Below are 110987 nucleotides of genomic sequence, written 5' to 3'. Positions count from 1 at the left end.
GGTGGCTGGAGGTGGTGTCCATGAAACTCCCTGAGGTCGAAGGAACACGCCGGTCGGCGACCGGTTCCGCCGCCACGGCGATCACCGGTCGTGGGACGGCCTTCACCGAACCGGCATACTTGTGAACGAGTTCACTAACGAGTCTAGGACGAAACGCCTGACACGTTCGATGGTTCCGCGTCGTCCCACGAGATCACGGTGCGTGTTCCCACCGGAAGGAGCTCCCGCCGAGGAGGGCGGGGCGGTTCAGTGCGGCTTGACCGCCCGGTGCAGCGCCACGATGCCGCCGGTGAGGTCGCGCCAGGCCACCCGGGACCACCCGGACTCGGCGATCACCCCGGCCAGACGGCGCTGCTCCGGCCAGGCGAGGATCGACTCGGCCAGATAGACGTAGGCCTCCGGGCTGCTGGCCACCGTCCGCGCCACCGGCGGCACCGCGCGCAACGCGAGACCGCGGTAGAGGGCGCGCAGCGGCTGTCGGGGCGGGGTGGAGAACTCGCAGATCACCAGCCGACCGCCGGGACGGACCACCCGGGCCATCTCCCGCAGACCCGCCCGCGTGTCGGCCAGGTTGCGCAGCCCGAACAACATGGCCACCCCGTCGAACGTCCCGTCGGGGAAGGGCAGCCGCAGGGCGTCGGCGGCAACCATCGGAAGCCTCCTGCTCCGGCCCGCCGACAGCATCCCGAGCGAGAAGTCCGCCGCCACGCACATGGCCCCCGAGCGGGCGAACTCGGCCGTGGAAACCCCCGTGCCCGCGGCCAGGTCCAGGATCCGCTCCCCCTCGACGGGGGCCAGGGCCCGTCTGGTCGCCTCCCGCCAGTGGCGGTCCAGCCCCAGCGAGAGCACCGTGTTGGTCAGGTCGTAGCGACGGGCCACGTCGTCGAACATCGCGGCGACCGCGCGGGGATCCCTGTCCAGATCGGCACGAGACACACCCGCAGCCTACGTGGCCCCCACCCGGCCCCGCCCGCGCACCCGGGTGGAGGAGGGCGCAGCCGGGATCGTGACCGGAAAATATCCGGCCGTCCACCCGAACGTAGTCCGCTCGTCACTCAGTGAGTCGAGTATGGATCGGGATGGACATCACGTTCTCCCGAGAGTCCGGACACGCGGAACCGGCACTGGTCTCGCACGCGCTGGAGACGGCGGGGCGGCTGGCCAACGAGGCGGCCGATGTCATCACGGCCACCGCGGGCAAGGGCGCCCCCGACCGGAAGACCGCCGACCCGCCGTTCGACTGGGTGACCGACACCGGACGGACCCTGGAGCGGCACACACGCCGCGTGCTGGCCGACCGCTTCCCGGGCGTGCCGGTGTTCGGCGAGGAGTTCGACCTGTCCGGCACGGCCCGCGCCGGAACCGGGCTGCGCTGGGTCGTCGACCCGGTGGACGGGACGGCCAACTACACGGCGGGCGTTCCCTGGTGCGCCTACAGCCTGGCCATGCTGGACGACCACGGACCCGTGGTCGGGGTGGTGGCCGATCCGTACCGGGAGCGCATCTACGCGGCGGCCAGGGGCCGGGGGATGCGCGTCAACGGCACACCGGTGCGGCTGGAGGGCGAGGGTCCACCGGAGTCCGCCCTCGTCTGCACCGAGTTCACCAGGCACGGCCCCTGGGAGGGGATGGACCGTTTCATCACCAACGCGGCGGCCGACCGGTTCGGGGTGCGCGTGCTGGGCTCGCCGGCGCTGGCCATCACCCAGGTGGCGCTCGGCCAGGCCGCCGCCGCCGTGCTGCCCACCTACGGGGAGTGGGACGTGGCGGGAGCCCTGGCGTTGGCGGTGGAGGCCGGGGCCACGGTCCTCGACCGACACGGCCTGCCGGCCGCGCTGCCGCACGACGGTCTGCTGGTGGCCGCCCCCGGGATGGAGGCCACCGCGTTCGCCTGGTGGGGCAGGGCCGCCGCCGTGCGGTGACGGACACGGCACCGAACGCCCCGGGCGGCGCGCCGCGCCCGGCGCCGTCCTCAGGGGCCTCCCGGCAGCGGTTGTCCCTCGTCGGTGGGCTCCACGGAGGAAGCCTCGCGCCCGTCCAGAATCGCCGACATCGCGGGCAGCAGGGGGAAGCACGCGCGCAGCGCCTCGATCCGCTCCCGTGCCCGGGCCGGGTCCGGTTCGGCCGCGATCTCGGAGACCGTCGCGGTCAACCGGTCGGCGAATCCGGTGAACTCCTCGGCGGCGGCGTGCACCTGGCGGCGCACCCGCAGCAGCGTGGCGTCGTGACGGCGCTGTCCGTCCAGCTCGCGTCCCAGCTCGACCAGGGTCCGCACCGTGGGCAGTTCGGCCTCCATCCGGTGGACCACGTGCCGCAGCCCCTGACGCAGCGGACAGGAGGAGACCGTGTCCACCGCACGGGCGGAACGGGAGACGGCCTGCTCGCACCGGGCGAGTTCACACCGCCAGGTGTCCCGCTCACCGGCACGGTCCCGGGAACCCGACCCGGGGTCCACGTGCTGCCGCGCGACCGTGCGCGGCGGCTCACCACCCGGCACGGCCACGGGTGCCGGGGTGGGACGCAGCAGCATCCCGAGCAGGGCCCCGAGCGTTCCGGCCAGCAGCGCCACGATCAGATGCGTCACGAATCCGCTCATTCTCCGCGGTGCCCTTCACTCGACTCCCCCCGGCCGTGTGCGCGGCGCGCATTACGCCATCTCACGACTATGCCCACTGAGCGGGCCTTCCGCTTGGGGGAAAGTACTCAGAACCCTGCGTTTTCTCCGCCTCGGCGAGCGCGTCCCGGCCCGCCGGACCGGGTCGTGCGGGCGAGCCCGTCAGCGGAGTTCCAGGGCTGCCGCTTCCTCGGCACCCTGGCGCAACTCGGCCAGCAGGAACTCCAGGGCGGCCGTGTGCGCGCCGGAACGTCCCAACGGTTCGCCGGAGTGGAAGACGCCCGCGTCGGGCGGATCCAGCCGGGCCACGGACAGCACCTCGTCGACGAGCGCGGACACCTCGCCGCGCAGTCCGGCGGGATCGACGGCGTAGCCCGCCTCGGCCAGCCGCCGTTCCACCGGGTGGACCGCGAACAGTTCCCCCGTCATGGGCCACACGCGTGCCAGCCCGGCACGCATCCTGTCCCTGCTGACGGAGGTGCTGTCGCCCAGCCGAATGACCCACTGCACGGCGTGGTCGCGGTGTCCCCTGGCCTCGGGCCAGGCGATCGCGGCCAGCGCGGAGAGCACGGGGTCGCGGCTGTCGGTCAGTCTCCGCAGCAGGGCCGTGCGCCACGTCGCGCACAGCATCAGCCGCGCCACGGAGGCCGCGAAGTCGCCACCGGCGCCGGGGCCGCAGTCGAGTTCGACGAGCCGCACGTTGCGGAACTGCTCCACACCCCGGGTACGGGCCAGGGTGTTCTCGTCGCGGCCCTCCCCCTCCACCGCTCCCGCCCGTCCGAGCAGCTGGCGGGCGCTGCCCAGCAGCTCCAGCAGGATGCCCACCAGGGTGTGGTCCTCCTCCAGGTCGGGTCCGTGGCAGGACCACTGGGCCAGCCTGCGGGAGAGCACCAGGGCGTCGTCGCCGAGCATCAGACAGTACGTCGAGAGGTCGGCGGGGGAGACGTCCCCGGGGACGCGGTGATCCACCCCGGCCAGGGGATCGGCGCCCGCCGGACGCACCGACCACCCCACCTCGGGGCGTGCGGTGCCACCGGTGTGTCCGGCGCGCACTTCGCCGCTTCCGCCGGCGAAACCCGCAGAAGAGTTCATGACCGCCTCGATTCCGCGCCCGGTGGGCGCTCGTCGACGGAAAGAGACCGGACGAGGGCGGTGTGGCCGGAAGCCGCCCGAACGGGCGGAAACCACACCGGAGTCACGCCGTCCCCGCGTCCGCGGGGTGTCGGGGTTCCTCCCGGATGAGGGGAGAGGACTTTTCCCCAGTGTCGCACCGCGCCCGCTCAGCGCCCAGTCCCGTCGAACCCGGCCACCCCATCGACGTCTCCGGGGTGGGCCGGAGACGTGGCTCACTCCGCCGGGGAGGGGCGCTCCTGCTCGGATTTCGTGTTCACCGGCCGCGGGGCGTTCCTGCGCAGCACCCAGTACAGGGGCAGCAGCACCGCCCAGACGATGGCCGTGGCGCTGCCGACGGGCAGCAGCGCCACCCGCATGTCCCGGTCGGCGACGCGCACCAGTTCGGGGTTGTCCCGGTCGAACTCGACCCGGACCAGCTGTCCTTCCTTGAGGTCCTCGGGGTAGAGCACCCCGCCGGAGGGGACGTAGACCCGTCCGTTGTCGGTGTTGAACCGCACCACGGTGCGGAAGAACGTCTTCTCCGTCACCTCGGCGACGGCGGTGCCCCGGGACTGTTCGATGGTGCGGTCGTCGATGTGGCAGGCCAGCAGGATCCCCAACGCGATCGCGGTGAGCAGTCCTCCCAGGGCGAGCACCAGCCGGGGCGCGAGCTGTCTGAGTCGCCGCATCCCCGGGATCGCCCTCCGCTCCGGAGGGTGGTCGGTCCCGGCTGCGGTGTTCTCCCGCGTGCGCGTTTCGGCAGCCACGGCCGGTGATTATAGGCCAGCCCGGCCGTGGACACGGACGAGCGGCCGGAAGCGGGCGGGTGTGCTCCGCCACCCGGCACGGAGACCTACCCTCGCTGTGTGGAGCATTTCCAGCGCACTATTACTGTCCGCACACGACGGATTCCTTCGGAAGAGGGAAGCCCGGGTCTGCTGGCGTCGGTGCCCGAGGGGTTCGATCCGGAGGCGGACCCGGTCTGTTGGCTCCGGAACGGGTCCGGTCTCGTCGGCTGGGGGGAGGCCGCCCGCATCGAGACCGGCGGCGCGGACCGGTTCCTGGAGGCGGACGAGCGGTGGCGGCGGTTGGTCGCGAACATGGAGGTCGACGACGAGGTGGGACTTCCGGGGACCGGACCGGTGGCCTTCACCAGCATCGCCTTCTCCGACCATCCGGGTAGCTCCACTCTGATGGTTCCCAAGGTGATCGTGGGCCAACGCGGCGGCGTGCGCTGGATCACCACCGTCGGGGACTGCCGGCCCGACCTGCGTCCGGCGCCCTCCCCCAGCGCCCCCGGAGAGGTGCGCTACGAGGACGGGGACTTCCCCGCCACGCGCTACCGGCGGGCCGTGGCCGAGGCGGTGCGGCGCATGAGGGACGGCGCGGAGGTGGACAAGGTGGTGCTGGCGCACGACCTGCTAGCCACCACGCCGGAACCGCTGCGCACCAGGTATCTGCTGGACAACCTGTCCCTGCGCTACCCGGACTGCTGGACCTTCGCCGTGGACGGTCTGGTCGGGGCCACCCCGGAACTGCTGCTGCGCCGCGCCGGTGACGAGGTGAACTCGCGGGTGCTCGCCGGGACCGCCTGGCCGAGGCCGGGAAGCACCCAGCGGCAGCTGGTCACCGAACTGGTGGACTCGGCCAAGAACCGGGGCGAGCACACCCACGCGGTGCGGTCCCTGGCCCGCGAGCTGGAACCGTTCTGCAAGGAACTGGAGGTACCCACCACGCCCGAGGTGCTGCGGCTGCGCAACGTGCTGCACCTGGCCTCGGACGTGGCGGGCAGGCTCGATCCGACGCTGGCGGAGAACGGGCAGGCCGGGCTGCTGCGGCTGAGCAGGGCGGTGCACCCCACGGCGGCGGTCGGCGGTTCCCCCACGGCGCGGGCCATCGAGCTGATCGACGAACTGGAGGAGATGGACCGGGGGCGCTACAGCGGCCCCGTGGGCTGGCAGGACGCCGACGGCAACGGGGAGTTCGGCATAGCCCTGCGCTGCGCGCGGCTCGGCGAGGACGACGGCGGTGGGTCACGGGCCCGACTGTTCGCGGGCTGCGGGGTGGTGGCCGACTCGGACCCGGACACCGAGGTGGCCGAGGCCGCGGCGAAACTGCTTCCGGTGCGCGAGGCCTTGGAAGGGATGCGGTGAGCACACCGGCCGGGCACGGCCCCGGTGGAACCGGTGAGGCCTCAGTCGGACGTGCCCAGCCCCGCCCGGAAACGCCGCGTCTGTTCCGGGCCGAGTGCGACAGCCTTGTGCTGCTCCCACAACGCACGGTACTTCGCGATCTGCTCGGGGTTCTCCACGTAATCGCCGCCGTCGTGCTGTTCCAGATGCACGATATCCACAGCCGGGTTCGTGTCATAACCGAAGATCGTGTAGTCATGGGACTGCCCCATGTAGTACCCGACATCGAAGGGGATGACCCGCAGCTCGACGTTCGGTCGTTCGACGGCTTCGAGTAACCTGGCGAGTTGACCTCGCATGATCTCCGAGTTTCCGGCTATACGGCGTAGCGCTGCTTCGTCGAGCTGTGGTGATGAGGTCGAGCTGCAACTCGGGAAACAGTTCGGTAGTTTCGAGATGGTGGCCACCGAGTCAGGACTGGAGAACCTGGCCCACACCGTCGAATCCGCGCTCCGTGATCTCAGAGCTCGCTCCGAGAACGGCCCCGCCGAAACCTGAACCCCACCGAGACCGTTCCCGAGCGTCCTGGGCCTGGCAAGATCAGCTCTCCGCGCCGAATCTGGCCGAACGCAGCCGTTCGGCCACCGCGGCCACGTCCCGCCGCGCGGCCTCCGAATCGACCCGGTAGGCGGCTACCACCTTGCTCACCACACGCTCGGGAGTCTCCCCTCCGGCCAGGTCCCGCAGCACCCACGCTCCGGCCGTGGTCAGACGGGCGGGGGAATCGTCACGCAGCAGCAGTCCCATGTGACAACTCCGGCACCTCGCGCGAGCATGATTCGACACCGCCGAGCCTAGGCACGAACTTCCCGCCACACAGCCACACGCACCGAAGTTCACGCGAAGGTGCGATCTCTTATATACGCCCGTCGAGCACCTCGGGCAGATCAGCCACCGTGGACAGCAGGTGCGTGTGCGGGGCTCTGCCCAGTTCGGCCACGCCGTGCGCGCCGGAGAGCACCCCCACCACCATGCCCGCCCCGGCGTTGGTGCCCGCCAACAGGTCGTTGACCGTGTCCCCCGCCACCGCGACCCGGCGCATCGCCGAGACCGACAGCCTCAGCGCCGCCGTCAGCACCAGATCCGGGTGCGGACGCCCGCGGTCGACGTCCGAGGAGCAGAGCACGAGATCGGCCACGTCCGTCCAACCCAACGACTCGACGAGCAGATCACGCGTGGCGGCCCCGAAACCGGTCACGAGCGCCACTCGGACGCCGAGCCCCCGCAGAATCCGGATGGTCTCGGTCGCCTGCGGCAGCGCGGTCACCGTTCCCGCGGACACGTACTCGGCCAGCGCCTCCTCGAACGCCGCGTGCGCCCGGGCCGCCGTCCCACGGTCTCCGTCGAGAAGCTCGGCGAACATGTCCGTTTTGGACCCGCCGCGCAGCTGCCGGAACCGTTGTTCGAGGTCGGCCGGAACCGGCACCCCGACCCGCTCCAGCGCCGCCCGGAACGACTTCTCGACCACACCGTTCTCGGCGACCGTGGTCCCCGCCATGTCCAGTACCGCAAGATCCACGAGGTCACTCTATCCGTACCAGCGCCCCGCACGAACGAACTCACCCCACGGGGACGCCCGGTCGGAAATCCCCGACCGGGCGTCCACACGTGTCGGTGACCACCGTCACCGACACGAGCGACTCAGCCGTGGCCGTGCTGACGGGCCAGCAGCTCGTGGGTGTGGTCGAGCTGCCTGACGGCCTCCGGCTCGGCGGCGGCAGCGGTCGCCGTGCGTGGCACCCCGGTCCGCTCGCCCACCGGCGGCTTGCCCGCGCTGAACAGCCACTCGTCGAAGAAGCCGTCCAACTGCTGACCGGAGATCCGTTCGGTCAGGGCGACGAACTCCTCCACCGTGGCGTTGCCGTCGCGGTTCTGCTCGTACCAGGCACGCACCGTGCGCAGCATGTCCCGGTCGCCGATGCGGTTGCGCAGCGCGTGCAGCGTCATCGCACCCCGGTCGTAGACGGCACCGTGGAACAGGTTCTCCCTGCCGGGATCACCCGGTTTCACCTGCCAGAACTCGCTGTCGGCCGGATAGAGCGAGTAGTAGTGGTCGAACAGCTGCTGGGCGGTGCCGTTGCCCTGGTGCTCGGCCCACAACCACTCGGCGTAGCTGGCGAAGCCCTCGTTGAGCCAGATCTGCGGCCAGTCCCGCACCGCCACCGAGTCACCGAACCACTGGTGCGCCAGCTCGTGGGTGACCACCGAGGTGTTGGAACCGATCCGGAAGAAACCGGGGCTGTAGACCGGCCGGGTCTGGGTCTCCAGAGCGAACCCGAGTCCCTCGGCGGGCACCACACCACCCTGGGACCGGAAGGGATACTCGCCGAACAGCCCGGACAGGAAGTCCAGCACCTCGGGCGTGCGCTCCACACTGGCCCTGGCCGGGTCGGCCAGCTCACCCAGCCCGTCCGCGTAGGCGGTGATCATCGGCTGGTCGAAGGCACCGGTCTTGCCGGAGATCCCGTACTGCCCGATGGCCAGGAAGGCCAGGTAGGTGGCGCTGGGCGTGGGCATCCGCCAGTTCCACCGCGTCCAACCGCCCGTGCGGGAACGGCCGGTCATCTCCCCGTTGGACAACACCTCGGTGCCGTTGGGCACCGCCACGGAGATGTCGAAGGTGGCCTTGTCGCTGGGGTGGTCGTTGCTGGGGAACCACCACTCGGCGATCTGCGGCTGCCCCACGGCCACGGCCCCGGTGGAGGTGCGTTTCCAGGGAGTGCTCCCGTCCACCCTCACCTCGGAGGGCCTGTCCGCGTAGGAGACCACGAACGTGGCCAGGCTGCCCTCCCGCAGGGTCCTCTTCGGCTCGACCGTCAACTCGGTATCACCCGAGCGGCTGACCTTCGCGGGGAGACCGTTGACCCGCACCGAGTCGACCTCCAACGCGAAGTCCAGGTTGAACGCGCTGAGATCCTTGGTCGGCTCGGCGACGATGGTGGTGGTGCCCCGCAGCAGGTCGTTCTTCGGCTGGTAACGCAGTTTGACGTCGTAGTGCGAGACGTCGTAACCGCCGTTACCCGCCTCCGGGAAGTACGGATCACCGACCCCCGGTTCCCCGGGGCTGCCACTTCCCGCCAGCGCCGGGGTCGCCAACACCGCCATGACGCCACAGGTGGCGACGGCGGTGCGCAGACCTCGTCTCCGCAACACGTGGATACCTCCTCGAACACGGCTCGGTCCGGACGCGTTCGGTGGCACCGCGCACACCGAGCGCGATCAACTCCGAACCAGCAGCACCCTACGGGGACACACCCCCGTCGGACCACCACGACACCGTTGAGGAATTTGCCGCACCGAGAAGGAAAACAGGGAAAACGGCCCGAAAAGAACCCGACTGTCCGAAAAGCACGGAAAAAATCATCCGGACGGGTTCACCCGGCCAGAGCGCCCGCCACCGCCCGGGACAGCCGCTGGTGCGCCCCGCGCAGCCCCACACGTGGCGCGCGCACCTCCACCACCCGCAACCCGGAGGCTGGGGCCACGGCCGCGGACAGCTCCTCCCGGGTACTCACCCGCTCGTGCGGAACACCGTGCGCGGCGCACAACGCCGCCAGATCCGTGCCGTGCGGGGTGCCGAAAACCCGCTCGAACGTGTCCCCGTACTCGGGGCTGCCCTGCTCCAACAGCGAGAAGATCCCACCGCCGTCGTCGTTGTACACCACCAGCGTCAAATCCGGGCGCCGCTCGTGCGGTCCCAGCAGCAGCCCGTTGGAGTCGTGCAGGAAGGTGAGATCGCCCAACAGCGCGTAGCCCGGACCGCCGTGTTCCAGCGTCACCCCGAGGGCGGTGGAGACCAGTCCGTCGATACCGGCCACCCCCCGGTTGCGGTGCACCCGGAGGTCGGGACGGTCCACCCCGGACAGCGCCACGTCCCGGGCCGGGTTGGACGAGCCCAGCACCAGCGAGGCCCCCGACGGAAGGTCCTCCAACAACCGTCCGGCCACCACCGGCCCGCTGGCGACCTCCTCCCGCTCCAGGGCGGCGGACAGCTCCGTGCGCGCCTTGTGGTCGGCGGCTCGCCAGGACTCCAGCCATTCCGGCTCGACGACGACCCCGGTGGTGTCCAACCACTCGGCCACCACCGAGACGTGGTGGGCGGGGGAGGGCCAGTGGTCCGGATCGGGATGCACCAGCAGCACCTCCACCCCCTGCTCGGACAACAGGCGCTGCACCTGCCGGAACACCGTCGGACGTCCCACACACACCACCTGCTCCGGGCGGTGCCCGCCCGGGAACCACGGCACGTCCAACAGCCACATCCCGGTGGGCAGCGCGTTCTCCACTCCGACGCCCCCGGTCTCGGACAGCAGCGGCCAACCGAGCTCGGCGGCCCACTCGGCGGCGAGGCCGGCCATGTCGTGGTCGGCCAGCAGCACCAGCCCGCGCGGGGACCACGCTTCGGCGACGCCGCCCGTGGAGTGCGCCCGGCCGAAGGAGGTCCACGGGCCACCCCCGGCGCGCCCCTCCAGGGACTCGCACCAGTCGGTGTCCCCCCGTGGAACCAGCGGCTCCCGGAACGGCACGTTGAGCTGCACCGGCGCGGCACAACGACCCCACCCGGCGGCGGTGTGCACCGCCCGGCACACCTGGCCGCGCCAGTAGGCGTTGTTGCCCGGCCTGTCGTCGGCGACGGCCAGCTCGTCGAACCAGCGCACCGCCGAGCCGTAGAGCCGGTGCTGGTCGATCGACTGGTTGGCCCCGGCCGCGCGCAGCTCCGGGGGACGGTCGGCGGTCAGCACCACCAGGGCGACCCCCGCGTGGCGGGCCTCGACCACCGCCGGATGCAGGTTCGTCGCGGCCGTGCCCGAGGTGCACACCACCGCCACCGGAGCGCCCCCAGCCGAGGACAGGCCCAGGGCGAGGAAACCGGCGCTGCGCTCGTCGATCCGCACGTGCAGCTCGACCCGCCCGGCCTCGGCCGCGCGCCACACCGCGAAGGCCAGCGCCGCGTTCCGGGAACCGGGGGACAGCACCACGTGACGCACACCGTTGCGCACCAGCTCGTCGACCAACACCTCGGCCTGCGCCGTCGAGGGATTCACACGACCACTCCAGCTTCGCGGCGAAAGAGCACCTCACCGGGCACCCTAGCCCAGCCGCGCCGCACCGGACCGCCCACCGCCACGCCGAGTGACCCGGGGAACTGTCGCCGCCCCGCGTCGGGCACCCGGACGGCGACGGAGCCCACATCCCGTCCGGGCACGGACCGACCGGGCGGGTCGCGGGCGGACAATGGCGGCCATGACCAGTGCACGACGGCTCCGCCCCCTGCCGGTCCCCTCGGGCGCCCGCGCCCCGGAGATCCTGCCGGACCTGCGGCGCGCCCTGGACGGCACCGGACCTCCCCTGCTGCCGCTTCCGGAGGGGGAAACGACCTCCTCCGAGACGGCACGGGCACTGGGCGCTGAGGAACCGCTGGGAACCGACGAGGACTCCCCCGAGGACCCCACGGCCCTGGTGATGCCCACCTCGGGATCCACCGGCTCCCCCAAAGGGGTGCTGCTGTCCTCCTCGGCGCTGCGGGCCTCGGCGAGGTCCACCCACCACCACCTCGGCGGGCCCGGCAACTGGCTGCTGGCCATGCCCGCCCACCACATAGCCGGTATCCAGGTGCTGGTGCGTTCCCTGCTCGCCGAGCTGCCCGTCCGGGCGGTGGACACCTCCGAGGGGTTCCACGCCACCGCGTTCGCCGCCGTGGCCGAGGAGGTGCTGGCCGCCCCGGGCAGGCACTACACGGCGCTGGTGCCCACCCAGCTCGGCAGGCTGCTGGCCCCCGAGGCCGACCCGCGCGGGGCGCGGGCGCTGCGGGCCTTCGACGCGGTGCTGGTGGGCGGGGCGGCCACCGACCCGGCTCTGCTCGAACGCGCCCGCGCCCAGGGCGTGGGCGTGGTCACCACCTACGGGATGAGCGAAACCGCCGGCGGCTGCGTCTACGACGGGACTCCCCTGTCCGGGGTGCGGGTGCACGTCGCGGCACCCGAGCCGGGAGGCATCAGCCTCTCCGGGCCCACCCTCGCCCGGGGCTATCGGGCGGAGCCCGGAACAAAGGCCTTCCGCGACGGCTGGTTCCACACCGGCGACCTGGGGCAGTGGCGAAACGGCCGGCTCGACGTGCTGGGCCGCAACGACGACGTGATCGTCACCGGCGGGGTGAACGTGGCCCCGGTGGCGGTCGAGCGCGCGTTGACCGCCCACCCCGGTGTGCGGGAGGCCTGCGTGCTGGGCGTGCCGGACGCGGAGTGGGGACAGGCGGTGACGGCGGCCCTGGTCACCGACACGCCACCCCCCACCGAGTCCCAGCTGCGCGAGCTGGTGCGCACGCGACTCGGCGGCGCCTGCGTGCCCAAGCGCTTCGGGGTGGTGGACGAGCTGCCGCTGCGCGGTCCGGGCAAACCCGACCGCAGGAGGCTGCTGGAGCTGTTCACCGGCTCCACCGCCGAGCTGCGGGGGCTGCCCACCGGCCCGGAGACCCCCATGAGCGAGGATGAGCCCCATGGCCTCAGTCGCTGAATGGGTGGAAGGTGCCCGTCTCCGCACCTGGCCGAACGCGATCGCCCCCGTCGTCGCGGGCACCGGCGCCGCGCTCGGCACCTCCGGCTTCGACCTCCCGCTGGCGGTGCTGTCCCTGCTGGTCGCACTGCTGCTGATCACGGGAGTCAACTTCGCCAACGACTACTCCGACGGCATCCGGGGCACCGACGAGGAACGAACCGGCCCCCAACGGCTCGTCGGATCCGGTGCGGCCCGGCCGCGCAGTGTGCTGGCCGCCGCCCTGGGGTGCTTCGCCCTCGCCGCCGTGGCCGGGCTGGCGGTGCTGTACCTGAGCGGGCACTGGTGGCTGCTGCTGCTCGGCGCGGCCAGCATCGCGGGTGCCTGGTTCTACACCGGAGGCAAGCACCCCTACGGCTACGCGGGCTTCGGGGAACTGGCCGTCTTCTGCTTCTTCGGCCCCGCCGCCGTGCTGGGCACGATGTACGTGCAGGCCGACACCGTCAACGGCTCGGGTGTGGGGGCCGCCGTGGCCATGGGGTCGTTCTCCAGCGCGGTGCTGGTGGCCAACAACCTGCGCGACATCCCCACCGACACTGCCAGCGGCAAGCGGACCCTGGCCGTGCTGCTGGGCGACCGCGACACCAGGACGCTGTACGTGCTGCTGGTGCTCGTGCCGTTGCTGATCAGCACGCTCACCGCGCTGCGGATCACCCCCGCGCTGCTGGGTTTCCTGGCGCTGCCGCTGCTGATCGCGCCACTGCGGACGGTCCTCGGCGGCGGCACCGGACTGCGGCTGCTGCCCGTGCTGCGGGACACCGGACTGGCCATGCTGGTGTGGGCCGTGGCCACCGCGGTGGGTTTCACCCTGGCCTGATCCGGGGCGCGGCGGTTCGTGTGTCCGCCGCGCCCCGACGGGGGTCAACGCCGGTGCAGCCCCACCGCCCCCGACCTGAAGGCCGTGACGACGATCGCGGTCGCCAGCGGCAACGCGGCCACCACCGCGAAACCGAGCATCCCCAGCCGCGAACGCGTCAGCTGGTACATCCACAACGAGGTTCCACTGCGGATGACCACCTGGTCATTGCAGGTCACGGTTGCCTTCCCCGTGAACCAGGGCTCGTAGTAGCGCGGCGGGTCGTCCCGCTTGCGGGGGCCGGAGATCTGTTCCTCCTCTCCCCCGTCCGGGGTGGCGAAGCACAGCACTCCCCTCCCCTTGCGCAGCCCGACGTTCTCGATCGCGATCCGCTCGTCACCGTCCCACCGGTACTGTTCGGTCACCCGCTCCGGGGAGACCTCCTCCATGTACAGCTTGGTGTAGCCGAACGCACCGATCAGGTAGAACGTGGAGTAGACCGCGAGCACGAGCACGATCCAGCCGAGCCCGAGGCCGATCACCAGTTTCCGTAACACGTCCGTCCTCTCTCACCGGCCCCGCGTGGTGAATCCGGGCGACTCATTCCGTCGGGGGGCGGTTCGGGTCGTGGGCGATGATCTCGTCGATCTCGTGGCCCTCGTCGATCATTTCCTTGGCCTGGCGCATGGTGGGCACCCCGGCGGCGAAGGCGGCCCGCACCGTCTCGTCGTGCGAGGCGCGCCCCTCCAGCACGTCCTGCCAGCTCAGCTCCCCCTCGTCGATCCGCCGTTGCAGCTCGACGACCGCCTCCGGGGCCTGTCCCTCGCGGACCCGCTGCTCGATCCGCTCGATCTGCTCCTGCGAGAGCTGGGCCTCGGGAAGCTCCCGGTTCATCTCGTCCGCGCGGGCGAGCACCTGTTCGACGTTGGCCAGTGCCCGCTCCAGGGCCGCCTCCGCCTCCTGGATCTGCTGGCTCTTCCAGTCCTGGCTCATGCTTTCCTCCCGGATGACACTGCCGCACACTGATCCGGATCCCGCTCTCCCGGGAAGGTGCGTGTCACAGGTTGCCCGACATCGCGGTGCGGTATCCGGATGTTCCGTTCTCCGGGGCGGAACCGGACTCCCCCGTGGCCTCCGCCGGCGGACCGTCGCCGGTGCCGCGTATCTCGGAGTAGGTCCGGGCCGCCTCGGAACGCACCTGTGCGGCGTCCTGGCGCGCCTGGCTGCCTCCCTCGCGGACCTGGGTTGCCCCCTCCCGCACCTGGGTCACCCCGTCGGTCACCCCGGACACGGAGCTGCGCAGCTCGCTCGTCTCGTCCAGCAGCGCATTGACGGCGTCGCCGGTGCCGCGCGGGCCGCCGCCGCTGACGATCTCCTTGATACTCGCCAGCGAGGTTCCGGTGGACTTGACTCCCTCGACGACCTGGACCACCCCCTCGTACATCTGCTTGAACGCCTCGATCATGTCCAGGATCATGAACACGAGGTCGATGCACTGGATGACCAGACGCACCGCGTTCGCCCAGCCCCCGACCGGGATCCAGGCGGTGCAGGCCGCCTGGATGAGCCTGTTGACCAGCTTGGTCAGCAGTTCGAGGATCTTGGAGCAGAGCCGCTGCGAGGCGTCGGCGGCCTTGCCGAAGGCCATGGACACCACGTCGGCCAGCGCCGCGTCGGCCTCCAACGCCACGGTCCAGGTGCCGACCATCATGGCCTCGAAGGCCGCGGCGGCCTCCCCCTGCCAGCTCTGCTGGAGATCGGTGGAGCCGTGGTTGATGTTCCTTCGGATCGAACGCAGGGACTCGCCGACCGCGTTCCAAGCCTCGGCGTTCTGGCTGATCTTGGCGAAGTCGCCGGTGATCGGCGATATCAGCGACTCCACCAGGTTCTGCCCGGTGACCTGCTCATAGATCCAGTTGACTCCCTGGACCTGCCAGCTCGCCCCCTCGACGGCCGCTTTGAGCCCGCCCGGATCGTCCTTGATCTCGACGTCGAGCTTGCCCAGCGGATCGTCAGCGTCCTCGAAAGCCATCTCGTTGTCCCCCTCCTCGCGCGATCCGTCACGCCCGCATGGTGTCGAGTTCGGACTCGATTTTGGTGAGCAGTCGTTCGATCTGCCGTTCCCGTTCGGTGTACTCCTCGGCGGTGGTGTCCAGTTCCTCGCGCACCTGTTTGAGTCGGGAGCGGGCCAGCTTCAGGGTTTCGGCGTACAGCGCGGTCACTCCTTCCACGGCGGGTCTCAGAGCCGCCATGACACCGGTGAAACCGCTGGTGTCCGAGGCCGTCTGGTGGGAGAAGTTCTCGATCCTGTCGAAGTACTCGGCGTTGCGGTCCAGCAGTTGCCCGTATCCCTGTAGGTCTGCGGGTGTGACGCGCACGGACCCGGACATCGTTCCCCCGTTCGTAGCAGTCCATGGTGTTCGCGGGACTTCCCTAGCAAGCCGCCGCAAGCACGGAGGGCGGATCAGGGTGAAACGTTTCCGTTTCGTGATCTCCGGCCGGTGTGGTAACCCCGACGGGGCCTGGACGAGGCCCGCCCGAGCCCGGGGCGATTTTGCCGAAAATGGGCGCCCCTCAGGAGACGGTTGGCCAGGATGCGCGTGCTTCCCACGGGAGAGCACAGGTGAATAACGCGACTGCGACGCCGCGGGGAACTACGTGCACACCCCGTACGCGCGGCGACGGCCCGGGGGGCCGGTTTTAGGCGAAATCGGCCCACGTCCGCACATGCGGGGATGGACCCGAACCCGACAGGCCACGGTGGAGGATCCGGCGCGGAAGTTCTCCGTCGAGTTCGGTCATCCCCCCGTGGCCGACCGCTCGGGCTCCTGGCTGTCCGAGGGTTTACCGGGCTGGTAGACCAAGGGACGCAGCACCTCGCGGGAGATCTCCACCGCCGTGTCGCACTGCTCGGCCCCCGCCTCGGGATCGACCACGGTGACCTGCAGGGTCGCCCCGGTCACCGCCGAGTACACGGCGCAGTCGTCGGCGTGCCTGCTGGAGGAGGACTCCACCGGCAGCTCGGTCACCTCGCCGCGGCCGACGTCGTGCAGCCCCTCCGGCTGGGAGGCGACCAGCAGGGAACGCTCCCCCTCCTCGTCCGAGAAGCGACATCCCCGCACCTGGGTGTCCGAACTCAGCCGCTCGGGGTTTCCCTCACGCACCGGGAAGTCGAGTCCCTCCGGCTCGACGCGCTCGACCAGCTCGCACAGCTCGCCCGCGGACAACCTCCCCAGCCGCTCGCGCTCCTCCTTCGGAACCTCCCGCATGCTGGACGGACTCGGTTCCACCGAGGAGGACACGCTCGACGTCCCGGTTTCCTCCGTGGGGGTGTCTCCACCACCGCCGCACCCCGCCAGCAGCAGGGTTCCGACGCACAGCGACACACACCCGACCCTCGTGCGAACCCGCCGGACCCGAGAACTCGACTCACCAGACACGGCCCTCAGCATGCCTGAGCCCGCGCCCGCCGCCGCGCGCCCCCGCCGACGAGGCCGAGAGCCCCAGGGGCACGGGGTCACGCCGCCTCACCGGCCGTGGTCCTGCTCCCGCTGGTCCAGCTCCTCCGGATCGAGGTCCCCGTCCTCGGGATCCTCCGGGGACGGGTCGGCCGTGCCGCGCAGCTGGGCCCGCAGTCGCTGCTTGCGCTGCTGGCGTATCCGCGCGCGCTCGGCCAGCCCCTCGGCGACCCGGCGGCGCAGCCCGGAGAAAACCACCAGGGACAGCGGCATGGCCACCACCACGGCCACGGCCAGCGCCACGAGCAGCGGGACGCGGAAGAACACGAGCACCCCCGCCAGCACGGCGAGCAGGCCGAAGCGGGCCACGGTGTAGGCGGCGATGTCCCAGGCCAGGCCGGGCGTGGGCCGTTCCGCCCCGGAGCTCGGCCCACCCGACTCGGGGCCGGGGCCGTCCTGTTGCTGTTGCTGCACTTCAGCCAGGGTAGAGGACACGGGTGAACGCGGGAACGCCCGCTCGGCACAGCCCGCACCTCCGCCACGCGCGGGAGTGACATCCCGCACCCGGGTGGAGGACGTACCGTCGCTGACGGGGCCCTCGCCGGTCCTTCCGAGACGGCGCGTTCCCCCCGCGACCTCCGCAACGTCCGAACCGCACCTTTCGTCCCTTACTTTCCCTTTACCTGGAGCCAACGGTTCGAGTACCCGGGGCGATCAGTGCCAGGATGCGACCGGAATGCCCGGATACCGAGAGTTCGACCGTGGAGGTCCTCAGTGACAGCGTCGACCCAGCACATGCCGCAGAACGGTCAGGAGCAGCTGCTCACCCCTGGAGAGGTCGCCGCCATGTTCCGGGTCGACCCGAAAACCGTGACCAGGTGGGCCACCGCCGGTCGGATCGGGTCGATTCGCACCCCCGGTGGTCACCGGAGGTTCCGCGAGTCCGAGGTCCGCAGCATGCTCGCCGAGCTCACCAGCGAGGTGAACGTCTCCGACGACCTCACCCGCGGACGGTGACCCGCGGCCGGGAATCCGGCTCGATGTGACCGCACCGGCGCGGCGGCCACCGCGACCGCCACGCTCGAAACGGGCCCACCGTGGCGGGTATCGTGAGTTCCGGCACAAAACGGACCAAACCGCCTTTACGGACGGGGGCCACGGACGCCCCGCGTTCCGTGGAACCGCCCGCGAAGGCGGGGTCGGGCCGCGAACGCCACACCGTCGAGCACGCACTCGACGCCCGGTGTGACACGGTCAGACGTATACCTGTTTCGGGCGGAATCGGCTAGCCTGAAAGCGGGAGAGAACGGAGGTGGCCATGACGCTCTACTTCCTGGCCGCGATCGGCGCGGTGACGCTGCTCGTGCTTCTGTGGAAGGGCTTCGGCCCGGACACCCTCGGCGGGAACTCCGAACGCACCGAGCGTCCGGCTCCCGACGACGACCCCGAGTTCCTCCGCAGGATCTCCGAACAACAGCGCAAACCCGGCGAGGACAACCGCTGAACAGCGGTGCCGCGCCGCGCGGAAACCGACACGTGAGCCCGAGAGGCCGGACAGGTCGGCACCCCGTTTCAGCCCTGGTGCTGCCTGCCCGCCGCGTAGGGGAAGTCATCGGCCACGGTGGCCGCCAGCTCCAGCAGGGCGAGCCTGGTCGGCGCGGCGAGCTGGTCCAGATCCACCTCCGCGCCCTCTTCGAGGTGGGAGTCGAACGGAATCCGCGACACCGAGCGGCACCGGGCACCGAAGTGAGCCGTCAGTTTGTCCACGTCCACCTTGCCCGAACCGGGCCGCACCGAGTTGATCACGGCGACCGAGCGGGCCACCAGCTCGCCGTAGCCGTGCGCGTCCAGCCAGTCCAGTGTGGCCGAAGCACTGCGCGCGCCGTCGACGGAACTCGGTGAGACGATCACCAGCGAGTCGGCCACGTCGAGTACGCCCTTCATCGCCGAGTGCATCAGGCCGGTGCCGCAGTCGGTGAGCACCACGTTGTAGAAGTGCTCCAGCAGATCCACAGTGGTCCGATAGTCGGACTCGCTGAACGCCTCCGAAACCGCCGGGTCCTGCTCGCTGGCCAGCACCTCCAACCTGCTCGGCCCCTGCGAGGTGTAGGAACGCACGTCGCTGTACTTGCGGATGCGCTGGACGTCCCGTAGCAGGTGGCGCACGGTGGCCGTGGTCTCCACCGGGATCTTCTGCCCCAACGTCCCCCGGTCCGGGTTCGCGTCCACCGCGATGATCCGGTCCCCGCGCAGCGAGGCGAACGTGGATCCGAGCGTGGCCGTGGTGGTGGTCTTGCCCACGCCGCCCTTCAGGCTCAGCATCGCGATCTTGTAGCAGCCCTGCAGGGGCTGGTTGATCCGCCCGATCAGCTCACGCCGGTGCACGTCGGCCGGGCTCTCCCCCGGGTTGATGGTCTTGCCGCTGGCCAGGTACAGCACGCGCCGCCAGCCGGACTGCGGGGGCCGTTTGGACTGGCGCAGCAACTGGGCGGAGGAGAGGTCCTGTCCGGTGGGGTCCTGCTGCGGCGGAACGGGCTGTTGGCCCGGGTGGGGCTGCGGCGGAGGCGGATACCCCGGGGCCGGGTAGGGCGGCTGGCCGGCGGGGGCCGGGTACGGGCCCGACGGGTTTCCCCCCACCCCGTAGGGGCCGGAGGTTCCGGGCGGAACCTGCTGCGGACCCGAGACCACAGGGTTGCCCTGCGGCGGGGAGGCCACCGGGTACGGACCCGAGTGCGGGTTCGCCTGCGGGGGGTACGTCCCGGCTCCGGGGTGACCTCCCCACGGAGCCGCCTCCCCCGTCGGGGTGGGCGCGGACTGCTCCGGTGAGACCGGCCGCGCCGATCCGGGCCATCCCTGGGCCTGTGCGGTGCCGTAGTCCGGTGCCGCGTGCTCGGCGGCCTCGGTCGACTCGGCGCTCGGTTCCGGTGTCGCGCCGGTGGGGTCCCGCTGCGGATCGTGCCGGACTCCCGGCTCGTCCTGTCCTCCGGTCACCGTTGGCCTCCTCCAAGAACGAATCGAGAGCCACCCCGGCCCGTCCACGCGAGGTGGGGCGCATCCGCCGCCCGGGTGGCGTTCCCGCCGACGGTCCGGTCACACGGCTACGGGCGGAAACGATTCGAGGCGGCGGACCGGGTACGGCAACCGCGATCTTACGGACTGTGCCGCCGTCGACGCGAACACCCCGAGCGCGCGGCGGCAGCGCCTCACAGCCCCGCGTAGGAGTGCAGTCCGGAAATGACGATGTTGATGAAGAACAGGTTGAAGATCATCACCGCCAGCCCGAAGACGTTGATCCAGGCCGCGCGCGTGCCGCGCCAACCCGAGGTGGCCCGCGCGTGCAGGTAGGCCGCGTAGACGATCCAGGCGATGAAGGAGCAGGTCTCCTTCGGGTCCCAGCCCCAGAAACGCCCCCAGGCCGCCTCTGCCCAGATGGCTCCGGCCATGATCGCGAAGGTCCACACCGGCATGATCAGCACGGTCGCCCGGTAGGCGATCCGGTCCAGCGCCTGGCTCGTGGGCAGCCTGCTGCCGATGCCCTCCGCCCTCAACGGGTTGTTCTCGTGCCGCAGGCGGACCAGGAACATGATGCTGGCCACCCCGGCCAGCATGAACACGCCGGTGGAGACGATGGCCGCCGAGACGTGGATCCAGATCCAGTAGGACTGCAACGCGGGCTGCAAGGGGGAGGCCTGCGCGTACAGCGCGGTTCCGGACAGGAACAGCAGCAGAGTGGTCGGCAGCAGCACGAACCCGCCCAGCCCGCGCAGCTTGCTCGCGGGGGTCGTGCTGCGCTGCGGCCGGGACTGGCGGTAGAGCACCACCAGCCACGCCACCACCGCGGCCAGGCAGATGGCCGAGCCGAACTCGTACATGTTGCCCCACGGGACCCGCCCCACGGCGAAGCCCCGCGTCACCAGGGAGAAGGCGTGCACCAGGGCGGCCAGGACCGTCACGGCCACGGCCATGCCGCCGAAGCGTTCGGACCAGGGTTTGCGCGGCTCCGGTTCCAACCGCCCCACCACGGAACCGTCCGTGGCGGTCCCGGACACCGGCGGGGAGGCCGCGGGTGCCGCGACCGGCTCGGCGGCGCGCTCCCGCTCGGAGTGCCGCGCCCGTGCCGAGGCGAACTCGGCGAAGTAGAGCATCATGGCGAGGACGTAGACGACCACCGAGGTCGCGAACGCCATGTCACTCAGTGTGGACAGTGTCTGGTTGACCTGCATCAACTACTCCTTCCGCGGGAGTTCTCCTCCCCCGCCGCCGAGGAGGTGGAACCGGTTCCACCCGCGAGCAGCTCCCCGGAGAGCCTGGTGAACTCCTCGCCGTATCCGGCCTGGTCGGTGCGGGCCAGCCCGCCGATCTCGACCGCGCTCGTGCTCGCGGCCTCTCCGGAGCCCGCGCTCCCACCGGGGGTGATCCGCACCCAGATCCTGCGTCGCTTGATGCTCAGCGAGGCACCGAGACCGATGATCACGGCCACGGCGAACACCAGCACGTAGGGCTGGAACGGGTTGTGCGAGACCTGCAGGTTCACCCAGCGCTGCACACCGTCGAACCTGACCGTGGTCCCGTCGTCCAGACTGATCGACTCGCCCACGGACAGGTTCTCGCGGGCCACCCGGTTCAGGTCCCCGGAGTCGATCAGTTCCTGGTTGACCGAGAAGATCGACTGGCTCTTCCCGGTGGCGTAGCCGAGCTTGCCCTTGAGCACGTCCACAGCCACCATCGGATCGTTCAGCGCGGGAAAACGCGAGCTCAGCACCTTGCCGTCCAACTCGGGGGTGGGCGCGAACAACCCGGTGACCGCCAGCTGGTTCCGGTGTCTGCGCTGTTCGTCGGGCATGTCGGGGCGGTCGAACTTGGTGGCGCCCTGGGACAGCATCGTGGTGCCGTCCACCGGCTTCCACTGGGTCCGCTTGGTGCGCTGCTGGCCGTCCGGGAAGGTCACGGTGAACACCGGGGTGTAGCCGTTGCCGGTCAGGTAGACGCGGTCCCCGGCGGTGCGCAGCGGGTTGTTCACCTTCAGGGAGTGCTGCCGCCAGGTGCCGTCGTCCAGGTCCTCACCGGACTGGTAGCGCACCTCGGCGTGGTAGTCCACCGCCTGGCCGGTGTGCAGGTAGTCCACGTCGAAGTCGTCCACCCGCAGGCAGAACTCGCCGAGGCTGGTGCCGTCCACGGTGGGCCCGGCCCGGAAGGAGTCGTAGTTGTAGGTCCCCGAGTTGCAGAAACCGGACCCGTCGGCCTGCACCACCACCTGGCCCTCGTAGCGGGTGAGCTGCCCGCCCGCGACCGTGACCAGCAGCCCCACCAGCGCGAAGTGGAACACCAGGTTGCCGGCCTCGCGCAGGTAGCCGCGTTCGGCGCTGACCGTGCGGGTCCCGTCCTGCTCGGTGCGTTCCTCGCTCCGCCAGTGCCGCAGTTTCCTCCTGGTCACCGCGAGCATCTCGTCCGGCGGCAGCGGGACGGTGCCCTCGGCGTGGTGCGGCAGGCGGGAGAGGTTACTGGGGGTGCGCACCGGGCGGGCCCGCAGCTGGCGCAGGTACTGCGTGCTGCGCGGCAGCAGGCATCCGATCAGCGAGACGAACAGCAGGACGTAGATCGCCGAGAACCACACCGAGCTGAAGACGTTGAACGCGCCGATGTCGTCCAGGAACCCGGCCAGTCTCGGGTACTCGTCGGCGAAGTCGCGGACGTTGCTCTCGTTCAACGACCACTGCGGCAACAACGCCCCGGGCAGAGCGGCCAGCGCGAGCAGGAAGAGCAGGACCAGGGCGGTGCGCATGGAGGTCAGCCCGCGCCAGGTGTTGCGCAGGAAACCCAGGATGCGCCGAAGGAACGAAGTGCTCATCAGATCGGCAACTCGAATCCGTTGATCGGGGCGCGCAGGTCGGCGATCACGTCACCCCAGAGCCCGGTGACCAGCAACAGTCCGACCAGGATGAGCAGTGCCCCGCCGGTCACCTGGATGAGCCGACCGTGTCTGCGCAACCATCCGGTGCTGCGGACCGCCCATCGCGCGCCGAGGGCGACGACCACGAACGGGACCCCGAGGCCGAGGCAGTAGACCAGCACCAGCAACGCCCCCCGCAGCACGTCGCCGTTCACCGCCTCGGTGGTGTAGGCCAGCGACATCACGCCCCCGAGGGTGGGGCTGATGCAGGGAGTCCACCCGAGACCGAACACGGCCCCGAGCAGGGGAGCGCCCCAGAGCCCGGCACGTGGAACACGACGGATCCGCACGTCCCGTTGCAGGGCGGGGACGGCACCGACGAAGACCAGTCCCAGGATCACCGTGACGACCCCGCCGACACGGCGCAGCAGCGGCTCGTTGACCGCCAGCGTCTGGGACAGCCCGAGCACGAGCAGGCTGGCCAGCAGGAACACGACGGTGAACCCGAGGATGAACAGTGCGGCCGCCCCGGCCACGCGCCAGCGCCCCCTCCGGGCCCTGCCGGTCTCGGCGACCTCGACCGCCGGGGTCTCGGCCCCGACCACACCGGCGAGGTAGGCCAGATAACCCGGCACCAGCGGCACCACGCAGGGGGAGGCGAAACTGATCAAACCGGCCAGCGCGGCGAACCCGGCCGCCAGAAGTAACGGCCCGGACTCTGCTAGCGCGTGCGGATCCACGCCGCCGAGGGTAGGCAAGCCGTTCCCCGGCCGGGACAGCACCCCTGGTGAGCGGCACCACAGTCCACGTTCACCGGGCGGAGGCCGGTGGTTTCCCCGCCCGAGGCCAAGGGCACGGCGAGCGGCCGGGCGAGGTGCTCAGCCCTGCCCGTCGGAGCCCTCGGAGCTTCCGGAGTCGCCGGGTTCGGTCTGCCGCCCTTCGGCGGCGACGTCGCGCACCTTGGGCAGCAGGCCCTTCTCGGTGATCTCGGTCAGGTAGATCGCCGCCACCCGGTGCTGACGGTCCAGCACCACGGTGGCCGGGACGGTGCTGCGGGGGAAACCGTCCAGGGCCAGCATCACCCGCCCGGACGGGTCGAAGATCGACGGATAGGTGATCCCGAAGTTGTGCACGAAGTCCCCGGCCGCGTCACGGTTGTCCCGCACGTTGACGCCCAGCACCTGCACGCCCTGGTCACCGAGGGTGTCCTGCACCGCCTGCAGGTCGTCGGCCTCGGCCCGGCACGGGGGACACCACGAGCCCCACACGTTGAGGACCACGACCTCGCCCTCGTAGTCGGACAGCCGCAGCTTCCGGTTCCGGTCGCTCAGGGCCTCGCCTTCGAGGCCCGTGACCGCGCCGCGCTCGTCCGGGGAGTAGAACAGCCTGGTGCGGCCTCCCGGGGAGACGAAGCTGAACTGTCCGTCGTCGGAGACCGCGTCACCGTCGCCGCCCGTGCACCCGGACAGCAACCCGAGCAGGGCCACGGCGGCCACCGCCATTCCCCGTCCACCCAAGCGGCCCCACCAACGGTTCACCCTCATGCTCCGCTCGCTTTCGCGTCCGTCTCCCCAGCGGGTTCGGCGTAGAGCACCCGTTCGAACTCCTCGTCCCGGAACACCAGACTGGTCACCGAGGCCAGGGAGCACTGGCGTCTGCGCGGATCGTGCCAGAGGGGCTTACCCTCGACGAACCGGCGCAGCGTCCAGATGGGAAGCTGGTGCGAGACGCACACGGCCTCCCCCGAACCGGCGGCCTGCCGGGCACGGTGTGCCGTGGCCAGCATACGGTGCGCGATGCGCAGGTAGGGCTCTCCCCAGGACGGACGAAGCGGATTCCACAACTTGGGCCAGTGCCGGGGCGAACGCAACGCGCCGTCGCCCACCGAGACCCGGCATCCCTCGAAACGGTTCTCCGCCTCGATGAGCCGTTCCTCGGTGGTCACGTCGAGACCGTGCCGCTCGGCCACCGGGGCGGCGGTCTCCGCGGCGCGCCGCATCGGTGAGGCGTGCACCACCCGCACGTCGTGGTCGGCCAGGAACCCCGCGACCAGCTTCGCCTGGCGCCGTCCCTCCTCGGACAGCCGGTAGCCGGGCAACCTCCCGTAGAGGATGCCCTCCGGGTTGTGCACCTCGCCGTGCCGCACGAAGTGCACGACGGTGGTTCTGCCGCTCACTTGCTCTCCTCCGGCCGCGCCGCCGCGGCGGCCCGCGCCGCGTGCGGCAGCGCCTCTGCGATGGTCTCGAAGGCCTCCTCGTCCATGGCGGCGTTGACGAAGAAGCACTCGAAGGCGCTCGGCGGGGGGTAGACCCCCCGGCTCAGCAGCTCGTGGAAGAACGGGGGGAACCGCCAGGTCTGCTGGGACTTCGCCCCCGCGAAGTCCCGCACCGGTTCCTCGGTGAAGAAGACGCTGAGCATGTTGCCGGCGAAGGAGACCCGGTGGGGCACTCCCTGCGCGTCCAACGCCTCGCCCAGCAGCTCGCCGAGCCTGGTGGCGTTCCGGTCCAACGCGGCGTAGACCCCGTCGTCGGCGGCCCGCAGGTTGGCCAGCCCGGCCGCCACGGCCACCGGGTTACCGGCCAGGGTTCCCGCCTGGTAGACGGGCCCGCGCGGGGCCAGCAGGTCCATCACGTCGGCCCGCCCGCCGAAGGCGGCGGCCGGAAGACCGCCGGACATGACCTTGCCGAAGGTGTAGAGGTCCCCGGCCACCCCGTCGATGCCGTACCAGCCGGAGCGGGAGACCCGGAAGCCGGTCATGACCTCGTCCATGATCAGCAGCGCTCCGGCGGAGCGGGTGATCTCGCGCAGCGCGGCGTTGAAGCCCTCCGCCGGGGCCACGGCCCCCATGTTGCCCGCGGCGGCCTCGGTGATGACGCAGGCGATGTCCGGGCCGTGCTCGTCGAACACCCGCCGCACGGCCTCCAGGTCGTTGTAGTCGACCACGATGGTGTCGCCGGCCTGGGACTCGGTCACACCGGGCGTGCTCGGCAGCCCGAGGGTCGCCACCCCCGAACCCGCCCCGGCCAGCAGCGAGTCGACGTGGCCGTGGTAGCAGCCGGAGAACTTGACCACCTTGCTGCGCCCGGTGAAGGCGCGGGCCAGCCTGATCGAGGTCATCGTGGCCTCGGTGCCCGAGTTGACCAGGCGCACGTGCTCGACGGGCTCCACCCGATCGATGATCTCCTGGGCGAGGTCGATCTCGCCGGTCGCGGGCGTGCCGAAGGACAGCCCCTCCCCGGCGGCGGCGCGCACGGCCTCCACCACATCGGGGTGGGCGTGGCCGTTGATCATCGGCCCCCAGGAGGACACCAGGTCCACGAAACGGTTGCCGTCGGCGTCCCACAGGTAGGCCCCCTGCCCGCGCACCATGAAACGCGGGGTGCCGCCGACCGAGTGGAAGGCGCGGACCGGCGAGTTGACCCCACCGGGGGTCACCGCCTCCGCGCGGTCGAACAGCTCGCGGGAGCGCGGGGCGGGGTCGGGCACGGACGACGTCGCGGTCGCGGAAGTATCGGCACTCACGGGTCCAGTCTGCCACCCGGCGGAACTCCGGAACCGGGCCTCCCCGGCGGGAACCGGGCGGTCCGCCGCCGGTTTCGGCGGCCGCGGGCGGATTCCGTGAAGAAGCTAACCCCGGGAGCCCGCGCGGGCACGACGCCGTCTCGGCCGGGTGCCGAGCACCAGCTGCCGGGAACCGTCCAGCAGCAGCAGACCCGCCGCCGTGACAGCGGCCACCGCGAGGGTGACCCAGCTGCCCAGCATCCTGGAGACCACGGTGCCGCCGGAGGCCCCCGGCAGTTCGATCGTCACCACGGAGCGGTCCCAGGCCAGCAACGCCCCGACCACCAGCAGGGCGGCGAGTACCAGTTCGGCCCCGCACACCCCAAGCCGCCAGGGCTGGTGCAGCTCGGCTGAACCCGTCCCGACCGACTCCGGTTCGTTCTCGGAATCCCGCACCCGCTCAGGATCGCACGTCGGCGGGCTCAGCCGTGCCCGGCGGCGAACACGCCGCCGTCGGCGAAGACCAGCTCGGCGAAGCGTTCGCCGATGAGGCGGTGCGTGGCGGTGTCCGGGTGCAGTCCGTCGGGCAGGGGGTGTTCGACGGCGTCGTTCGCGCCGTAGAGCTCACGCCCGTCGAGGTAGTGCAGGTTCGCGTCCTCGCCGGCCCGCTGCCGCACCACCCGCTCCAGCTCCCGGCGGATGACCTCCAGGGTCAGTTTCCCCTGTGCCCGTTCGCCGGGGTCGCCGGTGGCGCGGAACCGCATGGTTCCGGCGCGGAGGGCCTCGGCGTCCGGGGCGGTGGGCCCGGGGGTGTCCTCGTGGATGGGGCAGTGCAGGGGGGAGATCACCAGCAACGGGGTGCGGGGGTGACCCTCCCGGATCGTGTCGAGGAAACCGTGCACCGCCGGTGCGAGGGCGCGCAGCCGCATCAGGTCGGTGTTGACCAGGTTGATGCCGAGCTTGAGGCTGATCATCCCCGCAGGAGTGTCCCGCAGGGCGCGCGCGGTGAACGGGTCGAGCAGCGCGTTGCCGCCCAGTCCCAGGTTGACCAGCTCCACCCCGCCGAGCGAGGCGGCCAGGGCTGGCCAGGTGGCGGTGGGGCTCGTGGCGTTGGAACCGTGGCTGATCGAACTGCCGTGGTGCAGCCACACCGGACGGTCCCCGCGCGGGACCGACTCGACGGGGGCGTCGGTGCGCAGGGCGCGGAGTTCGGTGGTCTCGTTGTGCGGCAGCCAGATCTCCACGTCCTTCGTCCGCTGCGGCAGACCGGAGAACCGCACGGTCCCGGCCGGGCCGGGGCGGGTTTCGGTCTGCCCGGTGCTCATGTCCACGGTCAGGACGTTGCCGTCGGTCACCACGGCCCGCCCGGCGGGCCGACCGTCGACGAGCAGCTCGTGGACCCCGTCCGGCGGCGGGACCGGAACCCCCCGGTAGGTCTTCTTGGTGGCCAGCACGTCCAGTTCGACGAGCGTGGCCGCGGTGCGGAACACCAGCCGCACCCCGGAGGGCTGGGACTCGATCGTCAACAGCTGCTGGTCGGGGCACTGGGCGCGGGCCCGGGCGGGCAGCCGGTGCGGCAGCAGCCCGTGTTCGGTGTGTTCCACTTCCACGGCCCCGCGCAGCAGCTCCTCGGTGAGCGGGCGGGTGACCAGGCCCGCCGAGTCCAGGCTGTCGGAGGAACCGGCGGTGTCGTCCTCTGGATGCCTCACGCTCTCATCCTGGCAGTCCCGGCCATCGGGGCTCACGGGGTTTTCCCGGTTCCACCGCTGCCGGGGGGCTCGTGGTGGACGGGATCACGGCCGGTCGCCACGCGGCTCCTCCGGGGAGCTCTCCGGTTCCGCTCGCCCGCCCCGGTCGGGTTCCAGGGCCGCGCGCAGCGCCTCCGGGTCCGCCGCCCAGGCCAGCACCCGACGCCGGCCGCCGTCGTCCGGGCGCAGCAGCAGCGGCACCGGTGCGGTGCCCCGGGGAACGGTGATCCGTCCGCCCAGCACCCGACCGGTGTCGGTGCCGTCGGACTCCGGCACGGACTCGATCCGTTCCACCGGCAGGGACTCGCCGCCGACCACCAGCCTCCGCGAGGTCACCAGCACCGAGCGGTAGCGCCTGCGGGCCCGCACCCACACCAGGGTCGGCGGCACGGACAGCACCGCCAGCGCGCCCCACTGGAGCGGGTGCGTCGGCCCGGCGGTGACGAGTTCGACCACCAGCCCGCACGCGGCGAAGAGCGGGCCCCAGCTGAGCGGCCACCAGCCGGAGCCGACCTCGGAGTAGCGGATCCGCTCAGCCGCGCTCACCGGACAGCCACTCCGAGGTCGAACGTCTCCAGAAGCAGGCCCAGGCCAGCACCACCAGCACGAACACGACCAGGTTGGAGGCCGTCCACGCGCCGAAGGCCAGCACGGACAGCACGTGCACGGCCGCGAGCACGGTGAGCGCGATCCGGGCCCAGGACCGCCGCCGCAGCACCAACCAGGCCAACACCAGGTACCCGGCGGCCAGCACCACGGCCAGCGCCGTGTTGACCAGCAGCAGATCGCGCACCATCCCCGCGGCCCGCCCCGCGGGGATGTCGCGGACCTCCGTCAGGCGGTCGCGCAGCGCCCCGAAGTCCAGCCAGGAGAGCACCGCGCGGACCAGCAGGAACACCCCGACCGCTCCCCAGAGTCCGAGCCCGGCACGCAGCGCGGGCGGCGTCCCGGACAACGGCGATCGCGGTGTGGCCATGGGCCGAAGGTATCCCCTCGTCCCGGCCCTCGCGGGGCGAGCCGGGTGGGGTCAGCCGCGCTTGGCGGCCGAGAAGAACCAGTTGGACGGCCGCAGCCACACCAGCACCAGGAAGGCGATCGTCGACACGACGCTGACCGCTCCGATGCTGATGTTCAGCGCGGTCAGCACGGTGGGGACCTCGTCAATGTGGACGGTCTGCCCGTTCACGGTCTGGGTGCTGTTCACCGAGGTCATGCCGTTGCCGAACAGGTTCGGAAGCGTGAACACCAGCCACACGGCGGCGAACACGGTGAGGGTGATCCGCGCCCAGTTGCGCCCGGCCCGCATCTTGAAACCGAACACGATCCACAACGTGGTCAGCGCCGCGAAGAGGAAGAAGAAGAACCCGAACAGGATCATCATCCCCGCCATCATGGCGCTGCGGAACTCCTCCCGAGTCATGTTCTCGGGTATGTCCTGTTCGGTGAGGGCGGCGTCGACGGTCTGGCCGACGAACTCCGACATGGAGAGCATGGTCGCGCCCATGAGCAGCGTCACCACGATCGGGGCGAGCACCGCGATCCAGAACGCGATGGTGACCGTGATCGGCCGCCGCATGGCGAGCGTCGCACCGGTGTCCACCGGCGGCGCCGCGTAGGGACTGGGCTGGCCACCCTGCTGCGAGTACCCCTGCTGCCAGGGGTCGGGTTGGTGGGACGGCTCCTGTTGCCATGGATTCTGTGGGGAAGTCACGGGCAAACCGTAGAAACCCCCTCCGGTGGTGTCCACCGATATTCGTTAACCGTTATGTGTCTCCGCGCACAACACAGCCGCCGCCCCAACCCCGAACGCGCAAGACCCGAACGAACCTCACCGGGACCTGCGTGCGGCGGCGAAGAACCGGCCGGACTCCGGGCGCAGCAGCAGCACGAACACGGCCACGTCCAACGCCGCGATCACGGCACCGAAGACCACGCTCAACGGATCGGGGGTCAGGCTCGGGAACATCCGCACGTAGTCCTCGGGCATCCCCACCGCCGTGGTGAGCAGGGTCATCGCGGTGCTGAACACGAGCAGCCCGCAGAGCACCAGGATGATCACCCGGGCCCAGTTGCGCCCCTGGGCCATGCGCGTGGCCAGGAACACGTACAGCACGGCCACGGCGATCGACACCAACAGCGAGAGCATGATCCCGCCGTTGACGGCGGCGTCCACCTCGTGCTGGGCCAGCTCGGGTTCCAGCTGCCGCACCTGCTCGGTCAACGCCCTGCGGTCGGACAGCTGGATCACCGAGCGCACGAACCCGACCGCGGTGGCGGCCAGCCACAGCCAGCGGGCCAGCCACACCGAGCGGGGGACCGGGTTACTCGGGGAGGCCGGGGCGCTGCCCTGGGTCCACGGGGCGGTCACTCGGCATCCCCCGTCGGCTCGTCGCACAACCAGCGGGCCGCCTGGGTCGCCCAGTAGGTGAGCACGATGTCCGCTCCGGCGCGCCGCACCGAGGTCAACGTCTCCAGCACGGTACGTCGGCGGTCCAGCCAGCCGCGCTCGACGGCGGCCTCGATCATGGAGTACTCGCCGGAGACCTGGTAGGCGGCCACCGGCACCGAGGAGGTCTCGGCGGTCCGCCGCACCAGGTCCAGGTAGGACAGGGCCGGTTTGACCATCACCATGTCCGCGCCCTCGGCCAGGTCCAGGGCCACCTCCCGTCCGGCCTCCCGCGCGTTGGCCGGGTCCTGCTGGTAGGTCTTGCGGTCCCCGGACAGCTGGGAGTCCACCGCGTCCCGGAAGGGCCCGTAGAACGCGGAGGCGTACTTCGCCGAGTAGGCCAGCAGCGAGGTCTCGTGGAAACCGGCGGCGTCCAGCGCCTCCCGGATGGCCCCGATCTGGCCGTCCATCATCCCGCTGGGGCCGAGCACGTGCGCCCCGGACTCGGCCTGGGCCAGCGCCATCTCCCCGTACAGGCGCAGCGTGCGGTCGTTGTCCACGTTGCCCGCCTCGTCCAGCACCCCGCAGTGGCCGTGGTCGGTGAACTCGTCCAGGCAGGTGTCGGCCATGATCACGGTGTCGTCGCCGACCTCGGCGGCCACGTCGCGCAGGGCCACGTTGAGCACCCCGTCCGGATCGGCCGCCGCCGAGCCGGTGGCGTCGCGCTCGGCGGGCACCCCGAACAGCATCAGCCCACCCACACCGGCCGAGACCGCCTCGACGGCGGCCCTGCGCAGCGAGTCCCTGGTGTGGTGCGGCACCCCCGGCATGGAGGGGATGTCCACCGGTTCGCTCGCGCCCTCACGCACGAACATCGGAAGCACCAGGTGCCGTGGCCGGACCTCGGTCTCGGAGACGAGCCGACGCAGCGCCGCGTTGCGGCGCAGTCTGCGGGGGCGATCCGCGGGATACAAGTCTGGAACACCTCACACGGACGACGTGGACGACGATCGGGGACGCCGGTGGCACACCGTACTCCCCGCCGGTCACGGCGGTGCCGCCACCGCCACGCGGACGGCCGGCACCGCCGGGGGCACCGCTCAGGAACGCCGGGTCCGTTTGGCCTTCTTCGGCGGGGGAAGCGCACCCTCGGCCCGCAGCCGGGCCGCGTGTTCGGCGAGCGAGTCCACCAGCGCGGGAACCTGGGCCACCTCCGGCCGGACGTCCACCCGCAGGCCGAACTCCTTGGCCGTCTCGGCCGTTTTCGGGCCGATGCAGGCCACCAGGGTCCTGGCGTGGGGCTTGCCCGCGATGCCGACCAGGTTCCGGACGGTGGACGAGGAGGTGAAGCACACCGCGTCGAACCCACCGGTCTTGATCATCTCGCGGGTCTCGGCGGGCGGCGGGGCCGCCCGGACCGTGCGGTAGGCGGTGACGTCGTCCACCTCCCAGCCGCGCTCGGTCAGCCCGGCCGAGAGCGTCTCGGTGGCGATGTCGGCGCGCGGCAACAGCACCCGGGCCACCGGGTCGAGGACCTCGTCGTGCGGCGGGAAGTCCTGTAGCAGCCCCTCACTGGACTGGTCCCCGGAGGGCAGCAGCTCGGGGTTGATGCCGAAGGACCGCACCTTGTCCGCGGTGGCCTCGCCGACGCAGGCGATCTTGACGCCGGAGAAGGCCCGGGCGTCCAGGCCGAACTCGTGGAACTTCTCCCACACGGCGCGGACCGCGTTGGCCGAGGTGAACACCACCCACTGGTAGCGGCCGTCGACCAGTCCCTTGACCGCACGTTCCATCTGGGCCGGGCTGCGCGGCGGCTCCACCGAGATCGTGGGCACCTCGTGCGAGACGGCGCCGTGCGACCACAGCCGGTCGCTCATGGCTCCCGCCTGGTCCTTGGTGCGCGGCACGAGCACCTTCCACCCGTACAGGGCCCTGGTCTCCCACCAGGACAACGGGCCGCGGTTGCCCGCGACGTCACCGACCGTGACCACCAGTGGGCCCTGGAGCTCGCCCGCGTCACCGGCCATCGAGGCCAGCGTGGTGTCGATCGTGCGTTCCGAGACGGTCGTTCCCGAGGCGGTCACCGCCACCGGAGTCTGCGGGCTCATCCCGTGTTCGACCAACGCGGAGGCGGCCTCGGCCAGGTGGCTTCCCGAGGCGTGCAGCACCAGGGGCCCGTTGGTGGTGGCCAGGGCCTGCCAGTCGACCTCGCTGCGAACGTCCACCTCGGCGTGCGCGGAACCGAGGGCGACCCCCGCGTAGGCGGGCACCGCCGTCCCGGCGGGGACGCCGGGAACCACCTCGAAGGAGACGTCGGTCTTGGACACTTCCTGGACCTCACGCACCACCGCGTCCGCGGTGAGCGGGTCCCCGGAGACCAGCCGCACCACCGGACGTCCGGTCCGTGCCTCCTCGGCCAGGTTGCCGGCCACGTCGGCCGGTTCCCCGACCGCCGGCCGCACCTCGGCCGCCTCGTCCGCCAGCGCGGACACGTCGGCGGGCACGTCCGGATCGGTCACCACCAGGGACGCGTGCGTCAACAAATGTCTGGCCCGGACGGTGAGCAGGCCCGAATCACCGGGGCCGGAGCCCACAAAAGCCACTCGTCCGGGGGTATTACGTGCTCGGGTCATCAGGGCACTCCCCATCAACTACTGCCGGGGCCGCTGAGCATCGCGGCTCCGGCCTCGAACAGCTGGGCGGCCACGTCCCTGCCCAGCTGCTCAGCGGCGGTCGTCTCACCAGTGGCGGAGGCACGCAGCAACGCGTTGTCCTCGGCTGCCGCCACCCCGCGCATGGACAGCCGGCTCACGGCACGCCCGTCCTCGTCGAGGTCCTCCACCACTCCGGCCAGTGCCCCGACGGGCGCACTACAGCCGGCTTCGAGCGCTGCGAGCATGGCGCGCTCGGCGGCCACCGCGACGCGGCTGGCCTCATCGTCCAACACGGACTGCAGCAAATGCTCGGTGTCCACGTCCTCGACGCGGCACTCCACTGCCAGCGCGCCCTGGGCGGGTGCGGGCAGCATCTGCAGCGGATCGAGCGATTCAGTGATCACCCCGAGCCGGCCCACCCTGGCCAGGCCCGCGCGGGCGAGCACGACGGCGTCCAGCTCACCGTCGGTCACCTTACGCATTCGGGTGTCCACGTTGCCACGAATACCGCGCACCTCCAGCCCCAGTCCGAGAGCTTCGAGCTGGCTGGCGCGGCGCGGCGAACCGGTCCCCACCACGGAGCCCGGAGGCAGTTCACCCAACGTCAGACCGTCCCTGGCGACCAGCGCGTCCCGCGGGTCCTCACGGGGAGGGACCGCGGCCAGCGCCAACCTCGGGTCGGACGCGGTGGGCAGGTCCTTGTAGGAGTGCACGGCGACGTCGACCTCACCGGCGGCCAGTGCCTCCCGCAGCGCGGAGGTGAACACGCCGACCCCGATCTCGCTGATCGGGGCCTGCGACTGGTCGCCCGGGGTGGAGACCCGCACCAGCTCGGTGGTGTGTCCCGCGCGCTCCAGTCGTTCGGCCACCGTCGAGCTCTGCGCCATCGCGAGCGCGCTTCCCCGGGTGCCGATGCGGAGGGTCTCGGTCAACGGTCCTCACCGTCCTGTTCGGAGCGATCGTGCGAGACGGTCGGGGTCTGGGTTCCCTGGGCGTGTGAGACGGAGGTGCTCACACCCCGGCTGCCACGTTCCCCGTCCTCGGCGACCTGCGGGGTTCCGATCACGGCGGCGGTCTGCGGGTCGAGTTCGAACAGCTCGCGCAGCGCGTCGGCGTAGCCGGCCCCGCCCGGAGCCGCCGCCAGTTGCTTGACCCGGACGGTCGGAGTGTGCAGCAACTTGTCCACCACACGGCGAACCGTGCGGGAGAGCTCCTCGCGAACGTCCGCGTCGAGTTCGGGCAGCCGGGAGTCCAGGCGAAGCAGCTCGGAGTCCACGACCTCGGCGGCTCGTTTGCGCAGCGCGGTGACCGTGGGGGTCACCTCGGCCGAACGCTGGGCCGCCAGGTAGGAGCGGACCTCCTCCGCGACGATCGCGGTCGCGTCCCGCTCGGCACCGCCACCGTTCTCCTCGGCCAGTCTACGCTGCAGGGACCGCAGATCCACCACCGTGACCCCGGCCAGTTCGTCGACCCCCGAGGCGGTGTCCCGGGGAAGGCCGAGGTCGCAGACCACCAGCGGTCTCCCGGGAGCACGTTCGGACAGCGCCGCCGAGACGGTCTCCGTGTCCACCACGGTTCCGACCGCCCCGGTGCAGGTGACCACCACGTCCGCCTCGCGCACGGCCCGGTCCAGCGCGTCCAGGGCGACCGTGTCGGCGGACAGCCCCTCCGAGCGCAGCGACTCGGCCAGCCGCGCCCCGTTCTCGGGGGTGCGGTTGGCGATCACGATCTCGGAAACCCCGAGCCTGCGGAGCTGGGCGGCGGCGAGGCCGCCCATGGATCCGGCACCGACGATCAGCGCGGAGCGCCCGACCAGGGTGCCGTGGGCCCGTTCCGCGTCGGCCAGCGCCTCGGAGACCACCGAGGCCCCGGCGGCGTCGATCTCCGTCTCGGAGTGCACCCGCTTGCCCACGCGCAGCGCCTGCTGGGCCAGTTCGTGGAGGGTCTTGCCCACGGTGCCCGCACGGTCGGCGTCGTGGTAGGCCTGCCGGAGCTGCCCGAGGATCTGGGCCTCCCCGACGACCATGGAGTCCAGCCCGGCGGACACCGAGAACAGGTGTTCCACGGCGGCCCCGGCGTAGTGCACGTAGAGGTGGTCGGCCAGCTCGGCGAACTCCGAACCGGAGTGCCGCGCCAACACCGAGGTCACGTCGTCGAGACCGCCGTGGAAGGTCTCCGCGACGGCGTAGACCTCGACCCGGTTGCACGTGGCCAGCAGCAACGCCTCGCAGACGTGTTCCTTGCCCAGCAGCTCGTGCAGCAGCTTGTCGACGTCCTCGGCACCGACCGCCACACGTTCGAGCATCCGCACCGGGGAGCTCTGGTGTGACAGCCCGACGGTGAGCAGATTCACGACCGAACCACCATCCCGTCCACCGGGTCGGCCCCGGCGTTCACGTCACGAGTTTTCGATTGCGGTGTCCCGTCGACACCGTCCCCGGGGTCGCCGGACTCCTGGGGCTCCTGGCTTCGGCGGGCTACGTGGAAGGACAGGATCTGCATCTCCACCGCGAGGTCGACCTTGCGCACCTCGACCTCCTCGGGAACCTGCAGAACCACGGGAGCGAAGTTGAGCACGCAGCGCACACCGGCCTGCACCAGCCGGTCACAGACGTCCTGGGCGCCCTTGGCCGGTGTGGCGATCGCGCCGATGGTGATGTCGCGTTCGGCGCACACGCGGGGGATGTCGTCGACGTGGTCGACCGGGATACCGCCGACCGGCACCCCCATGAGGTCCGGGTCGAGGTCGAACAACGCCGCCACGGGAAAACCCCGGTTCGGGAACCCGCCGTAGTTGGCCAGCGCGTGCCCGAGGTTTCCGATGCCGATCACGGCGACCCGGTGCTGCTGGGTCAGCCCCAGGGTCCGCTCGATCTGGCCGATGAGCACCGCGACCTCGTAGCCGACTCCCCGGGTTCCGTAGGAGCCGATGTAGGACAGGTCCTTGCGCAGCTTCGCCGAGTTGACCCCCGCGGCCGAGGCCAGTTCCTCGCTGGAGACGGTGTGCACTTCCTGTTCGGCCAGGCCGGACAGCACACGCAGGTACACCGCCAGCCTGGCCACGGCCGCCTCCGGAATCGACCTGGCCCGGTCCTGGGGTTCGGGCACGGTGATCCCCTCCGCCGGCCGCGGTTGTGCCGCGGTCTCGTCCGCGTCCCGCGGACCGTCGTCTCGCACGCCCTCTCCGTGCGCCGTCACGCTGGCTCTCCCTCGACCTGCCTGCTGGTGCGTTCGTCGGTGACCGGTGGGGACGCGATCCGGCTGCCGCCCCGTTTCCGAACGCGGCGGCCGGTTCGGAACAACACCGACCACGAAGTCGTGACATCCGGGGGCGTGTGTCTACGCCACCAAAGATCGCGTGCGGGAAATCCGCGGAACGAGTCCGGCAACACGACACCGCCCACCGTAGCTATTTGTGAACACATGCACAAAGTTGACCGGGCCCGCCGTAACGAGACCCACAGTCACGCGAAGCATCATCCCCGAAAGCCCCCCGACGTGCCAAAACGAGTGGTATGCGGGCCGCGTGCCCCTTCCTCGGAGGGCGCGGCCCGAAACACGGGGACAGCCGCGCCACGAAAAAGTCGGGCAGATCACCCTCGGCCGACACCGGCACGTGCCCGCCCCGCGCCGCGGGGTGGTCACGCCCGGAGCGCGGCACGCAGGCGCTGCGGTTCCACCTTCCAGAAACCGTGTTCGACCCCGTCGACGAGGATCACCGGCACCCGGTCCCCGAACTCGGCGCGCAGTTCGGGGTCGCCGTCGACGTCGGAGGTGCGCCAGGGCACCCCCAGCTCCGCGCACACCTCGGCGATCTCGGTCTCCGCGGTGTCGCAGGCGGGGCAGTCCCGCCTGACCAGCAGTGTCACCTCGTGCTCACCGGACAAACCCGATCACCTCGTTCCGACGGACGTCTCCACGGTCCACCGGTGATTGTCCTCCCGCGAACCCGGCGGGCTCGCACCGAGGTCACCCCCGTTTCGCGGACGCCCGTCCGGTGACGGGAATCACCGGTACGGAGCAGTCCGAGGCATCAGGAAGCGCGCGGAGGTCGGAAATCCGTATCAATTCGAGTCCCGCAACCACTACCTACCGGACAGTAGCACCACGTATGCTGCCGATCCTGAAAACCGATCCCCGACGGGGCTCGCACAGCACACCGCCGAAACACCGCCGAATCCAGGGAGCGGACATGCTTCAGGCCACGGTGCTTCACCAACCGACCCTGCGACGCCCGCCCGCCCTGCCCGAGGGGAACCGGCAGTCCCCCACCAGCTCGTCCGGAACCGGTTCCCGACAACTCAACACGGCTCCCAGGGAGCCGACCGACTCCGGGCAGGAAAGCGGCGTCCCCGAGCAGCCCCCGGAGAACTGGAACCACGTCCACCAGGCGCAGAACGGGGACAGCCAGGCGTTCGGCAAGCTCTACGACCAGTACGCGCACCTGGTGTACCGCTACGTGCTGCTCCGGGTCAGCGACCACTGTCTGGCCGAGGACATCACCAGCGAGACCTTCGCCAGGGCGCTGCGGCGCATCGCCTCGGTGAGCTACCAGGGGCGCGACGTGGCCGCCTGGTTCATCACCATCGCGAAGAACCTGCTGCTCGACCACATCAAGTCCAGCCGGAACAGGCTGGAGATCCCGCTGGCCGAACCGGTGGAGTCCCACCGCGACGGGCCCCAGCACAACGGTCCCGAACAGCAGGTGCTGGCCGAGGCCGCCCACGCTGAACTGCTGGACTGCGTCCGCCGCCTCAACCCGGACCAGCGCGAGTGCATCAGGCTGCGCTTCCTCCAGGGGCTTTCCGTGACGGAAACCGCCGAACGCATGCACCGCAACGAGGGCGCCGTCAAGGCGCTGCAACACCGGGCGATCCGCAGGCTCGCCCAGCTGCTGCCCGACGATCCCCGCTGAAACCGGCGATTCCCGACGGATCGACGGGACGGGCCGCCGATCATCCACCCCGACGACGGGGCACCCCGCCACACTCCACCACCCGGCTCCCACGGGACCGCGCCGAGTGGTTCCACACGCCCGCCCGGAGCACCCGGCACACCGCCGGGACGGCCCTGGAATAACGCCGCCCCCGACTGGGTCAATACCGGAGGCGGACAATGCCTCTAAGCTAGGAAGGCCGGCGGCGGGCACCGAACCCCACAGCCGCCCGCGGGCCGCAGCGACACAGGACGACTCCGGAGGACACCGGGAGGCGCGGCGGTGCCTACATGGCCAGGCTCAGCGGAGCGAACCGACAACGGTGACCAGCACGTCAACGCGTCCGAAACCGGTCGACGCAGCCGGGAGGAAGCCCTGGACAGCGCCAAACTGGCCGGTCGGGCCTCCGCGGAGGCCGCGGTGACCGCCACCCCGGACGACGCGAGCGCCACGGCCCCACACGACCTGACGGCGGCGGCGTTCTTCGACGTGGACAACACCATGATGATGGGGGCCTCGCTGTTCCACTTCGCCCGGGGAATGGCGGCCCGGAAGTTCCTCACACCCTCGGATCTGGCGAAGTTCGCCTGGCAGCAGGTGAGGTTCCGCGTCGGAGGGACCGAGAACGTGGAGGACCTGCGCTCCAGCCAGGAGCAGGCGCTGTCGTTCGTGGCCGGGCGGGACGTGGCCGACCTGGTGGGGCTGAGCGAGGAGATCTACGACGAGCTCATGGCCGACCGGATCTGGGCGGGCACCCGTGCCCTGGCCCAGATGCACCTGGACGCGGGACAGCGGGTGTGGCTGGTCACCGCGACACCGGTGGAGCTGGCCCAGATCATGGCGCAGCGGCTGGGGCTGACCGGGGCGCTGGGCACGGTGGCCGAGCACTCCGAGGGCGTCTACACCGGCAGGCTGGTGGGCGAGATGCTGCACGGACGCGCCAAGGCGCACGCGGTGCGGGCGCTGGCCGCCAGCGAGGGGCTGGACCTGCGGCGCTGCACCGCCTACTCGGACTCCTCCAACGACGTGCCCATGCTCTCGGTGGTGGGCAGGGCCGTCGCGGTCAACCCGGACCAGCGGCTACGCGAGATCGCCCGGATGCGCGGCTGGGACGTCCGCGACTTCCGCACCGGACGCAAGGCGGCCCGCATCGGCGCCCACTCGGTGCTCGGGGCGGGGGCGCTGGCCGGAGCGCTGGCGGCCGGGCTGGCCTACCGGCGCCGGGACCGGGCCTGAGGTTCGGCCCGGCCCGTCGGTTCCGGTGAACACCGGGCGAAGCGCGGGAAGTCCGGAGGACCAGTGGGGGCACGCCAGGCTGGTCCGACTGTGGGTCACCTGGTCGGCAGGTTGTCCAGGACCATGCCCGCGATCTTGTCGGACATGGCACACGGATCCGAGCACTCGGGATCGCCCCGCCCCTCGGTACCGACGGTGAAATCGACAGAAACCACATATGTCTTGGATGTTCCTACGAATGTTCCACAGCGGAGATCATTCTTTCCTCCGTTCACCGCTGGATACCCTTCTATGTCGTGTGTGGGGTTTCCGTCGTCGGTGTAGTTGAAGGCGCTGGTCTTGGTCCCTTGCCCTTGGACGGTGTCGGGGGCGATGTTGATCGTCATCTGTTAGTTGCGCCATTTGCATCGTTGCTGCCCCCACGGGGATTTCCCGTCGGGGTGTGGTGCTCCGGCGTCGAGCTGGTGGATTTGTTGGTCGGTGAGCAGCTCGCAGGGATCGACGGCGGCGAGGTCGAGGGGTTTCGGGATGGCGAAGGGGTCCTCCTTCGTGGTGGTGCTGGTGGTGTTCGGGTCGGTGTTGGCGGGGGTGTTGGTGGCGCAGCCCGCGAGGACGGCGGCGCAGGCCGTGGCGAGCAGGATGCGGGTGAGGCGGTGGTGTGTCATGGTCATGCGGTTTGGTTGGCCTCGTCGATGCGTTGGGTGTCGGTGATGGCCTGTTGGACGGCGGCCTTGAACTCGTCCACCCACCTGATCATCCCCTCGGCGGTGTCGAACAGGCGGTTCTCGCCGCCCTGGGCACGCTGAATGATGCGCTTGGTGATCTGTGTGGTCACCTCGTCGTAAGCAGGAGGCCGTACACGGGATAGATCTCGGGCGAGATCTAGTGCTTCACGGTACTTCTCGCGTACCCGTTCGAGTCCGGCCAGCAGGTGGGGGAGCATGTCGGGGTGGACTTCGAAGGTCTGTTGTCCGTCGACGGTGCCGGCGGTGATCAGGGCGGCGAGTCCGTCCACGTCCGACTGGGAATCGCCGGCCTCCCGCCGTCAGGGAACCGCCGGCCTCCCGGGCCGCTCAGCCGAAGAAGACGCTGTCCCGCTGGGCCAGCAGCCGGTAGATCGTCTCCTGGATGGTCTCGCGCACCCGGTCGCTGAGGTCGAAGATCACCATCGGGTCCTCGGAGGCCTCGGCCCCGTGGTCGGCGGTCTCGATCGGCTCTCCGAACTCGATGTACCACTTGGTCGGCAGCGGAACCGCCCCCAGCGGCCCCAACAGCGGGAAGAACGGCGTCACCGGGAAGTACGGCAGCCCCAACAACCTGGCCAGTGGCGGAATGTCCCCGATCTTCGGGTAGATCTCCTCGGCCCCCACGATGGAACAGGGCACGATCGGCGCCCCGCAGCGCATCGCCGCCGAGACGAAGCCTCCCCGCCCGAAGCGCTGTAGTTTGTAGCGGTCCCGGAACGGTTTGCCGATGCCCTTGAACCCCTCCGGCCACACGCCGACCAGCTCGCCGGAGCGCAGTAGGCGTTGCGCGTCCTCGTTGCAGGCCAACGTCTGGCCGCTGCGCCGCGCCAGGGTGCCCACGAACGGGGTCGCGAAGACCACGTCGGCCCCGAGCATCCGCAGATGCCGCCCCGCCGGGTGCTGCTCGTGCAGCGCCACGGTGGTCATCAGGGCGTCCCACGGCAACGTCCCCGAATGGTTGGCCACCACCAGCGCCGCCGAGTCGCCGGGCACGTTGTCCAGGCCCGTGGCCTCCACGCGGAACCAGTTGTCGTAGACCGCGCGCAGCGCCGGTAGGAAAACCCGGTCGGTGAGTTCCCGGTCGAAACCGAACTCGTCCACGGTGTACTCACCCAGCAACCGGCGCCGCGCGAAGGCCACCGCCTCGGCCAGCGCAAGCTGCCACCCCGCCGGATCCCCCTCCGAGTCGTCCGCTCCGTCCGATCCGGTCGCCCCGGTCCCGGCGTCCTCGTCCCGACGGCAACGCCCCCACGCGGAGGACGTCCCGTCCTCGTCCGGATACAACGGAATCACTCTCGCATCCGCCACCGGGCCTCCTCAGCCGATCCGGGCCATCGCCCGGTCCACTTCCCGTTCCGCCGCCTCGATCCACTCCGGAGCCACCAGCGGGCGCAGCCCCCGACCGTGCACGAAGTCGTCGAAAGCCTGCCGTGTCGTCCACCGGGGAGTGAAGCCGAAACACCGCCGCAGCCTCGTGGTGTCGGCCACCCGGCCGAAATCCGGCGGTCGCACCCGCTGTCCGGCACCGCCGAACACCCCGCCACCCGTCAGCAGCCCCGCCAGGGACGACGCCAGGGCACCGGGAACCGGCACCCCGAGGCGTCCCGCACGACGTACCGCCTGCCCGAGCGTGAGCACCCCGGAGGCCCCCACGTTGAACACCCCCGGATGGTCCTCCAGTACCGCCCGCCGCAACACGGCGAGCGCGTCCTCCGGGTGCAGCAGTTGCAGACACGCGTCCCAGCCCAGCACGGTGGGAACCACCGGGGCGGCGAAGTACCTCGTCAACGCGGAGTCGATACGGGGGCCCACCAGGTCGGCGAAACGCAGCACCGTGACGCCCACATCGGGCCGTCGCCGCGCGAAACCGCGCACATAGCCCTCCACGTCGACCGCGTCCCTGGCCGCGCCGGAGGAGGGCGGATCCCTGGGGGCGGTGTCCTCGGTGAACACCGCCGGGTCGCGCGGACTCGACCCGTACACGGCGGTGGTGGACCTCAGCACCAGCTTGCGCACCCGCGCGGAGCTCTGGCAGGAGGCCAGCAGCCGCATCGTGCCGAGCACCCTCGTCTCCGTGGCCGAGGACCGGGCGAGGGTGGCCCCCTCCGGGGCGCTTCCCGCGTGGACCACGGTGTCCGCCCCGCTGTCGGCCAGCACCCGGGAGATCAGCGGATGACGGATGTCGGCCCGCACGAACTCGGCACCGCTCATGCGGCGCGCCAGCTCCCGGGACGGCGCCACCGTGTCCACACCGACGACCCGTCGCACCCCGGGCTCGGCGGCCAGCCTTCCCGCCAGGTGCGCGCCGACGAAATCGCTCACCCCAGTGACGAGCACGACTTCGGGCACCCTCGGCCTCCCGGACGCCTACGACCACCCGGACACCACGAACCCGGCCTGCGGCGGCACCGCTGCCGTGCGGCCAACGGCCCGCCACCGAAGGGATCACGCACGATCCTACCCGGCACACGCCGGGAGCCCGCCCCGAAACGGGCGCGGGGGAGGTTTCCGCCGTGGATCACCCCGGGCCGGGTGAGGGCACCGGCCGTCTACTCGTCGGTCCGGCGGTGTTTGGCGCCCAGCTCCACCGAACGGGAGTGCGCCGCCTCGATCGCGTCGATCATCGCGGCCCGCACCCCGTGCTTTTCCAGCTCACGGATACCCGAGATCGTCGTCCCCGCCGGGGAGGTGACCCCCTCGCGCATGATCACGGGGTGTCCTTCGCCCTCCCGGAGCATGGCGGCCGAGCCCACGGCCGACTGCACGACCAGCTCGGCGGCCACGGAACGGGGCAGCCCCAGCAGGATGCCCGCGTCGACCATCGCCTCGACCAGGTAGAAGAAGTAGGCGGGACCGGAACCGGACAGGGCGGTCACCGCGTCCTGCTGGCTCTCCGGGACACGCACCACCCGGCCCACGCTGCCGAGCAGCCGCTCCACGGTGTCCAGCTGCGCGTCGGTGGCGTGCGTGCCGCCGGAGATCGCGCTCATCGCCTCCCCGACCAGCATCGGGGTGTTCGGCATCACCCGCACCACGGGGGTACCCGCGGCGAAGCGCCGCTCGAACAATCCCGTCGGCAGTCCCGCGCACAGGGTCACCACCAGCTTCTCGGGGGTGACCAGCGGAGCGATCTCGTCGAGCAGCGGTTCGATGTCCTGCGGTTTCACCGACACCACGAGCACGTCGGCCCGCTCGACGGCGGTGGGCACGTCCACACCGTGAACACCGTAGCGCTCGGTCAGCTCGTCCACCCGCTGCTGGTACCGCTCGGTGAACACCAGCTTCTCCGGTGCGTGTCCCGCGTTGAGCAGGCCGGACAGCAGTGACTCCCCGATCTTTCCTGCCCCGAGTACGGCGATCGTCGACATGGGCTCAGGGTGCCAGACGGCGGCAGCGGCCGAACCCACGGTCCCGTCCACCACGTGGGAAAACCCGTGGGGAGCGGTCCGGCTCACGCCCGCAGCGGCTCCAGGTGCAACCGGGCGAACAACAACGCCTCGGACAACAGGGCGGCCCGCTGGTCCACCGTCCGCGCCTTCCTGGTGTTGACCTCCACCACCACCGCACCCGTGTAGCCACCGGTTCCCAGGGCGGAGCAGACCTCGGCGCAGGGCTGGGTACCGCGCCCCGGCAGCAGGTGCTCGTCGCGGGGGGCGCCGGTGCCGTCGGTGAGGTGCACGTGGGCCAGGCCCCGGCCCATGCGCGCCATCAGTTCCAGCGGGTCGGTCTGGGCCGCCGCCGCGTGGGAGACGTCCAGCGTGTAGTGCCGGAACCCCACCTCGGTGGGATCGGGGGAGGGGCGGAAGGCCGACAGCCCCGTCGCCCGGTTCCTCCGCAGCCGGTCCCAGCTGTTCGGGGGGCGCACGGGGAACATGTTCTCCACGGCGACGCGGATACCGCTGGCCTCCTCCAGCGACTCCACCAGCTCCCCGAAGTTCTCCGCGTACCTGCGCTGCCACCGGAAGGGAGGGTGCACCACCACGGTGGAGGCGCCCAGCTCACTGGCGGCCACCACGGCCCTGCGCAGCCGTTCCTCCGGCTCCGCCGACCACACTCGCTGGGTGATGAGCAGGCACGGGGCGTGCACGGCCAGCACCGGAACCCCGTGCTGTTCGGAGAGTCGCCGCAGGGCCGAGACGTCCTGGCTGGTCGCGTCGGCCCAGACCATCACCTCCACCCCGTCGTAGCCCAAATCCGCCGCCAGTTCGAAAGCCGCGCTGACGGGCTGGGGCCACACGGACGCGCTGGACAACCCCACCGGCACCGTGGGGCGGTGGGGTTCGGGGCTGGCTGGCACGGGTGTTTCGCGAGTCATGTCCGCCAAAACTCGACCACTGACACGAGGGGAGGACGGTCCGGCCGCCTCCGCCGACACCTCGGAGCCGGAACGTGTCCGGCGACGACCCCGAACACGTCACGGATCCCCTCCGCGCGGTGAAGGCGACGGCATCCGTCGAACGCGCTCAGTATCCCACCAGCAACAAAGCGACCGGAGACACGGTGCACGCCAGCCCGACCAGCACCGACAGCAGAACGGTCTGCAGGTCGTCACTGCGCAGGAGCTTGCGGGCCACCAGCACGAGCACCCCGGTGAACGCCAACGCCGCGGCCAGGGCCGGAAGCGGGAACTCCTGCCACAGCCAGCGGAAACCGATCCAGACCAGTCCTCCGGCGACGACGCCGCCGGCGACCTGGCCCAGCAGCACGGTCCACTCCAGCGCCCGGGAACGGCCCGCACCGACCTCCTCGTCCGGCTCGTCCTCGACGTCCTCGTCGAGACCGGCCGGGAGTTCGCGGAGCTCCCGCGCGGAGTCCTCGTCGGGGTGAACGGAGGTGGTCCCCTCCGTGTCGGGGTCCTCCGGGTCCTCGGTGCCGTCGTAGAAGTCGTCGGCCTCCGCGAAGGGGTCCTCCGGCGCCGTCGGCTCGCGGTAGGCGAGCTCGTAGGGATCCCCCGCTTCGGCGCTCTCCTCCCCGGAGGCGGGTGCCTCCACCCCGACCGGGTACTCCAGCAGGGTCGTGTCCTCCGAGGTCTCGGCAGCGGCGGGTTCCGCGGCGGGTCCTTCGGCCACGGGAGGGAAACGTTCGGTGACCTCGCCCTCGTCCGGCGCCGCCGTGGGCTCCGCCGCCGGGCGGTGCGGGACCTCCCCCGCGACCGTGGGCGGATCGCCGGGTGCGGGCTCCGTGGGCACGGCGGGGGTCGCCTCCGCGTCCCGCAGCACCGGTTGTCGCGCCGTCACCTCGGTGTCCTCGGGGGCGGGCACCGGGGTCTGCTCGGCCGGGCCGTTCCCGGAGGCAGGACCCCACTGTTGGGGCGCGGCGGATTCCTCGGGTGCCCCCGTCCGGTCCTCCGGGGCGGGTGCGGCGCCTCCCGTGGGCTGTTCACCGCCGTCCGGTTCCGGTGCCGCGGGGGCGGGAGACTGCCCGCTCCCACGGGGATAGATCGTGGGCCCCGGCCGGTTCCGACGTCTGCCACCGCCGCCACCCCGCTCCGGCGGTGGCTGCCCGGCCGGGGGGGAGGTGGGGGGAACGACCGGGGGCTCCTGGGCGGGAGGGACCGCCGGCTGCGCCCCCGTGGTCGAGGCCGCGCCCGCCGGAGGAACTCCGGTCGGTTCGGCCGTGCCCGTGGTGGTCTCGGCTCGCCCCGGGGCGGACTCGGGGTCCTCGACGGGCCTCATCCGCCCGCTGTCCGAGTTGACCCGCTCGATGATCGCCTGGGGAGCCGTTTCGGACGGGTCCTCGGCACGCCTGCGCCTGCGGCGCGAGCCGCGTTGCGCCCCGCCGCCGTGTTCGGCCAGCAGTTCCGCGACGGTGCGCTGGCTCGGGTCCTTGGACCCACTGTCCCGACTCATCGACTCCACCGTGCCCCGTGCTCGATCTCGCGTCCAGTTGACTCCGCGATCGCGCGGTTGTCACCCAGTATCGTCCCCTGCGATTGTCGACGGCACACCCAGAGTGTCTCCGAACCCCCGTCGGACTCGCCGGGAGGTCCTGGTGAGCCGGGTGATGGTGGGGGCTGTTGGGCGAGGTCGAAAGGACCGCCCGGCCCGGCCGCGCGGGGCGGCCCCACCGGGCGTCGACGGGAGGGGGCACACACCACGGCGCTTTCCTCCCTCACGGGAGTCAACGGTGGTCACCGTCCCCTCGGTCGCGGCTGGACGCACGGGGACGGCCCACCGTCGCTCCGGGCACGGGTGTGCCGCATCGAATCACGTCTCGAACTTGTACCCCAGACCACGCACCGTGAGCAAATGCCGCGGTTCGGTCGGATCTGGCTCGATCTTGGAGCGCAGCCGCTTGATGTGCACGTCGAGGGTCTTGGTGTCTCCGACGTAGTCGGCCCCCCAGACCCGGTCGATCAGCTGACTCCTGGTCAGCACCCTGCCCACGTTGCGCAGCAGGTACTCCAGCAGGTCGAACTCCTTGAGCGGCAGCCCGACCTCCTGGCCGGAGACGGTGACCACATGGCGTTCCACGTCCATGTGCACCGGTCCCGCCTCCAGGGTCTGCCCGGACTGTGTCGGTTCCTCCGGTTCCCCGCCTCGCCGCAGCACCGCACGCACCCGCGCTATCAGTTCCCGTGCCGAGTAGGGCTTGGTGACGTAGTCGTCGGCCCCCAGTTCCAGGCCGACCACCTTGTCGATCTCGGCGTCCCTGGCGGTGACCATGATCACCGGAACGGAGGAACGCTGGCGGATCTCCTTGCACACGTCCGTGCCGCTCATCCCCGGAAGCATCAGGTCGAGCAGCACGATGTCGGCCCCGTTGCGCTCGAAGTCGTCCAGAGCTTCCTGGCCGGTGGTGGCCACGGATGCGGTGAACCCCTCCTTGCGGAGCATGAAAGCCAGCGGGTCGGCGAAGGACTCCTCGTCCTCGACGATCAGCACCCTGGTCACCGGACTCCTCCCGTTTCGACGGCTCGCGTCCCTTCCCGTGCGGCGACGACCTCGCCCGAGTCCGGTTCGGCCTCGCGTGTCTCCGCCGGGGACGCGTCTTCAGTGTTGCGGGCTGACTCGCCCGTCGGATGCCGTGGCACCCGCAGTGTGAAAGTCGATCCGGTTCCGGGCCGGCTCCAGAGCGTGACCTCGCCGCCGTGGTTGGCGGCGACGTGCTTGACGATGGCCAGCCCCAGCCCGGTACCGCCGGTGGCCCGGGAACGGGCGCGGTCCACGCGGTAGAAACGTTCGAAGACCCGTTCCTGGTCGGCGGGGTCGATGCCGATCCCCCGGTCGGTGACCGCGATCTCCACCCACTCCCCGCGGAGCTTCCTGCTGATCGACACCGGGCTCGCGTCCGGCGAGTAGGAGATGGCGTTGTCGATCAGGTTGCTCAACGCGGTGACCAGCAGGGTGCGGTCCCCGTCCAGCTGGAGTCCGCTGGGCTCGTCGGTGGTGATCCTGATCCCGGCCGACTCGGCCGCCACCGCGCACCTGCCCAGGGACTCCTCGACGATCTCGTCCACGTCGACGGTGGACAGCTCGGGCAGCGGGTCGGCTCCCTGCAACCGGGACAGCGCGATCAGTTCGGAGACGAGTGTGCCCAGTCGGGTGGACTCGTGCAGGATCTTGTTCGAGAAACGACGCACCTCCTCGGGGTCGTCGGCGGCGTCCAGCACCGTCTCGGCCAGCAACGCCAACGCCCCGACCGGGGTCTTGAGCTCGTGGCTGACGTTGGCCACGAAGTCCCTGCGGGTCTCCTCCAGCCGGACGGCCTCCGACTCGTCGGCGGCGTCCACCACGGTGAAACCGTCCCCCAGGGGACGGACGTCGCCGAGGACCGCGGCGGGGGAGCGGCCGTGGGGGGCGTCCCGGTTCAGCGGGGAGAGGTCCACCGGGACGGGCCTGCCCGTGTTCAGCGCCTGTTCGGATGCCTTACGCGCCCGGGGGTCGGGGCGGTTGTCCCGGACGAAGCCGAGTTCGTCGGCCCGGGGGTTGTGCACCACCACGTCGCCGAAGCTGTTCAGCACGACGATCCCGTTGTTGCTGGTGTGCACCAGACGTTGCAGCAGTTCCGCGACTGTCGGCCCGTTGGCACGTGTGCGCTCGGAACGCCCCTGGTTCACGGCGAGCCGGTAGCCTGCCAGCAGGCCCAGCAGCAGCACGCCGATCAACAGGGCGCCATAGCCCAATGCGGTCACAACCGCATCGTAAGCGGGGTGGGGCAGGTTTCGGCCAGAGTGTGAGGCTTCTCAGTGATACCTCTGACATCCGCAGGTGAGCCTTTTCATCGCTGATTCACTCGAAAGTGACCTCTCGTTCAGTAAAGCGGGGACGGCCACACCCCGACCCGAAAATGATCGTTGTCGCCCTCTCGGCGCCACACCGAGAAGACGACAACGATTCACATCATTGTCGACGCGGAACGCCTCAGCGTCCCTGACTGGCCACCGAGGCGGCCGCCTTCTCGGCGGCGTCCGGGTCCAGATAGGTGCCGCCAGGATTGCGCGGGCTCAGCTGTTCGTCCAGATCGTAGCGCAGCGGGATACCGGTCGGTATGTTCAAACCCGCGATGTCCTGGTCGGAAATTCCGTCCAGGTGCTTGACCAGCGCCCGCAACGAGTTCCCGTGCGCGGCCACGAGCACGGTCCGACCCGCCCGCAGGTCCGGCACGATCGCGGACTCCCAGTAGGGCAGCAGCCGCGTCACGACGTCCTTGAGGCACTCGGTGCGCGGCATCTCCTCCCCCAGGTCCGCGTAGCGCGGATCACCCCGCTGGCTGTAGGGGTCGGAGTCGTCGATCTCCGGGGGCGGAGTGTCGAACGAACGGCGCCACAGCATGAACTGTTCCTCGCCGTAGGTCTCCAGCGTCTGTTTCTTGTCCTTGCCCTGCAGGGCACCGTAGTGGCGCTCGTTGAGCCGCCAGTCCCTGCGGACGGGAATCCAGTGGCGCTCGGCGACGTCCAGGGCGATGTTGGCGGTGCTGATGGCCCGCCGCAGCAGCGAGGTGTGCACCACCTCCGGCAGCAGTCCGGACTCGGCGAGCAGCTCGCCTCCCCGCCGCGCCTCGGCCTCACCGTTTTCCGAGAGGGGGACGTCCACCCATCCAGTGAACAGGTTCTGCGCGTTCCAGGTGCTCTCACCGTGGCGCAGCAGTACGAGGGTACCGACAGTCATGGCGCCAGGTTATCCCCACGGCAGGACGGGAACGCGACGCGCGGGTGCGGCAACTCACCGGAGGGCGGGGTTCCGCGGCCCACCACGGTCCTGTCGGGGAGGAACACCGGATTGTCGGTCACTTTTTCGGATGTTCACGAGATCGGAGCAGAAAGTGAAATCGGACTGTTATTCATTCGCCTCCTCCTCGCTCCCTCGACTGTGTCGCTAATCACATATTCGGGTGAAATGGCGACACGGGCACTTCGCAGGGTTACTTTTTTGTTCAAACTTCACTCGAATGGAGGAAGGCATTGGCCTTGTGGTCCTTGCCCGACTCTGCGAAGTTTGGCAACGCTCTGGCGTGATCGGCTCCCACGCACTCCCCGATCGCGTCGGAGAAGTGTACGGTCCGCTCCCCCCGTCGGACCGTGCCGCCGGGCCAGGGTCTCCCCGCCTACTGCGCCCGGCACAGCGGAACCCCCGCGCGGGGCGGTTCGAGCTCGTGACTCCCCCTCTCTCCCGAACCGCCCCGCGCCGGGTTCGCCACGAGCGCCGGCGGGCGCCGCCGGCTCACTGCTGGTCCTCGACCTCCGTGACGGGACGGACCGGCCCCTCCCGCTCCACCAGGGAGCTGAAGGCCCGTAGGTTCGCCAGCGACTCGCCCCGCGACTCGCGCCAACCCCACTCCCGACGGATCGCCGTGGCGAAACCGATGCGCAGCAGCGTGTTGAAGTCCCCGTCGGCGGCCTCCAGCACCTGCCCCAGCACCCGGTCCAGCTCCTCCGGGGTGACCGCGTGCAGTCCGATCCTGCCGATCAGGTGGAGGTCACCCACCGCGTCGACGGTGTAGTGCACGCCGTACAGCCGCGCGTTACGCCGCAGCACGTAGCGGTAGAACTCCTCGTGTCCCTCGTCCGGACGGCGACAGACGAAGGCCTCCACCACCAGGGAGTGCTCGGTGACGATCAACCAGCAGTTCGTCTGCAACTTCCTGGTTCCCGGCAGGGTGACGAAGAACTTCCCGACCTCGGGGTGCTCGTAGGCGAGCTCCCCCTCGTCCAGCACGCCGCGTATCACGCCGTCGAGTGATTCCCGGATCTCCGAACCCATCACTGTCCCCAAACGTCGCGCTCCGTCGCCGGGACGCGCCACCACGCCCCGACAGCCCTCCCGGGAATCGAACCACGCCCACGAGAAGCCGGTGCTCAGGCCGTCGCCTCCCCGGGGGCGGACAGCCCCCGGAAGGTCCACCGCGCCCAGGCGTAGGTGTGCAACAACGACTCGGTGGTGCGCTGCCAGGAAAAACGCGCGGCGTTGTCCGGGGCGGCCGCGCCCAGTCCGGCCACGGTCTCCGGGCTCCGGATCAACGAGAGGAACACCTCGGCCCAGTCCGTCGGATCGTGTCCGTTCACCAGCCGTCCCGAGACGCCGTCGGCCACCGCCACCGTCAGTCCCCCCACCGCCGCGGCCACCACCGGTGTCCCGCAGGCCTGGGCCTCCAGCGCCACCAGCCCGAAGGACTCGTTGTAACTGGGCACCGCCACCAGATCGGCGGCGCGGTAGACCCGCACCAGATCGTCCCCCCACTGCGGCGGCATGAACCGCACCACGTCGGTGATCCCCAGTGACTCGGCCAGCTGCTCCATGGCCTCCGGCCGTTCCTTGCCGCTGCCGGAGGGACCGCCGACCACCAGTACCCGCAGCCGCGCGCGCAGCTCGGCGGAGCGCCCCAGCAGCTCCGCGACCGCGCGCAACAACACGTCCGGCCCCTTCAACGGCTGCACCCTGCCGACGAAGGCCAGCACCACCGCGTCGGGGTCCAGGCCGAGCCCACCCCGCGCCTCGGCGGTGTCGCCGGGGGTGAAGCGCTCCAGGTCCACTCCGGGAGGCACCACGGACACCGCATCGGGGTCGGCGTCGTAGCGGGTGACGAGTTCCCTGGCCTCGGCGTCGGTGTTGGCCACCAGGCGGTCGGCGTCGGCCACCACCTGCTCCTCACCGACCACCCGCACTCTCGGTTCGGGCTTGTCCCCCTCGGCGAGCGCGGCGTTCTTCACCTTCGCCAGGGTGTGGGCGGTGTGCACCAGCGGGACCCCCCAGCGCTCCCGCGCCAGCCAGCCCACCTGCCCGGACAACCAGTAGTGCGAGTGCACCAGGTCGTAGTAGCCCGGCTTCTGCCGGGCCTCCACCCGCAGGGCACCCGCGCCGAACGCGCACAGCTGGGCGGGCAGGTCGTTCTTGTCCAGCTCCTCGAACGGACCGGCCACGATGTGGCGCACCGTCACTCCCGGGGCCAGTTCGGCCACCGGCGGAACCTCCGAGGAGGTGGCCCTGGTGAAGATCTCGACCTCGGTTCCCAGTCGCGCCATCCGCCGCGCCGTCTGGGCCACATAGACGTTCATCCCGCCCGCGTCCCCGGTGCCCGGCTGCTCCAACGGGGATGTGTGCAGGGAGAAAACGGCGACACGACGCGGACGCATCGGAATCCTGGTGGAAGTCATCTGCTGCTCATCGCAAGTTCGTCGGGTGAGCCCGGGACGTTCGGACCCACGAAACCACGACGCGGCGGAGCCCGGAAACATTCCGAGACACACCCGACAGCGGCACTCACCCGTGCGGGGACACCACCGGAGACGACGTCGGGAAACAACGCCCACCAGGGCGGAAAGAAGCCACCGGACTCCCGGGAGGACGCCGCTGTGAGATGCCCCACCACGAGCGGGCCGCTCCGGGATCCGGGCTCGGTGCGCGATCCCGGGCGACCGGGTCCGGGGCCGGGCGACGTGGCACGCGACCACGTCCCGGCCCCGAGGGTTCAGCCCGGAGTCCGGCTCACAGCGCGGACTTCTGCTGCCACTGCTGCCAGCTCAGCATCCAGTCGTAGACCGCGTAGCGCGGCGGCATCTGGGTGCCCGAGCCGGTGACCTCGACCGGGTCGCCGATCAGCGCGCTGTCGAAGTACTCCTTGGCGTCGGCGTTGGTCAGGTTCACGCATCCGTGCGAGGTGTTGCGCACCCCGATGTTCGCGCGGTTCTGCTCGTTCTCGTGGATGAACTCGCCGTGGTTGGAGATCCGCACGGCCCACTTCTTCTTCACGTCGGTGTAGCCGTACTTCGGATTGTCCATGATCTCCACCGGGTGCTTGGCCATCACGGTGTAGGTGCCCTCGTGGGTGTGCAGGTCCGGGTTGGAGGGTTTCCCGTAGCTGGCCGGGTAACTGGCCACCTGCTCGCCGTCCCGGATCACCCGCAGCCGGTGCCTGTCCACCTCGGCCTTGACCACCTGGGCGCGTCCGATGTCGAACTTCGTGGTCAGGTCGGCCTTGCCGTACTTGCCCGCGCCGTAGTCCACCCCGTAGAGGGGGGCGTCGACGCTCACCTCGGTGTGGGCGGGCCAGTACTCCTTCGGCCTCCAGTCGACCTGCCGGTCGTTGAGCCAGGCCCAGGCCCCCTCCACCGGTTCGGAGGTGTCCACCTCCAGCAGGCGCTGGACCTCGGCCTTGTTCTCCACCGGAGCGTCGAACTTGATGCTGATCGGCATCGCGATGCCCACGGTCTTGTCGTCGATCGGGTTGATCGTGGCCCGCACCACCCGCTCCGGGGCGACCGTGTGGAAGTCCCCGCTGACCGGGGTGGTCTCTCCCGAGGACCCGACCAGCTCGCCGGACCACTCGTATGCCGTGTCATAGCCCAGGGGTTCGGTGGCCCGCCACGAGGAGCCGTCCTCGGCGAGCTCACCCTCGACCCGTTCGTTCTCGTCGTTGGTCAGTGAGACCTCGCGCAGCGTGCCGTTCTCGGCCACGAGCTTGATCGGGTCCTTCGGGTTCACCCCTCCGGCCCCCTTGTCCGGCTCGAAGGAGACGGAGGGCTCTGCGCCCCGCTGCCCGTCCGTGCCTCCGCCGGTTCCTCCGCTGGCACCGGAACATCCGGAGACCAGCGCCAACGCCGCCAGCACCGCGACCAGTGCTCCCCCTGGCGAGCGCACTCGTGAACCGTTCACCCTGGTGGCCACTCCTACCTCGATCCGTTGCGTGTGTGACTTCCGCTGCGTAATCGGATCCGCGTGTTCGGGGGGCCTCGCCGAGCTTCCGTCCGGAACCTCCCGGGAAGCAACTCGATCAGTCGCCCGGGACCCCGCGACCCGACGGGAGTGGGGCCCGGCTCCGGAGTCGGACCCCACGCATTCCCCGAACGCGTTTCATCTCTACTGGGAAGACGTCCGAGAGCAGCCGAGGATGCCCGATCCGGACAGTGTCACCGATCACATCTGCGCGCTCCCGGGGCCACCTCGACGGCACGTACGCGAGAATCGGGCCGTGAGCACCGATCCGACAGCGACGACGAGGAATCCGGACCCGTCCGAACGAGCCGTGGCCGTGGTCACCGGGGCCAGCTCCGGCATCGGCGCGGCGACCGCACGCCACCTGGCCGCGGCGGGATTCCACGTGGTCCTGGGAGCCAGGCGGGTCGAACGGCTGCGGGAACTCGCCGCCGAGATCGACGCCACCGCCGCCCGGCTCGACGTCACCGACGCCGACTCGGTCGCGGAGTTCGTGGCGCAGCTCCCCCAGCGGTGCCGGGTGCTCGTCAACAACGCCGGCGGGGCCAAGGGAAGCTCCCCCGTGGCCGAGGCCGACGAGCACGAGTGGCGTTGGATGTGGGAAACCAACGTGCTCGGCACCCTGCGGCTCACGAAGGAGCTGCTGCCCAGGCTGGTCGCCTCGGGCGACGGACACGTCATCACCGTGACCTCGGTGGCCGCCCTGGAGGTCTACGACAACGGCGCGGGCTACACCTCCGCCAAACACGCCGAGGCGGCGTTGCACCGCACCCTGCGGGGTGAACACCTGGGCGAGCCGGTGCGCTTCACCGAGGTCGCCCCGGGACTGGTGGAAACGGAGTTCTCCGAGGTCCGCTACGGCGGGGACACCGAACGGGCCGCGGCCGTCTACCGGGGACTCACCCCGCTCTCCGCCGACGACGTGGCCGACGTGATCGCCTACGCCGCCACCCGCCCCGCGCACGTCAACCTGGACCAGATCGTGCTCAAACCCCGGGACCAGGCCTCGGCCACCCGAGCCCACCGCCGCTGAGCCCGCCGGAAGCCCCGACCGGGCCCCGTCCGGCCAGGTCGTGCGCGCACGGGCGCCGGTCTCAGCGCACGTACTCGTCCTGCGCGCGCAGCCTGCGGAACGTCACCGCCAGTTCCAGGTCGAGTTCGGCCAGCACGTCGGCGATGGGGCAGGCGTAGCCCACCGTTCCGTCCCTGCTGCCGGCCAGGTGCAGTCCCACCACCCGACCGTCGCCGTTCACCAGCACCGCTCCCGCGTCGCCCTCTCCCACGAAGGGCTGGTCGTCGGAGGAGGTGACCCTGAGCTGTTCCCGCAGCACCCGCACACCGAGCGCGGGGCCGTGGTCCAGGCGGACGGTGGCGTCGGTGGACGTCACCGTCGCGCTGGTCAGTCCCGTGCCGAATCCGCTCTTGCGCACGAACTCGCCGGGCTCGGCGCTTCCCTGGCCGGTGACCGAGCCGATACCGGGGATCAGGCAGCAGCGGTCCAGGGACCCGGCGAGCGTCACCGCCGCCGCGTCCACCTTCCCGGACAGGGCCGCCCGTGAAAGGTCCGCGTACTCCCGCCCGGACTGCGGATCCAGCATCGCGTCGCCGACCGACCAGGCGTCGTCCATGCAGGCCACGTCGAAGGTGGTCAGTCCCATCGTGAACACCGTGGACCCGTATCCGAACACGAGGGTGCCCAAGGTTCCGATCCGGTGACAGTCACTGGCGGACTCCGCCCGGCCCGGTTCCACCGTGACCGGACGGCGCGGACTGATCCCGACCCCACCGAACACGGTGGCGCTCTCCACGGGAGCCAGCGGCGGAACCGGATCGTCCAACCTGTAGTGGGCGTGGTGCAGGGTCACCGCCTCCTCCACCACGTCGGTGGGGATACCGAGCACGTGCTCGGGGATGCGGTGGGACTCCCCGAGCAGCTCGACGGGTTCCTTGCGTTCGACGGAGACGACGATCGACTGCTGGCCGGTCGTACGGCCCGCTGTGCGCTTCTCTCCGATGTCGACGGCGACAACTCCCGGAATGTCCAGCAGTTGGTCCTCGACCGCGCGTTTGACCGGACGAATCACCGCCCGATCGCGTACTTCCCTGACGCTTGTCATGGCAGCCTCCGCCCACCATTTAACACGCAGGGTTAGAGACCAGTCACGAAGAGTCACTCTTCTGGTCGTCACCCGGCTTCACCGGAGCAGACAGTCCAGTAAAACCGGCTCCGGTTCCAGCGACACGCCGAAGGCCCGCGCCACCCCGGCCCGCACCTCACTCGCCAGCGCGAGCAGATCGGCGGTGCTCGCCGTCCCCCGGTTGGTCAACGCCAGGGTGTGCTTGGTGGACAGTCCCACACGTCCGCCGGGACCCGGGTACCCCTTGGTGAACCCGGCCCGTTCGATCAACCAGGCCGCCGAGAGCTTCGTCCCCCCGCCGGGGACCTCGTAGCCGGGGACGCGCTCGCCCGCCCGCTGTTCGATACGGCTGCGCACGGCGGGCCACCGTTCGGCCTCCACGATCGGGTTGGTGAAGAAAGACCCGGCGCTCCAGGTGTCGTGGTCGTCCGGATCCAGCACCATCCCCTTGCCGCGCCGCAGTCCGAGGACCGCCTCGCGCACCCGGGCGAGGGGAACCCGTCGGCCGACCTCCACGCCGAGTACGCGGGCCAGCTCCCCGTAACGGACGGGATCGGACAGCCCGTCGGCGCTCAACCGCAGCCGCACCCGCAGCACCACCGCCGTGTCGGTGTGCTTGAGCACGCTGCCGCGGTACCGCAGCCCCAGCTCCTCTGCGGGGACGGTGCGAACCTCGCCCCGGACCCGGTCCAGCAGGTCCACCGAGACCAGCCGCTCCGAGACCTCCGTGCCGTAGGCCCCCACGTTCTGCACCGGGGTGGCCCCGGTCGATCCGGGAATGCCCGACAGGCACTCCAGCCCGCCCAGACCGCGCCGCACGGTGTCGGCCACCACGGCGTCCCAGTCCTCACCGGCCTCGGCCGTCAGCCACACGGTGCCGTCCGGACCCGTCTCGTAGCACAGTCCCGAGGTGGCCACCCGCACCACCAGGCCGTCGAACCCCTCGTCGGCCACGACCAGGTTGGAACCGCCGCCGAGCACCAACAGCCGTCTGCCCGCCCCGTCGGCGGCGCGGACCCGCTCGACGAGCTCCTCGGCGGTCTCGGCCACGACCAGCTCCGTGGCCGCCCCGCCGAGCCGGAGGGTGGTGTGCCGGGCCAGCGAACGCGCCCCGGGGTTCTGGACGCCCGCCCGTACGAGCGCCTCGCCGTCGGACATCGAACTGGAGGTCACGGTCGTCAACGGTAACCTGCGCCGCATGACACGCCTCATCGAGCACCGCAGCACGTCGTCGTGGTCGGCCGAGCACGTCCGGGCGGCCCTCGTCGACCCGGAGCCACTGCGGGAGCGGCTGGCGATGCTGGGGGGCGACCTCGCCGAGCTGGTCTCCCACCACGCCGGGGAGGACGGCGTGCACGTACGGATCCGCCAGCGCATCCCCGCACCGGACCTTCCCGCCCCGCTGGCGGCGGTGCTGAACAGGAGCACGGTTCTCGAACGCAGCGAGACCTGGCGCCGCCGGGACGAGAACCACGTCGTCGGGGAGGTCGCCGCCCTGGTACGCGGCGTGCCCGCCTCGGCCACCGCCTCGCTGTGGCTGCGTGACCTGCCGGAGGCGGAACGTGGGGACCCCGACCGGGCCACCGGGCGCCCCGGAACCGTCGAGCGGAGCGAGTTCGTGCTCCGGGGCGAGCTGCGGGGGCGTCTGCCTCTGATGCGGGGCGGCACGGAGACACTGCTGCACCGACAGCTGTCCCTGCTGGTCGAACAGGAGTGCCGCTTCGCCGCCGGATGGCTCGCCCGGCACGGCTGAGGCGGGCCCGCCGAGGGCTTCCACCGCTCCACGGGCGGCTCACGCGGGCGAGAGCTCCGGGGGCTCAGTCGGCGGCCAGGAACTCCCCCAGCAGCCGACGCAGCGCCGTGCGCTCGGTCATCATCGGCGCAGCGGAGTCGAACAGTTCCAGGCGGCCCCGCGGCAGCGTCGCGGCGAGCTGCTTGGCCACCTCGGAGTCGTGCAGGGGGTCGGCCGTGGCCCCCACCACCAGGACAGGGCAGTTCACGTTCTCCAGGGCGGCACGGTCGGCCAACGGAGCCTGTTCCGGCAACCTCTCCAACGCGGTCCCGAGCCGGAGCAGGTTGGCGGTGCGTTGCTCCACGTACCGCCCCACGGCCGCACCGGCGGGCAGGCCCTCCCGGACCATCTCGCGCAGGGTGGTTCCCTCGTCCGTGGCGGCCGCCCGCACCCCGGCGAGCAGCCGGTCGAACACCTCGCTCACCGCCGGGTTCCTGGGTTGGTCGATCGCGGCCGGAAGCAGCAGGGCCAGCCGCCGGAACCGGCGCGGGTGCTCGGCGGCGATCCGGGTCAGCGCCCCCGCGCCCAGCGAGACCCCGACCGCCCGGTCGGCGCCGACCAGGTCGGCGACCCGCAGCACGTCGGCGGCCACCCGGCCGTAGTCCCAGTACTCGGGGTCCGGCGGGTCGACCGCGGCGCCGTGCCCGGGCAGGGTGAGCACCACCCGGGTGCCGGGCACTCCGGAGGCGGGGATGCGTGCCTCACCGTCGGTGGCGCCCAGTCCGTGTGTCACCAGGGTCACGGGCTCGCCGCCGCCGTGAACCCGCCACGTGGCTCCCGAGGGCAGCACGTTGTCGGACTCCGCCGTGCCCTCCGTGCCGGTGCGCACTACCAGGGACTGCCCTTCTGCACTTCGAGCACCTTCGGGCGCACGTCGACGATGTAGACCAGCGCGGCGACCAGACCGGCGACCCAGATGATGGTCATGGGCCCGCCCCGCATGAGGATCAGCACCAGCGCTCCCGCGCCGGTGATACCGAGCCAGGCCGGCTTGGACAGTTTGTCGGCCGCGGTGAACGCGTCGGCCCGCTGCATGGCGGCGTGGCCGAAGGCGTACACACCGACCACGATGCCCGCGATCCACAGCGCGGTGACGATCACGTAAGCGAGTAGCACGTCCCCGAGGATACGTCCTCGCGCCAGCCCGAAGGCCCCGGCACGGGTGCGGCTCACTCGGCGGAGTCGTCCTCGGCGCCGGAGCCTCCCTTCTTCGCCGTGGTGGAACGGCGCCCGCCACCGGAGCCGCTCTTCCTCGTCCCGGAGGTGCTTGTCTTCCTGCCGTCGGCGGAGTCCTCGGCCCGCTCGGAGTCCTCGGAGCCTTCGGTGTCCCGGCCCGACTCACCGCCGCCGTGCTCCCCGAACTGGCGGGTCACGGTGCTCACCCGGCCGAGTACGTCGTCGGCCAGTTCCCTGGCCTCGTCCACGACCTCCTCGACTCGGTGCTGGGCCTGCCCGACCTGGTCCTCGGCGCGCCGCACGCCGGGCTGGTTGCGCAGCCGCTCCAGGGTCCGCTCGCCGCGCTGCCCGCAGTAGCCGTAGAACCGCACCGCCGAGTCCCGGTAGTGGTCGAGCAGCTCGCGCAGCTGTCCGGCACGCAGCCGCTCGCGGAGTTCACCCAGGTCGAGGTGCTGTCCGCTTCCCTGCCCGCGCGCCGAGCCGGCGTACTCGGTGATCTGGTCCCGGACCCGCTGCGCGGTCTCCATCACGGCGTGGGCGGCGATGTCGCCCGCTCCCAGCGCGGCCAGCAGGGGCGTTCTGGCCTGGTGGTAGAGACTCTCGGCGGTCCGGCCCGCGCCGTTGCCGGTCCGCCCCTGGTCGTCCCGGCGGGTCTGTTCGTCCTGTCGGGTCGTCATCGTGATCACTCCTCGGATTCGGGTCGCACCGTCGTGGTGGAGACCGTGGGTGTCCCGTCGCCGGAGGCGGCGGGGATCGTCGCGGCCTCGGCCCGGTTGTCCCGGCGGAACGAGGCGTAGACCTCCAGCAGTGTCTGCTTCTGCCTTTCGTCGATCTCGGTGTCGGCGAGGATCGCGTCGACCACCGGTCCGGAGGGACGGTGCTCCATGATTCCGGCCCGCACGTACAGCGTCTCGGCGGAGATCCGCAGCGCCTTGGCGATCTGCTGCAGGATCTCCGCGCTGGGTTTGCGCAGCCCCCGTTCCACCTGGCTCAGGTAGGGGTTGGAGACCCCGGCGCGTTTGGCCAGTTGACGCAGCGAGATCTGGGCCGTGTCCCGCTGCGCTCTGATGTAGCTTCCCAGGTCGGACACGGCACGGTTGACCACGCCGTTGACCGAACGGTCCGCACGTCCCACGGTTCCACCTCTCGGTTCCACGCTAACAAGGTCGCTAGCTTTTGCAAGCACCAAGTTTGCACTCTTTCGGGCGACGCCGGGAACGGCGAACCGACACCCCCGGAACGGCCGCCTTCGCGGGGGGCGCGGCCCCGGAAGCGAGCCCGAAACCCCGCACCGCCGCGAGGGATCCACGCGCCTACCCACCCGACCCGGCGGATCACCCCGGGTGGGCCCCGCCACCCGCCCGAGGCGTTCCCCCGGTCGTGCGCGCCGCGCCATCTTTCGGGCAACCTCGTCGGTGCAGGCCGTTTCTGGCCTACGATGGGCGTGTGAACAGCAAAGCCGTCGCAGCCGTCGCGCCGAACGGGCTATCAGCGACAGCGTCCGAGCCCGTCGGGCCCGACACGGAACAGGACATCGACCTTCTGCTGGCGTTCCTCAACACCACCGACGCCGAAACGGGCACGGACGTGCTCCGGGACCCGGAACAATGGCGACTGTGGTGCCTGGAACACACCGGCCAGGCTTCCGTGGACACGACAGCCGCACGCGAGATCCGCGACCTCATGCGCATGTCGATCAGCTGTGACCCGGTGGCACCGGACACCACCCCCCACGGCACCGCCCAATGGCCGGTGCACGTCCGTCTGGAGGACGGGGTGCCGGTGACCTCCGGAACCGACGCGCTCGGAGTCGTGTTGGCCGCGGCCTCCCGCATCGTGATCACCGGCCGGTGGCACCGCATCAAGATCTGCCCCGCGACGAACTGTCTGTGGGCCTTCTACGACAGATCCAGAAACCGCTCGCGCACCTGGTGTTCGATGCGGGTCTGCGGAAACAGGGAGAAGGCGCGTTCCTGGCGCGAAAGGCACACCGCCCACTGAGGCCGGACGGTGTGTCGTCGTGAACGGCCGCCCCGGCCGTTCACGACACCAGGTGCGTGACGACGTGGATGGCCAGCCCGGCGAGCGCACCGACCACCGTGCCGTTGATCCGGATGAACTGTAGGTCGCGCCCCACGTGCAGTTCGATCTTCCGGGAGGTCTCGGCGGCGTCCCAGCGTTCGACCGTGTCGGTGATCAGCGTGACCAGTTCCGCGCGGTAGTGCGTGACCACGTGGCGGGCGGTCTCCCGCAGCCAGCCGTCCACCTTCTCGCGCAGCTCCGGCTCGGACACGAGCCGTCCGCCCAGCGACCGCAGCCCCTCGCGCACGCGGTGCCGCAACTCGCTGGAGGGGTCCTCGGCGGCCTCCAGGAACATGTCCTTGGCCGTGGTCCAGGCGGACCCGATCAGCTCCCGCACCTCGGGGTGCTCCAACACCTGGTACTTGACCCGATCGACCCGTTCCATGGTGCGCGGGTCCTCCCGCAGGTCCCGGGCGAACTCGACCAGGAAACGGTCCACCGCCGCCCGCATCCGGTGCTCGGGGTCGGTGCGCACCGCCCAGGCGAAGGACAGCAGCTCGCTGTAGACCCGGTCCGCCACGATCGAGTCGAAGAACCTCGGCGACCACGACGGGGCCCGCTGCCCGACCACCCGCGAGACGGTCTCGCGGTTGTCCCGCACCCAGTCGTAGGCGCGGTCGCACACCAGGTCGACCAGTCCGTGGTGGGAACCGTCCTCGAAGAGCCGCCCGAGCACGCGCCCCAACGGCGGCCCCCACGGGCGGTCCACCACCCGCCGCACGAGCACCTGCTCCAGCACCCGGCGGACGTCCTCGTCCCGCAGCACCCGCACCGCGCCCCGGGCCAGGGTGGCCAGCTCGCCTGCGGCCCGCTCCGCGTTGTCCGGCACCGCCAGCCACTCCCCGGCGCGGCGGGCCGGTTGCGCGCGGTCCAGTTTGTCCGTCACCACGCTCTCGGAGAGGAAGTTGCCGCCCACGAAGTCCCCCAGGCTCCGACCGAGCAGGTTCTTGCGCGTGGGGATGATCGCGGTGTGCGGGATCGGCAGCCCCAGCGGTCTGCGGAACAGGGCGGTCACCGCGAACCAGTCCGCGAGCGCGCCGACCATCCCGGCCTCGGAGGCGGCGTTGACGTAGCCGACCCACCACGGCGCTCCCTCGCTCTCCCACCAGCGGGTGAGCGCGTAGATCACCGCCACCAGCAGGAACAGCCCGGTGGCCACCCCCTTCATCCGCCGCAGGGAGCGCTGCCGGAGGAGTTCCGTCCCCGAGAGATCCGACACTCCACGATTCTGACAGCGCCCCGGCCCCGTTCCCCCGCGCCTGCCGCGCCGGAAGCGCGTCCCCGTCCGGCGCACCCCACTCTCTTCCAGACGGAGTGATCCGCCTCACCCGACGGGGAAACCCCCGGTCCGCTCCTCCGGCCCCGTCCCGCCCGGCGGACACCGGACTAGGCAACCCCACGCGGGCGGCATAGGCTGCGCCGCGTGCGTACTCCAGCCCTGACCAGCCGACTCCGTCCGTTCACCTCGACGATCTTCGCCGAGATCACCGAGCTTGCCCGCCGTACCGAAGCGGTGAACCTGGGGCAGGGTTTCCCCGACACGGACGGCCCCTCCGGGATGCTGAACCGCGCGCGACGGGCCATCGGAGAAGGTGTGAACCAGTACCCGCCCGGCCCGGGAGAACCCGAGCTGCGCGCCGCGATCAGCGCCCAGCGCGAGGCGGACTACGGTCTCGCCCACGACCCGGACACCGAGGTGCTGGTGACCGTGGGGGCCACCGAGGCGATGAGCGCGGCGATGACGGCCCTGCTCGAACCGGGCGAGGAAGTGCTGCTGATCGAGCCCTACTACGACGCCTACCCCGTGGCGGTGGCCATGGCGGGCGGCGTGCACCGCTCGGTGCCGCTGCGGCCGAGCGACACCGGCTTCGCGCTGGACACCGCGGCCCTGCGGGCGGCGGTGGGCCCGCGGACCAGGGCGGTGGTGCTGAACTCGCCGCACAACCCCACCGGCACCGTGTTCACCGAGGCGGAACTGGCCGCCGTGGCCGAGGTGTGCCGGGACAACGACCTGATCGCCGTCACCGACGAGGTCTACGAGCACCTGGTCTTCGACGGGCCCGCGCACCGGCCGTTGGCCACACTGCCGGGGATGGCCGAGCGCACCCTGTCCGTCTCCAGCGCGGGCAAGAGCTTCAGCGTGACCGGCTGGAAGATCGGCTGGGTGTGCGGTCCCGCCGAGCTGGTCGCGGCGGTGCGGGCCGCCAAGCAGTTCATGACCTTCGTGGGCGGGGCTCCCTTCCAGCCCGCCGTGGCCCACGCGCTGCGCGCCGAGCGGGACTGGCTGGCCGAGCACCGCGCGGACCTGCACCGCAAGCGGGACCGCCTGTCGGCCGGGCTGAGCAGAGCCGGTTTCGGGGTGCTGCCCTCGCACGGAACCTACTTCGTCTGCGCCGACGTCCGCCCCCTGGGCTACTCCGACGGCTCCGAGTTCTGCCGCGCCCTGCCGGAACGCGTCGGGGTGGCCGCGATCCCGCCGCAGGTGCTCTGCGACGACCCGAGCCGGATCCGGCACCTGGTGCGTTTCGCCTTCTGCAAGCGCGACGAGGTGCTGGACGAGGCCGTCGAACGGCTGCTCCGGCTCGGGTGAGCACACCCGTCCTCGTGCGGGAGGCGGGCACGCGGCGAGTGGCCGGGCTCAGCAGACGAACCAGTCCGTGACCGCCCGCCCGCCGGTGCGCGGGCACAGCAGCACGCTGACCGGCCCGGCCGGGACGGCGCGGATCCGGAAACCCCCGCCCGCGTCGAGTTCGCCCCGGCGGGTGCCCGTCGGGTGGCGAAAGACCACCTCCCCGCCGGGAACGGGTTGTCCGGACCTGCTGAGCACCATCCCGGAGGCGCGCAGCGAACCCGGCTCCTCCGGAGTCAGCGCCAGGTCGAGCACCCGACCGGCGACGGCGAACACGAGTCCGCGTTCCCGCTCGCCGACCTCGGAACCCGCGCTGGAGGCGGCGTCGGCGGAGTCGCTGAGCAGCACGAAACGTCTCGCGGCAGCGCCACCGGCGAGCCCGCGGCCCACCCGGTAGGCCCGGCTGACCGCCCGCGCCGGGGTGGGGTCCGCCGTGCGGAACAACCGCCCCAGCAGCCCCAGTTCGGTACCCGCGCCCGTCACAGCGCCACCTCCGGTTCCTCCACCCCGCCCAGGGCGAGCATCCGCTGCCGCAGCGTCCGCAGGCAGCGCTGCTTCTTCGGGCCGATGGAACCACGGGGCACGCCGAGTGCCCGGCTGATCTGCTCGTAGCTGGCCTCCGGGGCCACGGCCATCACCCGCAGCAGCCGCTGGCACCGACCGGACAGCTGGGAGAAGGCCCGCGCCAGCCGGGCGGCGAGCACCGAACGCAGCGCGGCGCTCTCCGGGTCGCCCCCGTTGTCGGCGGTCTCGACCAGCAGGCCGTCCAACCCGGCCGGGGACTCCCTCCGGCGGGCGCGGGCCAGACGCAACGACTCGCGGCGGGCGGTGGTCACCAGCCAGCCGGGCAGTGCCTCGGCGTCCCGGATCCGGTGCAGGTTCTCCGCGAGCGACAACCAGGTGGCCTGCCAGACGTCCTCGGCGTCCGCGCGCGTGGCCGAGTAGGCCCGCGCCGCTGCCCAGACGACCCCGCCGTTGCGGTCCACCAGGTCGCGCCAGGCGCGTTCGTCGCCGCCGACGACACGGCGCACCAACACGGAGGTCCCACAGGAGTGTCCCGGTTCCGTCACTGTCGCCACCCTTTCCTGCTCTGCGGCTTGGTCTCGTCTCCGGACCGGTGTCCGGCGAGCGTGTCTCGCACGCGTCCCGGCGATCCGGGTTCGACCTGTAGGAGCCGCGGGAGTGGCGGACGGATTCACCGCTCGCGTCGAAACCCTCGAACGGGGCATCGGTTCGCGTAGTCCTACTCAGCGTTCCGGTGACCACGCCCGGTGTGGGGCCGCCAACACGACCGAACACACCGGTGTCACCCCCTGGCGGGAAAACCCGCCGGTGAATAGGGTATATACCAACGCCTAACCGGGTGACAAAAAGTCGTGGTTGGTGCCAACTCGGCCGCTGCACGGCAGGATGATGTTCGCAACGCTGGCACCGAAGGCGGGCGGTGATCTCATGGCGCGACTTCCGGAAAGTCGTGGCCACGCGTCCGCACTCGGCGCCACGGCCCGCCTCGTCCTGTTCCTCGTGACCCTGGCCGCGTGCTGGTTGCTCGCCCAGTGGGCGGGCGAACAACGGGCCAACGCCGCCGGAGCCCCGGAGGGACCGGAACAGTCCGACTCGGTCGTGGACGTCTCGCCAGTCGAGGTCACGCTCGACCCGGTCCACGTCGAGGTCTCCGTCTCCCCGGGCGAGCGGCGCCCCCACGGCGGGGATCCCGCCGGGACGCCCTCGGCCGAGAGCTCCGCCGAGAACTCCGCCGAGAACTCCGTCGTGGAGAGTGCTCTGGTGGATCCTCCCGAGATCCGGCCGGTGGGGACCACCACCGTGTTGGACTCGGCCGAGTCCGCCCCGGAGACCGGGGCCGTCACGCCTCCCCCACGGACGAGGCCCGCCCCCCGGCACGGCGGGGACGAGCACCGCGCCGGTTCCCGCCCGGAATCCGACACGGGCACTGTGGACACCGCCGGGGGCTCCTCGGAGAGCGCGGGCGCAGACACCGCCGGGTCCACGCCCACCGGCACCGAGCCCTCGTCGAGCACCGGCACGGACACCGAGCCCACACCGTCCCCGCTGCCCACGGACCCGCACGCGGGCGGGAAGGCGGAAGACACCGCCTCCACGGCTCCTCCCACCGCCCCGCCTGGCCCGGACCCGCTCGGGGAACGGAACCGTCCGCTTCCCGCGGCACCACCGGCCCCCAGCCCCTGCGGCGCACAGTCCGCCCAGGGCAACGCGGGCTTCGGGGTGCGGGACCACGAGGCGGTGAACACCGACCCGTTGTCGCTGCCTCCGCCGCCCGAGATCCGCGGCGAACCGGACGCCGACCTCCTCGGCACCGGGATCAAGACGGTGGTCCCGGTCACCAGCCCGGACTGACCCGCTTCACCGCACGCGCACGGGAGGTCGACGTGTCCCGTGCGCGCGGTGGTCGCCCACGTCGTGATCAGCCCTTCTTCCCGTGAGTTTCCGGTCCGACTGTCTGCGCCCGGTCGGACCGGCGGGGCCCGTTTTCCGGACACTGTGCGAGCAGCCGTACCGGCACGGGCCCCGCCCCGGTGCCGTACTGCCCCTGCGGCACCGGGGTCGCGGCCACCCCACCGGCACGTCGAGGGGCCGTGCCGGTGGGGTGGTCCCGAGGCCGTGCACGCCGTCCCCGACGGCGCGAGGCGTTTCTCCCTTCCTCCCGTATTCCCTGCCCTCAGGGCCCGCTGTGGCGGCCCGGGAGCTTCCTGCCGGACAATCGGGGCCATGACCACCGTGGAGTCCGCCGGTCAGGCCGGTGCGGGGCGGGAAGCGACGAGCGAGGACGTGGTGCTGCTGCTGCCGAACGCGGCCGCGGTGCTGGACGGGGCGACCTCGCTGCGGCCGACCGAGTACTCGGGCGGCTGGTACGCGGCGCGGCTTTCCGAGGCGCTGCGTCCCAGGCTGCGCGCGGACGAGGCGGGACTGCCCGAGCTGCTCTCCGCCTCCATCGCCGAGGTGGCCGGGAGTCACGGGCTGCGCCCCGGTGACTCCCCCTCCAGCACCGTGTCCCTCGTCCGCTGGGATGACTCCACAGTGGAGGCACTGGTGCTGGCCGACAGCCCCGTGGTGGCCCTCACCCGCTCCGGCACCGAGGTGGTCAGCGACGACAGGCTCGCCGAGCTGGGCACCGGTTCCGACGACGGGTACCGGCGGTGGCTGCGCGCCGGTGGCGGTTTCGACGAGCACCACTTCCGGCACCTGCGGGAGGCCGTGGACGCCACGGGGAGGTGGCGCAACGTCGAGGGCGGTTTCTGGGTGGCCGAGGCGGATCCCGCCGCCGCCCACCGCGCGGTGCGGCGCAGCTGGCCCCGCGACCGGTTGGAGGCGGTGTTGCTGGCCAGTGACGGGGTCTCCTGCGGGGTGGACCGTTACGGCAGCTATCCGAGCTGGCGTTCGCTGTTCGAGCACGCCACGAGCGAGTCCCCGCAGGCGGTGCTGGAGCGGGTCCGGGCGGCCGAGGAGTCCGATCCGGACGGAACGCGGTGGCCGCGTCCGAAGAGGCACGACGACCAGGCGCTGGTGGTGGTCCGCTTCGACTGACCCGTCCCATCCCCGGTCGTGGGTTTCGGTGCCGCTCACCGGGGTGAGGCGCGGCGGCGGGTCCGCCACGTCCCGCGTTCGCGCGGCGATCTGTTGTGACGAACGACACCGATCAAAAAAGATCTCTTCCCCTAGAGACATTCGCGGTCCCACCTAGTACACTTGAACACGTCCACCTGACCCCCAGGGGTGGACTTGGCGCCCCCGCACTCCCGGTGACCCCCAGGCCGGTTGAGAGCGGGGGCGCACCTTATTGGTCCGCCTGTCACCTGTCCGGCTGAGCCGGCCGCGCCACCCCCGGTTTCGCCGGGTGTGTCGCGGCGACCCGTGCGATGCTCCGAGCCACACCCCCCGCACAACCGAATGGGACGCTCGGCGACGGCACGGCCGGAGTGCGTGGAGGACCGGACACCCCACCATCCCGGAAACATTCATCCGATCGAGTGAGTAACCGGAACTGTGTCGGTCCTTGAATCGTCGGTCTCAGTAAGAAACCCGGAGGTTTTTCACGAGCGGAGGCGGACCATGAACCTGCACGCGCGGATCGAACTGTTCGGCGGCCCGGAGGACGGCCGGGAGATCACCCTCCCCGTCAGCACCGAAGGACAGCCGCTCTCCCCGCTGCCGGTGCCCGCTCCCCGCAGCGCGGGCGCGGAGGACGAGGAAGTGGTCTGGTACGAGCGCGACCACCAGCGTGGTCGCTGCATGTGGGTGTACAAGTACGCCAACTGCCAGACGCCCCACCCGACCGAGGCTTCCTGAACGAAGCCGGAAGCGACCTCTCCGGACACGCGGTGTCGCGTGCCCCGGGCCGCCGCTCGGCCCCGCACCGCCGCCGTTCTGTCCGGACTCAGGGGCCGCGCCGCACGCTGGCCAGCAGCTCGGGCGAGACCTCCCGCCCGTCAGCACCGCGCAGCAGCACCGACACGTCTCCGCTGGCTTCCAGCACCGCCGCGCCCACCTGGTCGAAGTGGGTGACCCCGGCCAGCCGTAGTTTGGACAGCAGATCGTTACGGGTCATCTGCGCCTTGCGCAGGTTGTCGTACAGGATCTCGGGCCCGTCCATCAGCAGCAGCGGCCAGTTGTCCACCAGCCCCTCCCACCTCCGGCGTCCCCGCGCCCGGGCGACCAGCCACTGCACCAGGAACAGCGTGCCCAGCGCGACCGCCCCCTGAACCAGCGGGGTGGACCCGCTCACCGCCGTGGTGGCGATGATCGACCCGAACGCCACCGTGGCCGCCAGGTCAAAGTTGGTCATCTGCGCGAACGAGCGCAGCCCAGCCAGCCGGGAGAACAGGATCAGCACCAGGTACATGCCGACGGTGCCCACGACCACCACCACGAGCACCGTCCAGGACACTCCGAACACCGCGGACAGCATCTGGTTCCCTCACTCCCTTTCCCGACCGCGCCGCGCCGTCGGCGGGCCCCACGAACCCCGGCTCACGGGACCTCCACCGAGACTCGGGGTCGAGGAAACTCCCTGCCGCGCGCACCGGCAAGGCGACACGCGAGGCCACGCTCGGAACCGACGGTGCGCGGCGTCACGAGGAGGCGAACCGCGGCCCGCCGAACGAGGTGACCCCGTGGAAGTGGGCGAGGGTGAAGTCGGCACCGCGTACACGGCAGCCTCGGAAGTCCCAGTGATCGAGGACCGCTTCGACCAGATCGAGGTCCATACCGTCCCAGAACTCCTCGTTGGTCGGTCGGTCGTGTTCGTCCGGATGAGGCCGTAGGTGTCGGGTCAGCAGACGTTGGGCGGTCAGACGAACCCGCCGTTCCTGCCGCTGGTACTCGGTGTCGGTGAGTCGACTGTCCTCCGGGAGCTGGACGCGGCGGCGAGTTTGAGCAGTGTGGCCAGCGCCGTAAGTCCCGACGGGCGCGACCGGGTCCGCGGGGGTCGGATCGGTGAGCGTAGTCGTCCCGTTCGGGAGCGGACCGCTCGATCTCCGACGGTGTGTAGGGCATACGCAGGTACGCGCAGAACAGGTTCACGATGGCCTGACGGTGGTCGGGGTTGTTCTGCCCGAGTCGGGACAGGGCGTAGAGCCCGACCATCCGCACCGGTGCCTGCTCGGAGGCGAGTTGTTGGGCCACGGAGGTGTAGAGCTCGATGACGCGTCGCTCGTCGGCGTCGTGTTTGGACTGTGCGGCCTTCTGTTCTTGGAGACGCTGGGCCTGTTCCTGCTGGAGTAGCCCCCACTCGGTGGCCCGCTGTTTGCGCGCGGCCAACACCAGCGCCGCCGTCCCACCGGTGCCCACGGCGATGCTGCCCGCCAGCTTGATCGCGTCCAACCGGACCTTGTCCCGCTCACTGCCCCCACCGAAGGCCCACACCAGCAGCGCGGCGGCTGTTACCCCCACCGTCAGCAGCAGAGCCAATCCCAGCCAGATCGCCCACCCCGGTATCGGCCGCACCGGCGCATCGGAGGGTTCGGGGGTGCTGTTCCCCCGGTCGCGCCGCCGCAGCCGGGTCCGCAGGTGGGAGGTCGCGAGCGCGGCCAGCAGGCCCGCGCTGGCGAGCGTGACCAGTCCGGGCGGCCGGAACAGCCCCGAGGCCACCAGGGTTCCGGCCGCGTGTGCGAGCAGCTCCGGCACGTCCACCGGGGTCCAGGCCAGTATCCCGGCGACGAGCCCCACGGCGGGGACGAGGAGTGTCCCAGGGGAGTGTCGAATCCGCCCGAGTCTCCGCCGGGCGCGCCCGATTCGGCTTTCCGTAGCCTGCCCAGTCACCCCACGATGCTCGCAGAAGTGATCACGGTGTTGGGCCGGTCAGCGGGATCACTGCCGCTCGGCTACTGGGATCCTCCCGGGGAGAGAGTCTGTTCCGCAGGAGGCGCCACAACCGGCCGTGTTCCGGATGGCTCCTCGCCAGCACCGCACCGCCTCGCCAGGGGCTCCGGAACCCTGGAGACGGCGGGGATTCCGCCCGTCGGGAGCCTCCGTCACCGGAAACGTCCGGTTTTCACCGCGTCGAGGAAGGCCGTCCACTGTTGACGGGTGGCGGTGGACTAGCCCGCCTCACGGTTCTTGGTGTCCCGAACGCCGGTCAGCTCGGCACCGAAGCCGACCTCGACGCAGTTGCCTCCGCTGTTGCTGCGGATGGACGTGGGCCTTGGGGAACATCGGAACGCGTGAAGCGGCCCTGTCATCCGTGGCAAGGGAAGGCCGTATCCACCGTCGTCGCGTTACCGACCGAAACCTCGGCGTTGACCGTCGGCCGGGCGCCCGAGGTCTTCCTCGACTGGTTGGCTCGTGCCGGCAGCACCAACACGATCCACGGCTGTACCACTGCGGTGGACAAGACCGCCGAGAGGATCGGTGAGCATCGACCGCTGGCGCCGGTGGCCGACGACATCGGCGAGGCCGGTGCGTCGCCGCTGCTGCCCATGGCGAGGTCCCGGCACAAGAACTCGGAGAACATCCGCCGCGGACAGCGCTGGGAACTACTTGCCGACCTCGCGGGTGGCGGTGGTCAGTGTCCGTTGGGTTCGGGGCTGGTGCCCTGGGCCGGGGTGGGGGCGGGCAGGGCCCGCAGCCGGTCGTGGAACTCCCGGGAGTCCGGGGACGGACGGCGTTCGGCGCGCATGTCCTGGTCCAGCGCGGTCAGGCGTTGCCGGGTGGTCTCACGGAGGTGTTCCGGCGCGATGGTGTCGAGCACGGTGGTGGCCAGGGCGGTGGCATCAGCCGGGGCGTGCTCGGCGGCGGCCGCGCGGGCGCGGATGACGGTGGCGGCGGCCCACCCGGGCGAACCCGTGGCTTTCAGGGACACAGCGGTGGCGGCGTGTTCGGAGGCCTGGCGGGTTTCGCCGAGGCGCAGTGCGGATTCGGCGAGGTGTTGGTGGAATTCGGCTCGGTCGAAGCCGAAGCGTCCCGGCTGGTCGGTGGCGCTGTCCATATCGCGTTGGGCGCGGGTGGTGGCCGCGGCCGCGTCGCCGCGGCGACCGAGGGCTGCCAGGGCGCGCAGTTCGCACCAGGCGGTGATCTGCGCTCGACGTAGCGGGGCGTCGGCGTAGTCGTGGGCGTGGCCTGCCAGTTCCAGGGCCTCGGCGGGACGCTGCCCGAAGCAGGCCACCATCGACTGCGCGCCCAGACTCCATCCGGCCAGGTGGTGCTCGCCGACGCTGGCGCCCAGTCGTGCTCCGGTTCCCAGGTGGATGTGGGCACCGGCGTAGTCGGAGGTGTGGAAGGCCAGGTTGCCCAACAGGGCCGAGAGCCAGCCGGCCAGTCGGCGGAGTTCGGTGCGGTCGGCCTCGTGCTGGTCGTGGGTGAGCATGTCGACGACCATGTGCCGGGCCCGGTGGATCTCGCCGGCCAGCACGCTGGATGCGTAGCGGGAGTAGTGCCGGGCGAGGTACGCCGGGCACGCTTGGAAGACATCTACCTGAAGTTGATCACTACCGAACCGGTGCAACCCGGGGCTTGAGAGATCTTGGGCCCGTCGTGTGTGAAGTCCTATGGCGAGAGGAATGGCGCGGACACATGCCGGAGAGATTCAAAAGATCGAGGGATGGCGTGATTTGGCCGAGGTCTCGGGCGAGCTGGGTGAGTGAGTCCAAGCGCGGTCGTGGATGACGGGGGACGGTCCCACGGCGTTGTTTACCGCAGCGGTTGCGTGGCTACATCAGCGTCGGGTGTTGTTGTCGGGGTTGACGGTATTGGCCCGGCTGGTGGCTTCATGCCGGGAGGCGGCGTCGCAGCAGTTGGGGGAGGCGTTGTCGGGGCTGATCAACCGAACACGATGGTCCGCATGGAGGTCATAGGCACAAAACAGCCCTACAGGTGCGGAGAACATGAGAGGCTGCGTTGTGGATCAATTCCGCTGAAGTGAGGAGATTCACTCATGCGTAAGGTACTTGTTGGTGTTCTCGCCGCTGTGGCCAGCATGCTGTTCGTCCCCTCGGCGGCATACGCGGGCAATAGCTCTGCGGCATGTAGCACCGAGGGTCGGTGCGGTGCCTATGTGACTTTCGACGACCACGGCGAACACCTTGAGGCTTACGACACCGAACCCGACGGCCACGGCGTGTATGTGAAGTACAAACGCTCCGATGCGCCTAACGACGGTGAATTCACCCACCGCGACGGCGCCGGAACCTGGTACGACCACAACATGAGCATGCCTGAGGGCGCGACGATCAGGTTCAAAGTGTGTCGAATCGACGGGAGTTACATCCATAACTGTTCCGTTTGGACAGAAGGCACCGCCTGACTCGTCGTTGATGACACGAGACTCACCGCGACCGAGCGTGAGCCCCGGCTCAGACGTTGAAAAGGGGCAGCAGCCCCGCCCCCAAAACCGCCACCCCAACCCCAGGTCGGGCAGGTAGTGCCCAGCACTGTTAGCGGCGGCTCTCGGGCGGGGCCGGTCCATGGTCTACGCCTGTATGACTGGGCCGCTTCCCGCTCGAGGTCGGCTGGCCTCGGGAAGAGGTCGTTGGCTGCTGGCCCGATGCTCCATCCGCGATCCCAGCGAGATCGCCTACTACGTCTGCTACGGAGCCCGCCGAACGTGTCTGGTCCTGCTTTGCCAAGCTGAAGATTTCGGAGTCCTCCGGGCACGGGCGAATGGCCGCCGGAGGCACCACACACAGTGAAAGGACGGTCCGATGCCCACACGACGACGAGGCCCGGTCGTGGCTGGCCTGGCTATCCTCGGCTTGTTAGCCACAACGCTCCCCGCACACGCGGTGGTTTCCCCTGCGGAGGAGCCTCTGAACTTGGCCAACTTCGAACTGCGTCCCAACAAGATGGGCACCGAGCTCAAGGACCGAGTCGACCGCCTCGACGATGAACTACCCAGAGCCGGCGTGAAGAGGATCTTCGAGGACGCCAACCGGAAGGGCGTGGTCGAGGGCGGGGTCTGCAACGAGAACGCGGACCTGGACGGCATGGGGGAATTCGTACGCAGGCTCAGCACGAGTATGTGCTTCAATTCCGGCGACAACTCCACCATGCTGTGGTACCCGCAGGGAGTGAGCACCATCGCCGACGCGCAGGACGACAAGCACTGGGGCGCGGAGAACCAGCCCGTGCTGGTCTCCTGGTACGACAGCAGCAAAAAGGACGGGGTCGACGACGGAGAGGACGAGCTGGAAAAGGGCGTGCGCGTGTCCTTCATGGACCCGCACACCGGACGCTACCGCCACGTGCTCCTCGTCTATCCGACCATCAACTCCTATGACAACCCCAGCTACATGAGCGTGCGCTACAAGCAGACCGGTGAGGGCTCCTCCCTGCACGGCGGCGGGATCGTCTGGTACGGCAACTTCTTGTACGTGGCCGACACCGGACGCGGTTTCCGGGTCTTCGATATGCGCCACATCTACGACCTGGGGGCCGCCTCCAACGGCAGCACCCAAGATCGGGACCGAATCGGCAGGCGGAGCGGGACGTACCACGGGCACGGGTACCGCTATGTGATGCCGCAGGTGGCCTCATGGACCGTCACCGCTCCGAAGGGCGAGAAGTGCACCGACCACGACCAGGCCATGAGCTTCTCTTACGCGGGTCTGGACCGCAGCGGCCTTGATCATATGCTCGCGGGCGAGTACTGCAAGCGGAGCGAGGACGTTCCCGGCCGGGTGGCCGCGTGGCCGATCGCCGATGCCACCGACGAAAACGGGGAGCAGATCACCGACACCGGATACCGGTGGCAGGCCGACGCCGCACATCGTCTCCCGGACAGCAACATTCAGGGAGCGGTCCGTTTTCACGAGCGCTGGTACTTGAGTCAGAGCCGTGGCAGTGACACGTCAGGACTGCTGTACCAGACGGAGCGAACCTCCACATCGGACGACCTCCTGCGGCCGCGAGAGGTGCAATCAGCCGCCGTCGGACCGGAGGACCTCTCGCACTGGGAAGAAGGACGCGGAGGAACCACTCTCGGCACCATGTGGACCGTCGCCGAGCACCCGAACAGGCGGATGGTCTACGCCACGGTTCCCAAAACTCCCTGACGGAGTGACTCGTCGGCTCGACTGCTCATCCGAGGCGGGATAAATAACTCTGGCACGTGCGGCGAACGCCTCGCAAGGCGAGGAGCGCCGGACACGGGGACTATCGAGATTTCCTGCGGCGGTGTCGCACGTGCCGGACACCTGCGCTCGTAAGCCCCGATCCGACCTCTCATACCCCGTCCACCCAAGGGACATCGGGGTCGGTGGGCTGCTGGTAGTCGATACCGACCACATCGAAGCCGTACAGCTGCCAGATCCGGGTGCTGAACCACTCGGGAGCGCCCGACTCGGGCAGGAACACGGTCTCAACCCGCTTCCAGCGGTCGACGAGATCGTGCTGCACCGGCCCATCGAGCTCCCAGCCGTCCAATACTGCGACGGCGCTCAGAAATCAGACCACGCCGATCGCATTCAGACCACTGTCGAACCAAGCTCGAACAGAGCCCCCTTTATCCAGGTGGGACATGCTGTGCGGTCGGAGGGCTATCACCGGCCGCACAGCCGCGTTCGCGGTGTCGTCCCTGTTCAGTGGGTTTCTGGGGAAATTGTGTCGGGGGTGGGCCGTAGTCGGGCAGGAGTTCGATGTAGATCGTGTGCCCGTCGAGGTGCAGCGCCTCAACGCCTACCGGCGGCGGTTAACGGCCCGTGCCGCGACAGGGCGGTGACCAGCCTCTCGGCTGCGTTCCGGACGGGCGCGGCCAAGGGACCGGCGTAGTCCTCGCCCGCGACCAGCAGTTCGGCGCAGGCATGCAACTGGCACAGCAGCCCGGTGCGGCTACCCAAGTCTGCAGCGAAGACCCGCTGCACCTGCTCAGCCAGCGCGGGCACCGCCAGGGAGTTAACCCACAACGTCGCCGCGTCCCACCCGCGCGGGGCCAGCCCGAAGTCCTCCCAATCCAGGATGCGACAGGTCGGGGCCGTGACGTTGACCCAGCTGAAGTCGGCGTGGGCGAGCGTCCACTCCTCGATGGTGGTCTCCACGTCGGGAAACACCGCCTGAATCGTGGAGGTGACGCGTTGCTGGGTGATCGGCCGCGTGTGCGGGGTCGCCACCCGCGAGGTGGACACCGTGGACAGCTCTGAGAGGGCGTCGGACAGCTGGTGCCACCACACCTGCGGCAGCTGGGGATCAGTGGCCAGTACTCCGCCGCCCGGCTGGATCACGGGGTCGGTGACCAGCTCAGTCTCCTCCGCCCGCCACAGCAGCTCCCCGTCGTACCAACACACACCCTGATGCCACCGCGGATGCCGCACGCTCGTCGGCAGCGCGGCCGTGGCCTCCAGCCCACCACGCTCGGCGGCGTCCTCGGCCGGCGACACTGAGATTCGCACCCACGTGCCCCGCTCGGTGGCCATTCCCAACGAGCGTCGCTTGCACACCGCCTGCTCCGGCAGCAGCCGCACGCCGAGCGCTCGCTCGGCACGCGCGATCAACTCCGCCCGCGACTGCGTCCTGAGATCCACGGTGTCCACGATAGCCCGCACCCACAGCGCACGACGCCCGTGACTAGGCGCTCTCCTCCTCATCAGGCTCGAACGGATCACGCAGCGGGCGCGTTCCGGCGAGATTGGGGGCGGCAAAGGAGCACCGGCCGAGCATGTTGATGTGGGAGCGTACGAACGGCGACAGCCGGGTGGCATCCTCCTCGCGGGCCTCGTAGCCGCCGCACAGCTCAGCGAGCGCGGCATCCAGGTAGCGAGTGTTGAACAGCACGACCGCGTTCAACACGAGCCCAAGGGCACCGACTTGGTCTTCCATGCCTTCGTAGTAGCGCTGGCGCAGTTCGCCGCGCTGGCCGTGGAAAATCCGCCGGACCGGAGCGTGGCGGCCCTCTTGCAGGTTGGCCTGGGCTTTGATGTCGCGGCGATAGCCGGGCTCGTCAACCAGACGCAGCACGTGCAGGGTCTTGTGGATGCGTCCGTAGTCGGCGATGGCTTCGCCGAGCGGGGTGGGATGCCCGTCGAGGGAGAGCATGCGGATCACGTCGTGGGGGCGTACCACGCCGGTGTGGATCGAGGCGACCACGCGCAGAATGTCGTCCCAGTGCCGCCGCACCCGGCCAAGGTCGATGCGGCCGCGGGCAGCACCGTTGAACGGTCCGTAGTCCGCGCCTGGGTCGATGCGCCACAACTTCTGATCGGGCAGATCGGCCAACTGTGGGGCGCAGGTGAACCCAGCCAGGGCGAGCAGCCCGAACACGATGTCGGAGTAGGAGGCGGTGTCGGTGACGATCATCTGCGACCTGTGCCCGCCGTCGCGGTCGTAGAGCACGTCGAGGACATAACGAGTCGCGCGGCCGTGCTGGCCACGACCTTGCCGGTGAGTCCGGCGGCCTGGTCGTTGACCATGTTCAGCCAGGTTGCACCGTAACGGCGCTGGCCGGGCGGCGACGGTGATGTCCAAGTCGGCCAGCCGAGCCTCGCCACCGGCGATCGAAGTGAACCCCTGCCCCGCCCCGGTCCAGGCCAACACCTCCAGTAGCATCTCCATCGCCGCGGTCAACTTCGCGACGCCTTGCCGAGCTTGGGCAAGCTGTGCAGCTTTTCCTTGTTCGATTCCCGCTCGGCCCGTGCCAACAGCTTCGACCCTAGGAGAGGACACGAAAGCAGCGCCCCTGGTCACCCGGGGACGTTGGTACTGGCTACCGGGTCACGCGAGGCGGTCGCTTTTGATCGTGGTGAGAAAGGAACTCCACTGGGAGCGTGTGAACGCGAGGATGGGGCTGTCTTCGCCGAGTTTCGTGTCGCGTACTCCGGCGGCGGAAGGCGCGATCCCCACGTCGACGCACGCTCCGCTGCCGTTGCTGCGGGTGGACTTGCGCCAACGGGCCTGACTGAAGTCCGGAGCGGTCATATGAGTACTCCTGGTAAGAGGCTTCCGTGTTCCTCTCCGGGAATACCCCGTGCGGCAGGCAGCACGCGAGACCCGACCGGGTGAAGACACAGACAGTCCCGCCCGGTAGTAACCGAGCGGGACTCACGAGCAGGGGTCAGCCGTCGAGACGGTCGCTTTTGATCGCGTCGAGGAACGAGGTCCAGGCGGTCTTGCTGAACGGCAACACGGGACTGTTCTGGCCGAGTTTGCTGTCGGCAACCCCGGTGACGGTGGGCACGTGCGCCACCATGACGCAAGCTGCACCGCCGCCGTTGCTACGGCTGCTTTTGTGCCAGCGAGCCTGACTGAAGTCTGGGGCGGTCATGTGGGTACTCCTTGCACTCATAGCTCCCCGGCAAGCTTGGTGATGAACTCTGCCGAGTCTGCGGGGGTCAGCGCCGCTTGTTCAAGAGCGCTGTAGTTCAGGTTATACGACTCGACCTCGTCCTCGTCCTCCACGTAGACGCAGCCGGTCAGGTAGTCCGTGTACGGGACATCGGGGTCTTCCTGATCGGGAAACGACAGGATGATGAACGGAGCACCGAGCGCGGGCACCGCGCCCGCCTCAAAGGGCAGCACTTGCAACGTGACATGCGCTAGCTCGCTCATCGTGACGAGATGTTCCAGTTGTTCCCGCATCACGTCGGTACCGCCGACCAGCTGCCGCAACCCGGACTCGTGAATTACGGTGCTGAGCTGGACCGGTGGGTCGTCGTGGAGTCGTTGCTGTCGCTGCCTCCGCAGATCCGCGCGTTCGCGTGTGACGTTCGGGCTGGCCTGAGGGATCCACGCGTTCATCAGGGCCGTGGCGTAGTCCTCGGTCTGTAGCAGTCCGGGAATCAGGTCGGAGGCGAACTCCCGTACGTGGCTGGCTTCGGATTCGAGCCCGACGTACTCCGCGAAGTTGCTGGCGAGCGTGTTCGCGCCATAACGCTGCCACCAGCCCTTCTGTCGTGCCTGGAAGGCCAGGCCGACGTAGTGCTCCCGTTCCTCCTCAGGGATGCCGAACACGGTGGCGATCGCCATGACCTCGGCTGGCCCGATCGGAGTGTCCCCGGTTTCGTAGCGACTCAGCTTGCTCTTGGACCAACCGAGTCGCGGTGCGACTTCTTCCAAGGGAAGCCCCGCTTCGGCACGCCATTGGCGGATGCGCCTGGTTACCTTGCGCAGACGCACTGTGGGACTGATGCGTTCCGTTCCGTCCTGTTCGGACATGGTGGCCTCCGTCGTTTGCCTCGCCTACGCAACACAGTCTATGGGAAACAGAAGCACTGGGATTCCCACTATCGAGTGGTACATAAAAAATGTTTGGGCAATTAGTTGCTTTAGCGGGATTCCCACATGCATAGTGTCATACGTCGCAACTCTGTGGACAGAACCATATAACCCGATCTCCCGGTGCATCCGGCGGTCTTACGAGATACGAGTCGTCGAACTACGGAGCTGAGGAATGACACGAGGTCTCAGAACGATCGCGCTCTGTCCGATCAAGAGGAGGAACTTCGAAGCGGGAAGTATCACGGCACCGCTGAGTTTCTGAGCCGCTCGTCCGGTGGTGGCCGCCACCGGACGAGCGGGCTGGTTCCCGCGTGCAAGCCGGCAAGCATCACGCGGGGGTGCTCCGTCAACCGTTTCTCCTGAAGTGGAGCGTTGGTCATGCTAGCGCTGTGTGCAAGACGTGTGTTCCCGCGTCGGGCATTTCCGCCTTCCGGCCACCCGCTGGGGGTGGTGTGACATGCGGCCGTTGTGTCCGCGGAGCCCGGTGTTTCTGGTGCGGGCCCCCATCGAGGCCGACCACCGGTGGGGGCAGACACCCCGGCTGCACGCGCTCGAACACCACCCGGCCAGCTATACGAGCTCGTGGGTGTTGACGTTGTGTCTGGTGCGGATCGAGCTGGCCACCATCACCGGCCTTGTTGAGTGTGAGGCCGAGCCCGAGGTGTGTGCCCCGTGCTGCTACACGATCGCGGTGGCCGGCTTCCGGGGGCGGGTGGTGACCCATGCCGTGGCCGAGTGAACCCCGCTGCCGCTTCGTGGTGGGGGTGGATTCCCGGATCATCCACGCCACCGGCATACAACGGCGCGTCGAATGCGCCCGGGCCGGGCGCGGGCTGCTGGCCTGTTTCTGCGGGGCCCGCATCCGGCTGCCGCAGCAGCCCCCGCAACGGATCGTGCCGGGCTGGCACCACTACTGCCCGGAATGTCTGTGCTTTCTGATCGCTGCCAGTGACCGCCCCCTGGCGAGCCCGCCGAACACCTACGAGCCCTGGCTGTGCGAGCTGGCCCGGCTGGAAACCCCGACCGAAGAAAGGACACATCGTGGTGACGAGCGCGAACACCCCGAGCCCCACCGTGTATCTGGTGGCGATCCCCCAGCAGTGGCCGCCGGACCGACGACGACACGCGCTGCGCGAACACCCCGAGGACTACCGGGGCGTGTGCGGACAGATCACGGCACTGTGCGGCAAACCGGTGGTGGTGCCCTTCCCGGCGTTTACCGGCACCCGGACACCACCGCAGACGACACCGACGTGTGACCGCTGCCGAGCACTCGCCGACGAACACGGCTACCACTGCCTGCACCTGGACTCCGGCTGACCACATCGGAACGCACACACCGTCCGGGACCACCTTCCACGGACCCGCGCCCCGGAACTTCCGCCGTCCCCGCGAAACCCCGTTCGTCCGCTGCTCCACCCGGAAGACCCGTCATGCTCACCCGCGTTGTTTCTCGTGTCCTCGCCCTGGTGCGCACACCGGGCGGACACCCCCGCGCCCGCACCGGCCCGGGCTCCCGCGTTCCCACCGACGAGCACGGTGGGCCCGGCGAGGCCACCACCGTCACCACGGAACTGCCCCCGCCGCGCGGGCTGGCCAACGACCGCACCTGGATCGCCAGCCACCGGGAATCACGCTGGCACGCCAGCGAGAAATTCGTCAGCCCCCACAGCCACCGGGCCACCGGCGCCTGCGGGCACACCGTACGCGGCCCCCACGAATGCCGACACGGCCACGACCCGCCCGAACAGCCCCACCGCTCGCTCTGCGGGCCGTGCCTGCACGCCATCGGCTACCTACCGCCGCGCACGATCCCGCACCGGCGGCTCAGCACCATGGCGACCCCCGCCAAGGCCTGCCCGGCGGGGACCCTCCCCCAGCCTGGCCCACCACGACACCACCGCCGCGCGGCCTGAACGGCCACACACCCGGTGCCGCCGAAGTTCTCCCCTCCCTGGCTTCGGCGGCACCACCACCCCGGCCGGGCACCCCGAGCCCGGCCGGGGATCACCCGTCCTGGACTGTTCGCACCACCGGGAGACCCCTCATGTCCCGACCCTCGCCGGTGACCACCATCCTGCTGCGCGAATGCGCCGGAGCAGGCCTGGCCGTGGCCGGTTTCGCCTACAGCACCTGGGTCACCGTGCTGCTGCTGGCCGACCTGCTCGGCCACCTCACCCAACCAGGCCAGATCCAGCTGGGCCAGCACGCCCTACTGGCCGGGCTGGACTGCCTGGCCTGGTGGACCGGCCTCGCCGGACTCCGCCTCGGCGGATGGCGCACCCGGAAAACCACCACCCTCGGCCTGGCCCTACCAGTGGTCTACACCCTCGAACTCACCCTGCTGGCGATCACGCTCCACCTCGCCTGACAACCCGCCCGCCGTGGAGCTGACCCTACGGGCACCGACCGTGCTTGCCTCGAATATCGCGACCGGCAGAGCACCGGATGCGACTACACGTGCGCAGTCGGGGACCAGCTCCGTCATCACGACATATCCGAACCACGAACAACGTCATCAACCGTGGCCAGTGTTGACACGCGGACGCAGCCCACGTTCACCATGAAAGATGGTTTCCCCACACCGAACCGCTCGGCGGTGGAACCCACGGGCCAGGGCATACTGGCACTCCAGAATCCGCGCGTCCGTCCGGGAGGTTACGTGTCCCACCTGGCTCCTGGCGAAATCGCTCTGCTCACTACCATCGCGCTGGCTCTGGTCGCAGCGGTCGTCATACTGGCTCTAGCCGTGGTGAAGTATCTCCCGACACCAACGGAGACGCCACGATGGCTTGGAGGACCACTGCGGACCTCCGGGTCAACACCCACGAGCCACACACCCGGCAGCCGGTCACGAAAACCGGAATCGTCCAGCGACGCTGTCGTTCTCCACAGCAGGCCAGCCGATAATGCCGGAAACACAGGGGAACGAACAACGTGAACTGAGCCCCGAACTGAGACCTTCCTGGTGGTTCCTCAGTACTTCGGGGGCGATTCCGAGGCGGCTTCCTCCTCGGGCACCGGTTCGTCTCAGCGGCCCTCCCGGCCGTCTGCGGGATCCCGCTCGCGGATGCTCCACCCGGCAGGAGGCGTGGATTCGCCAGGACCATCGTGATCCAGGCGCAGCCACACCCCCTCGAACCAAGTCACAAGCCCGAACCCACCCAGGACAGATCCACCTGGGACAGTACGCCCTACTGGCCACCTTGGACTGCCTGGCCTGGTGGACCGGCCTCGCCGGACTCCGCCTCGGCGGATGGCGCGCCAGGAAAGTCACCACCCTCGGGCTGGCCCTACCCTCGGTCTACACCGACAACGAACCAGCCACACGGCTCTACCACAGACACGGATGGTCACCCGTCGGTGATCCGCCCCCGCACCCGACCACGGCCAAACCGGAACAGCGCTATCGCCTCGACCTCGTCCCAGAGTGAGACCCACCGACCACGAGAACGGCCCCCACCGTGTTCGGTGAGGGTCGTTCTCGCAGGTCTCGTGCGTGGCCAGGGGCGGGGTCGAACCGCCGACCTTCCGCTTTTCAGGCGGACGCTCGTACCAACTGAGCTACCTGGCCGTTCGCGTCCGGCTCTTGGCCGATCGCAACTGGCGACCCAGACGGGACTCGAACCCGCGACCTCCGCCGTGACAGGGCGGCGCGCTAACCAACTGCGCTACTGGGCCATGTCCTGTTGTCACCGGTCTCCCGGTGTCGTACCCCCAACGGGATTCGAACCCGCGTTACCGCCTTGAAAGGGCGGCGTCCTAGGCCTCTAGACGATGGGGGCTTGGCCGACCAGACCTTGCCTCCAACCGGCTTTCCCTTTTCTCCGGGGTGCCCCGTTGGGAACGATGAAAAGCTTAGTGCATCCCTCCACGCCCTCTGAAAGGGGGGTCCCCTTTCGGGCTCCCCTCCCGACAGGCAAGGCCGCGAACTGCGAAAACACCACCAGTCAGTGTACCCCACGCCGTCCAGCCCTCCCCCGCCGCGCGCGCCGAAGCACCCCCACGGAGACCCGACACGACACCAACAGCGATCTCGGTGACCGTGATCACACGCTTTCGGGCGTACGGACGTCATCTGGACCGTCGGGTGCTCAGCCACTCCGGACTGGCCACCCCGCGCAGGGTCACCCGCCAGGCCTCCTCCATCCGGGCGCTCACCCCCACACCGGAGTTGCCCACCCCGATCGCGTAGGCCCCCACCATCGCCGTGTAGGCCACCCGGGCCACCATCGCCGGATCCACCCCGGGACGCAACAGCCCGCTCGCCGAGGAACGCCGGAGCAGGTCCCGCAACAGGGACTCCCACTCCAACTCGTGACTCTCCTCCGCCGTGGCGATGCGGTGCCGCGCCAGCCGGGTGCCCGCCCGGAGGACGACGTCCTGTTCGAGCAGGCGGGCCGCGTCGTTGAGCATCCCCACCGCGATCGAGAGCGGATCCAACTCCCGCCGCAGCCAGCTGTGCTGCAACCTGGGCCAGCGCTTGGCCTGCAGACGCACCAGATCCAACGCCAGGGCCTCCTTCGAGGAGAAGTGGAAGTAGAACGCGCCCTTGGTCACTCCGCTGCGCCGCAGAATCGCACTGAGCGGCACGGCGTCGTAACCGTGTCGGTCGAACTCCTCGGCGGCTGCCACGACGATCGCACGACGGGTCAGTTGGGCACGACGCTGCTGGGGCATGTGCGCGGCTCCGGCGTACGACTGTGGGCGGCGCGCCAGAACGCACAGTAACGAGCAGGCGCGAGCCACCCACGAATGGATGATCAACTTTGCGGACTGAAGTTACCGCGCGTGGATATCCGTTGCCCATCCGGCTCGCGCCGCGGAAAACCCCCACCAACCGGCCCGTCACACGCCCGACGAGCAAAAACCCCCACCTGCCGATCAACCAAAAAAGACCCGGAGGTAGGTTTTGGTCGTGGGCCGTCCCGCGACGGCCCCCGTCCCGCGAGATGTTCCACCGGGGGGTGTACGTCTCGCGGGACCTCTCCCCAACACACACCGCCCCGGCGTCGCCGCGCCCGGTCACCGACCCGCACACCCGCCGGGAACGCGCGCCCGGCCCGGGAAGTCAGTCCGTGACCGGATGTTCCCCGTCGGCGTCCTCGTCCGAGTTCAGGCCGAGCATCTCCAGCAGCCGCGTGCAGTCCTCCCGGTCCTTGGAGCAGCGCGCCACGGCGATCCGGGCACGGTGCAGCTGTTCGGAGGAGAAACGCGCGGAGTCACCGCGTTGGGCGGGCACCGAGGTCGAGGACCTGGGGTAGCCTCTGTCCTGCAACGCCAGGAACTTGCGTACGTCGAGCGAGCCGTCCATAACCCCTCCCCGACTAGGGTTCCGCCGCAGGTTACCCATCCCACGCAGGACGAAACAGCCCCCTGGAGAGTGATGCGTGATTACTCTTCGGAGCGAAAACACCCGGCAAAGTAACCACTCTCCGTAGCAGCCACCGCCCCGCGCCGAGACATTCCACACACCCACGAACCCACCGGCCCACGCGCCACCTCTACCCCCTGGGGGTATATTGGCCGTGTCGTCGAACCACACCACGACCGGGAAAGGAGCGGCGATGCCCACCCGAACCTTCACCGTCAGCGGAATGACCTGCCAGCACTGCGTCGCCTCGGTGACCGAGGAACTCCAGGAGCTGCCCGAGGTCACCGACGTCGACGTCGCGCTGGACACCGGCAGGGTCACCGTCACCTCGGACACCGAACTCAGCCAGGAGGCCGCCTCCTCGGCGGTGCGCGAGGCCGGCTACACCATCTCCGACTGGCCCGCGCAGTGACCCACCGGCGGCCTCGCCGGCCGCCCCGAGACCGCGATCCTCACGAACGAGGAAACGAGGACTCGCGAACTCTCCCCAGCGGGGGGTTCGGCGTGCCACAATCGGCCCGCTGACACCCCCGGTCAGCCGCTGTGGAGATCGGCATCAGGCGCCCCCGCGTTTCCCCTGACGCGGGGGCGGTGCCGCGCGACCCTCCGACACGCCGGAGTGAGCACCCCCACAACCTCTGGCAGCGGCGGAGGAAACCGTTATCGTGTCCGCGTGGTGCTAGGAAGGGCGAAGTTCGGACGTCGGCAGCGCGCGGAGAACGCGGAGGACGCCGACACACGGCAGCGGGACGAGACCGACGGCGACCTGGAGTCCTACCTCGCGGCGCTCTCCCCCGAGGAGGACCCGGAGACCACCGGAACCGGTCGTAGCTTCGGCAACTCCGAAGTGCACCAGCTGCGGCTGCCGCTGATGGCCAACGAACGGCTCAAGGAGCTGGCCGCCGAGCAGGGCACCTCCCCCAGCGCGCTGGCGCGGGACTGGGTGCTGCAACACCTCAACGACCTGGACGAGCGGCCCGAGCCCCGGCGACGGGACACCGCCCAGCCGGAACAGGACGAGTCCCCCGCCCCGGGATCCGCCGGGTTCCCCGAGGACTCCGGGACTCCACAGTGGCCCTCCGAGGAAGGATTCCCCACCGAGTTCCCCGAAGCCACCGAGCCGCAGGACGGCTACCAGCCCCGGGCGTTCCCGCAGGCTCCCGGTGGGTGGGCCGCGGCCCCCGAGGAAACCGACACCGAGATCACCATCCCGCACGGCCAGTACCGCTACTGAGCACCCCGGCCCGCGGAACGCGCCCTCGGGCGGGGTGGCCCGGATTCCGCCCGAGCACCACCGGCAGCCCCCGCCCCGGGCGGAACCACCTCGCGGGCCCACCCGGAGCGGCGTTCCGGCGCGGCCTCAGTCGGTGGGCATCCCCAGTTCCCGGGCGATCAGCATCCGCTGCACCTCACTGGTTCCCTCGCCGATCTCGAGGATCTTGGCGTCCCGGTAGAACCGGCCCACCGGGGTCTCGTTCATGAACCCGTAGCCGCCGAATATCTGGGTGGCGTCCCTGGCGTTGTCCATGGCGGCGTTGGAGGAGGCCAGCTTCGCCACGGCCGCCTGCTTGCGGTACGGCTGCCCCCGCAGCATCCGACTCGCCGCGTCGTAGTAGGCGAGCCGGGCGGTGTGGGCGCGCAGCTCCATGTCCGCGATCTTGAACTGGATGGCCTGGTTGCTGCCGATGCTGCGGCCGAAGGCACGACGCTGCTCCGCGTAGCGCAGGCACTCGTCCACACACCCCTGGGCCAGTCCGACACCCAGCGCGGCGATGGCCACCCGCCCCTCGGTCAGCGTGGACAGGAACTGGGCGTAGCCACGCCCGCGCTGCCCCAACAGGTTCTGCTCGGGAACCCGGCAGTCCGCGAAGGCCAGTTCGTGGGTGTCCGAGGCGTTCCAGCCCACCTTGGAGTACTTCGGAGCCACCGTGAACCCGGGGGTGCCCGCCGGGACGATGATGGTGGAGATCTCCTTGCTTCCGTCCTCACGCGTGCCGGTGACCGCCGTGACCGTGACGAAGCCGGTGATCTCGGTGCCCGAGTTGGTGATGAACGCCTTGGAGCCGTTGAGCACCCACTGCCCACCGTCCAGCTCGGCGGTGGTGCGGCAGGCCCCCGCGTCGGACCCCCCGTCCGGTTCGGTCAGCCCGAAGGCCCCGAGTATCTCCCCGGAGGCCAGCCGGGGCAGCCAGGTGGTGCGCTGCTGTTCGGTGCCGAACCGCAGGATCGGCATGACCCCCAGCGACACCCCGGCCTCCAGGGTGACGGCCACCGAGGAGTCCACCCTGGCCAGTTCCTCGATGGCCAGGCACAGCGCCAGGTAGTCCCCGCCCATGCCGCCGTGCTCCTCCGGGACGGGCAGCCCGAACAGTCCCATCTCCCCCATGCCGGAGACGATCCCGTAGGGAAACTCCTCCCGCTGGTAGTAGTCCCCGATCACCGGGGCCACCTCGTTGAGCGCGAAGCTGCGCACCGACTCACGCAGCTGCTCGTGCTCCTCGCTGAGCTGGTAATCGACCATCCCGACCTCCTGAACGGATCACGGCGCGGGTCCGCCGTGCCGGTGTGCCTCCCGGAAGGTTCACTCCCCGGAGGGCCTCTCCTCCTGCGCGGTCACCACCGCGAGCGGTTGCTCCAGCTCGACCGCCTGCCCCGCGGTCACGAACACCTCCGTGACCAGCCCGTCCACCGGGGCGGTCACGGTGTGCTCCATCTTCATCGCCTCCACCACGAACAGGGCCTGTCCGGCACTCACCCGCTGGCCCGGCGCGACCTTGTCGAGCAGCACCGTTCCGGGCATGGGGCTGGTCACCGCCCCGTCGGCGGCGCCGGAGCGCTCGGCCGCGTCCGACAGCAGAGTGTGCTCGGTCAACGCCCAGCTCCCCTCGGCGGAGGCCAGCCAGACGGTGCGCCCGGCCAGGGCGTAGTGGTAGCGACGGGTGTGGCCGTCCAGCTCGACCGTGACCGTGGACTGCCGGCGGAACAGTCGCGCCCGGTGCGGGCTCGCCTCGGAGGGGGACTCCCGCTGGACGCGGACCTCGGCGTGGGCGGAGTCCCCCCGCGCCCCCACGGTGACGCGTTCCCCCGCCACGTCGAAGGACCAGTCCAGCCAAGCCCTGCCGCCCATGCGCCAGCCGAGCAGCGACTCCCACGGGTCCGCCCGGGGACCGGAGGGCTCCACCTCGCTCAACCGGATCAACGCGGCGGTGACCAGCACGTGGTCGGGAACGTTCGCCCCGGCGGTGAGCAGCCCCTCCAGCTCCCGCTCCACGAGCCCGGTGTCCAGCTGTCCCTCCCGCACCGAGGGGTGTTCCATCAGGGCACGGAGGAAGGTGGTGTTGGTCTCCACCCCGAGCAGCACCGTCTCGGACAACGCGTCGTCCAGCCTGCGCAGCGCCTCCGACCGCGTCCGCCCCCAGCCGACGATCTTGGCCAGCATCGGGTCGTAGTCGGAACCGATGCGGTCACCGGCCCGCACACCGGAGTCGACCCGGATGCCGGGCCCGGAGGGCTCGTGGGCCAGCAGCACCTCACCGCCGGTCGGCAGGAACCCCCGCGCCGGGTCCTCGGCGTAGATCCGGGCCTCTACCGCGTGACCGGAGGTGCCCAGCTCGTGCTGCCCGAACGGGAGGGGTTCCCCCTCGGCGACGCGCACCTGCCACTCCACCAGGTCCAGCCCGTTCGGGGGATCGCGGCGCTCACCGCCGGAGGCCTCCGTCCCGTCCCGTCCGACGGTGGTGACCATCTCGGTGACCGGGTGCTCGACCTGCAACCGGGTGTTCATCTCCATGAAGAAGAACTCCTCCGGCGCGTCGGCGGAGACGATGAACTCCACGGTTCCCGCCCCCACGTAGCCGACCGCGCGGGCGGCCCGCACGGCGGCGTCGCCGATGCGCTCCCGCGTGGGCCGGTCGAGCAGCGGCGAGGGCGCCTCCTCCACGATCTTCTGGTGCCTGCGTTGCAGGCTGCACTCGCGTTCGCCGAGGTGCACCACGTTCCCGTGCGAGTCACCCAGCACCTGCACCTCGATGTGCCGGGGGCGGGTGACGAAGCGCTCCACGAACAGGGTGTCGTCGCCGAAGGCCGCGCGGGACTCCCTGCGGGCGGCGGCGATCGCCTCCTCCAGCTCGTCGGGCGAGTGCACCAGGCGCATCCCCTTGCCCCCGCCGCCGGCCGCCGGTTTGAACAGCACGGGCAACCCCACGTCCAGGGCGGTGGCCGCGAGTCGTTCGTCGGAGTCCCCGGGTGAGCTGCTGCCGGGCACCAGCGGCACCCCGGCGGCCTCCACGGTGCGCTTGGCGCGGATCTTGTCGCCCATCGAGGCGATGGCCTCCGCCGAGGGGCCGATGAACACCAGCCCCTCCCGAGCGCAGGCCTCGGCGAAGGCGGCGCTCTCGGAGAGGAAGCCGTAGCCGGGGTGCACGGCCTGGGCGCCGCTCGTCCGGGCGGCTTCGAGCATCCTCTCCACGGACAGGTAGCTCTCGGTGGCCGCCGCCGGGCCGACGCGCACGGCCGTGTCCGCCGCGGCCACGTGCGCGGAGTCGGCGTCCGCATCGCTGTGGACGGCCACGGTGCGGATCCCCAGGCGGCGCAGGGTCGCGATGACCCGCACCGCGATCTCACCGCGGTTGGCGACCAGCACCGTGTCGAAACGCCGTCGGTGCGCCTGCTGTGCGTGGGCCATGTTCCTCTCCTCCGAGCGGGCCGTGCCGGAAGTACTCGTACTCACCGCGTGCTCACATCCGGAACACGCCGTTGTTGACCGGTTCCAGGGGAGCGTTGGCCGTCACGGACAGGGCCAGTCCGAGCACGTTCCTGGTCTGTTTGGGGTCGATCACGCCGTCGTCCCACAGCCGCGCGGTCGAGTAGTAGGGGTGGCCCTGCCGCTCGTACTGCTCGCGCACCGGCTGTTTGAACTCCTCCTCCTGCTCGGCCGACCACTGCCCGCCGCCGTGCTCGATCTGGTCACGGCGGACGGTGGCCAGCACCGAGGCGGCCTGTTCGCCGCCCATCACCGAGATGCGGGCGTTGGGCCACATCCACAGGAAGCGGGGCGAGTAGGCGCGACCGCACATGGAGTAGTTGCCCGCCCCGAAGGAACCCCCGATGACCACGGTCAGTTTCGGAACCCGGGCGCAGGCCACGGCGGTGACCATCTTCGCCCCGTGCTTGGCGATACCTCCGGCCTCGTACTCCTTGCCGACCATGAACCCGGAGATGTTCTGCAGGAACACCAGCGGTATCTCCCGCCGGTCGCAGAGCTGCACGAAGTGCGCTCCCTTGAGCGCCGACTCGCCGAACAGGATCCCGTTGTTGGCCACGACACCCACCGGGTGACCGTGGATCCGCGCGAAACCGGTCACCAGGGTCTGCCCGTACTCGGCCTTGAACTCGGAGAAGCGGCTGCCGTCGACCGTGCGGGCGATCACCTCCCGCACGTCGTAGGGGGTTCTGCTGTCGGGGGGCACCACGCCGTAGAGCTGGTCCGGGTCCACGACGGGTTCCTCCACCGGGGCCGGGGCGGCCGTGGGGCGCCGCCGGCCGGTGGTGGCGACGACGGAGCGCACGATGCGCAGCGCGTCGGCGTCGTCGGTGGCCAGGTGGTCGGCCACTCCGGAGGTGTGGGCGTGCAGCCATCCCCCGCCGAGTTCCTCGGCGGTGACCTCGGCCCCGGTGGCGGCCTTCACCAACGGCGGACCGCCGAGGAAGATGGTGCCCTGCTCCCGCACGATCACGGCCTCGTCGCTCATGGCCGGGACGTAGGCCCCGCCCGCCGTGCAGGAGCCGAGCACGGCGGCTATCTGCGGGATTCCCCGCGCCGACATCGTGGCCTGGTTGTAGAAGATGCGCCCGAAGTGCTCCCGGTCGGGGAAGACCTCGTCCTGCCGGGGCAGGAAGGCACCGCCGGAGTCAACCAGGTAGATGCAGGGCAGGTTGTTGTGCAGGGCCACCTCCTGGGCCCGCAGGTGCTTCTTCACCGTGACCGGGTAGTAGGTGCCGCCCTTGACGGTGGCGTCGTTGGCCACGATGACGCACTCCCGACCCGCCACCCGGCCGATGCCGGTGATGATGCCCGCACCTGGGGCCTCGTCGTCGTAGAGACCGTGGGCCGCCATGGGTGACAGTTCCAGCAGCGGAGAGCCCCGGTCGAGCAGGGTGTTCACCCGGTCGCGGGGCAGCAGTTTCCCGCGTTCGACGTGGCGCCGTCTGGTTTTCTCGGGACCTCCCGCACGGACCCGGGCGAGCTGCTCGTCGAGGTCGGCGACGAGCGCCTCGTGTTCCGCCGTGTAGCGCGCGTAGGACTCGGCAGTCGGGTCGACAGCCGTGGACAGTACCGGCGCATCCATCTTCGACCGCACCTTCCGTTCTCGTTCCCGACCGGCCGGTGGGCCTTCCCGAGGGAACGACACGTGGCGACAAGGGTGTTAATGATCGTTAACTGGCTCTGATGTTAACGCCGCCTAACAGGATTCGTCTAGTATCGGAGTCGATGACGCACAACGCCGCCGAGGATCCACCCACCGAGCCGCCTCCCACGCGGCGCGAGCAGATCCTGGCAGCCGCGGCTGAACTGTTCGCCAGGTACGGCTTCCACGGAGTGGGCATCGACGACATCGGCGCGGCCGTGGGCGTCTCCGGCCCCGCGCTGTACCGCCACTTCCGCAGCAAGGACGCGATGCTGGGCGAGATGCTCACCGGCATCAGCGAGAAACTCCTCCACGGCGGCAACGCCCGCACCGCCGGAGCCGGCACCCCGGAACACGCCCTGGAAAGCCTGGTGCACTGGCACGTCGAGTTCGCGCTGACGAACTCCGCGCTGATCACCGTGCACCTGCGCGACCTGGACAGCCTGTCCGAACCGGACCGCCACCGGGTCCGGGAACTGCAACGACGCTACGTCGAGGTGTGGGTCCGCGCCCTGCTCGACGCCCGCCCCGGCCTCGACGAACCCACCGCACGGGCCGCCACCCACGCGGTGCTCGGGCTGATCAACTCCACGCCCTACAGCGCCCGGCTGGACACCACCGCCATGACCACCCTGCTGCACCGCATGGCCATGGGCGCGCTCGACTCCGAGCCCACACCCCGTCACTGAGAGGACCGCTCAGTGCCCGTCGGGGCGGAAGCGACAGGGCCGTCGAAACACCCCAGGCCCCGCGAGACGCCGAGTCGTGGCGGGGACCCGGTGGGACCTCCGGCCCGCGTCAGGACCTTCGTGGGGATCAAGCCCGGGGCTGCCCTCCGTCCGAACCCGACGGCGAGGGACGCCAGTACAGCGCGCCCACCGCGAAGACCACGGTGAGGCAGGCGAGCACCCCCGGCCCCCAGAAGCTGGCCCGCTCCCCCGCCTGGAACAGCGAGGGGATCCGCAGGATCAGCACGGCAGCCGACACGGCCATCCCCGTCAGGCTGGTCACGAACAGCCACGTCTCCTTCATCATCCGCACCTTAACCGAAGCAACCGTCGACGGCCTTCCACCTGCCCGTGACATCCCGCATCGCCGTCGGTGCCAACCCACTCGGACCAGCTCGCCACCGGCCACGCCGCCCTCCACACCCCTCGGACGACGAACATCAACCTATCGAGGGACGAACACGTTTTGCGAGCTCACGACAACGGAGCAAGACTGGGGCGGCCGGCCGACGAGCCGAAGGAGACGGGATGGCTACTTCCGGCACACGCCCCACCCCGGTGCCCACGCGCGCCTCCGAACGGGTCCGTGCCCCGAAGGGCTCGGTGCTGGTCGCGATGACCCGCACCACCGATCCGAAACAGATCGGGATGCTCTACCTGAGCACGGCCTTCGCGTTCTTCCTCGTCGGAGGGCTGCTGGCGATGTTCCTGCGCGCCGAACTGGCGCTGCCCGGGATGCAGATCGTCAGCCAGGAACAGTACAACCAGCTGTTCACCATGCACGGCACGATCATGCTGCTGCTGTTCGCCACGCCCATCCTCTTCGGGTTCGCCAACGTGGTGCTGCCGCTGCAGATCGGCGCCCCCGACGTGGCCTTCCCCCGGCTGAACGCGTTCTCCTACTGGCTGTTCCTGTTCGGCGGCCTGATCGTGATCGGCAGCTTCGTCACCCCGGACGGGGCGGCCGACTTCGGCTGGACCGCCTACACCCCCCTGGCGCGCGCCGAGCACAGCGCGGGCATAGGAGGCAACCTCTGGATCACCGGGCTGATCGTCTCCGGGCTCGGCACCATCCTGGGGGCGGTGAACATGATCACCTCGATCGTGTGTATGCGCGCCCCGGGCATGACCATGTGGCGGCTGCCGATCTTCGTGTGGAACATCCTGGTCACCAGCCTGCTGATCCTGATCGCCTTCCCGATCCTGACGGCGGCGCTGTTCGGGCTGCTGGCCGACCGCCACCTGGGCGCGCACGTGTTCGACCCGGCCAACGGCGGAGCGGTGCTGTGGCAGCACCTGTTCTGGTTCTTCGGCCACCCCGAGGTCTACATCGTCGCGCTGCCCTTCTTCGGCATCATCACCGAGATCCTGCCGGTGTTCTCCCGCAAACCGCTGTTCGGCTACACCGGACTGGTCTACGCGACCTGGACGATCGGGTTCCTGTCCGTGGTGGTGTGGGCCCACCACATGTTCGTCACCGGTGCGGTTCTGCTGCCGTTCTTCGCCTTCACCACCTTCCTGATCGCGGTGCCCACCGGCATCAAGTTCTTCAACTGGATCGGCACCATGTGGCGCGGGCAGCTGACCTTCGAGTCGCCCATGCTGTTCAGCGTCGGCTTCCTGGTCACCTTCCTGTTCGGCGGGCTGACCGGCGTGCTGCTGGCCTCCCCGCCGCTGGACTTCCACGTCTCGGACACCTACTTCGTGGTGGCCCACTTCCACTACGTGCTGTTCGGCACGATCGTCTTCGCCGTGTTCGCGGGCCTGTACTTCTGGTTCCCGAAGATGACCGGCCGGATGATGGACGAGCGGTTGGCCAAGGCACACTTCTGGCTGACCTTCATCGGCTTCCACACCACGTTCCTGGTGCAGCACTGGCTCGGCAACGAGGGGATGCCCCGCCGCTACGCCGACTACCTGCCCACCGACGGGTTCACGGTGCTCAACGTGATCTCCAGTGCCGGGGCGTTCCTGCTCGGTGCCTCGATGCTGCCGTTCCTGTACAACGTGCTCAAGAGCTACCGCTACGGCACCCGCGTCGACGTAGACGACCCCTGGGGCCACGGCAACTCGCTGGAGTGGGCCACCTCCTGCCCGCCGCCACGACACAACTTCCACGAGCTGCCCCGGATCCGCTCCTCCCGCCCCGCCTTCGAGCTGCACTACCCGCACATGAGCGAGCGGATGGAGCTGGAGGCCCACGTCACGCGACGCGGTAGGGCCGACAACGACAACCCCGTCTGAGGAGTCCTCACGGCACGGACAGGTGAGGGCGGGTGTCACGACCTCGCGGGCCGCCGGACGACCACCGTCCGCCACAGGCTCCGCCGCCCGGCCGCCCCCGCGCCGAGCGCTACTCGACCACGGGCGGCTGTTCGGCCAGGGGGATCTCCTCGCGGTACTCGCGGGAACGCGGGGGGAGCGTGGGGCGCTGCTGCTCGATGCCCGCGGCCTCGAACCGCGAGGGGTGGGAGTTGTTGTTGGACAGCGGCTGGATCCGCCTTCCGGTGTTGACCACACACCCCCTGCCGGGGGGTGCCTTGCACACCGGGCACTTGACCTGCAACACCGCCCGGCGGGCCCGGATGTCGCCGATCGCCTCGTCCGGATCCTGTCCCCGGGCCTCCAGCAGGGCGGCCGTGGCCCGCTCCCAACCCCGCAGCGACTCCTCGGCAGAGGGGCGGCGCTTCGCCCGGATCTCGGCGCTCTCGGCCTTCTGGATCTGCTGGTTGCGGTACTCCACCCACTCCCGGTGGATCACGCTCGTCGACACCGAGGTGGAGTTCCTGCGGTAGTGCTCGACCACCACCGACTTGGCGAAGTCGGCGGGAATGTCGCCGAGCGCCGCCGCCCAGGACTCCGCGGTCAGATCGGCCTTGCCCTGCTGCTGCTCCGTCTTCGGGTAGGCCAGGGACTCGAACGACCTGTCGTAGCTGGCCACGAGCTGGAAGAGTTCGGGGAGATCATAGGTCTCCATCAGGCTTCCTCCTCGTTCGAGACTCCCTCGGCGTCGACGACCGGGCCGTCGTCGGCCTTTCCGGTCATGTTCGCACGCAGGCGCTGCCTGTTCCTGGCGGCCACGTAGTGCGCCTGTCGCGGAAGGTCGAAGGCCCTGCGACCGAAGGCGGGTTCGGGCAGGCACCTCGGGCACTTGCGCACCCGGCCGTCCTCCTGCTCGATGTAGCCGTTGTCGCACTGGGGGTCGCCACAGTGCCCCGGCAACGGTCGGGTGCGGGTTCCGGCCGTCTCCTTCGACTCGGGGACCACGGTCCGACGTGAACCGGATTCGCCCTTGGTGGGCGGGGCGGTCGACGTCTTGGCCACCGCCGCGCCCGGCGACGGGCTCTCGTAGACGTCGCGGGCGGAGCGCTGCAGAGCCTCGCCGTAGCACTCGGGGAACTTGCTCGGAGCGGCCTTCTTCTCCTTCCAGATGTTCAGGGCCGCTATGAGGTCACCGGTGTTGGCCAGCGGGGACTGCTCCCGTTTCGTCCGGATCTCGGCGGCCAGCTTCTCCAGCACCCGGTCGGGGAAGGGGGTTCTCTGCTGCTCGGCCCACTGACGGACGATGCTCTCCGAACTCAGCGTGTTCGCCGAGGAGGTCTCCCCGGCACCGGCGGGCTCCGGTCCGGCGGCGGGTTCCGGCTCCCGCCGGTTCGTTCGGGCCACCGGCGCGGTGACCTCGGTGGCCAGCGAGGTCCGTTCGCCACGGGAGACCGCCCCGGCGTGGACGGTCCAGTGCACTCCGCCCTCCCGGGAGGAGCCGGTCAGCCAGCCGCTGCGTTCCAGTTCGGCCACCACGGCCACGGGGTCGGTGGCCCCGGCCGCCGCCAGATCGTCCAACCGGAGACGGCCGGTGGCCTGGATGAGTGCGTAGGCGGCTCTGGCCTGCAGGCTCACGGAGTTGTCCAGAGCCAGCTCCGTCGGTACGGCCGTCCAGCCGCCCCACCCCACAGAAAGCGCACCGTCCATAGGACGACTCCTCCATCGGTGTTACACGCCGTGCCGGGACAGGCTATTACCTCCGTCCTCCGGCTCCGCCAACACGCGGGGAGGGGCGAGAGCGGTGGTGGTGCCGGTGCCCGTCCATTCTCCCGGCGAACAGCGTGCTTCCCCAGCCGCGCCGTCCTCCTGTCGAGTGAAACCTGTTGTCAGGGGCGTGGCAGCGTTCATAATCGATGCAGGAACACTCCTCGAACCGATAGCGTTGTTCTGGTCCGGGTGCGCGACGTCGCGTGCCCCGTCCTGGGCCCGGGAGCCCACGCATCAGCCGACCGTCATCCGTCTCCAAACACCCGCCCGCGAGGACCGACCGGCCCGCGGCGGACGCGGTCGTCGACGTGTTCGCGCAACACCGGAGGAGAAAGCGTTGCCTGTTGCCCTGCTGGCACTAGCCATCGCGGCGTTCGGGATCGGCACCACCGAGTTCGTCATGATGGGGCTGCTGCCCGAAGTGGCCACCGACATGAACGTGTCGATCTCCGCCGCCGGCGGCTACATCTCGTTGTACGCCCTGGGGGTCGTCATCGGGGCCCCGCTGCTCACCATCGCGGGAATGCGGGTGCGCAGAAAGACCATGCTGCTGAGCATGCTGGCCCTGTTCATCGTGGGCAACCTGCTCTCGGCGTTCGCCCCCACCCATCTCTCGCTGCTGGGGGCCCGGTTCGTCGCCGGGCTGCCGCACGGGACGTTCTTCGGCATCGGCGCCGTGGTGGCCGCGAGCCTGGTGAGCAGGGACAAGCGTGGCCGCGCCATCTCGCTGATGTTCGTCGGGCTGACCGTGGCCAACATCGTCGGCGTCCCACTGGGCACCCTGCTCGGACAGGCCATCAGCTGGCGGTGGACCTTCGGGTTCGTGGCGCTGATCGGCGCCCTGGCGTTGCTCGCGGTCAGCGTGCTGGTGCCCCGCCAGGCCAAGCCCGCCGAGGCCAGCCTGCGCGGCGAGCTCTCCGCCTTCAAACGCACCCAGGTCTGGCTGGCCTTCGCCGTGGTGGTGTTCGGCTTCGCCGCGATGTTCTCCTTCTACAGCTACATCAAACCGCTGCTGGTGCAGGTGAGCGGCTACACCCCGCTGGGGGCGACCGTGCTGCTCGCGCTGTTCGGCACCGGCATGACCCTGGGGACCATACTCGGCGGCAGGCTCGCCGACATCTCCCCGATGCGGACGCTGTACGGCTTCCTGAGCGCGCTGGCGGTGGTGCTGACGATGTTCACGTTCACCGCCGAACACACCGTGCCGGTGGCGATCAACGTGTTCCTGGTGGGACTGACCGGCTTCGCCGCGATCCCGAGCATCCAGGCCCGCATCCTGGACCAGGCCAAGGAGGCACCCTCCCTGGGTTCGGCGAGCATCCAGTCCACCTTCAACATCGCCAACTCGCTCGGCGCCTACCTGGGCGGGCTGGTCATCGCGGGCGGTTTCGGCCTCATCGCCCCCAGCTGGGTGGGCGCGCTGCTCGCCCTGGTCGGGCTGGGCTTCGCCCTGCTGTCCGGGCGGCTGGACCGGGTGCTGCCGGTCGACCGCTCCCAGCCGGCCACGGAGGTGCACGGCAGGCACACCGCCCCCGCCCCGCGCGGCGGGGAGCCCAGCGAGGTGGGCCACTCGGCGGAACGTTGATCCGCCGGGCACCGCCGGGCGTACCACCGTCCGCCGTGGTGGAATCGTCCCCGGCGGGAATACTTGATCGATTCCTGTGGTTGGCAGGAGTGGGCCGCCACGTCCGTCCGGACGTGGCGGCGATGGTCCGACTGGTGGTTGTGCCACGACTCGACATTCGTGAAGGGAACACCGCATGAGTCACGTTCCGACTGTCACGCTCAACACCGGCGCGGCGATGCCGCAGCTGGGATTCGGCGTTTTCCAGATCCCGTCCGAGGAGGTGGTGGAGCCGGTACGGACCGCCATCGAGGCCGGCTACCGCAGCATCGACACCGCCGCCGCCTACGGCAACGAGGAGGGGGTCGGCAAGGCCATCTCCCAGTCCGGGGTGCCCCGTGAGGAGCTGTTCGTCACCACCAAGCTGTGGAACGACAGCCAGGGCTACGACAACGCGCTGCGCGCCTTCGACGACAGCCTCAACCGGCTCGGGCTGGAGTACGTCGACCTGTACCTGATCCACTGGCCCATGCCCGGCCAGGACGCCTACGTGGACACCTGGAAGGCCTTCGAGAAGCTGTACTCCGAGGGCAGGGCCAAGGCCATCGGCGTGTCGAACTTCCACAAGGCGCACCTGCGCAGGCTGTTCGACGAAACCAACGTGGTCCCCGCCGTGAACCAGATCGAACTGCACCCCAACCTGCCGCAGGCCGAGCTGCGTGCCTTCCACGCCGAGCACGGCATCGTCACCGAGGCGTGGAGTCCGATCGGTCAGGGCAAGGGACTGTTGGAGGACTCCCGGCTGCGCACGCTGGCCGAGAAGTACGGGAAGTCCGCCGCGCAGATCGTGCTGCGTTGGCACATCCAGCTGGGCAACGTCGCCATTCCGAAGTCGGCCACCCCGTCCCGCGTGCGGGAGAACCTGGACGTGTTCGACTTCGAGCTCAGCGAGGACGACATGGCCTCGATCGGCGAGCTGGAGACCGGCAACCGGGTCGGCCCGGACCCGGACGTGTTCGGCGCGTGAGTCCCGTCCGGCCGGGATCCCCGGGCGGCAGCGGGCGGGGTGTGGAGACGCACCCCGCCTTTTCGTGTGCTCGGGCTCCCGGCCCCGGAGTCCCCGCCGGGAGCTGCTCGGCACCGCTCAGACGTGCGGCCAGTTCTCCACCAGCGCGCGGTCCCCGTCGACGAACAGGCGCACCGGCGGGACGCGGTGCCACAGACCGAGGAACAGGTCCGAGGTACTGCCCCGTAGCCTCGTCACCGGTCCCGGGTGCGGGAGATCCCTGGTGATCGCGTCTCTCCCGTCCCACGGCTCCAGGATGATCGTTTCCTCGGCCGGGGCCACGGACCCCGTGTCGAGGGCGGTGGTCACGAACACGTCGAAGTACTCCTCGATGCCGTCCCGAGCCTGTTCGGCGGGCACCGGGGCGGGCTCACCCGTGAGCGTGGCGGCGTCCCAGCGGTGCACGGCGAGCTCGTGGGCGCACCGCCGGAGCCAGAAGGAGGCGGTGTTCGGGTGGGTGGACCAGTTCCACGCCGGACGCTCGGGGTCGGTGCCGCGCAGTACCGTCCCGAGACGGGCCAACGCCCCCTCCCACTCTCGCCGGGTGCCGGTGGGCTCGGGCGCCGGAGGAGGTCCGGTGGGCTCGGTCGTACCGGTGAGCAGCTCGGTCACCCACAGGGCGAAGCCGGTCACATGGGCGAGCAGGTCGGAGCCCGACCAGTCGGGACAGGAGCGCACGGTCCCGGCCGGGGCGGCCTCGACCAACCCACCGATCTCGGCTCCCGCCTCGGTGGCGCCGGCCACGAGACGTTCGTAGGAAAGAGTGCGCATCCGGCATCGCCCCATCCCTGTTCCCGGCCGCGTGCGGCGACCACCGGTTCCGGTGGGAGACCCTACGCCGCCTGCCGGGGCCACGCGAGGACTCACAAGGACGCGGGGACAGTCTCCCCCACCAGGAGGTGCTTGCCGGGCCCATCCGAGGGGTTCGTGACGCTTCAGGCCATGCCCATCCGCACGGAAGGGCGGCCCAGCCCGCTGAGCACGTTGCTGCCGGAACGCAGCGAGATCACCTGGCTGCGGGTGGCGATCCACCGAGGGAACTTGCCGATCCGTTGCAGAGGGGTGCGCCGTTGTGCCGAGGTCAGTGCGGCGGTGCGGGAGACCTTGGCCACCCGGGGGCGACGCTGTCGCTCGTAGTCCCGCAGCATCGGCTCGGGCCAACCGTCCACCAGGGACAACGCGCGGGAGAGCAGCCAGGCGTCCTCCATCGTCTGGTTCGCCGCCTGGGCCACCGCCGGGGGCATGGCGTGGGCGGCGTCGCCGATCAGCGTGGTGCGGGGCCCGCCCCACACTTTGGGGACCTGGTGCCGGATGTGCGGGAAGAACCCGAGGTCCTCGTCGGTGACGGACTCCAGCAGTGCCTCCACCGGCTCCGGCCACCCGGAGAACACCGAACGCAGGTCGTCCACCGTCAGCTGGGGGCGCCCCTCCTCCCAGGGCATGTCGAACCACCAGTGCAGCAGGCCACCACCGGCGGGAATAAGTCCACAGTGTCCTTCCCTGCCCGCGATGTTCAGAGTCCGGTAGCCGTGCGCGATAGGAAGGTCGCTGTAGGTGAGCCCCTGCCAACTGGCCCATCCGGTCAGCCGCGCGGGCTCGCCCCCCAGCACCGTGCGCCGCACCACGGAACGCTGTCCGTCGGCGCCGATGACCACGTCCCCGATCTCGGAGTCCCCGTCGGCGAAGTCGGCGATCACGTGGTCGGCGAACTCGCGGACGCCCACGCACTTCCTGCCGAACCGGAAGATCTCCCGGGGCAGGGTCGCGGCCAACCGGTTCAGCAGCTCACTGCGGGGCACCTCGACGGTGGGGGAGCCGAGACGTTCGGTCACCTCGTCCAGGTCGGCCTCCCAGAGCAGCCTTCCCCCGGCGGTCATGGCCCGCAGGCTGTGCAGTCGGCGTCCGATCCCCTCCAGGGACACACCCAGCCCGCGCAGCGCCGCGGTTCCGTTGCTCCAGATGGTCACCCCGGCCCCGCCGTCCCGCAGCCGGTCGGCGTGTTCGTAGACCCGAACCCGGTGTCCCCTGTCGAGCAGGCCCTTGGCCACGGCGAGTCCGCCTATACCTCCCCCGATGACCAGAACCCGCATCGTCTCCGTCCGTTCGAAAACCGGTCTGCCTGCACGCCGGCGGGACCGAACCGCCGGGGCATCCCCGACCAACGGGGCCCACCTGCGACGCCGATTTTATCCGGAACCGTTCGAGTCGGGTTAGTTATCCTTTCTCACATCCGAATCAGTCGGAGGCCGACCCCGGCGTGAGCGGCGAGGATCGACCGGAACGGGGCCGGTGGCCCCGGACGCCGGCCGCGTCCCACCCCCGGAGGCGCGGCCGACCGGTGTTCCGGTCAGCCGGCACGCTCCAGGAAGCGGCCCGCGACCAGGCCGGGTTCCTCGTCCCCGTCGAAACGAACCCACAGCACGGGACCGTCGAACACGTCCGGCAGACCGGTCGCGGTCTCGACCACGGTTCCGATCTGGTTCTGAAAACGGCCGAACGAAGCGCGCACCCGCGTGCCGGGCTCCAACGGACTCGATGACTGTTCCATGAGAACGGACGGTACGTGTCCGGCCAACGCGAGGAAAATCGCACCCGCCGTTCTCACACATCGGACTCGTGCGCAGGGACTGAACCCCTCGACCGGGACGTGCCGGAGATCACAACTCCTGCCGGGTGACCGTGGTCACGAACGGGGAGGACGCCTGTCCGTGGTCGCCGTGGCGGCCGGGAACACGGTGGCGGGCGATGATGGTTCCGACGGAGGTCGTCCGCCGTCGGGGTCACGAGGTCCTACGAGAGAAGGAAGACATGCGCACCATCCGCGAGGCGGGCTCCGCCGAACTCGTCGAGAGGAAGTCCCGGTTCCTGTGCCTGCTCCAGCGGGTCGAGACCGAACAGCGGGCCCGCGAGTTCGTGCGCGAGTGCCGCGGACGGCACCCGGACGCGCGGCACCACTGTTACGCCTACGTGCTCGGGGACGCGGGGCAGGTGCGGAAGTCCAACGACGACGGTGAGCCCTCGGGAACCGCCGGGGTTCCCATCCTGGAGGTGCTGCACCGTAACGAGCTGACCAACACGGTGGCCGTGGTGGTGCGGTACTTCGGGGGTGTGCTGCTCGGTTCCGGAGGTCTGATCAGGGCCTACGGCGCAGCGGTCAGCCGGGCGCTGGAGGCGGTGGGCACCGTACCCAGAAGGCGGGTCAGGACGGTGACGGTGACGCTGCCGCACTCCCTGGCGGGCAAGCTCGACCACGAACTGCGCGCCGCGGGCCGCCCCCCGCTGGCGGTGCGCTACGGCGCGGGCGCCGAGTTCGACGTGGCGGTGCCCGAGGAGGCCGTTTCCCGGTTCCGGGAGTGGATCGTCGAGCACACCGGCGGTGCGGCCGGGGTGGAACAGGGAGAACTCGTTTTCACCGAGATCGACGAGTAGGTTCCCCCGTCCGGAGCGTGTGAGCTCGCTCCCGTTCACCTCGACGGAGCATCGCCGCTGGTGCGGACGGCCGTGTGCTCGTTGCTCCGTACGGACGCGGACGGGGTGACAAGATCAACATCGGTGTGGCCGACCGAACTCGCAGCGTGTTACGAAGAGCGCGCAGGAGTACACGCCACCGTCCGTTCGTGCCGAAAGGAGCCGGATGAGCGACATCGCCGACAAGCTGGTCAAGGACTACGAGGAGAAGCCGCTCTCCGAGCTGGCCGACGCCCCGGTCTCCGCCCTGCAGGGAGTCAGCGAGAACGACGCCAAGCTGCTCGACGAGGCCTTCGGGATCCGCACGGTGCGGGACCTGGGAACCAACAAGTACTTCCGCTGGGCACAGGCGATCGCCAACCTGGCGGACTGAGCCGCCCACGCGGCGGGTTCGTACGAGAGAGACACCTTCCCCCAGCGGGGTGCTCTCCCCACGGTGTCACGGACGGACACCGCGTCGAGTAGCGCCGTGGAGGCCTCCGGCACGCTCGGAACTCCACGGCCACGGAGACCTCCGGCGGGACCCACTCGGTCCCGCCGGATCCCACGGTGCTGCGGGTGTTCACTCACGACGAGGTAACGATCGCGGAACGTGCTCCCCACAGTGGAACCTGCCGGCCATGCCGTACGTTTTCGCGACGAAACCGACAAATGGTCCCGTCGTGGAAGGATCGCCCGTGTTCAAACGCATGTTGCAGGCAGTCGGTATCGGTGGCCCCTCCGTGGATACCGTGCTGCACGAAGGACCGTGCTCGCCGGGTGGGCGGGTGGCCGGTGAGGTCCGCATCGGAGGAGCCAGCGGCCCCACCCAGATACAGCGGATCGACCTGGTGCTGGTGGCCCAGGTGGAAACCGCCGACGACCAGCAGGGCACGATGGAGTTCCAACGGCTGACCGTGGCCGGGGAGTTCCAACTGGAGGCCGAGCAGTACACGAACCTCCCCTTCGAACTTCCCCTGCCCTGGGAAACCCCGATCACCGCGCTGGGGGGACAGCCCCTTCCGGGGATGCGTGTGGGCGTCCGCACCGAGGTGGCGGTGGCCAAGGCGGTCGACACCGGGGACATGGACCCCCTGCACGTGGAACCACTGCCCTCACAACAGGCCGTGCTCCAGGCGATGTTCGCGAGCGGAGCCCAGCTGAAGAGTGCCGACGTGGAGCACGGCGGGATCGACGGAGTCGCCCAACAGTTCCCCTTCTACCAGGAGATCGAGTTCTTCGCCCCGCCGCAGTACACCGGCAGGATCAGCGAGGTCGAACTCACCCTCGTCGCCCGACCGGACAGTCTCGACGTGGTACTGGAGGCCGACCGGCGTGGCGGGCTGTTCCACAGTGGCGGTGACGTGCTGGGGCGGATCCACCGCTCCCACGAGGAGGCGCTGGAGACCGACTGGCACGCCGAGATCACGAACTGGCTGGAGGCCGTCGCCCAGTCCGGTGGTTTCTTCGGCGGCGCCGGTGTCCAGGGTGGACACGAGTTCCACGGCGGCCACAAGTCCGACCACGAGCGTTCCGGAGGATCCGGCGTCGGGGGCATGGTGGCCGCGGGGGCGGCCGGAGTCGCCGCCGGAGCACTCGGAGGCATGATGCTCGACGAGGTGTTCGAGGGTGAGGAAGACGACGGCGGGGACGAGGAGTGACCCCTTTCCGCCCGTGCTGATCGGAGGACTGTCGTGGAGTGGTTCGGCAAGGCACTGGAGGGTGTGGGCGAAGTGATGGAGAACCTCGGTGAGGAGGACACCCCCACCGCGGAACTCGGCGACCTCGTCGAGGACCTGGGGGAGGCCCTGCGAGGCGAGGAGTAGGTGACCGGCGGTGCTCCCGACCGCACCGGAAGGCCGGGGGTTCGGGGCCGGACGAACCCGGGCCTCGCACGGCGGGAGCACCCCGCACCGGAGCATGGGGGCGGAGCCGACGCGCCGATCGTGCGTCACGGAACGGTGTCAGGCGTCGTAGTCCACCGCCACGGTCTCCGTCAGCGGCAGGGACTGGCAGGTGAGCACGAACCCCGCATCCAACTCGGACTGTTCCAGGGCGAAGTTGCGGCGCATACGCACCCTGCCCTCGGTGAGCCGGGCACGGCAGGTTCCGCACACCCCTCCCTTACAGGCGAAGGGCAGGTCGGAGCGCACCCGCTGGGCCGCGTCCAACACCGGCGTGTCGGCGGGCAGGGACACCTCGGTGGTGCGTCCGTCCAGGGTGATGCGTCCCGTGCTCGCCGTCTCGTCCGACTCCCGTTCCTCGGGGCGTACCGGATCGGGCGGAACTTCATCCACATAGAACAGTTCGCGGCGTGTGCGCTCGGCGGCAACCCCCAGTTCCCCGAGCACCCTCCCGGCGTCCTCGACCATCCCGTAGGGGCCGCACAGCCACCAGCGCTCGGAGCCGTCCAGCGGAACCAGCACGTCGAGCAGCTGCCGCAGCTTGTCCGCGTCCAACCGTCCCGTCACCAGCTCGGACTCGCGCGGCTCCCTGGACAGCACGTGGACCAGCTCGAACCTGGACGGATAGCGGTCCTTGAGATCGGCGAGCTCGTCGGCGAACATCACGGTGTCACTGCGCCGGTTGCCGTAGATCAGCGTGACCGTCGAGTCGGTCTCGGCCAGCAGCGAGCCCGCGATGGACAGCATCGGGGTGACGCCGGAGCCCGCGGCCACCAGCACGTGCCTTCCCGAGGTGGTCAGATCCGGGGTGAAACGCCCCGTCGGGGGGGACACCTCGATCTCGTCGCCCACCTCGACCCCGCCGGTCAACCACTCGGAGAACCTGCCACCGGGCACGAGTCGCACCCCGATGCGGGGAGGCTCCCCTCGCGGTGCGCAGATCGAGTAGTTGCGCCGGTGCTCGCCGTCGGCCTCCCGACGCCGCAGCGTCACCGACTGTCCCGGCAGGAAGTCGTACAGCTCGGCCAGTGACTCCGGCACGTCGAAGGTCACCGCCACCGCGTCGGCGCACAACCGCCGCACCTCGGCCACACGCAGCGTGTGGAAGGAGGCACCGCCCTGCCGGAGCCCGGCGCGCGAAACCGTCGGAGTGGACACTCAGATCTCCTTGAAGTACTCGAAAGGCTCCCGACAACCCAGGCAGCGGTACAGCGCCTTGCACGCGGTGGCGCCGAACTCCGAGGTCCGCTCCGTGTCCGGACAACCGCATCGCGGACACCGGATCCGGCGCCGGGGCGGCTCCAAGGTCAACGGCACGGGCCCTGTCGCGCCGCCGTGGTCGACGGAGGCGGAGTCGTCGGGGGGATGGACACCGTGCTCGGCCAGCTTGCGTCTGCCCCGCTCGGTGATCCAGGAACTGCTCCAGGCCGGGGACAGCACGGTGTGCACCCGCACCCGTGGATACCCGGCCTCGGCGAGTCGGCGACGCAGGTCGGTCCGCATCTCGGCCAATGCCGGACACCCCGAGTAGGTAGGGGTGACGGTCACCTCCACCGCCCCGTCCTCCGCCAGGTCGACCTCGCGCAGCACGCCGAGATCGGCCAGTGTGAGCATCGGCAGCTCCGGGTCGGTGACCGTCTCGGCCACCGCCCTGGCCGTGGCCACGTCCTCGTCCTCGCGGGTCACCATCTCGCCTCCGGATCTCCGCGCGCCAGACTCTGCATCTCGGCGAGCAGATAACCGAGGTGCTCGGTGTGCACCCCGTGCCTGCCCGCCTCTCCGGCCAGCGTTCCCACCGGGGTCACCTCGGGCAGCTCCGTACCGGCCGTGGTGCACACCGTGTGCAGCACCTCGTCGAACTCCGGACGCAGCGGGGCCGGGTCGACGGCGACTTCCTGCCGGGCCAGCTCCCGTTCCAGCTCGTGGGGCGTGAACAGTTCGGCCACGAAGGGCAGCACGTCGGCGAAGCCCTGGTGCAGCCTCCGGGCCGAGTACTCGGTCCCGTCGCCGAGCCGCACCGCCCAGCGGGCCGCGTAGTCCCGGTGGTAGGTCACCTCCTTCACGCCCTTGGCGGCCACGGCGGCCAGCACCGGGTCGGCGGAGTGGGTCAGCCGACCCAGCACCGCCAGCCTCCAGGTGGAGAACACCAGCAGCCCGGCCACACAGCGCCCGAAGTCCCCCCTGGGCAGTTCCACCAGCCGCACGTTGCGGAACTCGCGTTCGTCCCGGAAGTAGGCCAGCGAGTCCTCGTCACCACCGTCACCGGCCACCGCGGCCGCGCGGGAGAGCAGCATCCGGGCCTGTCCCAGCAGGTCGAGGGCGATGTTGGCCAGCGCCACCTCGTCCTCCAGCTCGTGGGCGCGGGTGGTCCACTCGGACAGTCGGTGGGAGAGGACCAGCGCGTCGTCACCGAGCATCAGGCAGTAGGTGGCCAGCCCTTCCCGGTCCACCCCTGAGGGCACCGTGGTGTCCACCCCGTCCAGCGGGTCGACGAAACCGGTACCGAAGGCCCACCGGGTGTCGCCGTCGGGTTGTGCCTCGGTGACGGCCTCGTAAGCGTTGTCGAAGGACATGACAACCTCGCACTCGGGTTCCGTTCAGATGTGCGGAACGTCGTCCGGCAGCTCGTAGAAGGTCGGATGGCGGTACACCTTGTCCCCGCTGGGCGCGAAGAAGGGATCCTTCTCGTCCGGGCTGGAGGCGGTGATGTGCTCGGCCCGCACCACCCAGATGCTCACGCCCTCGTTGCGCCTGGTGTAGAGGTTGCGCGCGTTGTGCAGCGCCATCCGCTCGTCGGGGGCGTGCAACGAGCCGACGTGGACGTGGTTGAGGCCGCGTTTGCCCCGCACGAAGACCTCGAACAGCGGCCAGGCCGTGTCGGGGGTTCGCACCTGCCCCGGCTCCGGGTTCCGGTCGGTCGAGTCGGTCATACCGCGGCCCTCCCCCGTCGCTGCTGTTTGGCCGCGTGCGCGGCGGCCGCCTCACGGACCCAGGCCCCGTCGCGGTGCGCCTCGCGGCGCCGTTCGATCCGCTGGGCGTTGCAGGGGCCGTTGCCCTCGAGCACGCGCCGGAACTCGTCCCAGTCGGGCTCGGAGAAGTCGTAGTGGCCCCGCTCGGGGTTGTAGACCAGCCCGGAGTCGGGCAGTCGCACGCCGAGCGCCTCGGCCTGCGGCACGGTCATGTCCACGAACTTCTGGCGGAGCTCGTCGTTGGTGTGCCGCTTGATTCCCCACTCCATGGACTGACGGGTGTTGGGCGAGTCCCCGTCCGGGGGCCCGAACATCATCAGCGAGGGCCACCACCAGCGGTCGGTGGCGTCCTGCACCATCTCCCGCTGACGCCGGGTGCCGTTCATCATGGTCATCAGCAGCTCGTAGCCCTGCCGCTGGTGGAAGGACTCCTCCTTGCAGATGCGCACCATCGCCCGCCCGTAGGGCCCGTAGGAGCAGCGGCACAGCGGAACCTGGTTCACGATCGCCGCGCCGTCCACCAGCCAGCCGATGACCCCGATGTCGGCGAAGGTGAGCGTGGGGTAGTTGAAGATCGAGGAGTACTTCTGCTTCTGGGTGAGGAGTTTGTCGGTCAGCTCCGCCCGGTCGACTCCGAGGGTTTCGGCCGCCGAGTACAGGTAGAGCCCGTGCCCGGCCTCGTCCTGCACCTTGGCCAGCAGGATGGCCTTGCGCCGCAGGCTGGGCGCCCGGGTGATCCAGTTGCCCTCCGGCTGCATACCGATGATCTCGGAGTGGGCGTGCTGCGCGATCTGGCGCACCAGGGTCCTGCGGTAGCCGGAGGGCATCCAGTCCCTGGGTTCGACCCGCTGGTCCCGCTCGATCGTGCGGGTGAAGTGCTCGTGCAGTTGTTCGTCCACAGTGGCTGACTCGGTGCCCACCACCGCTCACCTCCTTCGCCGTGGGGCTCTCAGGACCGCTGCGCGGCGGAGTCCCGTTTGGCCACCAGGGTCAACACGTCGTACTTGGCCACCGACTCGCCGTGCTGGTTGGTCACGTCCGCGTCCCAACGGACTTCCCCGTAGTCGGCGTTGTGCCGGGGAGTGACGCGTTTGGCGGTCAGGGTCACCGTGATCTCGTCGCCCGGGTAAACCGGAGTGAGGAACCGCAGGTTCTCCAGCCCGTAGTTGGCCAGCACCGGTCCGGGTTCCGGGGAGACGAACAGCCCGGCGGCCAGCGCGACCACCAGATAGCCGTGGGCCACCACTCCCTCGAAGAACGGGTTGGCCCGCGCGGCCTCCTCGTCGGTGTGCGCGTAGAAGGTGTCACCGGTGAACTCGGCGAAGTGCCGCACGTCCTCGTCGGTGACCGTGCGGGGCCCGCCCACGACGGTGTCCCCCACGCGCAGTTCCTCCAGGTGCTTGCGGAACGGGTGCACCTCGGTGACCTCACGGCCGCTTCCCGGCATCCACTGTCCGGTCAGGGCGGTGAGCGTGTCGGGGTCCCCCTGCACGGCGGTGCGCTGCATGTAGTGCAGCACCCCACGGATCCCGGCCATCTCCTCGCCGCCGCCGGCCCGGCCGGGTCCACCGTGGACCAGCTGGGGCAGCGGCGAGCCGTGTCCGGTGGACTCGGCGGAGTCGGTGTCGTTGAGCACCAGCATCCGCCCGTGGTGGGAGGCCGCCTCCAGGACCAGCCTGCCGGTGAACTCGCTGTCGGCCGAGACCACCGAACCGACCAGGCTGCCCCCGCCGCGCCGGGCCAGCTCGGCGGCGTGCTCGACGTCGCGGTAGGGCATGACCGTGCTGACCGGCCCGAAGGCCTCGATCTCGTGCGGCTGGGCAAGTTCCGGGTCGTCGCAGCGCAGCAGCATCGGCGGGACGAAGGCGCCCTGCTGGTAGTCCGCGTCGACGAGGTCGACGGGCTGCCACGGGTCCCCGTGGACCAGCCGCCCCGCCTCCAACAGCCCCTTGAGGGAGCGGCGGACCTCCTCGCGCTGTTCCAGGTCGGCCAGCGGCCCCATGCTCACCCGGGAGTCGGAGGGGTTGCCCACCCGGACCTCCGCCAGGCGGGCCCGGACTGCCTCGGTGACCTCGTCGATCCGGTTGTGCGGAACGAAGGCCCTGCGCACGGCCGTGCACTTCTGTCCGGCCTTGACCGTCATCTCGGTGACCAGCTGGCGGACGAACAGGTCGAACTCGGCGCTGTCCGGGGTGGCGTCCGGACCGAGCACGGAGCAGTTCAGCGAGTCGGCCTCGGCGTTGAACCGCACCGCGTTGCGCACCACGGTCTCGTGGGCACGCAGTCTGCGCGCCGTGGCCGCCGAGCCGGTGAACGAGAGCAGGTCCTGTTCGGTCAGGTGTTCCAGCAGGTCACCCGCGTTTCCGCAGAGCAGCTGCACGGACCCTTCCGGCAGCAGTCCCGACTCCACGATGAGTTCGACGAGTCGGTGGGTCAGGTAGGCGGTCTGTTCCGCCGGTTTGATCAGGGTGGGGACCCCGGCCACGAAGGCCGGGGCGAGTTTCTCCAACGGGCCCCACACCGGGAAGTTGAAGGCGTTGATCTGCACGGCCACCCCACGCAGTGGGGTCGCGAGGTGTTGACCGAGGAAGGTGCCCTGTTGGCCGAGCGGTTCGGCGGGACCCTCGGGGTAGACCGTGGTGTTCGGCAGTTCCCGCCTGGCCCTGCTCGAATAGGTGAACAGCACGCCGATGCCACCGTCGACGTCGAACTTGGAGTCCGCTCTGGTCGCGCCGGCGCGGGCGGACAGTTCGTAGAGCTCCTCACGGTGTTCGCGCAGGTGGGAGGCCAGCGACTTCAGCAGCGCGCCCCGCTGGTGGAAGGTCAGTTCCCGCAGGGCGGGGCCACCGACCCGGCGGCCGTGGTCGAGCGCCGCCGCCCGGTCGATGCCCGCCGTGGACAGCCGGGCCACCTCCCGACCGGTGGCCGCGTCGTGCAGCGCGCTTCCCTCACCCGTGGGCAGCTGCCACCGGCCGCCGACGTAGCTGCGCAGTGGTTCCATCCTCGCCCTCTCCCGAAAAGCGTGTTCACGTGCTCGCCGGGGCGTCGCACCGGCCAACTTACCGACCAATCGGTCAGTTGCCATTGTGACGTAGAACAAGCTCGTGCACAATCACCGAATCAACGGATGAGCACCGAATACGCGCTCAGCCGCGGAGTCCCCGACTCGGGGACACTTCGAAAACACGAATCAGTTGACCGATCGTTCGGTCGTTGTGACGAGGTGGTGAGGCCCGTTGGACACGGAGCGAGCACCGGTGGCCGCCCCCACGGCGGCCATGTTCGACGAGGACCACGCGTCCCGCTCACTCGGCATCGAACTACTCGAAGCGGGAAACGGCACCGCGCTGACCCGAATGCCGGTGACCGCCGACATGGTCAACGGACACGCCATAGCCCACGGCGGCTACGTCTTCCTGCTGGCCGACACCGCCTTCGCCTGCGCCTGCAACAGCCACGGGCCGGTGACCGTCGCGGCGAGCGCGCAGATCACCTTCCTCGCTCCCGCCCACGAGGGAGACCTGCTGTACGCCCGCGCCATCGAACGCCACCGTCGGGGACGCGGCGGTCTCTACGACACCACGGTGTTCCGCGACCACCCCACCACCGAGGTGGTCGCCGAGTTCCGCGGGCACAGTCGCAGTCTCGAACCCCGGAAGGACCGCGAGTCATGACCGAGACTCTGCCGGAGCACACGAGCTTCTCCTCCCGAAACGGCCGAGCCGACCCGGCCGAGCTCATGGACCCCGCCGAGCTGGCCGAGCTCCAGCTCACCCGGCTACGTGCCACCCTGCGGCACGCCTACGAGAACGTGCCCTGCTACCGCCGCAAGTTCGACGAGGCGGGAGTCCACCCGCGGGACTGCCGGAGCCTGTCCGACCTGGCGGCGTTTCCCACCACCACCAAGGAGGATCTGCGGGAGCACTACCCGGACGGGATGTTCGCGGTCCCCCCGGAACGGCTGCGCCGCATCCACGCCTCCAGCGGCACCACCGGAACCCCCACGGTCGTGGGCTACACCGCCGAGGACCTCGACGCCTGGTCCGAGGTGGTCGCCCGCTCCCTGCGCGTGGCGGGGGCACACCCCGGGCAGAAGGTGCACGTCTCCTACGGTTACGGCCTGTTCACCGGGGGTCTGGGCGCCCACTACGGAGCCGAACGGCTCGGGTGCGCGGTGATCCCGGCCTCCGGCGGCATGACCGAACGCCAGGTGCGCCTCATCCGGGACCTGGAGCCGGAGGTCATCATGATCACCCCCTCCTACATGCTCACCCTGCTGGACGAGTTCCGTCGCCAGGGCCTCGACCCCCGCCGGACCTCGCTGAAGGTGGGGATCTTCGGCGCCGAACCGTGGACAGCCGAGATGCGCGCGGAGATCGAGGAGTCCGCCGGGATCGACGCGGTGGACATCTACGGGCTCTCCGAGGTGATGGGACCCGGAGTCGCCAGCGAGTGCGTGAGTACCAAGGACGGCCCCCACGTCTGGGAGGACCACTTCTACCCCGAGATCGTCGACCCGGAGACCGGCGAATCCCTGCCCGACGGCAGCCCCGGGGAGCTGGTGTTCACGTCGCTGACCAAGACGGCCATGCCGATCGTGCGCTACCGCACCAGGGACCTGACCAGGCTGCTTCCCGGAACGGCCGTGCCGGGGATGCGGCGGATGGAGCGGGTGACCGGACGCAGCGACGACATGATCGTGCTGCGCGGGGTCAACGTGTTCCCCAGCCAGATCGAGGAGCTGGTGCTGCGCCAGCCCGAGCTGTCCCCGCACTTCCGGATCGAGCTGACCAACAGCGGTCGACTCGACGAGCTGTGCGTCCGGGTCGAGGCCGCCGAGCCCGCCTCGGCCCGTGACCGTGGAGCCCCGGAACGGCTGGTCACCGCGATCAGGGACTCAGTGGGGGTGGGGGTGACCGTGGACGTGGTCGCCCCGCACACCCTGGACCGCTCGACCGGCAAGTCACAACGCGTGCTGGACCTGCGCTGACACCGGCCCGGCCGGGTGCCGCACCTGAAGTCTCGGGCCGGGTGCACCGACGTTCACGCGAGGACCCTGGGAAACTGGCCACCATGGCGGGTGCGACCACGAACGACAACACGGGACGGAAGAAACCCGGATACGATCTCGACTCCCTGCTGCACACCGCCGTGAAGGTCTTCCACGAGCGGGGCTACGACGGCACGAGCATGGAGGACCTGGCCAAACGGCTCGGGATCACCAAGTCGGCCATCTACCACCACGTCTCCAGCAAGCAGGAGCTGCTCCGGTTGAGCGTGGACCGGGCGCTGGACGCGCTGTTCGCGGTGCTGGACGAGCCCGGTTCCCGGGAAGGGGACGCGACGCGGCGGCTGCACCACGTGGTGCACCGCAGCGTCGAGGTGCTCGTCGACGAGCTGCCCTTCGTCACCCTGCTGCTGCGGATACGCGGCAACAGCAGGGTGGAGCGCCAGGCCCTGGCCCGCCGCAGGGAGTTCGACCACCTGGTCGGCGAGCTGGTCGCCGAGGCCGAACGCACCGGGGGTCTGCGGCTGGACCTGGATCCGGCGCTGACCAGCAGGCTGCTGTTCGGCATGGTGAACTCGGTGATCGAGTGGTACCGACCCCGGCAGGGGCTGTCCAAGGAGGAGATCGCCGAGGCGGTCACCAAGATCGCCTTCGAGGGACTCGAACCCCGCCAGGAGAGCCAGCGGCGTCGCTAGCAGAGCTTCAGCCGCCTTCCCTCCCCGACCCCGCGAGGGGATGCCGGTGTCCCCGTGTTGCCGAGTGCCACGTTGTCCCCGAGAGTGGCCGGTGAACGCGAACGTGGTGTAAATCACTCGAACGGGGCAGACACGTGGGAACACCGGCCAACTCACCGACCCGGGCGACGGTGCAGCTCGACCACGGCGTGCGCAGGGACGTCAACAAGATCAGCCTGTTGTTCACCGGGGTGGGCGCGATCATCGGCTCCGGATGGCTGTTCGGCGCCCTGTACGCCTCGCAGATCGCCGGACCGGCGGCCATCCTGTCCTGGGTGGTCGGGGCCGTCA

Annotated in this window: 120 protein-coding genes, 3 tRNA genes and 3 pseudogenes (1 of these 126 cut by a window edge); 38 read left to right on the top strand and 88 right to left on the bottom strand. The window is 70.3% G+C overall.

Annotated features, from left to right (window positions below; all coding sequences use genetic code 11):
• Both ACTMO_RS0100640 and ACTMO_RS0100635 read right to left on the bottom strand, forming a co-directional pair.
• Positions 1-22: the beginning of a geranylgeranyl reductase family protein gene (locus ACTMO_RS0100640; RefSeq protein ID WP_026448735.1), read on the bottom strand. It extends 1277 nt beyond the left edge of the window; 22 of the gene's 1299 nt are visible here — the first part of the coding sequence; it begins with the start codon at positions 20-22; its stop codon lies beyond the left edge, outside the window.
• A gap of 224 nt (positions 23-246) precedes the next feature.
• Positions 247-936 (bottom strand): demethylmenaquinone methyltransferase, encoded by a 690-nt coding sequence (locus ACTMO_RS0100635; protein WP_019852716.1) that lies wholly within the window; start codon positions 934-936, stop codon positions 247-249.
• Positions 937-1079: 143 nt separating this feature from the next.
• Here ACTMO_RS0100635 and ACTMO_RS0100630 point away from each other — a divergent pair, with 143 nt between their 5' ends.
• Positions 1080-1922 carry an inositol monophosphatase family protein gene (locus ACTMO_RS0100630; protein ID WP_019852715.1) on the top strand — a complete coding sequence of 281 codons (843 nt, stop codon included), beginning with the start codon at positions 1080-1082 and terminating at the stop codon, positions 1920-1922.
• Positions 1923-1972: 50 nt separating this feature from the next.
• Here ACTMO_RS0100630 and ACTMO_RS0100625 read toward each other — a convergent pair whose 3' ends face one another.
• From ACTMO_RS0100625 to ACTMO_RS19995, 3 genes are all read right to left on the bottom strand, one after another.
• Positions 1973-2584, bottom strand: a complete 612-nt coding sequence (locus tag ACTMO_RS0100625) for a hypothetical protein (protein WP_019852714.1) — start codon at positions 2582-2584, stop codon at positions 1973-1975.
• A gap of 192 nt (positions 2585-2776) precedes the next feature.
• Positions 2777-3706 carry a 1,2-phenylacetyl-CoA epoxidase subunit PaaC gene (gene paaC / locus ACTMO_RS20000; protein ID WP_084791979.1) on the bottom strand — a complete coding sequence of 310 codons (930 nt, stop codon included), beginning with the start codon at positions 3704-3706 and terminating at the stop codon, positions 2777-2779.
• A gap of 254 nt (positions 3707-3960) precedes the next feature.
• Positions 3961-4494: a DUF3592 domain-containing protein gene (locus ACTMO_RS19995; protein ID WP_245555976.1), complete on the bottom strand. Its 534-nt coding sequence runs from the start codon at positions 4492-4494 to the stop codon at positions 3961-3963.
• Between the two features lie 180 nt (positions 4495-4674).
• On the opposite strand from ACTMO_RS19995, the gene ACTMO_RS0100605 reads away from it, so the two are divergent.
• Positions 4675-5880 carry an isochorismate synthase gene (locus tag ACTMO_RS0100605; protein WP_019852711.1) on the top strand — a complete coding sequence of 402 codons (1206 nt, stop codon included), beginning with the start codon at positions 4675-4677 and terminating at the stop codon, positions 5878-5880.
• Between the two features lie 41 nt (positions 5881-5921).
• Here ACTMO_RS0100605 and ACTMO_RS0100600 read toward each other — a convergent pair whose 3' ends face one another.
• From ACTMO_RS0100600 to menD, 5 genes are all read right to left on the bottom strand, one after another.
• Positions 5922-6218: a DUF5753 domain-containing protein gene (locus ACTMO_RS0100600; protein WP_019852710.1), complete on the bottom strand. Its 297-nt coding sequence runs from the start codon at positions 6216-6218 to the stop codon at positions 5922-5924.
• 241 nt (positions 6219-6459) lie between these two features.
• Positions 6460-6666 (bottom strand): PqqD family peptide modification chaperone, encoded by a 207-nt coding sequence (locus ACTMO_RS0100590; protein WP_019852708.1) that lies wholly within the window; start codon positions 6664-6666, stop codon positions 6460-6462.
• A gap of 109 nt (positions 6667-6775) precedes the next feature.
• A complete protein-coding gene (locus ACTMO_RS0100585; protein ID WP_051099003.1) occupies positions 6776-7438 on the bottom strand; it encodes an HAD-IA family hydrolase in 663 nt (220 codons plus the stop codon).
• Positions 7439-7560: 122 nt separating this feature from the next.
• Positions 7561-9024 carry a M1 family aminopeptidase gene (locus ACTMO_RS0100580; protein ID WP_051099132.1) on the bottom strand — a complete coding sequence of 488 codons (1464 nt, stop codon included), beginning with the start codon at positions 9022-9024 and terminating at the stop codon, positions 7561-7563.
• A gap of 269 nt (positions 9025-9293) precedes the next feature.
• The gene (gene menD, locus ACTMO_RS0100575; RefSeq protein WP_019852705.1) at positions 9294-10964 is read right to left on the bottom strand and encodes a 2-succinyl-5-enolpyruvyl-6-hydroxy-3-cyclohexene-1-carboxylic-acid synthase; all 1671 of its coding nucleotides are present in this window, start codon (positions 10962-10964) and stop codon (positions 9294-9296) included.
• A 199-nt stretch (positions 10965-11163) separates the two neighbouring features.
• Here menD and menE point away from each other — a divergent pair, with 199 nt between their 5' ends.
• Together menE and ACTMO_RS0100565 are read left to right on the top strand one after the other, a co-directional pair.
• On the top strand, positions 11164-12432 hold the full coding sequence (gene menE, locus ACTMO_RS0100570; protein ID WP_019852704.1) for an o-succinylbenzoate--CoA ligase: 1269 nt from the start codon (positions 11164-11166) through the stop codon (positions 12430-12432).
• Positions 12416-13288 (top strand): 1,4-dihydroxy-2-naphthoate polyprenyltransferase, encoded by an 873-nt coding sequence (locus ACTMO_RS0100565; RefSeq protein ID WP_026448733.1) that lies wholly within the window; start codon positions 12416-12418, stop codon positions 13286-13288. Before menE ends, ACTMO_RS0100565 begins: the two co-directional genes overlap by 17 nt.
• A gap of 44 nt (positions 13289-13332) precedes the next feature.
• Here the strand turns inward: ACTMO_RS0100565 and ACTMO_RS19990 are convergent, their stop codons facing one another.
• From ACTMO_RS19990 to ACTMO_RS19985, 6 genes are all read right to left on the bottom strand, one after another.
• Positions 13333-13824: a hypothetical protein gene (locus ACTMO_RS19990; protein WP_019852702.1), complete on the bottom strand. Its 492-nt coding sequence runs from the start codon at positions 13822-13824 to the stop codon at positions 13333-13335.
• Positions 13825-13867: 43 nt separating this feature from the next.
• The gene (locus ACTMO_RS0100555; RefSeq protein ID WP_019852701.1) at positions 13868-14260 is read right to left on the bottom strand and encodes a hypothetical protein; all 393 of its coding nucleotides are present in this window, start codon (positions 14258-14260) and stop codon (positions 13868-13870) included.
• Positions 14261-14324: 64 nt separating this feature from the next.
• The gene (locus ACTMO_RS0100550; RefSeq protein WP_019852700.1) at positions 14325-15299 is read right to left on the bottom strand and encodes a hypothetical protein; all 975 of its coding nucleotides are present in this window, start codon (positions 15297-15299) and stop codon (positions 14325-14327) included.
• Between the two features lie 28 nt (positions 15300-15327).
• Positions 15328-15645 (bottom strand): type VII secretion target, encoded by a 318-nt coding sequence (locus ACTMO_RS0100545; protein WP_245555975.1) that lies wholly within the window; start codon positions 15643-15645, stop codon positions 15328-15330.
• 420 nt (positions 15646-16065) lie between these two features.
• Entirely contained in the window at positions 16066-16653 is a 588-nt protein-coding gene (locus ACTMO_RS0100540) for a DUF3558 family protein (RefSeq protein ID WP_019852698.1), read from the bottom strand.
• A gap of 141 nt (positions 16654-16794) precedes the next feature.
• A complete protein-coding gene (locus ACTMO_RS19985; RefSeq protein WP_019852697.1) occupies positions 16795-17199 on the bottom strand; it encodes a DUF4229 domain-containing protein in 405 nt (134 codons plus the stop codon).
• 321 nt (positions 17200-17520) lie between these two features.
• On the opposite strand from ACTMO_RS19985, the gene ACTMO_RS0100530 reads away from it, so the two are divergent.
• Positions 17521-17742, top strand: a complete 222-nt coding sequence (locus ACTMO_RS0100530) for a BldC family transcriptional regulator (protein ID WP_019852696.1) — start codon at positions 17521-17523, stop codon at positions 17740-17742.
• Positions 17743-18043: 301 nt separating this feature from the next.
• Entirely contained in the window at positions 18044-18229 is a 186-nt protein-coding gene (locus ACTMO_RS0100525; protein ID WP_019852695.1) for a hypothetical protein, read from the top strand.
• Between the two features lie 68 nt (positions 18230-18297).
• On the opposite strand, the gene ACTMO_RS0100520 is transcribed toward ACTMO_RS0100525, so the two are convergent.
• The 19 genes from ACTMO_RS0100520 to ACTMO_RS0100430 form a co-directional block, all read right to left on the bottom strand.
• Complete coding sequence (locus ACTMO_RS0100520) at positions 18298-19716, bottom strand: MinD/ParA family ATP-binding protein (RefSeq protein ID WP_019852694.1); 1419 nt, start codon at positions 19714-19716, stop codon at positions 18298-18300.
• Positions 19717-19928: 212 nt separating this feature from the next.
• Positions 19929-20948, bottom strand: a complete 1020-nt coding sequence (ccsB, locus tag ACTMO_RS0100515; protein ID WP_019852693.1) for a c-type cytochrome biogenesis protein CcsB — start codon at positions 20946-20948, stop codon at positions 19929-19931.
• Complete coding sequence (gene resB / locus ACTMO_RS0100510) at positions 20948-22573, bottom strand: cytochrome c biogenesis protein ResB (protein WP_019852692.1); 1626 nt, start codon at positions 22571-22573, stop codon at positions 20948-20950. Before resB ends, ccsB begins: the two co-directional genes overlap by 1 nt.
• On the bottom strand, positions 22573-23355 hold the full coding sequence (locus tag ACTMO_RS0100505) for a cytochrome c biogenesis CcdA family protein (RefSeq protein ID WP_019852691.1): 783 nt from the start codon (positions 23353-23355) through the stop codon (positions 22573-22575). The genes resB and ACTMO_RS0100505 overlap by 1 nt, the downstream gene beginning before the upstream one ends.
• A gap of 138 nt (positions 23356-23493) precedes the next feature.
• On the bottom strand, positions 23494-24117 hold the full coding sequence (locus ACTMO_RS19980; protein ID WP_019852690.1) for a TlpA family protein disulfide reductase: 624 nt from the start codon (positions 24115-24117) through the stop codon (positions 23494-23496).
• A gap of 38 nt (positions 24118-24155) precedes the next feature.
• Positions 24156-24791, bottom strand: a complete 636-nt coding sequence (locus ACTMO_RS0100495) for a histidine phosphatase family protein (RefSeq protein WP_019852689.1) — start codon at positions 24789-24791, stop codon at positions 24156-24158.
• Positions 24788-26137 (bottom strand): glutamate-1-semialdehyde 2,1-aminomutase, encoded by a 1350-nt coding sequence (gene hemL, locus ACTMO_RS0100490; protein WP_026448732.1) that lies wholly within the window; start codon positions 26135-26137, stop codon positions 24788-24790. The genes ACTMO_RS0100495 and hemL overlap by 4 nt, the downstream gene beginning before the upstream one ends.
• 105 nt (positions 26138-26242) lie before the next feature.
• Complete coding sequence (locus tag ACTMO_RS0100485) at positions 26243-26572, bottom strand: hypothetical protein (protein ID WP_019852687.1); 330 nt, start codon at positions 26570-26572, stop codon at positions 26243-26245.
• Positions 26573-26598: 26 nt separating this feature from the next.
• Positions 26599-27783 (bottom strand): GDSL-type esterase/lipase family protein, encoded by a 1185-nt coding sequence (locus ACTMO_RS0100480; protein WP_026448731.1) that lies wholly within the window; start codon positions 27781-27783, stop codon positions 26599-26601.
• Between the two features lie 126 nt (positions 27784-27909).
• Positions 27910-28410, bottom strand: coding sequence for a DUF3093 family protein (locus tag ACTMO_RS19975; protein ID WP_019852685.1), 501 nt, complete (start codon positions 28408-28410; stop codon positions 27910-27912).
• Positions 28397-28840 carry a hypothetical protein gene (locus tag ACTMO_RS0100470; RefSeq protein WP_019852684.1) on the bottom strand — a complete coding sequence of 148 codons (444 nt, stop codon included), beginning with the start codon at positions 28838-28840 and terminating at the stop codon, positions 28397-28399. Before ACTMO_RS0100470 ends, ACTMO_RS19975 begins: the two co-directional genes overlap by 14 nt.
• Positions 28841-28891: 51 nt before the next feature.
• Complete coding sequence (locus ACTMO_RS21780; protein ID WP_157062754.1) at positions 28892-29575, bottom strand: hypothetical protein; 684 nt, start codon at positions 29573-29575, stop codon at positions 28892-28894.
• A gap of 117 nt (positions 29576-29692) precedes the next feature.
• Positions 29693-30232 (bottom strand): hypothetical protein, encoded by a 540-nt coding sequence (locus ACTMO_RS0100460; protein ID WP_019852682.1) that lies wholly within the window; start codon positions 30230-30232, stop codon positions 29693-29695.
• Positions 30229-31224: a porphobilinogen synthase gene (gene hemB / locus ACTMO_RS0100455; RefSeq protein WP_019852681.1), complete on the bottom strand. Its 996-nt coding sequence runs from the start codon at positions 31222-31224 to the stop codon at positions 30229-30231. Before hemB ends, ACTMO_RS0100460 begins: the two co-directional genes overlap by 4 nt.
• A 126-nt stretch (positions 31225-31350) precedes the next feature.
• Positions 31351-32883, bottom strand: a complete 1533-nt coding sequence (locus ACTMO_RS0100450) for a uroporphyrinogen-III synthase (RefSeq protein ID WP_026448730.1) — start codon at positions 32881-32883, stop codon at positions 31351-31353.
• A gap of 14 nt (positions 32884-32897) precedes the next feature.
• Positions 32898-33836, bottom strand: coding sequence for a hydroxymethylbilane synthase (hemC, locus tag ACTMO_RS0100445; protein WP_019852679.1), 939 nt, complete (start codon positions 33834-33836; stop codon positions 32898-32900).
• A complete protein-coding gene (locus tag ACTMO_RS0100440; RefSeq protein WP_019852678.1) occupies positions 33833-35257 on the bottom strand; it encodes a glutamyl-tRNA reductase in 1425 nt (474 codons plus the stop codon). Before ACTMO_RS0100440 ends, hemC begins: the two co-directional genes overlap by 4 nt.
• On the bottom strand, positions 35254-36102 hold the full coding sequence (locus ACTMO_RS19965) for a redox-sensing transcriptional repressor Rex (protein ID WP_019852677.1): 849 nt from the start codon (positions 36100-36102) through the stop codon (positions 35254-35256). The genes ACTMO_RS0100440 and ACTMO_RS19965 overlap by 4 nt, the downstream gene beginning before the upstream one ends.
• Before the next feature lie 443 nt (positions 36103-36545).
• Positions 36546-36791, bottom strand: a complete 246-nt coding sequence (locus ACTMO_RS0100430; RefSeq protein ID WP_019852676.1) for a glutaredoxin family protein — start codon at positions 36789-36791, stop codon at positions 36546-36548.
• Positions 36792-37096: 305 nt separating this feature from the next.
• On the opposite strand from ACTMO_RS0100430, the gene ACTMO_RS21615 reads away from it, so the two are divergent.
• Both ACTMO_RS21615 and ACTMO_RS0100420 read left to right on the top strand, forming a co-directional pair.
• Positions 37097-37819: a sigma-70 family RNA polymerase sigma factor gene (locus tag ACTMO_RS21615; RefSeq protein WP_157062753.1), complete on the top strand. Its 723-nt coding sequence runs from the start codon at positions 37097-37099 to the stop codon at positions 37817-37819.
• 303 nt (positions 37820-38122) lie between these two features.
• Positions 38123-39076, top strand: a complete 954-nt coding sequence (locus ACTMO_RS0100420; protein WP_019852674.1) for an HAD family hydrolase — start codon at positions 38123-38125, stop codon at positions 39074-39076.
• A 389-nt stretch (positions 39077-39465) separates the two neighbouring features.
• Here ACTMO_RS0100420 and ACTMO_RS0100410 read toward each other — a convergent pair whose 3' ends face one another.
• The 13 genes from ACTMO_RS0100410 to ACTMO_RS0100350 all read right to left on the bottom strand — a co-directional run bounded on the left by ACTMO_RS0100410 (position 39466) and on the right by ACTMO_RS0100350 (position 52913).
• Positions 39466-39747, bottom strand: a complete 282-nt coding sequence (locus tag ACTMO_RS0100410) for a DUF3558 family protein (RefSeq protein ID WP_019852672.1) — start codon at positions 39745-39747, stop codon at positions 39466-39468.
• Complete coding sequence (locus ACTMO_RS0100405) at positions 39744-40091, bottom strand: hypothetical protein (protein WP_019852671.1); 348 nt, start codon at positions 40089-40091, stop codon at positions 39744-39746. Before ACTMO_RS0100405 ends, ACTMO_RS0100410 begins: the two co-directional genes overlap by 4 nt.
• A 58-nt stretch (positions 40092-40149) precedes the next feature.
• Positions 40150-41130, bottom strand: a complete 981-nt coding sequence (locus ACTMO_RS0100400; protein WP_026448729.1) for a lysophospholipid acyltransferase family protein — start codon at positions 41128-41130, stop codon at positions 40150-40152.
• Positions 41131-41139: 9 nt separating this feature from the next.
• Entirely contained in the window at positions 41140-42171 is a 1032-nt protein-coding gene (locus tag ACTMO_RS0100395) for an NAD-dependent epimerase/dehydratase family protein (RefSeq protein WP_019852669.1), read from the bottom strand.
• Positions 42172-42371: 200 nt separating this feature from the next.
• On the bottom strand, positions 42372-43190 hold the full coding sequence (gene proC / locus ACTMO_RS0100390) for a pyrroline-5-carboxylate reductase (protein ID WP_026448728.1): 819 nt from the start codon (positions 43188-43190) through the stop codon (positions 42372-42374).
• An 83-nt stretch (positions 43191-43273) separates the two neighbouring features.
• Positions 43274-44137 carry a sugar phosphate isomerase/epimerase family protein gene (locus ACTMO_RS0100385; RefSeq protein WP_051099002.1) on the bottom strand — a complete coding sequence of 288 codons (864 nt, stop codon included), beginning with the start codon at positions 44135-44137 and terminating at the stop codon, positions 43274-43276.
• A 148-nt stretch (positions 44138-44285) separates the two neighbouring features.
• Positions 44286-45671 carry a hypothetical protein gene (locus ACTMO_RS0100380; protein ID WP_019852666.1) on the bottom strand — a complete coding sequence of 462 codons (1386 nt, stop codon included), beginning with the start codon at positions 45669-45671 and terminating at the stop codon, positions 44286-44288.
• A 357-nt stretch (positions 45672-46028) separates the two neighbouring features.
• Positions 46029-46715 carry a response regulator transcription factor gene (locus ACTMO_RS0100375; RefSeq protein WP_019852665.1) on the bottom strand — a complete coding sequence of 229 codons (687 nt, stop codon included), beginning with the start codon at positions 46713-46715 and terminating at the stop codon, positions 46029-46031.
• Positions 46712-47956 carry a sensor histidine kinase gene (locus tag ACTMO_RS0100370; protein ID WP_019852664.1) on the bottom strand — a complete coding sequence of 415 codons (1245 nt, stop codon included), beginning with the start codon at positions 47954-47956 and terminating at the stop codon, positions 46712-46714. Before ACTMO_RS0100370 ends, ACTMO_RS0100375 begins: the two co-directional genes overlap by 4 nt.
• A gap of 229 nt (positions 47957-48185) precedes the next feature.
• Positions 48186-48932, bottom strand: coding sequence for a phosphoglyceromutase (locus ACTMO_RS0100365; RefSeq protein ID WP_019852663.1), 747 nt, complete (start codon positions 48930-48932; stop codon positions 48186-48188).
• A 552-nt stretch (positions 48933-49484) separates the two neighbouring features.
• Complete coding sequence (locus ACTMO_RS0100360) at positions 49485-50024, bottom strand: type III secretion system chaperone family protein (RefSeq protein WP_026448727.1); 540 nt, start codon at positions 50022-50024, stop codon at positions 49485-49487.
• A gap of 95 nt (positions 50025-50119) precedes the next feature.
• Positions 50120-51415: a D-inositol-3-phosphate glycosyltransferase gene (gene mshA / locus ACTMO_RS0100355; protein ID WP_019852661.1), complete on the bottom strand. Its 1296-nt coding sequence runs from the start codon at positions 51413-51415 to the stop codon at positions 50120-50122.
• A gap of 331 nt (positions 51416-51746) precedes the next feature.
• Positions 51747-52913, bottom strand: coding sequence for a L,D-transpeptidase (locus tag ACTMO_RS0100350; RefSeq protein WP_157062751.1), 1167 nt, complete (start codon positions 52911-52913; stop codon positions 51747-51749).
• Positions 52914-53229: 316 nt separating this feature from the next.
• Between ACTMO_RS0100350 and ACTMO_RS0100345 the strand changes: the two genes are divergently transcribed.
• The gene (locus ACTMO_RS0100345) at positions 53230-54006 is read left to right on the top strand and encodes an SDR family NAD(P)-dependent oxidoreductase (protein ID WP_019852659.1); all 777 of its coding nucleotides are present in this window, start codon (positions 53230-53232) and stop codon (positions 54004-54006) included.
• 61 nt (positions 54007-54067) lie between these two features.
• On the opposite strand, the gene ACTMO_RS0100340 is transcribed toward ACTMO_RS0100345, so the two are convergent.
• Positions 54068-55090, bottom strand: coding sequence for a chymotrypsin family serine protease (locus ACTMO_RS0100340; protein ID WP_026448724.1), 1023 nt, complete (start codon positions 55088-55090; stop codon positions 54068-54070).
• 78 nt (positions 55091-55168) lie between these two features.
• Positions 55169-56269 carry a UDP-N-acetylmuramate dehydrogenase gene (locus tag ACTMO_RS0100335; RefSeq protein WP_026448723.1) on the bottom strand — a complete coding sequence of 367 codons (1101 nt, stop codon included), beginning with the start codon at positions 56267-56269 and terminating at the stop codon, positions 55169-55171.
• A gap of 40 nt (positions 56270-56309) precedes the next feature.
• Between ACTMO_RS0100335 and ACTMO_RS0100330 the strand changes: the two genes are divergently transcribed.
• Positions 56310-56864, top strand: coding sequence for a DUF2505 domain-containing protein (locus ACTMO_RS0100330; protein WP_019852656.1), 555 nt, complete (start codon positions 56310-56312; stop codon positions 56862-56864).
• A gap of 64 nt (positions 56865-56928) precedes the next feature.
• Here the strand turns inward: ACTMO_RS0100330 and ACTMO_RS0100325 are convergent, their stop codons facing one another.
• From ACTMO_RS0100325 to ACTMO_RS22715, 4 genes are read right to left on the bottom strand one after another with little or no spacing between them, the layout of a single operon-like run.
• Positions 56929-57732: an alpha/beta fold hydrolase gene (locus ACTMO_RS0100325; protein WP_019852655.1), complete on the bottom strand. Its 804-nt coding sequence runs from the start codon at positions 57730-57732 to the stop codon at positions 56929-56931.
• Positions 57732-58019: a DUF2516 family protein gene (locus ACTMO_RS0100320; protein ID WP_026448721.1), complete on the bottom strand. Its 288-nt coding sequence runs from the start codon at positions 58017-58019 to the stop codon at positions 57732-57734. Before ACTMO_RS0100320 ends, ACTMO_RS0100325 begins: the two co-directional genes overlap by 1 nt.
• A gap of 53 nt (positions 58020-58072) precedes the next feature.
• On the bottom strand, positions 58073-58756 hold the full coding sequence (locus ACTMO_RS0100315; RefSeq protein WP_211212879.1) for a hypothetical protein: 684 nt from the start codon (positions 58754-58756) through the stop codon (positions 58073-58075).
• A gap of 5 nt (positions 58757-58761) precedes the next feature.
• Complete coding sequence (locus tag ACTMO_RS22715) at positions 58762-59214, bottom strand: helix-turn-helix domain-containing protein (protein ID WP_019852652.1); 453 nt, start codon at positions 59212-59214, stop codon at positions 58762-58764.
• A 311-nt stretch (positions 59215-59525) separates the two neighbouring features.
• Here ACTMO_RS22715 and ACTMO_RS0100305 point away from each other — a divergent pair, with 311 nt between their 5' ends.
• The gene (locus ACTMO_RS0100305) at positions 59526-60080 is read left to right on the top strand and encodes a CGNR zinc finger domain-containing protein (protein ID WP_019852651.1); all 555 of its coding nucleotides are present in this window, start codon (positions 59526-59528) and stop codon (positions 60078-60080) included.
• A 40-nt stretch (positions 60081-60120) separates the two neighbouring features.
• Here the strand turns inward: ACTMO_RS0100305 and ACTMO_RS0100300 are convergent, their stop codons facing one another.
• On the bottom strand, positions 60121-61329 hold the full coding sequence (locus ACTMO_RS0100300) for a DUF445 family protein (RefSeq protein WP_026448720.1): 1209 nt from the start codon (positions 61327-61329) through the stop codon (positions 60121-60123).
• 255 nt (positions 61330-61584) lie between these two features.
• On the opposite strand from ACTMO_RS0100300, the gene ACTMO_RS0100295 reads away from it, so the two are divergent.
• Complete coding sequence (locus ACTMO_RS0100295) at positions 61585-62751, top strand: pyridoxal phosphate-dependent aminotransferase (RefSeq protein ID WP_019852649.1); 1167 nt, start codon at positions 61585-61587, stop codon at positions 62749-62751.
• 48 nt (positions 62752-62799) lie between these two features.
• Here ACTMO_RS0100295 and ACTMO_RS0100290 read toward each other — a convergent pair whose 3' ends face one another.
• Positions 62800-63273: a carboxypeptidase-like regulatory domain-containing protein gene (locus ACTMO_RS0100290; protein WP_019852648.1), complete on the bottom strand. Its 474-nt coding sequence runs from the start codon at positions 63271-63273 to the stop codon at positions 62800-62802.
• Entirely contained in the window at positions 63270-63860 is a 591-nt protein-coding gene (locus tag ACTMO_RS0100285; RefSeq protein WP_019852647.1) for an RNA polymerase sigma factor, read from the bottom strand. Before ACTMO_RS0100285 ends, ACTMO_RS0100290 begins: the two co-directional genes overlap by 4 nt.
• Before the next feature lie 313 nt (positions 63861-64173).
• Between ACTMO_RS0100285 and ACTMO_RS0100280 the strand changes: the two genes are divergently transcribed.
• The 3 genes from ACTMO_RS0100280 to ACTMO_RS0100270 all read left to right on the top strand — a co-directional run bounded on the left by ACTMO_RS0100280 (position 64174) and on the right by ACTMO_RS0100270 (position 67116).
• The gene (locus ACTMO_RS0100280) at positions 64174-65166 is read left to right on the top strand and encodes a hypothetical protein (protein ID WP_157062749.1); all 993 of its coding nucleotides are present in this window, start codon (positions 64174-64176) and stop codon (positions 65164-65166) included.
• A 372-nt stretch (positions 65167-65538) separates the two neighbouring features.
• Positions 65539-66354 carry a protein phosphatase 2C domain-containing protein gene (locus ACTMO_RS0100275; RefSeq protein WP_019852646.1) on the top strand — a complete coding sequence of 272 codons (816 nt, stop codon included), beginning with the start codon at positions 65539-65541 and terminating at the stop codon, positions 66352-66354.
• 525 nt (positions 66355-66879) lie between these two features.
• A complete protein-coding gene (locus ACTMO_RS0100270) occupies positions 66880-67116 on the top strand; it encodes a hypothetical protein (protein WP_019852645.1) in 237 nt (78 codons plus the stop codon).
• Positions 67117-67204: 88 nt separating this feature from the next.
• Here ACTMO_RS0100270 and ACTMO_RS19955 read toward each other — a convergent pair whose 3' ends face one another.
• The 5 genes from ACTMO_RS19955 to ACTMO_RS0100245 form a co-directional block, all read right to left on the bottom strand.
• Positions 67205-67735, bottom strand: coding sequence for a DUF421 domain-containing protein (locus ACTMO_RS19955; RefSeq protein WP_019852644.1), 531 nt, complete (start codon positions 67733-67735; stop codon positions 67205-67207).
• A gap of 62 nt (positions 67736-67797) precedes the next feature.
• Positions 67798-68994, bottom strand: a complete 1197-nt coding sequence (locus tag ACTMO_RS22710; protein ID WP_157062748.1) for a hypothetical protein — start codon at positions 68992-68994, stop codon at positions 67798-67800.
• A 371-nt stretch (positions 68995-69365) separates the two neighbouring features.
• On the bottom strand, positions 69366-69506 hold the full coding sequence (locus ACTMO_RS22135) for a DUF397 domain-containing protein (RefSeq protein WP_425394314.1): 141 nt from the start codon (positions 69504-69506) through the stop codon (positions 69366-69368).
• Positions 69503-69745, bottom strand: a complete 243-nt coding sequence (locus ACTMO_RS0100250) for a hypothetical protein (protein ID WP_157062747.1) — start codon at positions 69743-69745, stop codon at positions 69503-69505. Before ACTMO_RS0100250 ends, ACTMO_RS22135 begins: the two co-directional genes overlap by 4 nt.
• 84 nt (positions 69746-69829) lie before the next feature.
• A complete protein-coding gene (locus ACTMO_RS0100245) occupies positions 69830-70768 on the bottom strand; it encodes an NsdA family TPR-like regulatory protein (protein ID WP_483756995.1) in 939 nt (312 codons plus the stop codon).
• A 157-nt stretch (positions 70769-70925) separates the two neighbouring features.
• On the opposite strand from ACTMO_RS0100245, the gene ACTMO_RS23990 reads away from it, so the two are divergent.
• The 4 genes and pseudogenes from ACTMO_RS23990 to ACTMO_RS0100235 all read left to right on the top strand — a co-directional run bounded on the left by ACTMO_RS23990 (position 70926) and on the right by ACTMO_RS0100235 (position 73313).
• Entirely contained in the window at positions 70926-71117 is a 192-nt protein-coding gene (locus ACTMO_RS23990; protein WP_157062746.1) for a DUF4158 domain-containing protein, read from the top strand.
• Positions 71118-71197: 80 nt separating this feature from the next.
• Entirely contained in the window at positions 71198-71566 is a 369-nt protein-coding gene (locus ACTMO_RS0100240; RefSeq protein WP_019852639.1) for a hypothetical protein, read from the top strand.
• Positions 71567-71725: 159 nt separating this feature from the next.
• Positions 71726-71867 (top strand): annotated as a pseudogene (locus ACTMO_RS22700) (IS701 family transposase); the annotation flags it as partial.
• 207 nt (positions 71868-72074) lie between these two features.
• Positions 72075-73313 carry a hypothetical protein gene (locus ACTMO_RS0100235; RefSeq protein ID WP_019852638.1) on the top strand — a complete coding sequence of 413 codons (1239 nt, stop codon included), beginning with the start codon at positions 72075-72077 and terminating at the stop codon, positions 73311-73313.
• Between the two features lie 169 nt (positions 73314-73482).
• On the opposite strand, the gene ACTMO_RS19950 is transcribed toward ACTMO_RS0100235, so the two are convergent.
• The 6 genes and pseudogenes from ACTMO_RS19950 to ACTMO_RS0100205 form a co-directional block, all read right to left on the bottom strand.
• A complete protein-coding gene (locus ACTMO_RS19950; RefSeq protein WP_019852637.1) occupies positions 73483-73683 on the bottom strand; it encodes a hypothetical protein in 201 nt (66 codons plus the stop codon).
• A gap of 245 nt (positions 73684-73928) precedes the next feature.
• Positions 73929-74777 (bottom strand): hypothetical protein, encoded by an 849-nt coding sequence (locus tag ACTMO_RS19945; protein WP_157062745.1) that lies wholly within the window; start codon positions 74775-74777, stop codon positions 73929-73931.
• 43 nt (positions 74778-74820) lie between these two features.
• Positions 74821-75689, bottom strand: a pseudogene (locus tag ACTMO_RS21610) (Tn3 family transposase); the annotation flags it as partial.
• A 274-nt stretch (positions 75690-75963) separates the two neighbouring features.
• Entirely contained in the window at positions 75964-76167 is a 204-nt protein-coding gene (locus ACTMO_RS0100215; RefSeq protein WP_019852635.1) for a DUF397 domain-containing protein, read from the bottom strand.
• Between the two features lie 136 nt (positions 76168-76303).
• A complete protein-coding gene (locus ACTMO_RS22130) occupies positions 76304-76513 on the bottom strand; it encodes a DUF397 domain-containing protein (RefSeq protein ID WP_033401477.1) in 210 nt (69 codons plus the stop codon).
• Between the two features lie 17 nt (positions 76514-76530).
• Positions 76531-77403: a helix-turn-helix domain-containing protein gene (locus ACTMO_RS0100205; RefSeq protein WP_026448716.1), complete on the bottom strand. Its 873-nt coding sequence runs from the start codon at positions 77401-77403 to the stop codon at positions 76531-76533.
• Between the two features lie 547 nt (positions 77404-77950).
• Here ACTMO_RS0100205 and ACTMO_RS0100200 point away from each other — a divergent pair.
• From ACTMO_RS0100200 to ACTMO_RS23200, 5 genes are all read left to right on the top strand, one after another.
• Positions 77951-78205, top strand: a complete 255-nt coding sequence (locus ACTMO_RS0100200; RefSeq protein WP_245555969.1) for a hypothetical protein — start codon at positions 77951-77953, stop codon at positions 78203-78205.
• A gap of 305 nt (positions 78206-78510) precedes the next feature.
• Positions 78511-78786 carry a hypothetical protein gene (locus tag ACTMO_RS22695; protein ID WP_157062744.1) on the top strand — a complete coding sequence of 92 codons (276 nt, stop codon included), beginning with the start codon at positions 78511-78513 and terminating at the stop codon, positions 78784-78786.
• Between the two features lie 113 nt (positions 78787-78899).
• Positions 78900-79382 (top strand): hypothetical protein, encoded by a 483-nt coding sequence (locus ACTMO_RS0100190; RefSeq protein WP_019852630.1) that lies wholly within the window; start codon positions 78900-78902, stop codon positions 79380-79382.
• 131 nt (positions 79383-79513) lie between these two features.
• Entirely contained in the window at positions 79514-79837 is a 324-nt protein-coding gene (locus ACTMO_RS0100185; protein ID WP_019852629.1) for a hypothetical protein, read from the top strand.
• Positions 79838-80672: 835 nt separating this feature from the next.
• Entirely contained in the window at positions 80673-80900 is a 228-nt protein-coding gene (locus tag ACTMO_RS23200; RefSeq protein ID WP_019852628.1) for an N-acetyltransferase, read from the top strand.
• Positions 80901-80966: 66 nt separating this feature from the next.
• Here ACTMO_RS23200 and ACTMO_RS0100175 read toward each other — a convergent pair.
• From ACTMO_RS0100175 to ACTMO_RS0100155, 5 genes are all read right to left on the bottom strand, one after another.
• Positions 80967-81040: transfer RNA gene (locus tag ACTMO_RS0100175), tRNA-Phe, on the bottom strand.
• Between the two features lie 30 nt (positions 81041-81070).
• Positions 81071-81147: transfer RNA gene (locus ACTMO_RS0100170), tRNA-Asp, on the bottom strand.
• Between the two features lie 31 nt (positions 81148-81178).
• Positions 81179-81251: transfer RNA gene (locus ACTMO_RS0100165), tRNA-Glu, on the bottom strand.
• Between the two features lie 289 nt (positions 81252-81540).
• Entirely contained in the window at positions 81541-82146 is a 606-nt protein-coding gene (locus tag ACTMO_RS0100160; protein WP_019852627.1) for a ScbR family autoregulator-binding transcription factor, read from the bottom strand.
• Between the two features lie 391 nt (positions 82147-82537).
• The gene (locus ACTMO_RS0100155; RefSeq protein WP_019852626.1) at positions 82538-82780 is read right to left on the bottom strand and encodes a hypothetical protein; all 243 of its coding nucleotides are present in this window, start codon (positions 82778-82780) and stop codon (positions 82538-82540) included.
• 253 nt (positions 82781-83033) lie between these two features.
• Between ACTMO_RS0100155 and ACTMO_RS0100150 the strand changes: the two genes are divergently transcribed.
• Positions 83034-83252, top strand: a complete 219-nt coding sequence (locus ACTMO_RS0100150; protein ID WP_019852625.1) for a heavy-metal-associated domain-containing protein — start codon at positions 83034-83036, stop codon at positions 83250-83252.
• Between the two features lie 261 nt (positions 83253-83513).
• Positions 83514-84074: a hypothetical protein gene (locus tag ACTMO_RS0100145; RefSeq protein ID WP_019852624.1), complete on the top strand. Its 561-nt coding sequence runs from the start codon at positions 83514-83516 to the stop codon at positions 84072-84074.
• 126 nt (positions 84075-84200) lie between these two features.
• Here ACTMO_RS0100145 and ACTMO_RS0100140 read toward each other — a convergent pair whose 3' ends face one another.
• The 3 genes from ACTMO_RS0100140 to ACTMO_RS0100130 are packed head-to-tail and all read right to left on the bottom strand — an operon-like array spanning position 84201 to position 89187.
• Entirely contained in the window at positions 84201-85361 is a 1161-nt protein-coding gene (locus ACTMO_RS0100140; protein WP_019852623.1) for an acyl-CoA dehydrogenase family protein, read from the bottom strand.
• A 60-nt stretch (positions 85362-85421) separates the two neighbouring features.
• On the bottom strand, positions 85422-87524 hold the full coding sequence (locus ACTMO_RS0100135; RefSeq protein ID WP_019852622.1) for an acetyl/propionyl/methylcrotonyl-CoA carboxylase subunit alpha: 2103 nt from the start codon (positions 87522-87524) through the stop codon (positions 85422-85424).
• A gap of 52 nt (positions 87525-87576) precedes the next feature.
• The gene (locus ACTMO_RS0100130) at positions 87577-89187 is read right to left on the bottom strand and encodes a carboxyl transferase domain-containing protein (RefSeq protein ID WP_026448715.1); all 1611 of its coding nucleotides are present in this window, start codon (positions 89185-89187) and stop codon (positions 87577-87579) included.
• 143 nt (positions 89188-89330) lie between these two features.
• Between ACTMO_RS0100130 and ACTMO_RS0100125 the strand changes: the two genes are divergently transcribed.
• Entirely contained in the window at positions 89331-89936 is a 606-nt protein-coding gene (locus tag ACTMO_RS0100125) for an SACE_7040 family transcriptional regulator (protein WP_019852620.1), read from the top strand.
• 127 nt (positions 89937-90063) lie between these two features.
• Here ACTMO_RS0100125 and ACTMO_RS0100120 read toward each other — a convergent pair whose 3' ends face one another.
• A complete protein-coding gene (locus ACTMO_RS0100120; protein WP_033401592.1) occupies positions 90064-90279 on the bottom strand; it encodes a hypothetical protein in 216 nt (71 codons plus the stop codon).
• A gap of 224 nt (positions 90280-90503) precedes the next feature.
• On the opposite strand from ACTMO_RS0100120, the gene ctaD reads away from it, so the two are divergent.
• Positions 90504-92219, top strand: a complete 1716-nt coding sequence (gene ctaD, locus ACTMO_RS0100115) for an aa3-type cytochrome oxidase subunit I (RefSeq protein ID WP_051099000.1) — start codon at positions 90504-90506, stop codon at positions 92217-92219.
• 109 nt (positions 92220-92328) lie between these two features.
• Here the strand turns inward: ctaD and ACTMO_RS0100110 are convergent, their stop codons facing one another.
• Both ACTMO_RS0100110 and ACTMO_RS0100105 read right to left on the bottom strand, forming a co-directional pair.
• A complete protein-coding gene (locus tag ACTMO_RS0100110) occupies positions 92329-92952 on the bottom strand; it encodes a zinc finger domain-containing protein (protein ID WP_019852617.1) in 624 nt (207 codons plus the stop codon).
• The gene (locus ACTMO_RS0100105) at positions 92952-93944 is read right to left on the bottom strand and encodes a hypothetical protein (RefSeq protein ID WP_019852616.1); all 993 of its coding nucleotides are present in this window, start codon (positions 93942-93944) and stop codon (positions 92952-92954) included. Before ACTMO_RS0100105 ends, ACTMO_RS0100110 begins: the two co-directional genes overlap by 1 nt.
• Before the next feature lie 397 nt (positions 93945-94341).
• On the opposite strand from ACTMO_RS0100105, the gene ACTMO_RS0100100 reads away from it, so the two are divergent.
• The gene (locus ACTMO_RS0100100; protein ID WP_019852615.1) at positions 94342-95589 is read left to right on the top strand and encodes an MFS transporter; all 1248 of its coding nucleotides are present in this window, start codon (positions 94342-94344) and stop codon (positions 95587-95589) included.
• A gap of 175 nt (positions 95590-95764) precedes the next feature.
• Complete coding sequence (locus tag ACTMO_RS0100095) at positions 95765-96595, top strand: aldo/keto reductase (RefSeq protein WP_019852614.1); 831 nt, start codon at positions 95765-95767, stop codon at positions 96593-96595.
• Between the two features lie 117 nt (positions 96596-96712).
• Here the strand turns inward: ACTMO_RS0100095 and ACTMO_RS0100090 are convergent, their stop codons facing one another.
• From ACTMO_RS0100090 to ACTMO_RS0100080, 3 genes are all read right to left on the bottom strand, one after another.
• Positions 96713-97405 (bottom strand): maleylpyruvate isomerase family mycothiol-dependent enzyme, encoded by a 693-nt coding sequence (locus ACTMO_RS0100090; RefSeq protein ID WP_019852613.1) that lies wholly within the window; start codon positions 97403-97405, stop codon positions 96713-96715.
• Positions 97406-97569: 164 nt separating this feature from the next.
• On the bottom strand, positions 97570-98724 hold the full coding sequence (locus tag ACTMO_RS0100085; RefSeq protein WP_019852612.1) for an FAD-dependent monooxygenase: 1155 nt from the start codon (positions 98722-98724) through the stop codon (positions 97570-97572).
• A 257-nt stretch (positions 98725-98981) separates the two neighbouring features.
• Positions 98982-99182 (bottom strand): hypothetical protein, encoded by a 201-nt coding sequence (locus ACTMO_RS0100080; RefSeq protein ID WP_051099128.1) that lies wholly within the window; start codon positions 99180-99182, stop codon positions 98982-98984.
• Positions 99183-99442: 260 nt separating this feature from the next.
• Here ACTMO_RS0100080 and ACTMO_RS0100075 point away from each other — a divergent pair, with 260 nt between their 5' ends.
• From ACTMO_RS0100075 to ACTMO_RS23835, 4 genes are all read left to right on the top strand, one after another.
• A complete protein-coding gene (locus tag ACTMO_RS0100075; RefSeq protein WP_026448714.1) occupies positions 99443-100063 on the top strand; it encodes a YigZ family protein in 621 nt (206 codons plus the stop codon).
• 205 nt (positions 100064-100268) lie between these two features.
• Positions 100269-100475, top strand: coding sequence for a hypothetical protein (locus ACTMO_RS0100070; protein WP_019852609.1), 207 nt, complete (start codon positions 100269-100271; stop codon positions 100473-100475).
• Positions 100476-100779: 304 nt separating this feature from the next.
• The gene (locus tag ACTMO_RS0100065) at positions 100780-101742 is read left to right on the top strand and encodes a sporulation protein (protein WP_019852608.1); all 963 of its coding nucleotides are present in this window, start codon (positions 100780-100782) and stop codon (positions 101740-101742) included.
• A gap of 33 nt (positions 101743-101775) precedes the next feature.
• A complete protein-coding gene (locus tag ACTMO_RS23835; RefSeq protein ID WP_019852607.1) occupies positions 101776-101907 on the top strand; it encodes a hypothetical protein in 132 nt (43 codons plus the stop codon).
• 138 nt (positions 101908-102045) lie between these two features.
• Here ACTMO_RS23835 and paaE read toward each other — a convergent pair whose 3' ends face one another.
• From paaE to paaZ, 6 genes are read right to left on the bottom strand one after another with little or no spacing between them, the layout of a single operon-like run.
• Positions 102046-103143, bottom strand: coding sequence for a 1,2-phenylacetyl-CoA epoxidase subunit PaaE (gene paaE / locus ACTMO_RS0100055; RefSeq protein ID WP_019852606.1), 1098 nt, complete (start codon positions 103141-103143; stop codon positions 102046-102048).
• A complete protein-coding gene (paaD, locus tag ACTMO_RS0100050; protein WP_019852605.1) occupies positions 103144-103674 on the bottom strand; it encodes a 1,2-phenylacetyl-CoA epoxidase subunit PaaD in 531 nt (176 codons plus the stop codon).
• Positions 103668-104558 (bottom strand): 1,2-phenylacetyl-CoA epoxidase subunit PaaC, encoded by an 891-nt coding sequence (paaC, locus tag ACTMO_RS0100045; protein WP_019852604.1) that lies wholly within the window; start codon positions 104556-104558, stop codon positions 103668-103670. The genes paaD and paaC (ACTMO_RS0100045) overlap by 7 nt, the downstream gene beginning before the upstream one ends.
• Positions 104559-104582: 24 nt before the next feature.
• Complete coding sequence (gene paaB / locus ACTMO_RS0100040) at positions 104583-104915, bottom strand: 1,2-phenylacetyl-CoA epoxidase subunit PaaB (protein WP_019852603.1); 333 nt, start codon at positions 104913-104915, stop codon at positions 104583-104585.
• Entirely contained in the window at positions 104912-105877 is a 966-nt protein-coding gene (paaA, locus tag ACTMO_RS0100035) for a 1,2-phenylacetyl-CoA epoxidase subunit PaaA (RefSeq protein WP_019852602.1), read from the bottom strand. Before paaA ends, paaB begins: the two co-directional genes overlap by 4 nt.
• A gap of 26 nt (positions 105878-105903) precedes the next feature.
• Positions 105904-107955, bottom strand: coding sequence for a phenylacetic acid degradation bifunctional protein PaaZ (gene paaZ / locus ACTMO_RS0100030; RefSeq protein WP_019852601.1), 2052 nt, complete (start codon positions 107953-107955; stop codon positions 105904-105906).
• A gap of 235 nt (positions 107956-108190) precedes the next feature.
• On the opposite strand from paaZ, the gene paaI reads away from it, so the two are divergent.
• The 4 genes and pseudogenes from paaI to ACTMO_RS23195 form a co-directional block, all read left to right on the top strand.
• A complete protein-coding gene (gene paaI / locus ACTMO_RS0100025; protein WP_019852600.1) occupies positions 108191-108628 on the top strand; it encodes a hydroxyphenylacetyl-CoA thioesterase PaaI in 438 nt (145 codons plus the stop codon).
• Positions 108625-109944 (top strand): phenylacetate--CoA ligase PaaK, encoded by a 1320-nt coding sequence (gene paaK / locus ACTMO_RS0100020; RefSeq protein WP_019852599.1) that lies wholly within the window; start codon positions 108625-108627, stop codon positions 109942-109944. The genes paaI and paaK overlap by 4 nt, the downstream gene beginning before the upstream one ends.
• 83 nt (positions 109945-110027) lie before the next feature.
• The gene (locus tag ACTMO_RS0100015) at positions 110028-110657 is read left to right on the top strand and encodes a TetR/AcrR family transcriptional regulator (protein WP_019852598.1); all 630 of its coding nucleotides are present in this window, start codon (positions 110028-110030) and stop codon (positions 110655-110657) included.
• 134 nt (positions 110658-110791) lie between these two features.
• A pseudogene (locus ACTMO_RS23195) lies at positions 110792-110987 on the top strand (amino acid permease); the annotation flags it as partial.

It is taken from the genome of Actinopolyspora mortivallis DSM 44261 (assembly GCF_000384035.1).
Classification (GTDB): domain Bacteria; phylum Actinomycetota; class Actinomycetes; order Mycobacteriales; family Pseudonocardiaceae; genus Actinopolyspora; species Actinopolyspora mortivallis.
Note: the sequence above shows the minus strand (reverse complement) of the source record. Positions and strands in the feature narration are given on the sequence as shown.

Coding starts and splice junctions, on each gene's coding strand:
- ACTMO_RS0100630 (WP_019852715.1), top strand. CDS start 1,080: ATGGACATCACGTTCTCCCGAGAGTCCGGACACGCGGAACCGGCACTG.
- paaC (WP_084791979.1), bottom strand. CDS start 3,706: ATGAACTCTTCTGCGGGTTTCGCCGGCGGAAGCGGCGAAGTGCGCGCC.
- ACTMO_RS0100600 (WP_019852710.1), bottom strand. CDS start 6,218: ATGCGAGGTCAACTCGCCAGGTTACTCGAAGCCGTCGAACGACCGAAC.
- ACTMO_RS0100590 (WP_019852708.1), bottom strand. CDS start 6,666: ATGGGACTGCTGCTGCGTGACGATTCCCCCGCCCGTCTGACCACGGCC.
- ACTMO_RS0100580 (WP_051099132.1), bottom strand. CDS start 9,024: ATGGCGGTGTTGGCGACCCCGGCGCTGGCGGGAAGTGGCAGCCCCGGG.
- menE (WP_019852704.1), top strand. CDS start 11,164: ATGACCAGTGCACGACGGCTCCGCCCCCTGCCGGTCCCCTCGGGCGCC.
- ACTMO_RS0100565 (WP_026448733.1), top strand. CDS start 12,416: ATGGCCTCAGTCGCTGAATGGGTGGAAGGTGCCCGTCTCCGCACCTGG.
- ACTMO_RS0100555 (WP_019852701.1), bottom strand. CDS start 14,260: ATGAGCCAGGACTGGAAGAGCCAGCAGATCCAGGAGGCGGAGGCGGCC.
- ACTMO_RS0100550 (WP_019852700.1), bottom strand. CDS start 15,299: ATGGCTTTCGAGGACGCTGACGATCCGCTGGGCAAGCTCGACGTCGAG.
- ACTMO_RS0100530 (WP_019852696.1), top strand. CDS start 17,521: ATGCCGCAGAACGGTCAGGAGCAGCTGCTCACCCCTGGAGAGGTCGCC.
- ACTMO_RS0100525 (WP_019852695.1), top strand. CDS start 18,044: ATGACGCTCTACTTCCTGGCCGCGATCGGCGCGGTGACGCTGCTCGTG.
- ccsB (WP_019852693.1), bottom strand. CDS start 20,948: ATGCAGGTCAACCAGACACTGTCCACACTGAGTGACATGGCGTTCGCG.
- resB (WP_019852692.1), bottom strand. CDS start 22,573: ATGAGCACTTCGTTCCTTCGGCGCATCCTGGGTTTCCTGCGCAACACC.
- ACTMO_RS19980 (WP_019852690.1), bottom strand. CDS start 24,117: ATGGCGGTGGCCGCCGTGGCCCTGCTCGGGTTGCTGTCCGGGTGCACG.
- ACTMO_RS0100470 (WP_019852684.1), bottom strand. CDS start 28,840: ATGGCCACACCGCGATCGCCGTTGTCCGGGACGCCGCCCGCGCTGCGT.
- ACTMO_RS0100450 (WP_026448730.1), bottom strand. CDS start 32,883: ATGACCCGAGCACGTAATACCCCCGGACGAGTGGCTTTTGTGGGCTCC.
- ACTMO_RS21615 (WP_157062753.1), top strand. CDS start 37,097: ATGCTTCAGGCCACGGTGCTTCACCAACCGACCCTGCGACGCCCGCCC.
- ACTMO_RS0100410 (WP_019852672.1), bottom strand. CDS start 39,747: ATGACCATGACACACCACCGCCTCACCCGCATCCTGCTCGCCACGGCC.
- proC (WP_026448728.1), bottom strand. CDS start 43,190: ATGTCGACGATCGCCGTACTCGGGGCAGGAAAGATCGGGGAGTCACTG.
- ACTMO_RS0100385 (WP_051099002.1), bottom strand. CDS start 44,137: ATGACTCGCGAAACACCCGTGCCAGCCAGCCCCGAACCCCACCGCCCC.
- ACTMO_RS0100380 (WP_019852666.1), bottom strand. CDS start 45,671: ATGAGTCGGGACAGTGGGTCCAAGGACCCGAGCCAGCGCACCGTCGCG.
- ACTMO_RS0100365 (WP_019852663.1), bottom strand. CDS start 48,932: ATGACTGTCGGTACCCTCGTACTGCTGCGCCACGGTGAGAGCACCTGG.
- ACTMO_RS0100360 (WP_026448727.1), bottom strand. CDS start 50,024: ATGGGTTCGGAGATCCGGGAATCACTCGACGGCGTGATACGCGGCGTG.
- mshA (WP_019852661.1), bottom strand. CDS start 51,415: ATGACTTCCACCAGGATTCCGATGCGTCCGCGTCGTGTCGCCGTTTTC.
- ACTMO_RS0100340 (WP_026448724.1), bottom strand. CDS start 55,090: ATGACAAGCGTCAGGGAAGTACGCGATCGGGCGGTGATTCGTCCGGTC.
- ACTMO_RS0100335 (WP_026448723.1), bottom strand. CDS start 56,269: ATGTCCGACGGCGAGGCGCTCGTACGGGCGGGCGTCCAGAACCCCGGG.
- ACTMO_RS0100330 (WP_019852656.1), top strand. CDS start 56,310: ATGACACGCCTCATCGAGCACCGCAGCACGTCGTCGTGGTCGGCCGAG.
- ACTMO_RS0100315 (WP_211212879.1), bottom strand. CDS start 58,756: ATGACGACCCGACAGGACGAACAGACCCGCCGGGACGACCAGGGGCGG.
- ACTMO_RS0100300 (WP_026448720.1), bottom strand. CDS start 61,329: ATGAAGGGGGTGGCCACCGGGCTGTTCCTGCTGGTGGCGGTGATCTAC.
- ACTMO_RS0100275 (WP_019852646.1), top strand. CDS start 65,539: ATGACCACCGTGGAGTCCGCCGGTCAGGCCGGTGCGGGGCGGGAAGCG.
- ACTMO_RS0100270 (WP_019852645.1), top strand. CDS start 66,880: ATGAACCTGCACGCGCGGATCGAACTGTTCGGCGGCCCGGAGGACGGC.
- ACTMO_RS19955 (WP_019852644.1), bottom strand. CDS start 67,735: ATGCTGTCCGCGGTGTTCGGAGTGTCCTGGACGGTGCTCGTGGTGGTG.
- ACTMO_RS22135 (WP_425394314.1), bottom strand. CDS start 69,506: ATGACAGGGCCGCTTCACGCGTTCCGATGTTCCCCAAGGCCCACGTCC.
- ACTMO_RS0100250 (WP_157062747.1), bottom strand. CDS start 69,745: ATGGGCAGCAGCGGCGACGCACCGGCCTCGCCGATGTCGTCGGCCACC.
- ACTMO_RS23990 (WP_157062746.1), top strand. CDS start 70,926: ATGACGGGGGACGGTCCCACGGCGTTGTTTACCGCAGCGGTTGCGTGG.
- ACTMO_RS0100240 (WP_019852639.1), top strand. CDS start 71,198: ATGCGTAAGGTACTTGTTGGTGTTCTCGCCGCTGTGGCCAGCATGCTG.
- ACTMO_RS0100215 (WP_019852635.1), bottom strand. CDS start 76,167: ATGACCGCTCCGGACTTCAGTCAGGCCCGTTGGCGCAAGTCCACCCGC.
- ACTMO_RS22130 (WP_033401477.1), bottom strand. CDS start 76,513: ATGACCGCCCCAGACTTCAGTCAGGCTCGCTGGCACAAAAGCAGCCGT.
- ACTMO_RS0100205 (WP_026448716.1), bottom strand. CDS start 77,403: ATGTCCGAACAGGACGGAACGGAACGCATCAGTCCCACAGTGCGTCTG.
- ACTMO_RS0100190 (WP_019852630.1), top strand. CDS start 78,900: ATGCTCACCCGCGTTGTTTCTCGTGTCCTCGCCCTGGTGCGCACACCG.
- ACTMO_RS0100185 (WP_019852629.1), top strand. CDS start 79,514: ATGTCCCGACCCTCGCCGGTGACCACCATCCTGCTGCGCGAATGCGCC.
- ACTMO_RS0100160 (WP_019852627.1), bottom strand. CDS start 82,146: ATGCCCCAGCAGCGTCGTGCCCAACTGACCCGTCGTGCGATCGTCGTG.
- ACTMO_RS0100155 (WP_019852626.1), bottom strand. CDS start 82,780: ATGGACGGCTCGCTCGACGTACGCAAGTTCCTGGCGTTGCAGGACAGA.
- ACTMO_RS0100150 (WP_019852625.1), top strand. CDS start 83,034: ATGCCCACCCGAACCTTCACCGTCAGCGGAATGACCTGCCAGCACTGC.
- ACTMO_RS0100140 (WP_019852623.1), bottom strand. CDS start 85,361: ATGGTCGATTACCAGCTCAGCGAGGAGCACGAGCAGCTGCGTGAGTCG.
- ACTMO_RS0100135 (WP_019852622.1), bottom strand. CDS start 87,524: ATGGCCCACGCACAGCAGGCGCACCGACGGCGTTTCGACACGGTGCTG.
- ACTMO_RS0100130 (WP_026448715.1), bottom strand. CDS start 89,187: ATGGATGCGCCGGTACTGTCCACGGCTGTCGACCCGACTGCCGAGTCC.
- ACTMO_RS0100125 (WP_019852620.1), top strand. CDS start 89,331: ATGACGCACAACGCCGCCGAGGATCCACCCACCGAGCCGCCTCCCACG.
- ACTMO_RS0100120 (WP_033401592.1), bottom strand. CDS start 90,279: ATGAAGGAGACGTGGCTGTTCGTGACCAGCCTGACGGGGATGGCCGTG.
- ctaD (WP_051099000.1), top strand. CDS start 90,504: ATGGCTACTTCCGGCACACGCCCCACCCCGGTGCCCACGCGCGCCTCC.
- ACTMO_RS0100110 (WP_019852617.1), bottom strand. CDS start 92,952: ATGGAGACCTATGATCTCCCCGAACTCTTCCAGCTCGTGGCCAGCTAC.
- ACTMO_RS0100105 (WP_019852616.1), bottom strand. CDS start 93,944: ATGGACGGTGCGCTTTCTGTGGGGTGGGGCGGCTGGACGGCCGTACCG.
- ACTMO_RS0100095 (WP_019852614.1), top strand. CDS start 95,765: ATGAGTCACGTTCCGACTGTCACGCTCAACACCGGCGCGGCGATGCCG.
- ACTMO_RS0100090 (WP_019852613.1), bottom strand. CDS start 97,405: ATGCGCACTCTTTCCTACGAACGTCTCGTGGCCGGCGCCACCGAGGCG.
- ACTMO_RS0100085 (WP_019852612.1), bottom strand. CDS start 98,724: ATGCGGGTTCTGGTCATCGGGGGAGGTATAGGCGGACTCGCCGTGGCC.
- ACTMO_RS0100080 (WP_051099128.1), bottom strand. CDS start 99,182: ATGGAACAGTCATCGAGTCCGTTGGAGCCCGGCACGCGGGTGCGCGCT.
- ACTMO_RS0100075 (WP_026448714.1), top strand. CDS start 99,443: ATGCGCACCATCCGCGAGGCGGGCTCCGCCGAACTCGTCGAGAGGAAG.
- ACTMO_RS0100070 (WP_019852609.1), top strand. CDS start 100,269: ATGAGCGACATCGCCGACAAGCTGGTCAAGGACTACGAGGAGAAGCCG.
- paaD (WP_019852605.1), bottom strand. CDS start 103,674: ATGGTGACCCGCGAGGACGAGGACGTGGCCACGGCCAGGGCGGTGGCC.
- paaC (WP_019852604.1), bottom strand. CDS start 104,558: ATGTCCTTCGACAACGCTTACGAGGCCGTCACCGAGGCACAACCCGAC.
- paaB (WP_019852603.1), bottom strand. CDS start 104,915: ATGACCGACTCGACCGACCGGAACCCGGAGCCGGGGCAGGTGCGAACC.
- paaZ (WP_019852601.1), bottom strand. CDS start 107,955: ATGGAACCACTGCGCAGCTACGTCGGCGGCCGGTGGCAGCTGCCCACG.
- paaK (WP_019852599.1), top strand. CDS start 108,625: ATGACCGAGACTCTGCCGGAGCACACGAGCTTCTCCTCCCGAAACGGC.
- ACTMO_RS0100015 (WP_019852598.1), top strand. CDS start 110,028: ATGGCGGGTGCGACCACGAACGACAACACGGGACGGAAGAAACCCGGA.